Raw genomic sequence first — 111581 nt, forward strand, 5'->3', positions numbered from 1 at the left:
CAGACTGCTGACAAACCCCGTCAAATTTTGGCGGGGTTTTGTATTTCTGGTGTGTTTGTTTCCTGGGTTGCGGCATTGAAGGGAGATCGGTCCTGCTCCTGTGATTCATGCGAGGCTCGGTTTGGGTGTCTTTGTGAGCGCCATCGCGATCTTCTTGATGTTCTGGGCTGCGGCGGCCATCAGGCACTGGCATCGGACTTTGATGAGACTTCGGAAGCGGGCGTAGCGATGGCCGTGCAGCTGCTTGGCATCGGCAAAGGAACGCTCGACCGTCTCCTTGCGTCTTTTGTAGATCGCCTTGCCCCAGGATGTGAGACGGTGACCGTCGGTGCGCTCGCGGGCATCGGCCCAAACGTGCCGGGTGATGGTGCGGATGGCCTTGCCGTTGGACGTGCACGACGCCAGAAGCGGGCAGGTGCCGCAGATGGCAGGATCGGATGTGTAATGCTTGTAGCCGTTGCGGTCGGTGGTGGCGTAGGTGAGAAGCTGGCCTTGCGGACAGCGATAGCCATCGGCTCGCTGATCGTAGACGAAGCTGTTCTTGCGCATCATGCCGGCTTTGGGCGGGGTCGGATTGCGATAGCCGGTGACACCGAGGATGGCGCGGTCCTCCAGGCCTTGGGCGATGCCTGAGGTGGCATAGCCGGCATCCAGCCCGACAGCCTTCACATCGAAGCCGAAGCGTTGGCACTGCCGGTCGAGCCTGCCGAGATAGACGATGCTGTCATGCACGTTGGCCGGCGTCACATGGGTATCGGTGATGATCGCATGTCGGCCGTCCACCGTGCGATGATCGAGATAGAAGAAGCCCTTCGGCTTGCCGTCACGCACCATGTAGCCGCTCTGGGGATCGGTGCGCGACACCTTGGTCTCCTTGATCTCGGCCTGGCGCTCCCCGTCCTTCAGCGGCTTCTGGCCATGCAGCTTGCGCTCCGCGTCGATCGCCCGGTCGAGGTCGGCCCAGTAGTCGGCACGCGATTTCTCGATCATGGCCAGATCGTATTTGCCCTTGTTGGCATTGGCCTTCAGATGGGTACTGTCCGTATAGAGTACCGTGCCGTCCACCAGCCCGTGGGAAACCGCCTGTTCAACGATGTGGTCGAAGATATCCTGGGCCACCGACGTATCGTTGAAGCGTCGGCGGCGGTTCTGCGACAGGGTCGACGCATCGAACACGCCATCCGTCAGCTTCATCCTGAGAAACCAGCGATAGGCGACATTGACCTCGATCTCGCGCACCAGCTGCCGCTCGGAGCGAATGCCGTAGAGGTAGCCGATGAACAGCGCCTTGAACATCAGCGTCGGATCAAGCGGCGGGCGGCCATTGTCGGCGCAGTACAAGCCGGCAACGCGATCGTGGATGAACGAGAAGTCGATCACCGCGTCTATTCGGCGCAGAAGGTGATCCTTCGGCACAAGACTGTCGAGCGTCACCATCTCGAGAGCCGTCTGTTCGGGAGCAGGTTTCTTCAGCATGTCCCATTGAATCAAAAACCTCCGGCTGACGCCAGAGGTTTGTCAGCAGTCTGTGGGCGCCTTTCGGCGCCCGTTTTGTCATTCCGCGGCAATCGCCGTCGGCGGTTCGTTCTGGTGCGGGTCGTCGTGCTTGCGCCGGCCGAAACGACCGAGGAAGTCGCTCAGGCGGTTCATCTCCAGGAAGATGACGGGTGTGATGAACAAGGTCAGAAGCTGCGAAACCACCAGGCCGCCTACCACAGCGATACCGAGCGGCTGGCGCAGCTCCGAGCTTGCGCCGCTGCCGACCGCGATCGGTAGGGCGCCGAGCAGGGCGCAGAAAGTGGTCATCATGATCGGCCGGAAACGGCGTACGCAGGCCTCGTGGATCGCTTCCGCCGGCGACATGCCAGTACTCGAGCGCAGCGTTTCCAGCGCCACGTCGATCATCATGATCGCGTTTTTCTTGACGATACCGATCAGCATCAGCAAGCCGATGAGCGCGATGATCGACAGATCGAAGCCGAAGAGCTTCAGGGCGAGCAGGGCGCCGAGAGCGGCGGCCGGCAAACCGGAGAGAATGGTCAGCGGGTGGATGAAGCTCTCGTAGAGGACGCCGAGAACCACATAGATCGTCAGCACTGCAGCCAGGATCAGATAGGGCGTGCTGCCCTGCGACTGCTGGAAGATCTGAGCCGTACCGCCGTAGGACGTGAAAACGTCCGCCGGCATGTTGATATCCTTCTTGATCTGCTCGATCTGTGCGGTGGCGTCGCCAAGCGCTTCGCCAGCCGGCAGGTTGAAGGATACCGTGGTCGAGACGAGCTGACCGGTCTGGTTGATGGTCACTGGACCGGTGTTGCGCACGATGTGCGCGAAGGCGGACAATGGAACCTGCTCGCCCTTCGAAGACGTCACATGGATGCGCGACAGCTTCTGGTCGTCCCAAGGCTGGTTCGCATCATATTCGATGATCACGTCATAGCTGTCGCCGGTCGACTGAATCTGGGCGGCGGCGTAGTCGCTGAAGGCCTCCTCAAGCGTGGTGCGCAGCAGGTTGTTGTTGATGCCGTAGGCGGCGGCCTTCTCCATATCGACGACGATGTTGGCCTGCAAGGCGTTGTACTGCGCGTCGGTGGTCACGTCGGTAAAGCGTGGATCCTTTCGCATCTCCTGCAGCATCTTGTTGGCCCACTCGTTGGTCAGATCAGCGTTGAGGGCCTGGATGACGAGCTGATACTGGCTGGCGGTCTGGCGTCCGCCGAAGCGAAGGCTTTGCTGAGGATTGATGAAGATCTGAATGCCTGGGATTTTGGCGACGGCGGCGCGCAGTTCGCGCAGCGTCTGGTCAAGCGGTTCGCGATCCTTCTTGTCCTTCAACTGGGCATAGATCGTACCGTTGTTGAGTGTCTGACGCGCGCTGGCGCCGACAACCGACATCACGTGCTCGACGGCAGGATTCGCCTTGATCGCCGCAGCGGCCTGGTTCTGCAGGTCACGCATCGCCGGAAAGGAAATATCCTGGCGGGCGCGCGTTGAAATCTGCAGCCGCCCGATGTCTTCCTGCGGGAAGAAGCTGGCTGGCAGGGTCAGGAAGAGATAGGCCGAGAGTGCGACCGAAGCAAGGAAGCTTCCAAGCACGATGTAGCGATGGCGAATACACCATTCCACGCCCTTGCCGTAGTTGACCTCGGTCCAATTGAAGCCCTTGTTGAAGAGGCGCACCGGCAGGGGAGGATGGCTGTGGGCGTTGGAGAGACGCGAACCGAGCATCGGCGTGACGGTCAGCGAGACCACCGCGGACGATACGATGGCGATTGCCACGACCATTCCGAATTCGTTGAAGATACGCCCAACGACGCCGCCCATCAGCAGGATAGGGATGAACACGGCGATGAGCGAGACCGACATGGAGATAATCGTATAGCTGACTTCTGCCGCGCCCTGGATGGCCGCCTGCCGCACAGGCATGCCTTCTTCCATGTGCCGTAGAATGTTCTCCAGCATGACGATGGCGTCGTCCACCACGAGGCCCACCGCGATCGTCAATCCGAGCAGCGAGATATTGTCGACGCTATAGCCGAGCACATACATCATGCCGAAAGTTGATATCAGCGAAAGAGGCACGGCGAGGCCGGGGATAATCGTTGCCGTCACGTGGCCCGTGAACAGGTAGATGACGAGAACGACGAGGCCGATGGTCAGCAGCAAGGTGAACTTGACGTCCGAGATGGCTTCGCGGATTGGCTGGGCCGAGTCGTTCATGACGGTCATTTTGACGGAAGCCGGCATTTCGGCCTGCAGCTTCGGCAGTGTCTTGTTGACGGCATCGACGACGTCGACGGTGTTGGCATCGGGCTGGCGTTGAATAGCCAGAATGATCGCTCGCTGGCCATCATACCAGCTACCGATATTCTGGTTTTCCACGCTGTCCTGCACGTCGGCGACGTCGCCGAGGTGAATTGGCTTGCCATTGGGATTGGCAATCACAAGCGTGCGAAACTGGTCGGCGTTGACGCGCTGCGTATCCGCATTGATCGTCATGCTCTGCGCCGAGTCTTGCAGCGTGCCGACCGGGACCTGGTTGTTGGCGTTGACAACGGCTGTATTGACCGTGTCGATACCGATGCCGCGATCCAGAAGCTTGTTCGGATCGACGTCGATGCGCACCGCGTAGGTCTGCGCCCCGTTTACCGTCACTTCAGCGACGCCAGGCAGTGTCGAGATCGATGGAGAGATGATGTTCTCGGCGATATCGTCGAGCTTGCTGCGCTGCAAAGTGTCGCTTTGTACGGCGATCAGCATGACAGGCGCGTCGGCCGGATTGGTCTTCCGGTAGCTTGGCGGGGTGGTCAGGTTGTTGGGAAGTTTTCTTTGCGCGGTCGAAATCGCCGCCTGCACGTCACCGGCGGCGGCGTCGATGTCGCGGTCGAGATTGAACTGCAGCACGATGCTGGTATTGCCAAGCGAGTTTGTAGAAGAAATTTCGCTGATGCCGGGGATCGTCTCGAACTGCTTGATCAGCGGCGTGGCGACCGATGTCGCCATCGTCTGTGGTGATGCGCCTGTCAGCTGGGCCGAGACGTTGATCGTCGGGAAATCCACCTGCGGCACTGCTGCGACGGGGATGAGCTGATAGCCGGCGAGACCGGCAAGCACCACGCCGATCGCGAGAAGCGTGGTCGCGACCGGACGCTGGATACAGAAGGTCGGGATCATTGTTGCGCTCCAACTGCGATGGTTTCGGTTTTTCCATCATCGGCCGAAGCGACCTTCTCGTTTGGATTGTCGCTGAACTGTTCCTTGACTTCGGTGCCGTTGTTCAGTTGCGACTGGCCTTCGACAACGACATGATCGCCCACCGAAAGGCCTGTGGCGACGGCTGTGCGGCCGCCGTTGGCGCGGGCAATTGTCACCGGCGTGATCTTGACCTTGTTGTCCTTTACCACGAAGGCGATATAGCCGTCCGGCCCCGGGCTGACGGCAACGGTCGGCACGACGATGAGTTGCTCGTTGTCGGCGAAGTGAACCATGACGTTCTCGGAGCGTCCCGGCCACAAGGCACCGTTGGCGTTTTCGAAGGTTGCCTTCACAGCGATCGTTCCGGAAGCCTGGTCGACTGTGTTGTCATAAAAGGTGATCGTTCCGGTGCGAGGCTTGCCCTGCGCGGAACGGGGAACGGTGGTGACGTGGACAGGGCCTGCGGCCAGCTGTTCCTGCAGTTCGCGCAGATTGTTTTCCTGCATGGTGAACTTGATGTATGCCGGATCATATTTGCTGATCGTCACGATTGGCGTGCCGGCGCTGACATAAGCCCCCAGGCTCAATTGAACATCGCCAAGCCGGCCATCATAGGGTGCCCGTATGTCGGTATTTCCGAGCAGGACCTGATCCGAGGCAAGCTGTGCCTGGTCCGCGCTGAGCGTGGCAATGGCGGCGTCGCGGGTCGCACGTGCTTCATCGGCCGTCGCCTGAGTGCCGGCGCTGCTCGTAAGCAAGCTATTGGCACGGGTCAGCGCGGTCTCCGCTTGGGCAAGGTTTGCCTGGTCTTTCGTAATGTTCGCCTGGTCCTTGTTGACGGCAGCCTGTGCCGTGCGCGGATCGAGCTTTGCGATCAGGTCGCCGGCTTTGACTGTCACGCCATCTTTTACGGCGATCTGCGTGATCAGCCCGGCTTCCTGCGCGGCGATCGTCGTTGAATCGATCGGCACGACCCAGCCGGTCGCGGGAACGTCCATGGGGAGCGTAGTTTTGACGGCGGCAACGGTCTTTACCGCGATTGGGCCGGCCTGACGCTTGCCGCCGGCCTGCGCCGGCTTGCCGGCATCTTTGGTTTCTGCGGAGGCTTGGTCGACAAAGGCGGAAAGGAAAGGAATACGGTCGCGGTAGCTCCATGCTGCAAGGGCTGCGACGACGAGAAGGCCGAGGGGAAGCCAAAGTTTTTTCATATTTAAAGAACCGGTCGGGGCTTGTTGCAGGATGCGCGGGGACGTTGAGGTGTATCTACTGCGTCGCACAACAAAGACGCGTTTCGCCGCAATTCATCACATCGCCGTCGCCGCTAACGTTCGGTAATTCTGTCCCTTTTTACGCGAATTCATGAACGCTGATACCGTGCAATTTACCACAGTTCTACAGGGCGAAAAATTAAAGCTTGGAAAGCTTTGGAATAGGTTTCGTTTATGCAGCGCAGCAAGCAGTCGAATGACTATTTTTTGATTGCCGTTATGTAATATTCGGCAGGAAAAACAGCCTGAGGCAGTATTTATACTCCGAAGACGTGCTTCAGCGTGCAAGGAGGCGTCGCGCCGCTCACGGAATTGTGTTGTCAGGCCCTTTATGAGGCCTGCAAACTGCTCGTCCGTTACAAGTTCAAAGGGAGCGCGCAGCTCCTCCGTCGCAGCGGACCAGCGTTCCCGTGACGTAGCTTGCCGGTTCGCTGCAGAGGAAGGCGGCCGTCGCAGCGAATTCCTCGACACGGCCATAGCGGCCGGCGGGAATGCGCTGTTGACGCTCGGCGCTGACATCTTCCAGGCTCCGGCCCCCACGTTTGGCCGCGGCAGTGTCAAGCTCGGCCAATCGATCGGTGGCGATACTGCCAGGCAGAAGCATGTTCACCGTGATGCCATGCGCCGCCACCTCGCTTGCCAGCGTCTTGCTCCATCCGACCAGTGCCGGGCGCAGCGTGTTGGAGAGTGCAAGATTGGGAATGGGTTCGATAGCGCCGGAGGAGGCGACTGTGACGATGCGCCCCCAGCGTTGCGCCTTCATGCCCGGCAGCAGGGCGTTGGTCAGCGTGATGATCCGCGACACCATGGAGATGAAATAGGTCTCCAGCCTGTCAGCGGTCATATCCTCTGTCGTTCCGGGCGTCGGGCCGCCGCTATTGTTGACGAGAATGTCGATGCCGCCGAGCTTGTCGGTCACAGCCTTGGTGACGACCTCAACGAAGTTCTCGTCGTTAAGATCGGCCCAGATCCAGTCGGCACGGCCCTTGCCTTCGGCATTGATGGCTTTGCAATTACCGTCAAGCCTTTCGCCGTTGCGACCACAGAGCAGGACGTTCACGCCTTCGCGGGCCAGTGCCACGGCGATTCCATGGCCGAGCCCCTTGGATGAGGCAAGCACCAGCGCGCGCTTTCCGCCGATACGAAGATCCATGTCGATCACCCTTCATGCTATCCGCAATTCCCGATCGGTTCTTATAGAGCGCCAGCGGGCGATTATGGAAGGCATGCTCCGGAGATTGCGCTAAATACCCTCGGAACATTGACGTTAACGTAAGGGTAATTTAACTTGTTTTGCGCGCTGGACGAATTGGAGGATTGCCTGTCGCTTCCCGGCTCGACAATCCTTTTCCGTTTTGACAAGAGATAAACGAAACGGGGAATACGCCCAAGGGGATGAGGCTGCGATCCGATATCATCGGACGCCGCCAAGCGGAGAAGATGAATGACTGACGCGAGCGAGCTGCCGGAACGCGAGAGCATGGAATTCGACGTTGTGATTGTCGGTGCAGGTCCTGCGGGCCTGTCGGCGGCGATCCGGCTGAAGCAGGTCAACCCGGATCTGTCCGTCGTGGTGCTCGAGAAGGGAGCCGAGGTCGGCGCGCATATCCTGTCTGGCGCCGTGGTCGATCCGATCGGCATCGACCGGCTGCTGCCGGGCTGGCGCGAGGAGGAGGGGCATCCCTTCAAGACCGAGGTGACGGACGATCACTTCCTGTTCTTGGGGCCAGCCGGCTCCGTCCGCCTGCCGAATTTCCTGATGCCGCCGCTGATGAACAATCACGGCAATTATATCGTCTCGCTCGGCAATGTCTGTCGCTGGCTGGCCGAAAAGGCCGAAGCCTTGGGCGTCGAGATCTATCCCGGCTTTGCCGCGACCGAAGTGCTCTATAATGACGAGGGTGCCGTCATCGGCGTCGCCACCGGCGATATGGGCATCGAGAAGAATGGCGAGCCCGGCCCGAACTATACCCGCGGCATGGCGCTCTTAGGCAAATATGTGCTGATCGGCGAAGGCGTGCGTGGCTCGCTCGCCAAGCAGCTGATTGCCAAGTTCGATCTTGCGCGGAACAGCGACGTGCCGAAGTTCGGCATCGGCATCAAGGAACTCTGGCAGGTCAAGCCGGAAAACCACAGACAGGGCCTGGTACAGCATTCCTTCGGCTGGCCGCTGGGGATGAAGACGGGCGGCGGCTCGTTCCTCTATCACCTGGAGGACAATCTCGTCGCGGTCGGCTTCGTCGTGCACCTGAACTACAAGAACCCCTATCTCTATCCCTTCGAGGAATTCCAGCGCTTCAAGACGCATCCGGCGATCCTGGGCACCTTCGAGGGTGGCAAGCGCATCTCCTATGGCGCCCGCGCCATCACCGAAGGCGGATACCAGTCGGTGCCGAAGCTGACCTTCCCGGGCGGCACCCTGATCGGCTGCTCGGCCGGCTTCGTCAACGTGCCCCGTATCAAGGGCAGCCACAATGCGGTGCTGTCAGGCATGCTGGCGGCGGACAAGATCGCCGCGGCGATCGCGGCCGGTCGCGGCAATGACGAGGTGATCGAGATCGAGAACGAATGGCGCTCTTCGGATATCGGCAAGGATCTGAAGCGCGTCCGGAACGTCAAGCCGCTGTGGTCGAAATTCGGCACGGCGATCGGCGTGGCCCTCGGCGGCCTCGACATGTGGACGAACCAGCTCCTCGGCTTCTCCTTCTTCGGCACGCTGAAGCACGGCAAGACGGATGCGCAGAGCCTGGAGCCCGCAGCCCAGCACCAGAAGATCGACTATCCCAAGCCGGATGGCGTCTTGACCTTCGACCGTCTCTCCTCGGTGTTCTTGTCGAACACCAATCACGAGGAAGATCAGCCGGTGCATCTGCAGGTCAAGGATATGGCACTGCAGGTGTCGTCAGAACATGATGTCTATGCCGGTCCGTCGACGCGCTACTGTCCGGCCGGCGTCTACGAATGGGTGGAGAAGGACGGCAAGGACACCTTCGTCATCAATGCCCAGAACTGCGTCCACTGCAAGACCTGCGACATCAAGGACCCCAACCAGAACATCAACTGGGTGCCGCCGCAGGGTGGCGAAGGACCGGTCTATCCGAATATGTGAGATGCGATGACGGAGATGGAAAGAGGCGCCTGGACGATCCGTTCGGCCAGGGCCGGCGAACTGCATCTGCTCGCTGCCATCGAGATCGATGCCTTCTGGGCTCTGCATGAGGCCGGCGCGGTCGCCTGCGAGCCGACATCGCTGCCTCTCGATGTCCTGCAACAATCTCTGGCGGAAGACTTGTTGTTTGTCGCCGTCGACGGCATGGATCAACCGTTCGGCTTCGTGGCCGGTCTTCTTGAGGATGGCTCGGTTCATATCGCCGAACTCGATGTCGTCAGACGTTGGCAGAAGCGAGGCGTTGGGCGGCGGCTGATGGAAGCTGCGATTGCGGCGGCGAAAACGCAAGGGGCCGCTGGCGTCACTTTGACGACGGACCGGCAGGTGGCCTTCAACGCGCCATTCTATGCCTCCTTAGGATTTCAAATCCTCGATGACGAAGAAAGGCCAGCCGTTCTCACGCAGATCCTGGAGAATGAGGTTGCCCATGGCGCCGATCCGGCCCGACGCGTGGCCATGGCGTTGCGTTTCTGAACTATAGCGGCGCGGCAATTCCGAGGTTCTCGGCGACACGTTGTAGCCGCTTGTCGCGCGTCCAGAGATAAGTTCCAGGCGCCAGTATCGTCGCGGCCGCGAGATGAGCATCGATATAGCCGATTCCGGTACCCTGCAGTTTGTTGCTCCGGATGAAATAAAGAACGTCCTCATCCGAGACTCTCGCAATCGGAGGCAGTCGGCGGAGGCTTCCTATCACCAGATCATATTGCCGCAGATTGCCAAGACCGATCTCACCGACGACGAAAGGATGAACGACGACTTGTTTTTGCTCCAGCAGGGATTGAAGCCGCGCCTCCAACGCATGAAAGTGATCGATCCAGATCGACGTATCGACCAGGATCATTCGACGCCAAGCTGACGACGAGGGGGAGCCGTGATATTTGGTTCGGTGCCGCCGAGACGTATCAGCGTTTTGGCGGCTTCCCGTTCCACAAGGGCTTTCAATGCTTCACGCAGGATCGCCGAGGTCTCGGCGAGACCGGTAACCTCGCGTGCATCCGCAAGCAACTTATCGTCGATGGCTACGGTGGTGCGCATTGATATCTCCGTTGTCATCAAAATTAGCATCAGATGATGCCGCTTTCAATGCCGAAGACTGCACATGGCAGCCTTCGATCCATTGTCTTGCAGTTGAAGGATTTATTTCCGGGCCAGCACTCCGGTCGAAAGTGCCACCCCAAGTCCCGTAACGATCGCTGCTGCAATCCCGGCCAGTCCGATTTCCTCGCCGAGCAGAAAGCCGCCGCCGATCGTGGCAAGAACAGGGGTGATGGCGGTGAAGGCTGCGGCCTGCGTGCCACCGAGAGCCTGGACGGCAAGGCCGTAGGCCAGTGTGGCGGCAAGACCGGAGAGCAATCCCTGGCTGACGATCTGCAGGCCGATTTCCGGCAGCGGCACCGAGGCGAGTGAGCTGCCGAAGACAGCGGCCAGGCCGAGATGGATCAGGAACGACCAGACGGCGATGATGGCGCTCGACTGCAGAGCACTGAGACCAGAGCGGCGGAAAGCATGAGTGTAGCTTGCCCAGAGCACGGCAGACAGCGGCAGCAGCGTAAAGCCTTCCCAGGAGACCTGCACGCCGTAGAGGCTGCGGGCAAGCAATATCACGACACCCGCGACGATGCCGCCAAGACCGAGCCATCGGGTGATATCAAGCCGCTCGCGAAACAACAGCACACCGATCAGGGCGGTCGCCAGTGGCATGGAACCCCCGAGCAAAATGCCGGCCGAGGAGGCGGGCGTGAATTGAATGGCAAGCGTGGTCAGCTGGAAGAAGACGGCGCCGGAGCCGCAGACCATCAGCGCCAGCAGTTTCAGCGGTACGCCCTTCGGCAGCAGGCCCGTCTTCCACCAGACGGGAGCCAGCACCAGGGCCGGCACGCCATAGCGGATCAGGCCGAGATCGATGGTGCCCATCTGCGTTTCGGCCGTGTGGCGGGTTGCAAGAATCCAGTTTGCCCAGATCAAGACAGTGACGACGGCGCCGGCATAGCCGACCATGGTGGGTGTTGCCTTGCGGGTGGAGAGAGACAAAGCGGTCATCGACATATCCTTTCCAACGATCCGGTTATCTTTCGAATGAGGAAAAGATAGCGCCGAAGGCCGAGGCATGTCCTTGCTAGTTATGGCTCTAAAATGATGCTATCAGCAATAATCTACCAATTTTAAAATACGGGTTTCCTTAATATGCCAAAACTCGATAAATTCGATATCGCGATCCTCAACTGCCTGCAGGAGGATGCGCGGGCGACCAATGTCGAGATCGCCGAGCGCGTAAACCTCTCTCCATCGCCCTGCTTGCGGCGCATTCGCAATCTGGAAAAATCAGGGCTCCTGCGCGGCTATCGCGCCGATATCGACCGCAAGGAAGCCGGCCTCGGTCTAACGGTTTTCGTGGAACTAAAGGTCGGTCATCATTCGAAGGAGAATTCGGAAGCGCAGCAGGCAGCACTGCTCGCCATTCCGGAAATCGTCGCTTGCCATCTGATTTCGGGAACGGCCGATTTCCTGGCGGAAGTCGTCGTGGAGGATCTTGCCGCCTATGAGAAGGTGATGTCGGAAAAGCTTCTGGTGCTTCCCGGTGTGGTCGATCTGCGCTCGAACTTCGCGATTCGCACCATCAAGACCAACGGCGCATTGAAACTGCCAGTGCCGGAATGAAGTGAAAAGGGCCGTTGCCGGCCCCTTTGCGATGAGAATCTGATTATCCTCAGAGCATCGTTCCACTGAGGATCAGCAGAGCGACCGAGAAGTAGATTACAAGGCCGGTGACATCGACCAGCGTCGCAACGAACGGCGCCGATGCGCTGGCGGGGTCGAGCCGCAGCTTCTGCAAAACGAACGGCAGCATCGAGCCGGCGAGCGAACCGAAAGTGACGATACCGATCAGAGCCGCAAAGACGGTAAAGGCGACCAGCTGCCAGTGCGGGCCATAATCGAACAGACCGATAGTCTGCCAGAGCACGATGCGGGCGAAGCCGACGAGGCCGAGGATCGCGCCGAGCACGATGCCCGTCGGCAATTCGCGGAACGCTACGCGCCACCAGTCCGAAAGCTTGAGCTCGCCGAGCGCCAGCGCCCGGATGATCAGCGAGGTCGCCTGCGAACCGGAGTTGCCGCCCGAGCTCATGATCAGCGGGATGAAGAGCGTCAGCACGACAGCCTTTTCCAGCTCGCCCTCGAAGTGCTGCATGGCGCTTGCCGTCAGCATTTCGCCGAGGAAGAGGGCTGCGAGCCAGCCGGCGCGCTTGCGGATCATGCCCGCAAAGCTGATCTTCATATAGGGCTGGCCGAGTGCTTCCATACCACCGAATTTCTGGGCGTCCTCGGTCGTATCGGCGATCATGGTGTCGATGACGTCATCGACCGTGACAATGCCGAGCATCATGCCCCTGTCGTCCACGACCGGGAGCGCCAGCAGATCGTGGCGTCGGATCAGGCGGGCGACATCCTCCTGCTTCATCAGCGGCGGCGCCGTGATCGGTGTGCCCTTCTGAGCTACGGTCAGGATGCAGGCATCTGGTTCACCGGTGATGAGACGGCGCAGCGTCACGACATGCAGCAGTACATGCGTTTCGTCGTCGAGAACATAGATGGCATAGACCGTTTCGCGGGAGCGCTCGACCTGGCGAACGTGATCGAGCGTCTGGGCCACGGTCCAGCTCGCGAAAACGCTGACGAATTCCGTCGTCATGATGCCGCCAGCCGTGCGGGGCGGATAGCCCATCAGGCCCTGGATCGCCTGCCTTGTATGTTCGTCGAAGGTGGCGAAGAGCCGGGCGCGCGCCTCGACATCCATTTCCAGCAGCACGTCGGCGACGCGGTCGTTGGACATGCCGTGCAGCAGCCGCGCGGCATCCCCATTGCTCATGACTTCGAGGATAGCAGGCGCGTTGCGAAGTTCTGGCCGGTCGAGAATGCGCACGGCGCGCTCTTCCGGCATTTTGGCGAGGATGCGCGCAGCCTCTGATGCCCCAAGCGCATTCAGCGACTCGACACGCTCGGCGATGGTTACGGCTCGGTTGTTATTGATGAATGCACGAGCGGCATTGCCGGCCCGCGTGGGAAAGCTGTTGATGTTCATTATAGCTCGCCTTTCTGGTCGATCCGCCGTCGTAGCGGATCGTGGCGAGCCGACAGGAGTCGGTTAGTGCACGAATGCTACTGACGGCAAAGGCAATCGACTACTACTGTCGCTAGGCATCGAAAGATGACTCCGGTTGATCGGTATGGAGAACGCTGTTCCCCACGAGCGGAGAAGTCGCGCCGAAGGCATAAAAAGTCAAGAGGTGGGACATGCCTAAACGCGCAATCCTGCAATAAAAATTTGTTTAGGCGGCTGCAAATTTTTGCGATGCAACAAAACGTGGTGCAAAGGCGTTAAAACAAAGCGGCCGGACGACATGCGCCCGGCCCGATCTGTCGCGAATATTGGTCGCTCAGAAGCCGGCCAGAACGACCTTGCCCTTCATCTTGCCGGTCTCGACGAGGGCATGCGCCTTCTTGAGATTGGCGGCGTTGATCGTGCCCGCGGTCTCGGTCAGCGTCGACCTGATCTTGCCGGCATCCACCAGTTCAGCGATCTTCGTCAGCAGCTTGTGCTGCTCGATCATATCGGGGGTGTGGAAGAGGGGACGGGTGAACATCAGTTCCCAATGAGTCGATACCGCCTTGCGCTTGAAGGGTACCACATCGAGCGTTTTCGGGTCGTCGATCAGCGCGAATCGGCCTTGAGGCGCGATAGCCTCGACGATCGAGCCGATATGATCTGATGTGTTCGTCGTCGAGAAGACGAAGGCCGGAGCGCCGATGCCGAGCGCCTCGATCTGCGGCGCAGGCGGCTTCGAATGGTCGACGACGTGATGGGCGCCCAATTCCTTTACCCAGGCCTGCGTTTCGGGTCGCGATGCCGTGGCGACAATGGTGAGATCGGTCAGCGCGCGTGCAATCTGGATGGTGATTGATCCAACCCCGCCGGCTCCGCCGATGACGAGAATGGCATTGGCGGAGCCGGGAACCGGATCCTGTACCTTCAGCCGGTCGAACAGCGTTTCATAGGCGGTGATCGATGTCAGCGGTAAAGCGGCAGCGGCCGCGAAATCGAGGCTTTTCGGCTTGGCGCCGACGATGCGCTCGTCGACAAGCTGGAATTCGGCATTCGATCCATCGCGACTGATGGAGCCCGCATAGAAGACCTCGTCTCCAGGCTTGAACATGGTGACGTCAGGGCCAACCGCCTTTACGATACCGGCGGCATCCCAGCCGACGATCTTGTATGCGCCTTCGGGCGGCGCGACATTGGCACGGACTTTGACATCGACCGGATTGACGGAAACGGCCTTTACTTCGACGAGCAGGTCATGACCCTTTGCCTCGGGCGTCGGCAGCTCGATGTCGATCAGGGATGTCTCTGCGGAAATGGGCTGTGGTTGCTTATAGGCGACTGCGCGCATGGGAGAAGCTCCTGGGTTGGTTGCACAGAGGCTAGATGCGCATTATCCTCAAAGGGCGCAAGAATGCACAATTTCTGTACGTAGGTACAAAAAGGATACTGTCAATGTCGGTTCCCCGTTCCAAGCTTGTCAGGAATTTTCCCGGATGCCCGGTCGAGGCGACGCTGAGCGTGCTCGACGGCAAATGGAAGGGCGTGATCCTGTTTCACCTGATGGAGGGAACGCTGCGCTTCAACGAAATCCGCCGCAAGCTGCCGTCGGTGACGCAGCGCATGCTGACCAAGCAATTACGGGAATTGGAAGAATCCGGGCTGCTATCGCGCACCGTCTTTCCGGTCGTGCCGCCACGCGTGGATTATGCGCTGACGCCGCTTGGCGCCAGCCTCGGGCCGATCATCAACGCAATGGCCGTCTGGGGCGAGGAGAATGTATTTTGTCGTGACGGGCGCCAGCAGCTGGGCGCCCCAGGGACGTCATGCGCGCCCGGTGCGGCGCTCCAGGCCAACTGAAACGGCAAAGACGGCAAGACCGGCAACGGAAAGCACCGCACCGACATAGCCGGTGGCAGCCGCCGTAAAGCCCCAGGATATCACCAGGCCGCCGAGCCAGGCGCCGAGCGCATTGGCGATGTTGAAGGCAGAGTGATTGGAGGCGGCGGCCAGCGTCTGTGCGTCGGCAGCCACATCCATGAGGCGCGTCTGTACGGCCGGGCAGGCGGCAAAGCCGCAGCCGATCAGGAAGACGCAGATGCAGAGCATGATCGGATTAGCCGCCGTCAGCGAGAAGAGCGTCATGATGACGATGTTAAAGATCATCATGCCGCCGATCGTGCCCTTGATCGAGATGTCGCCAAGGCGCGAACCGACGATGTTGCCGACATTCATGCCGATGCCGAAGAGCGCAAGCACGACCGGCACCATGGCAGTGCCGAGGCCGGCGACCTCTGTGGTCGTCGTGGCGACATAGCTGAAGATCGAGAACATGCCGCCGAAGCCGACGGCGGCGACTCCAAGCGAAAGCCAGACCTGGATGCGCTTCAGCGCGCCGAGCTCACGCGTGATGCTGGCGCCTTCCTCGACCTTGTCCTTCGGCAGGAAGAGGGCGATGAGCAACATGGTGGCGAGGCCGATAGCACCGACCATCATGAAAGCAGCCCGCCATTCGAGCAGCTGGCCGAGGAAGGTGGCGATCGGCGTGCCGATGAGCGTCGCGATCGTGAGACCAAGCATGACCTGGCCGACGGCGCGCACGCGGCGATGGACCGGCACCATCGAGGCGGCGACGAGCGCCGCGACGCCGAAATAGGCGCCATGCGGCAGGCCGGTGATGAAACGCAGCGCCGTGAAGCTTTCGAAAGTCGGCGCAAAGGCGCTGGAAATATTGCCGGCGGCAAAGATCGCCATCATCAAGAGGAGCAGCGTGCGGCGCGCCATCTTGGCGGCAAGCACGGCGATAACAGGCGCACCGACGACGACGCCGAGCGCATAGGCGCTGATCACGTGGCCTGCTTCCGGCGTGGTGACGCCAAAGGTGTCGGCGACGTTGGGCAGAAGTCCCATGATGACGAATTCGCCGGTGCCGATGCCGAAGCTGCCGACGGCCAGCGCTAAGGTCACCAGCGCAATGGCAGCGCGAGATGGCGCTTCGAGGATGGTCTGGCTATCGAGGGCCTCGACGGAAATATCGCTCACGGAAACTCCTTGGGCGACACACCAAGACGGGGCGCCGCGATCAGGCAGCGAACCCCACATTCGGCGCTCAGTGCATCAGGACGAATAAGGAACTGGAACGGCACGGACATGCCTCGCGCGACAATATCGATGACGCCGGTACTTCTGTCGCGTGCATTTATTGCAGTGCAGTATGTCGTATCATGCATAAGTGCGCGTTGCACAACCCGGGCAGAGGCAGCGATTCTTGAAATCGCTTCATCCGGAACCATTTGTGAAAGAGCGCACGGGGCTTCTTAGCCCTTTATTGAAGTAAAACTTTTCGGAAAACCGAGAGCCCCATGAAACTGATCGGCTTTTTCAATCGCGATGGCGGTACTTTCCGCACGACTGACATGGCTGCCTATGAAAGGAAAGCGGAGCAGGTCTTCCGCGACGCCGGTCATGATTTCCAAGCTGTGGTCGTGGAGGGGCGCAACATCGTCTCGGCGATGGAGCGCGCGGCACGGCGCGACGATATCGACGGCATTGTCGCCGGCGGCGGCGATGGTACGATTTCGGCAGCTGCCGCCATCGCCTGGAAGAACGGTGTCGCCCTTGGCGTCATTCCGGCCGGCACCATGAACCTCTTTGCCCGTTCGCTGCGGTTGCCGCTCGACATCTGGCAGACGTTGGGCGTGCTCGCGACAGGCGAGGTCGACAATGTCGATATAGGCAGCGCCAATGGCCGTGCCTTCGTGCATCAGTTCTCGGCCGGCCTGCATGCGCGCATGGTGCGCTACCGCAATGGCTACACCTATCGCTCCCGCTTCGGAAAAATGTCGGCCAGCGCCCGCGCCGCCTTCGGCGTCATCGCCAACCCGCCGGAATTCGATGTCGACTTCGAGGCTGGCGGTATTCGCGAGCGCCGCCATGTCTCGGCGATCTCCGTCTCCAACAACCCTTTCGGTGCCAATGCGTTGCTTTATGCCGACAGCCTGCGCAGCGGCGAATTGGGCTTCTATACCGCAAAGCCCCTTCGGCCGCTCGGCGTCGCCCGGCTTGCCATCGACATGCTGCGCGGCCGGGTTCGCGAGAATGCCGATGTCATGGTCATGCATGCGCCGGAGGTGCATCTGCATTTCCCGAAGCTGCGCCAGCTCGCCAACTGCGTCATGGATGGCGAGCTCTTACCGCTTGAGCGCGACGTTACGCTCAAGGTGCATCCCGGCGAGCTCAAGGTAATGGTCCGAGAGGGGACTGCCGCCAGCATTGCGCGCGAGGGCGCCGTCGACAGCGTCGCCATCTGACACATTCAGAGGCGGGGCAGGTAGGTCCTATAATCGAAATCGGAAACCGTGCGCAGGTGGCTGAGCGCTTCCTTATGCTTCGTCTCGCCGTAGAGTTTCTGATACCGCTCACCGAAAATGTCGGCAACGAAGGCTGACCCTCGGAAGCGCTCGACGGCTGTCAGGAAATCATGCGTCAGCTTGGGCGCATCGGCCGGCACATAAGCCGGCGTCGTCTCCTCGCCGGGATCGAGGTCGTTCTGCAGGCCGAGCAGCATGCCGCCCAGGATTGCCGCCAGCATCAGATAGGGATTGGCGTCGGCGCCCGCGACGCGATGCTCGATGCGCGCACCCGGCCCATCCTTCTCTGGAATGCGCACGGCCGTGCCGCGATGGCCGAGGCCCCAGGTCAGATCGACAGGCGCAAACGAGCCGGGCTGGAACCGGCGATAGGAATTGGCATAGGGTGCAAAGATCAACTGCGCATCCTGCAGCGTCTGCAAGAGACCCGCGCAGACCGATTTCAGTCTCTTCGGCTCGCCGCCGGCCGCATCGAGGACGTTGCGGCTCTGAACGTCGATGATGCTGGCATGCACATGCAGCCCGGAACCGGCGTGATCCGTATAGGGCTTGGCCATGCAGGTCGATTTCAGGCCATGCTCGCGCGCCGCCTGCTCGGCCACGCGCTTCAGCATGATGCAGTCATCGGCAGCGGCCAGCGCATCGGGGCGGTGCAGCAGGTTGACCTCGAACTGGCCTGGGCCGAATTCCGCCGTCGTCGCATCTTCCGGCAATCCTTGAGCCCGCGCATAGGCGCGCAGCGTCGTGAGGTAATCGTCGAGGAGATCGACGGCATCCATGTCGTAGAGCTGAAAGCCGTTCGGTTCGCCCCGGTAGGTCAGGGCCGGCGGCGGCGAGGGAATGCCTCTGTCGCGCCAGTCTCCGGCAAGCAGATAGAATTCCAGCTCGGTCGCGATGACGGGCGTCAATCCAAGCGCCTTATAGCGATCGACAACGGACGAAAGAATAGCGCGTGGATCCTGAAAGCTCGGACTGCCATCGAGCTCGTGCATGGTGGCGAGTACCTGCTTCGATCCCTGCGGCGCCCAGGGCATGTCAGCCAGCGTGCGCTCGTCTGCAACACAGGTTCCATCGGGATCTCCGATCGTCATCGACAATCCGGTAATCTCGTCATTGTCGTAACCCCAAATGTCGAGCGATTGCGTCGAGGTCGGCAGCCGCACGGCGCCGGACCAGACCTTCTTTTCGGCCGCAATCGGGATCTGCTTGCCGCGCAGCCGGCCGTTCATGTCCGAGATCAGCACTTCGATGCGCGCGTTACCTTCGGTTGCGTTGTCGGCCGCCATGCTCTTGTAAATCCCCAATGCTCACGGCATGGTCGTAAACCAAGATAGCTTTCAGTCAAGTGTGGCTACGTTGCGGCCTGCACGTCGTCGCGGCGTCGGTGGACTCGCCTGACAAATACCAATTCAAAGAGGGTTCGAAATAAGCATGTCCGATACGCCAAGCCGCTCCAATCTCGCCGCCCTCGATGCTGCTCATCACCTTCATCCCTTTGCGGACATGAAGAAGCTGAACGTAGATGGTGCACGCGTCATCCAGCGCGGCGAGGGCGTCTATATTTTCGATGCGGAAGGGCGGAAGTATCTGGATGGCTTTGCCGGCCTCTGGTGCGTGAACATCGGCTACGGCCGCACTGAAATCGCTGATGCTGTTGCCAGGCAGATGAACGAGCTGCCTTACTACAACACCTTCTTCGGCACCACGACGACGCCGGCGACGCTTCTTGCCGAGAAGGTCTGCGCCCATGCCGGACCGCAGTTCAACCATGTCTTCTTCACCAATTCCGGCTCCGAGGCAAACGACACCTGGTTCCGCATGGCAAGGGTCTACTGGGCTGCTGTGGGCAAGCCGACGAAGAAGACCATCATCGCGCGCAAGAACGGCTATCACGGCTCGACGGTCGCCGGCGCCAGCATGGGCGGCATGAAATACATGCACGAGCAGGGCGATCTGCCGATTCCGGGCGTCGTCCATATCGGCCAGCCCTATTGGTATGTCGAGGGCGGCGATCTCTCGCCGGAGGAATTCGGTCTGAAGATGGCTCGTGAGCTTGAAGCCAGGATCGATGAATTGGGTGAGGAGAATGTCGCAGCCTTCATCGCCGAGCCTGTGCAAGGTGCCGGCGGCGTCATCATTCCGCCGTCCACCTATTGGCCGGAGATCGCACGCATCTGCAAGGCAAGGAACATCCTGCTGGTCTGCGACGAGGTGATCTGCGGCTTCGGCCGCCTCGGCGCATGGTTCGGCCATCAGCATTTCGGCGTCGAGCCCGATCTCGCGCCGATCGCCAAGGGGCTGTCGTCAGGCTATCTGCCGATCGGCGGCGTGCTTGTCAGCGACCGTATCGCTGATGTGCTTATCAACGAAGTCGGCGAATTCAACCACGGCTTCACCTATTCCGGCCACCCTGTCTGCGCGGCTGCCGCCCTCGAAAACCTGAGGATCATCGAGGAGGAAAGACTGGTCGAGCGTGTGCGCGACGATATCGGTCCCTATTTCGCCAAGGCTTGGGGCAGTCTTGCCGATCACGACATGGTCGGCGAGGCCGTCAGCATCGGCCTCATGGGCGGCCTGCAGCTCGCCGCCGATAAATCCACACGCCGCCGCTTCGAAAAGCCGGATGCGATCGGCTCGGCCGTTCGTAACCATGCTCTGGCGAACGGCTTGGTGCTGCGCGCCACCGGCGACCGCATGCTGGCCTCGCCGCCGCTGGTCATCAGCCACGAGGAAGTGGATGCCATGGTACGCATCGCGCGCGCCGCTCTCGACGCCATCTGGGCGGAAGTGAAATCGTAATCAGGGCCTGAACGCTGGTGCTGGCACTTCCCACTTTCCCGCCTTGTGAAGGGCAAGGGTCAGCGCCGCAACATGGATGACCTGGATCATCTTGCCTTCCAGCGCCAGCTCTATCGCCCGCCGGATCGGCATGCGGATCAGGCGGATGCGCTCGGTGGGGTCTTCCGCTGGTTTGGTGGCAAGCTCGACATTGCGAGCAATGACGATATGAGAGAAATTGGTATGCGTGGCCGGATTGGGCGCGAGCTTGCCGACATATTCCCAATCGGAGGATGAAAGGCCGGTTTCCTCGCGCAGCTCGCGCGCCGCGGCCTCGACCGGGCTCGCGTCGGTCGCATCCACGGCCCCGCCGGGAAGCTCGAGCGCCACGACGCCAAGCGCGTGGCGATACTGCTGGACGAGGTAGATATGATCCTCGGCATCGAGCGCGATGATCCCGACCCAATCGGGATATTCCAGCACGTAATAGGGCGCAATCTCCACGCCGTCGGCCGTCACGCAGTCATCGGCGCGGACCTTCAACCAACGATCATGAACCAGACGCGTCGAGTTCGTCGTCCGCCAGGACGGAAGATCCGCGGTGTCGGACAGCAGGCTTGCGATATCGTCTTCCGAGCTCATGCGCGGTTCAGCTCTCGTTGCGGATAGGCCCGTGCATAGGCGAGATACTTAGGCGTCCTGATGATCGCGATCGAAGATCTTGCGCACGATATAGTTCGGCGAGAGATCGTCGCGATAATAGATGCGGGCGATCATTTCGGCGAGGATGCCTGTCGTGATCATCTGCACCGACGACAGGAGCAGCACGACGCCGACCATCAGCAGCGGACGGCTGCCGATATCGTCGCCGAAGATGAATTTATCGACAAAGAGCCAAAGCAGGACCAGGGCGGCGAGCGCGCCGAGGCCGAGACCGAGCGAACCGAAGAAGTGCCCCGGCCGAGCCTTGTAGCGCATGAAGAACATCACCGACAAAAGATCGAGGATGACGCGGAAGGTGCGGGAAATCCCGTATTTCGACGTGCCGTGCTGGCGGGCATGGTGCGTGACCGGGACTTCGCCGATCCGCGAGCTCGGCACGACGCCGGCGACCCAGGCGGGGATGAAACGGTGCATCTCGCCCATCAGCTTGACCTGCTTGATGATGGAGGAGCGATAGATCTTCAGGCTGCAGCCATAATCATGCAGCTTGACGCCGGTGATGCGGCCGATCAGGTAATTGGCGCACCAGGAAGGAATCTTACGCAGCAGAAGCCCATCCTGCCGGTTCTTGCGCCAGCCGACCAGCAGGTCGAGCTGCCGCCGCTCCAGTTCTTCGACCATGGAAGGAATGTCTTTCGGGTCGTTCTGCAGATCGCCATCCATGGTGGCGATCAAGCGGCCGCTCGCCGCATCGATGCCAGCCTGCATGGCCGCCGTCTGGCCGAAATTGCGCTGGAGCTCGACGATGCGCAGCGTCAGCCCTTCTTGCGAAAGCGACCGGCGGGCATTGACGAGCGTCGCGTCGGTGCTGCCATCATCGACCAGGATCAGTTCCCAGGACTTGCCAAATCCACGCATGGCGGAGCTGATGCGCTCGATCAGCGGTCCGACGCTTTCTTCCTCGTTGAAGACGGGTACGACCAGCGAAAGCTCGAGAGGGCTTGCCGGATCGGCCTGGGGGAGGGTCGACTCTGCCGTTGTCTGCAACACTTCTTTCTCCTAAAAGACCGGCAGTACCTGCCGGACGAAACGAGCGAGAAGTCCGGTTTCAGCCTCCGCTCGCCTTTGGGTGCCCTAACTACATGAAGACTCCGACGGTTGCCAGCCGACAGAATTGGTTTATTCGCAACCGAATGACGCTACTGACGCTCGCGGTCGTTCTTGCTTATGCGGCCTTCATCGAATGGTTCTGGGGCTGGACATCGATCCTGGCACAATGGGGCAAGGTCGGCGCCCTGCCGATCCTTCTGGCACTGGCGCTCCTGACAGGCACCTATTTCCTGCGCACCTGGCGCATCTACGATTATTTCCCGAAGGAAACCTCGGGTCATTTCGCAGCGCTGTTCCGCGTCACGCAGGTCCATAATCTGCTGAATATCATGATGCCCTTCCGCACCGGAGAGACCAGCTTCCCGGTGCTGATGCGGTCCGAATTCGGCATCCCGCTGGCCCGCGGCACCTCGGCGCTGTTCGTCATGCGGCTGCTCGACCTGCATGCACTGCTGGCTGCCGCCGGTGTCGGCCTTGCACTTGCCTCGCCTTATCGCGTTCTGGCCTGGATCGCATGGGTGGTTTTCCTGCTCCTGCCGGTCGTAGGCTTTGCCTCCCGCCGGCCGCTTATCCGCCTTGCCGCCCGCATCTTCCCGAAAAAGGCGCAAGGGCTGGTGCACGAGCTGGAACGCGGCCTGCCGGTCGATGCCCAAGCCTTTGCGCGCGCCTGGTTGACGACGGTGGTCAATTGGCTGGTGAAGGTCGTGGTGCTCGCCTGGGCGCTCGGCCTTATGAACGTCACGCCACTTTCAGCAAGCTTCGGCGGCGCGCTCGGCGGTGAACTGTCCTCCGTTCTGCCGGTGCATGCACCCGGAGGCGTGGGCACCTATCCGGCCGGCATTACCGCCGGAGCTATGGCCTTCGGTGCCTCGGGCGAGAAGGCGGCGATTGAAAATCTCGCCCAGGCCAGCATCAATGCGCACCTGCTGATCGTGGTCTCAGCGCTGACGGGAACCGCGATCGGATTGCTTGTTTCGCGCAAACGCGCGACCGCGCCCTGAAAGGTTGCGACGCGCTTCAATGTCGGGTCGTCTTATCGTCAAGCTCAGCCAAACGCTTGCGCAGGAAGGCCTGCTCCGGCGCTTGCTGACATAGCGAAAGCGCTGTTTGGTAGGATTGCCGCGCCTCATCCGTCCGGCCAAGCTGGCGCAGGAAATCCGCTTTCGCCGCATGAGTGAGATGATACCGCGCCATTCGTTCCTCCCGCAGCAGCCCATCGACGATGGCGAGTGCCGCCGCCGGACCGTCGCACATGGAGACGGCGACTGCACGATTGAGCTCGATCACCGGGGAGGGGCTTGCCGTCAGCAGCAGGTCGTAGAGCGTCACGAGCTTTCGCCAGTCGGTATCAGCAGTGGTTCTGGCGCGGGCATGTTCCGCCGCGATCGCGGCCTGCAGCGCATAGCTGCCGACGCTTTCGGCCGCCATCGCTCTTGCCGACAGTGTCAGGCCCTCGCTGATCTGGCTGTGATCCCAGAGCGCGCGATCCTGATCGACAAGCAGCACCAGATCGCCTGCGGCATTGGTGCGAGCATGCCGCCGCGAATCCTGCAGCAGCATGATCGCAAGCAACCCTTCGACCTCCGGATCCGGCAACAGCTGCAGCAGGAGCCTGCCCAGCCGGATGGCTTCGGCTGCAAGGTCGGCGCGGACGATCGCCGCACCTGACGATGCCGAATAGCCCTCGTTGAAGACGAGATAGATGACATGCAGCACCTGTGCCAGCCGCTCCGGCAGCTCCGTCTTGCCGGGTACTTCATAAGGAATATTGGCGTCGCGAATGCGGTTCTTGGCGCGGACGATACGTTGGGCGACGGTCGGTGCCGGGATGAGGAAAGCATGGGCGATCTCCTCCGTCGTCAGCCCGCAGACCTCGCGCAGCGCCATCGCCATGCGCGCCTCGGAGGCGATAAGCGGATGGCAGCAAGTGAAGATCAGCCGCAGCATGTCGTCTTCGATCTCTTCGTTTTCGGCGATTTCCATCGCCTCTCCCTCCGGATAAAGGCTGTCTGTAATATCCGAGCGGGCCGCGTCGAAGCGCGTCCTGCGCCGGATATGATCGATGGCGCGGAAACGACCGGCAGAGACCAGCCAGGCATAGGGATTGGCCGGGATCGTCTCCTCCGTCCATTGCTGCGCCGCCGCCGCGAAAGCGTCGTGGAGCGCTTCCTCGGCCCGGTCGAAATCGCCGAGCAAACGGATCAGCGTTGCCAGCACGCGGCGCGAATGGCTGCGGTAGATGCTGTCGATGGTCTGGTTCAGAGACACGGCATCAGCCTTCCTCCGCGAGGTCCCCCCGAAGGGTCAGGATGCGCACTGGACGAATCTCGATGGCGCCGTAGCGCGCCGAGGGAATGCGCTTGGCTATATCGATCGCACTATTCAGATCGGGGGCATCGATGAGATAGAACCCGGCCAGATATTCCTTCGTTTCGACGAACGGCCCGTCGGTCACTGAAAACGTGTCGCCGTCGGGGCGAATGACGATCGATTTGTTTCGGAGCTCCAGCGCGTCCGAAACGATGAGCGTGCCGTCCCGCCGCAGGCCTTCGTCAAAGACGAAATGCTCGCCGATCAGATGGTTCATTTCGTTCGGCGTCAATCGTCCGTCGACATCGACGGATGTGTAGATGTGGTATAGAAACCGCATGTCTCTTTTCCTCCGCGGCTATTCGTCCGGAAAGCGGATGTCGAAGGCGGCGCGAACCTCGATCATGCCGTAGCGGGCGACGGGGAAAGTGGCGGCGATTTCGGTCGCTTCCTCCATGTCCCGCGCTTCGATCAGCACGAAACCGCCGAGATGCTCCTTGATCTCGGCGAAAGGGCCATCCGTGACGATCGCATCACCCTTGCGCACCCGAACCGTCCTTGCGGTCTCCGGCTCGCGCAGGGCATTGGCGACGAGGAGATGGCCGCTCTCGCGCAGCCGGTTGTCGTTGTCGATCGAATCCTGCGTCAGCTTTCGCCCTTCCTCTTCAGAAAGCTTGGCAATCTCAGCACTATCGAACCACACCTGGCAAAGGAACTTCATCTGCACCTCCTCAAACGTCAGGGCCGAAGTTATGGATTGGCCGCACCTCGATCGCGCCGAGCTTGGCGAGCGGAATGCCGGCGGCAATCCGGATCGCGTCGTTCAGATCCTTCGCCTCGATCAGGATGAAGCCGCCAAGATACTCCTTGGTTTCGATGAAAGGGCCATCCGTCACCGACGTCTCGCCATTGCGGACCCTTACCGTCACCGCAGATCTTGGCGATTGCAGCGCTTCGGCATGGATCATATTGCCGCTCGCCATCAGGTCACGGTCATAGCCGAGCGAATCCGAATCGAGCTTGTTCTTTTCATCCTTGGTCATGACGTCGAGCGTCGTGCCATCGAACCAGACCTGGCAGAGATATTTCATCGCAGCGTCTCCTCTTTCAATTTGCTGACAGCCATAGACGAGCGGCCGCGAAGCAAATCGACATCCCGATCCGCAGCATGACAAAAATTTTCGGCGCTGTCGAAAAAGCCCGAGCCCGGTCGACCAGTTCCGTCATCTCAAAAAGGAGAAACGGACATGTACAATCTTGAAGCAGCCCTTATCTATCATTGGCAGAAGAAGACCCTGTCGGACGAAGAGCTATTGCAAATGTCAAATCCCGGCGAAGTGATTGCCCGCACGGTGATCGGATTTGCCATTTTTGCCGTGATGATCCTCGGTCTGAATTTGTGGGCAACGCCCAACGACCAACGGCCGCATGTCGCGGCCGCTTATCAGATGCAATCGGTGTCAGCGGAAAAGCAATAGGGTGACGCCCCATTGCCTTGCTGGCTCGTGGCTTACTGAAATGCAGTTTCGAAGAAGCTGCGCAGTTTGCGCGAATGCAATGCTTCCGGTGGCATGGCGGCCAGTTTCTGGATGGCGCGGATGCCAATCTGCAGATGCTGATTGACCTGCGTGCGATAGAAGGCCGTCGCCATGCCGGGCAGCTTCAATTCGCCATGCAAAGGCTTGTCCGAAACGCAGAGCAGCGTGCCGTAGGGAACACGGAAGCGGAAGCCGTTGGCGGCGATCGTGGCCGATTCCATATCGAGCGCGACAGCGCGGGCCTGGGACAGCCGCTTCACCGGGCCTGCCTGATCGCGCAGTTCCCAGTTGCGGTTGTCGATGGTGCCGACAGTGCCCGTGCGCATGATGCGCTTCAGCTCGAAGCCCTCATAGCCGGTGATTTCGGCAACGGCCGCTTCAAGCGCCACCTGCACTTCGGCGAGCGCCGGGATCGGCACCCAGACCGGCAGGTCGTCGTCGAGAACGTGATCCTCGCGCATATAGGCGTGGGCGAGCACATAGTCGCCGAGCCGCTGGCTGTTGCGCAGGCCGGCGCAATGACCGAGCATCAGCCAGGCATGCGGGCGCAGCACGGCCACGTGGTCGGTGATCGTCTTAGCGTTGGAAGGACCGACGCCGATATTGATCATGGTAATGCCGGCATGGCCCTTCTTCTTCAGATGGTAGGCCGGCATTTGCGGCAGCCGCGGCGCGGCCACATCGCCTTCGGGCTGGCTGGAGCCAGCCTTGGTGATGATGTTGCCCGGTTCCACGAACTCGGTATAGCCATCGCCGCCCCTCGCCATCAGGTCGCGCGCCCATTTGCAGAATTCGTCGATATAGAACTGGTAGTTCGTGAACAGCACGAAATTCTGGAAATGCGCCGCACTGGTCGCGGTGTAGTGGACGAGGCGGGCCAGCGAATAATCGATGCGCTGCGCGGTAAATGGCGCAAGCGGCGAGGGCTCGCCCGGCGGCGGGATATATTCGCCGTTGGCGATTTCGTCGTCCGTGGTGTTCAAGTCCGGTGTGTCGAAGAGGTCGCGCAGCGGAATGTCTTCGAAAATACTGGCGGTTGCTTCCACATGGGCGCCTTCGCCGAAGGCGAAATGAATCGGGATGGGCGTCGTCGATTCCGACACGACCACGGGAACATTGTGGCTGCGCATCAGGAGCGTCAACTGTTCCTTGAGATAATGCTTGAAGAGTTGCGGGCGGGTGATGGTCGTCGTGTAGACGCCGGGCGCCGTGACATGGCCGTAGGAGAGGCGCGAGTCGACATGGCCGAAGCTCGTCGTCTCGATGCTGACCTGCGGATAGAAGGCGCGGTAGCGCGCGGTGATCGGCGCGCCCTTGGCGAGCTTGGTGAAACTGTCGATCAGGAACGCGGTATTGCGCTCGTAAAGCTCCGTCAGCGCTTCGACGGCTTTGCCCGGATCATCGAAGGTCCGCGGCTGGAACGGGCTGGGGGAGGAGATGTCGAGAGGTGAAAGAGAAGAGATTCTGTTGCTCATGAGCCATTATAGAGTGTCGTTGGTAACAAGCAAACGACGTGTCAGGAGCTGGCTCGGATTCTCGCAGCTATTTTTTGCAGCCGCCTCGATGCCTGCGCGGGATCATCGCGCAGGCATTCGTCATTGCACCGTGGTGCAATAAGGCGCGCCGGTCTCTACGCAGGTGAAGCTTGCGCCGAAATGCGATTGTGCGCCGCTGCGGCCTGCGTGTTCGACCGCAACCGAGAAGCTGAATGCAAAGATGGCGGCAAACAGCATGATGATGACAAAACGCCGTGCCATGATGATCGAGTCCATGTCCTTGGCCCTACCCGTGCCCTATACTGGACACTGTTTTGCCATGGTCAGGCTGAACAGGTGCTGAGATACCGGTTCATCCGGCGTTCAGAAATATTACCGGTCTCGAATGGTCGCCTGCATGTGTTCGCAGGTACATAGAAGCAGGCCCGCCGACCAGCGGCGGGCGGACCGATAGTGTGGCGGATAGGAAATCGCCTTTTTACAACCTCGTCCAGGTCTGCGACTTGCAGAATATCTCGAGCACGCAGCCCCTCATCTTGACGCTGTTGCCGCTCACGGTGCCGGAGCCGCTATAGGTCTTGTTTTCGGAAGGGTCGGTGAGCTCGCCCGTATAGCTGCCGCCCTTGCCCTGCATCTTGCCGATCTGCTTGCCGGCATATTTGCCGGTCTTCAGCGTCACGCAATAGCTGTCCGAGCAGGGTGCAATGGCGGCGGTATCGCCCTCAACTGTTTTCCAGTTGCCGACGATCGGCTCCTCGGCAAAGGCCGCACTCGCGCTCAGCAGCAGCGCGGCAGCAAGAATAGTGGCACGGATCATGATGTTATTATTCCTCCCCAAGGTGCCATCCGGCTCCATGGCCGGGAACGTGGCGAGATTATCTAACGCGAACGTAAAGGTAAATACGGTCTTTGGCACGCAGATCTCCTGTCTCCAGGCCATCCATGCATCATCAGAACAAGGCATCGGGTTGAACTGCGCTGATTTTGTGGTGAACGAAGGGTTTAAATCCAAATCCTAACGGAAGGTTAAGCCTGCGCGAAAATCCTTAATTTGCAAGGGAAGCGATGTTTAACAAAATCCCAAGTTTACCAAGCATTTGCACTTTGTTTGCATCGAATTAATCATGCATTTTAGGCGTTTTTTGAAAGCCGTCTGCGATAGTGAAGCCATCAAACGAGCGGGGCAAACCCGCCGGCCGGAAGAACCGGAAAGCCGCGAATGACGGCAAGGTTCGGACGGAAAACAGGGCAGATACGAACAGAAGTCAAACAGGGATAATAGCAATGGCACGCTTCGAAACGCCGATGTCTGGAAATGCCATGATGGGTGGTAACAGCGCCGATGCCCTTTGCGAACTGGGCGTGAACTACGCGACCGGCAGGGGCTGCAATGCAGACCTCGTTGCCGCCCACAAATGGTTGAATATCGCCGCCATTCGTGGCAGCGAGCGCGCCGCCGAGCTTCGCGCCGACGTGGCCGCGACCTTGACCAAGATGCAGCTCGCAGCAGCGCTGCGCGCCGCCCGCGAATGGATGACCACGCACTGAAGCGGGCCAAACCAAATACGACGTACTGACCTTGAAGGAGGGGATGTCGGCGGACGAGGGAGAGGCGAACCGCCGAACGATGAAAACCGCGACCGGCCGGGACAAGGCAGGCGCGGTTTCGTCGTTTTGGGCTTAACCGATCGCCTTCAGCACTTTGGCCAGCGCTTCGGCGAACAGATCGAGATCTTGCTTTGGCCCGACGCTCACGCGGATGCAGCGGTTGAGCGGCGCTACGCCGGGCATGCGGATGAAGACGCCATGCTGGATCAGCCCGTCGACGATGGCACGGGCATAAGTACCGTCGCGGCCGCAATCGATGGCGACGAAGTTGGTGGCGGAGGCAAGAGGCAGCAGCCCGTTGTCGCGGGCGATCGTGCCGATCTCCTCGCGAGCAGCTCTAATCTTGCCGACCACTCCGGCAAGATAGGCCTGGTCCTTCAGCGCGGCGAGCGCCGCCACGGTCGCGAGCCTGTTCATGCCGAAGTGATTGCGGATCTTGTCGAAGGCCAGCACGGTCTCCGGCGCGCCGATGACATAGCCGACGCGGGCGCCGGCAAGGCCATAGGCCTTAGAGAAGGTGCGGGTGCGCAAGACATTCGGCAGGTCGATCAGGGTTGAGATATCAGGAAGCGAGCTGGCGGGCCCGGTTTCGCTATAGGCTTCGTCGAGGATCAGCAGGCAGTTGCCAGGCAATGCATGGGCAAAGGCGACGATCTTGTCGGCATCCCACCAGCTTCCCATCGGATTATCGGGATTGGCGAAATAGACAAGCGGCGCATTCTCGCGTTTCACTGTCTCGAGCAAACCATCGAGATCCTCGCGATCGTCGACATAGGGCACGGTGACGAGGCGGCCGCCGAAACCGGCGACATGGAAATTGAAGGTGGGATAGCCGCCAAGCGAGGTGACGACCGGCGTACCCGGCTCGATGACCATGCGCGCGATCAGGCCAAGCAGGCTGTCGATCCCTTCGCCGACGGCGATATTGGCGGATTGAACGCCGAGATGCGCCGCCAGTGCTTGCTTCAGCTCGAAATTTTCAGGATCGTTATACATCCAGATATCGCCGGCGTTTTCGCGCATAGCCGCGATGACGGAGGGCGCCGGCCCGAAGCCGCTTTCATTGGCGCCGATACGGGCCTTGACCGTCAACCCGCGCTGACGCTCCAGCGCCTCGGGGCCGACGAAAGGAACGGTGGAGGGCAGGGCGCTGATCAGCGGCGTGAAGCGCGAGAAGGCGGACATGCTGGCTTTGTTTCCCGAAATCAGTTGCAGGGTGCGGCAGAATAGGCGCTTGGCGGGTGGTTGCAAGGCGGAAAGACGCGGCCTTCGGATTGCGTCGTCCCAATCATTGAAAATCCTCATCAGTTGCCATTAAAGGAAGTCTCGATCGTCGCGACAGCATCGATTAACGAGGCCCCGATGGATAAGCTCGCAATAGCGTTCCTTGCATCAAATAATGGAACCTCATTTCGGATGGTCAACGAGGCCATCCGAGCGAACACAGTGAACGCTGCCGTCGTCGTACTGATCAGCAATAGGGCTTCGTCCGCAGCGCTAGCCTATGCTGAGGCCAACGGTATTCCCTCGTTTCATATTCCGACGAGGGACAGGGAGGCTGATGCGGACAAACAGCTTCGCGACACGCTAATCGCCTATGGTGCTGAAATGGTTGTCCTATCTGGCTATCTCAAGAAACTTGGCCCGCTTGCGCTCGCCGCGTTTGAGGGGCGAATATTGAATGTTCATCCGGGGCTGCTGCCCAAATACGGCGGATTGGGGATGTACGGGCGAAGAGTTCACCAAGCCGTGCTCGACAATCGAGAGACAGAAACAGGCGCAACAATCCACCTCGTAGACGGAGAGTATGACCACGGAAGAACTGTGGCCACAACGACTGTTCAAATCCATCCCGACGATAGCGTACTTTCGCTGGAGCAACGAGTCATGGCTGCGGAATGCAACCTTTTCACCGATCTCATACGCCGCATATCAATGGGCGAACTACGCCTGCCGTTATAGAACGGCGCAAAGGGCCGAACGCAGCCGCCGGCCCGCGCTCCCCGGGGCCAGACGGCTGCGTGTTCTCTCTAATGCAGGGTCGAGTCGGAACGGCAGCAGCTTTTTGGCTGCCACCGATTCCGGTTACAAACCTGCGTCAGCCATCCAGAGTTCAGCATCCGCACCGCCCGGAATTCGCAGCGGGGCGGATGGATCGGTGGCTGCCCGCCACACTGCCTTCGCTACGTCGGGAGCATAGGTCACAGGGCCGGTGTCGTCCTGTACATTCTTTATGAATTGCTGGATCAAGGGCGCATAATCCGGATCGTCCAGCCCACGCAAATGTGGACGCGCATTCTCCCCAAAACGAGTTTCCGGCGACCGGCCTGGCAGGACAATATGCACCCGCACGCCAAATGGCTCCATCTCCACCGATAAGGACTCGGTGAAGGCGTTCACCGCTGCCTTGCTCGCCCGGTAGATCCCGATCACAGGCAGAGTCTTGACCGTCACCGTGGAGGTGACGTTGACGATGACTCCGGCCCGACGTTGACGCATCTGGGGCAATACGGCCTGGACCATCGCCAATGTGCCGATCGTATTTGTCTGAAACAGCGACTGCACCGTTTCCGGCGCAGTCAGTTCGATTGGTGAGGGCGCTCCGAAACCGGCATTGTTGACCAATACGTCTATCGGACCGGCAGCTTTCACGGCGTCCGCGATGCTTGCCGGATTGGTGACGTCGAGCGCGAGAATACGCAGGCGTTCGGAAACCGGTAGCAGCTCGGGTTTGGGCGTGCGCATTGTCGCGATGACATGCCACCCTCGTTCGAAAAACAGTTTCGCAGTCTCCAGGCCGAAGCCAGACGAGCAACCAGTAATCAATATCGTGGACATGAGCCTCTCCAAACAAAAGGAATGATGCCATGGTAGTGACCGCGCGAGAGACTTTATATACGCTATAGTCTCCCTTTCTTTAGCGTTAGTCCCGATTATGACCGTCGATCCCCTTGCCGAAATCGTCACGCTACTGCAGCCGGCCGCACGCTTTTCGAAGCTGGTGGAATGCGCCGGCGCCTGGCGAATTCATCGCGAGGCCACAGGCCAGCCATTCTACTGCGCAATCCTTGAGGGGCGTTGCCGTGTAACGTTTGGAGGACATCAGCCTTTCATCCTCCGAGCCGGCGATTTCGTGCTCGTGCCGGCCATGCGCGACCTCGTCAACGAGAGTGTCGACGTACCGGCCGGTCTGTCCGCCATGGTTCCAACGCAGCTGAGTGACGGCCATTTCCGTGTCGGCCGCCTCGAAGGGCCGGCGGATATGCGCATGCGCATAGGGCATTGCAGCTTCGGTGCGCCGGATGCGGCCTTGCTCGTTTCCCTCTTGCCTGACGTAGTTATCGTTCGTGACGAGCCCCGACTCGCGACGCTGATGCAATTGGTCGGTGAGGAAACGCGCGAGCGCCGGCCGGCACGCGAACTCGTGCTGGAACGGCTGCTGGAGGTGTTGTTGATCGAGGCATTGCGATCCGGCACGGAAACAACCGTCACGTCGAGCTTGAGTCGCGGCCTTGCCGATGAACGCCTAGCCGCAGCACTTCACGCAATGCATGCGCGTCCTGCCCATCCTTGGACTGTCGCGGATCTTGCGACCGAAGCGGCCCTGTCCCGATCGGCTTTCTTTGCGCGTTTCAGCCGCGTCGTCGGCCTGCCGCCAATGGAATATCTATTGGCTTGGCGCATGGCTCTTGCAAAGCAGCTATTGCGCAGCCGCGAATTGGGCATGGATCAGGTAGCTGAACGCGTTGGCTACGGATCGGCAAGCACTTTCAGCGTTGCCTTTGCGCGATACGCAGGAATGCCGCCTGCACGATATGCCCGCGGGGACGTGCGAAGCGATTGAGGACGTGAAGCCAAATTTATACCGGCCGCCTCTTGCCGCGTGCAGCCAGGGCTTCGACATTGCCGATCATGAAGTCGGCACGCACGACGCGACGCAGCGTTTCCGGTTCGATCAGGTTGATGAAGCGGACATGGACGCGGTTGCCGTTGCGGCTCGTTTCAGCGCAGGCGATGCGGTAGGCGAGGCCGAGGATGTTCAGGTAGTAGTGGCTCGGCAGGCCGACGGTCGTGGCGACGGTGAAGCTGGCGCCACCGCGTGAGATGTCGGTAATTTCGGCGCTGCGCACGGAAATGCCGGTCAGGCAGGGACGAACAGCCACGAGACGCGCCGGCCTCTGGACATAGAACCGTTCCCAGCTTCGTTCGTAAACTTCGGATTTGACTTTCGCCAGATGCGTTGCGCGAAGCATTGTCATTCCCTGTTGAAGAACAGACCGAATTCATCTCGGTTACACCATGAACCTTGCACGGAGATTTTGCGGAAGCGTCAATTGCATTGGTAGAATTTTAACGGGTTCGTCTTTTGTGCCGATTTGGGCGCATCTTGACAGGCGCATCGGCTTCGATCATACGAACGAGCGGTTCGAGGCGCCTGCCGCTCGCGGATGAAAATCCAAGGTGAAGTCCTCGCTGTTTTAGGTCATAGCCATTCAGGGCATGCTGACTGACGGTAATGCGAGCCCCGTTTCACGGTCGTAAGTGCGTGCCTTAGCAAAGGCTGATCCTATGACGACGTATCCGTCCATAGATGAATTGAAGGCTCAGGCCCGGCGTCTGCGTCAGGCGATGGCCGAGCGTGGTGACGACATGAGCCACTCGACGGCGCTGGAACTCATCGCCAAGCAACACGGGCTGCGTGACTGGAACACGCTGTCGGCGCTTGCCGCAAAACCCAACGATGGGCCGGATGCGCCCTTCGATGTCGGCTCCGCCGTGCGCGGGCGCTATCTGAACAAGCCCTTCACGGGCAAGGTTCTGGCGATGTCGGCGAAGTCCGGCGGGCTCTACAAGATAACGATCCATTTCGACGAACCGGTCGATGTGGTGGAATTCGAGAGCTTCTCGGCATTCCGTCAGCGCATCAACGCCCAGGTCGATGCCGACGGCATTTCGCCGCGCAAGACATCGAATGGCATACCGCACCTGGTTCTCGACTTCTGACTTCATCCTTCATCATCAGACCGCTATCTTCGCCGCTCGCGAGCGATTCCGTCCGGATACCACCATGACGCACACCATCGAAAACAACATGTTTCTCACCGGCTGGCTGCCTGGCGTCTTTGCCAAGACAGCTGCGCCGATCATCATCATTACGACAGTCAGCGGCCTCTTTGCCGTCGTCGACGCCTATTTCCTCGGGGTCTATGTCGGGGCCGACGCACTGTCTGCGGTCAGCCTCATCTTTCCAGCGCTGATGCTGCTGATCGCGCTGCAGACGCTGGTCTCGAACGGCATGGCAAGCATTCTCGCCCGCCGCCTCGGCGCCGGAAATCGAGCTGGGGCAAGATCGGTATTTACCGGCGCCCATACGCTGGCACTCGCCGTCGTGGTCGCAATCAATCTCATCTACTGGCTCGCAGGACGGCAGTTCATTGCCGTGGCTGCGGCAGGAAATGTCGGTGTTGCCCACAGCGCCGAGGCCTTCATGGGTGTCATGGTCGCTTTCGCGCCGATCAGCTTCTTCCTGTCGCTGCATCTCGATGGGCTGCGCTGTGAAGGAAAGCTCGGCTTCATGACGCTGGTGACTCTTGCCTCGACACTGCTGAACATCATGGCGAACTGGCTGCTGATGGCCGTCTTTCAGTGGGGTGTGGTCGGCTCCGCCGGCGGCTCGATCCTGGCGCAGTTCATCTGCCTCGCGATCGTCGTCATCTATCGCCTGCGTCGGCCGAACGGGCTTTGGATCGACATGACGCTGCATGTTCGCGAGTGGCGCGGCATCTTCGCTTTCGGCGCGCCGATGAGCCTCGGCTTCATCGGCATTTCGCTAAGCTCGGCGGCGATTCTCTTCAACGTCTCGATCTGGCACCAGGGGGATTATGTCGCGACCGTCGGCGCTTATGGCATCGTCACCCGCGTCATGACCTTCGCCTATCTGCCGCTACTGGGCTTGAGCATCGCGCTGCAGACCATATCGGGCCACAACCACGGCGCGGCTCTTCCGGCGCGCGTCGGTCATAGCGTCCTGATCGCTCTGATCTCGGCTCTGGTCTACTGCGCCGCCGTCGAACTCGTCGTTGAACTCCTGGCGGGGCATCTGGGCTCGATCTTCGTCGCCGATCCCCTGATTGTCGCCGAAGTCGGCCGCATCCTGCCCTGGACGATCGGCGCCTATTTCCTCTTCGGCCAGGCGATCATCCTGTCGTCCTATTTCCAGTCGATCGGCGATGCGAAACGCGGCGCGATCTTCGGTCTGTCACGGTCTTACCTCTTCACCCTGCCGCTGACATTCCTCCTGCCGCTTGTCTTCGGCGAACGCGGGATCTGGATGACGCCGATCTTCGCGGAAATGGGAATGATCCTGCTGACCTGGCTGGTACTGTCGCGCAATGCCAGGGATCGGAAATGGCGCTACGGCCTGCTGCCGGCGTAAGAATGGAAAAGGCCACGCTTTCAGGGCGCGGCCTTTTCGACTCTGAATCGATGTCAGGCGTTATTCAGGACTTCAGCAGCCACTCGTGCTCCACGGCATTGTGGAATTTCCAGATGCGCTTCGGGCCGGCCATAACGTTGAGGTAATAGAGATCGTAGCCGTGGCAGGCGGCGCAAGGGTGATATCCCCTAGGTACCAGCGTCACGTCGCCATCCTCCAGCACCATGACTTCGTCGAGCGACCGATCGTCCGTATAGACGCGCTGAAAGCCGAAACCTTGTGGCGGGTTGAGGCGGTGGTAATAGGTCTCTTCCAGGAAGCTTTCGTTCGGGAGATTGTCCTGATCGTGCTTGTGCGGAGGGTAAGAGGAGGTATGCCCGCCGGGCGTGATCACTTCCACCACGAGCAGCGAATGCGCCGCGCCATCGTCTTCCGGCATGATGTTGTTCACGTAGCGGACGTTGGTGCCCTTGCCGCGCGTCAGCGCCGGATGCGTGCCCGGCGGAATGGCGCGGGCTTCATAGGAGCCACCTCCCGGTGCCGAGCAGACGGCCAGTTCCAGATCGGTCTCGGCGGTTACCGACCAGCTTGAGCCCGAGGGAATATAGAGCGCGTGGGGCGCTCCCTCGAAAGGGCTCATACGCCCGCCGAGCGAGCCGAAATCCTTCGTACCCGCCTTGGCGCTGCCCTTGCCGCTGACCCAGACGAGACAGACCTCGCGATCGCCGGTCTCCCCCGAAGCGGTCTCGCCGGGCTTCAGACGATAGAGGTCGAAGCCGACATAGGTCCAGCCGGCGCTTTCGGGCGTGACATGGGTGACGCGGCCATGGGAGCCGTCAGGTTTGACCTTCAGATTGGGCATGGGTCTGTTCCTCCATTGCTTGGAAAACGCCTCTCACCAGCTTTCAACGCGGGAGAGGGGCGCTCATCTCTCGAGCAATTCCAGGAAAAGTGCGCAGCGGTTTTCCGTCCGGAATTGCTAGATAACAAAGAGCTAGAGCGTTTTCGCGATTCGAAGAAAAGCGGAAGCGCTCTGGCTATCCCTTGGGAAAGCCTTCTGTTTCCACCGTGTAGCCTGCGGCCGTCATGACGCGCATCAGCTCGGCATGGCCGATCTCGGCCATCTTCTGCGGCGGCGCCTTGCGCGGATCCTGCTCGGCCTCGACCACGAACCAGCCTTCATAGCCGTAATCGGCGAAGCGCTGGACGATCGCGCCGAAATCGAGCGAGCCGTCGCCCGGCACCGTGAACGCGCCGAGCGCAACGGCATCGAGGAAGGACTGCCGGCTGCGATCCAGCCCGTCGACGACGGACTTGCGGATATCCTTGACGTGGACATGGTTGATGCGGGCGTGGTGATTGTCGATGGCGCGCAGCACGTTACCGCCGGCAAAGGCCAGGTGACCGGCATCGAGCAGCAGCGGAATGCCTTCACCGGAATTGCGCATGAAGGCGTCGAGTTCCGGCTCGGTTTCGACGACGGCCGCCATGTGATGGTGATAGGAAAGCGGCATGCCCTGGCCGGCACACCATTCGCCGAATTCGGTGACGCGGCGGGCATAGGCCTTCATCTCGTCATCCGAAAGGCGAGGCTTGGTGGCGAGCGGCTTGGATCGATCGCCCTGGATCGAGCGGCCGACTTCGCCATAGACGATGCAAGGCGCATTGACGGCCTTGAACAGCTCGATCATCGGCGCGATGCGATCTTTGTTGGCGGCAAGCTCCTCGTTGACCAGCGTGCCTGAGAACCAGCCGCCGCAAAGCGTTACGTCGGCAGCGCGCAGGATCGGCAGCATCTCATCGGGGTTGCTGGGGAAGCGCCGGCCCTGTTCCATGCCGGTGAAGCCGGCGCCGCGCGACTGGCGCAGGCATTCTTCCAGAGATACGTCGTCGCTGAGCTCCGGAAGATCGTCGTTCCACCAGGCGATGGGCGACATGCCGAGTTTGGCCTTCATCAATGGTCTCCTTGAAAAGCTAATTGGAGGAGCCGAAAGCTCCTCCAGAAAAATGACGGAAATGGATCAGCCGATGCGCTGGGCGGCGCGGGCTTGTTCATAGGCGGCGCGGGCCTTGTTGACCTCGGCGCGCGGGCTGACCTCGGGAACGGCGACATCCCACCAGTGGCCGCCTTCGTCCGTGGTGATCAGCGGATCGGTGTCGATGACGATGACCGAGCTGCGGTCGTTCTTCTTCGAGGCTTCGATGGCTTGTTCCAGCTCCGTGATGGAGGAAACCTTGACCGCAATTGCGCCCATGCTGGCCGCATGCGCCCGGAAGTCGATCTCCGGCATCACTTCGAAGCGCGCATCCTTCAAGAGATTGTTGAAGTTCGCGCCGCCGGTCGCCATCTGCAGGCGGTTGATGCAGCCATAGCCACGGTTGTCGAGCAGGACGACGGTGATCTTCAGGCCGAGCATGACTGATGTCGCTAGTTCGGAATTCAGCATCATATAGGAGCCGTCGCCGACCATGACGACGACATCCTTCTCCGGCCGCGCCATCTTGACGCCAAGGCCACCGGCAATTTCATAGCCCATGCAAGAGAAGCCATATTCCATGTGATAGCTGCCGGGCGCCGTCGCCGGCCAAAGCTTGTGCAGTTCGCCGGGCAGTCCGCCGGCCGCGCAGACCAGAATGCTGTCCTTGCCGCCGAGCGTGCGCGTGACCGCGCCGATGACCTGAGCGTCGGAGGGCAGGGCGGCATTGGTGGTCGCAGTCGCCTTGGCAGCAGCTTCCATCCAGACCTTCTTTTCCCGCGCCGCCTTTTCGGCAAGCGATGCCGGCGCGCGCCAGCCGGTCAGGCCGGCGGAAAGCGCCTTCAGTCCCTCGCGCGCATCCGTCACCAGCGGGTGACTGTTGTGCTTCAGCGCATCATAGGCCGCTATATTGAGGCCGATCATGGCCAGCTTCTCGTTCTTGAACAGCGCCCAGGAGCCGGTGGTGAAATCCTGGCAACGCGTGCCGACGGCGATCACCAGATCGGTATCCTCGGCGATGGCATTGGCCGCCGATGTGCCTGTCACGCCGACAGAGCCGAGCGCGAGAGGATGCGTCTCGTCGATGGCCGATTTGCCCGCCTGCGTGACGACGACGGGGATGTCATGCGCTTCGGCGAAAGCGGCGAGTTCCTTCGTCGCCTGCGAATAGAGCACGCCGCCACCGGCGAGAATGACCGGCTTTTCCGAGCGGCGGATCAGCGAGATGGCATTGGCAAGTTCGTCTGCATCCGGCTGCGGGCGGCGCTGTGTCCAGACATGCTCCTCGAAGAAGCTTTCGGGATAATCAAAGGCTTCGGCTTGCACGTCCTGGCACAACGAAAGCGTCACCGGGCCGCAATCGAGGGGATCGGTCAGCACCTGCATGGCGCGCTTCAGAGCCGAGATGATCTGCTCGGGGCGAGTGATGCGGTCGAAGTAGCGGGAGACCGGGCGGAAGGCGTCATTGGCGGAAACAGTGCCGTCGCCGAAATCCTCGATCTGCTGCAGCACCGGATCGGGCGCGCGGTTGGCAAAGACGTCGCCCGGCAGGAAGAGAACCGGAATACGATTGACATGCGCAACGCCGGCGGCAGTCACCATATTCAGCGCGCCGGGGCCGATGGAGGTCGTGCAGGCCATGAAACGCTGACGGAAGCTCGCCTTGGCATAGGCGATGGCGGCATGGGCCATGCCCTGCTCATTGTGGGCGCGGAAGGTCGGCACCTCCTCGCGCACCTGATAGAGCGCCTCGCCGATGCCCGCGACATTGCCGTGACCGAAGATCGCCCAGACGCCGCCGAAGATCGGCTGCTTCTGTCCGTCGATGATGGTCATCTGCTTCTTGAGGAAATGCGTGACGGCCTGCGCCATCGTCAATCGGATCGTCTTGCCCATCGGGCGCCTCCCAAATGCTTGATTCTCACAGACCGCGGGTTTCAAGCCACGCCGCGGTCAATTGCCGGAAGCGGCCGGTCATGTCGGCAATCGCTTCCTCGTCGTTCATGCCGCCCGAGAGCCACGCGCGGGCCGCATCGGAGAAGATGGTCCGCCCGACGGCGAAGCCCTTGACCGAGGGCGCCGCCAGGGTCGCCTCGAAGCTGCGGATCAGTTCCTCTGCCGGCGCCTCCAGGCCGAGCAGCACGATACCGCGGCACCATGGATCATTTTTGGCAATCACGGCATCGATTTTTTTCCACGCAGCCGCCGATTCCCGCGGCTCCAGCTTCCACCAGTCCGGCTTGATGCCGAGCGCGTAGAGCTCTTCCATCGCCGTCGGGATCGTGTCGTCGGTCAGCGGTCCGTTCTTGCCGGCGATGATCTCGACCAGAAGCTCGCGGCCGACCTTGCGCGCGGCTTCGAAGAGCGTGCGCAGCTTCTCCTGCTGCTCCGCCTTCAATTCTTGCGGATCGTCAGGATGGTAGAAGCATAGGCATTTGATGCAGTGATTGAGCGGCCATTCGACGAGCTGCGAGCCGATATCCTGGCTGAACTCGAATTTCAGCGGCTTGGATCCTGGCAGCTCGACAGGGCGGCCGATCCAGGAGAAATTCTTGGTGGCGGCATCGAAGAAGGCGTCGCGCCCGAAGCGCTCGTCGATCAGCATGCCGTAACCTGGACGGCCGTCGGCCACCCGAGCCGCCGCCTCGACGGCCAGCCGCTTGAAGGCGACGATCTTGTCATGGCCGATGCCCAGCTCATCGCAGACGTTGACGAGCTGCGAGCGATGATCGATCGCAAGCGCCATCAGCAGTGGGATTTCGCCGCCGCGGCGGGTCGTCGCCCAATGAATGTGGTTGATCGCCTCGTCCTTGCGCAGCGCCCTGTGCTTGCTGCCCGTCTTCAGGAAGAAATCGAGCTCCGTCCAGGTCGGGTATTCCGGCGAGCAGAGCAGGCGGGAAACGGCAAAGGCGCCGCAGGCATTCGCCCAGGTGGCGCAGGTCTTCAGCGGCTCGCCGCGCAGATAGCCGCGCAGGAAGCCGGACATGAAGGCGTCGCCTGCACCGAGAACGTTGAAGACCTCGATCGGGAAACCCTGGCCGACAATGCCTGCTTCAAGGTCGTCGGAGATCGGGCCTTCATAGACGATGCAGCCCATGGCGCCGCGCTTGAGCACGATGGTCGCCGGAGAGAGGCGGCGGATTTCTTTGAGCGCGCCGAGCACGTTGTCGACGCCCGAGCCGATCATGATCTCTTCTTCCGTGCCGACGATCAGATCGCAATCCGGCAGCGTCTCCCTCATCTTCGAGGAAACGCGATCCGATTTCACATAACGCTCGAAACCTTCGGCATGGCCGGCGAGGCCCCAGAGGTTCGGCCGGTAATCGATATCGAAGATCACCTTGCGGCCGTTGGCCTTGGCGATGCGGATCGCCTTGCGCTGGGCGGCTTCGGTATTGGGCTTGGAGAAATGCGTGCCGGAGACCAGAACGGCGCCCGCGGACTTGATGAAGCCTTCGTCGACATCGTCTTCGTTGAGCGCCATATCGGCGCAGTCGGACCGGTAGAAGATCATCGGCGAGACGCCTTCGGCCTCGACCGCCAGCAGAACCAGCGCCGTCAGGCGCTCCTTGTCCGTCTTGATCCCATCGATCGCCACACCTTCGCGCGCCGCCTGTTCGCGGATGAAGCGGCCCATCTGCTCGTCGCCGACACGGGTGATCAAGCCGGATTTGAGGCCGAGACGCGCCGTGCCGATGGCGATATTGGCCGGGCAGCCGCCGACCGATTTGGCGAAGGAGGCGATGTCCTCCAGCCGCGAGCCGATCTGCTGACCATAAAGGTCGACGGAGGAGCGACCGATGGTGATCACATCGAGTTTTGTCTCCGGCTGAGCGCCAGGATTGTCGTGTGCCATGATGTCCTCCCGTCGGGGCATTATCTCTTCGCTCCACAGCTTGCGTCGAGATCATGCGTCATTGAAAGTGCCGGTGTTCGTTTCGTTCCGGTTGCGATGGATCGGGCAGCCATCTCCCGTGGCCGTGATCCTGATCGTAGTGAAACATCGGTTCCGAGATTTTGTCAATTCGGAATATTTATTCCATTTTCGTTTTGTCTGCTTTTGTTGTGCCTTTTCGCCGGCGTTCGGCAATGGCGACTGGAAAGGCCATGATCAGCGCCATCGAAGCCGATAGTGAGCGGAAGCCGGCAAAGTCGGACTCGGCCACCTCGAACCAATGGGTTGCGCAGGCGGTGAGCGGGGAAAAGGCCGAATCGGTGATGGCGATGACGGGCACATTGCGCGAGGCGAGATCCTGCGCCTGCGCCAGACTGTCGGCGGCGTAGGGCGAAAAGCTCGCAGCGATGGCGGCGTCCTTCTCCGTGGCGAAGCGGGTGATCTCACCGTCGATGCCGTTCGGCGAGGCGACGATCTGGTGACGTATGTTGAGCTTGGAAAAGGCATAGGTCATATGCGCCGTCAGCGGATAGGAGCGGCGCTTGGCGATCAGATAGATCGTCTCGGCCGCGGCAAGCACGTCGACGGCTTTGGCGAAGGTGTCAGTCTCGATGGTTACGGCGAGCTTGTTGACGGATTGGCTCGCCGCAGAGAGGAAGCCGGAGAGAATGCTGGCCTCTTCGTTCTCTACTGCGGAGCGTTCGAGCGTTACCAGCCGCTCCTCATAGCTCAGCGTCCGGTCGCGCAGCCTTTCGCGGAAGATACTCTGCAGGTCGGAGAAGCCCTCATAACCGAGGTGATGCGCCAGGCGCACGAGCGTGGAAGGTTGAACCTCGGCTGCGGCTGCAATGCTTGCCGTTGTGCCGAAGGCGATCTCATCGGGATTGCCCAACGCGAAGGCGGCAACCTGGGCCAACCGCTTCGGCATGGCATTCTTACGCTCTATGATGGTGCTGCGCAGGCTTTCGAAGTCGCGCGGTACCTTGGTCTGCGTCCCGACATTATTGTCCATACGCCATCCTTAAGCTCCCCAATGCCCGTAATGAAACAAACGTTCCATATTTCCAACGATACCGGATTTTGAATCGTTCGGCACGAATAATTTTAAGATCATGATTTTAAACGTGTAAATATGAATTCTTGTCTGCGGAAGAGATGTCGATGCCATGAGTGCGCTTGTCAAAGCGGTCTAAATATTCCAAAAATCGCGCGATTTCGGGAGCGGATTTGAGGAGGAAGGCCAAATGAAGCCGTTGGGCGTTGGATTGATCGGCACCGGTTATATGGGCAAATGCCATGCGCTGGCATGGAATGCGGTCAAAACCGTATTCGGCGATGTCGCCCGGCCGCGTCTTGTGCATCTTGCCGAAGCCAATGCCGAGCTGGCGAAGGCGCGCGGCGACGAGTTCGGCTTCGAAAAGGCGACGGCCGACTGGCGCGAGCTCATCACAGATCCTGAAGTCGACGTTGTCTCGGTCACGACCCCCAACCAGTTCCACCCGGAAATGGCGATCGCAGCCCTTGAAGCCGGCAAGCATGTCTGGTGCGAAAAGCCGATGGCGCCATCCTATGGCGATGCCGAACGCATGCTGGCTGCGGCCAAGGCCTCGGGCAAGGTCGCCATTCTCGGCTACAACTATATCCAGAACCCGGTCATGCGCCACATCAAGGCACTGATTGCAGAAGACGCGATCGGCGCGGTCAATCACGTCCGCGTCGAGATGGATGAGGATTTCATGGCGGATCCGAACGGCCTCTTCTATTGGAAGAGCGAGCTTGCCTCCGGCTACGGCGCTCTCGATGATTTCGCCGTGCATCCGCTTTCGCTGCTCTGGTTCCTGTTCGGCCATGTCGAGGCTGTCATCACCGATATGATGAAGCCCTATGCCGAACGGCCGGTGAAGGATGGCGGTAGCCGCGCGGTCGAAAACCACGATCTTGCCAATGTGCTGATGCGGCTCGGCGGCGGCATCTCCGCCGTGCTGATGGCCAATCGCTCGGCCTGGGGCCGCAAGGGGCGGATAGCGCTGCAGATCTTCGGCTCCAAAGGCTCGATCTCCTATGACCAGGAGCGCATGAACGAATTCGAGCTCTATCAGGCAGAAGGCAGGGAGAGTGAACAGGGCTTCCGCAAGGTGCTGGCTGCCCCCGCCCACAAGCCCTATGACCGTTTCATTCCGGCGCCCGGCCATGGCCTTGGCTTTAACGATCTGAAGATCATCGAATGCCGTGAGCTGATCCGTGCCATATCCGGCGAGGATGCGTCGGTCGTGGCTTTCAAGGATGGGCTGCGAATCGAGAAATCGGTGCACGCCATGGCCCAATCTTTCCACGAACGGCGTTGGGTCGAAATATCAAGCTGAGCCCGTCGGCCTAACTTTCTCCCGATCCGGGGCGCAGGGTCAGCCGTGATTGACGCTTGCAGGCGCAAGCGCTACCCCTGAGGCACTCAAATGCGTCCCGCCGCATTCGTTCGGGTTGGATCGCTATAGTAATAATGGAGTACGGATCGTGACGGGCAGATTGGTCATAGTCGGGGCCGGGCAGGCAGGTTTTGCGCTCGCCGCCAAATTGCGTGGGCTGGGTGATTCTAGGCCGATCACCATCGTCGGCGCCGAGGAAAGCCTTCCCTACCAGCGGCCGCCGCTGACCAAAAAGTACCTTCTCGGCGAGATGACTTTCGATCGCCTGCTGTTCCGGCCCGAACATTGGTATTCCGACAACAATGTCGAGATTCGCGTGTCGACCTGGGTCGAGCAGATCGATCGCGCCGCAAAGCAGATCATCATGCAGGACGGATCGAGACTGGATTACGACACGCTGGCGCTTGCAACGGGCGCGACGCCGCGTCGCCTGCCGCCGTCCGTCGGCGGTGCGCTGGAGGGCGTCTACCTCGCCCGTGACAAGCGTGACGCCGACCTGCTTGCCGGCGAGATGCGTCCCGGGCGCCGGGTGCTTATCATCGGCGGAGGGTATATCGGCCTTGAGGCGGCCGCCGTCGCACGCCATCGCGGCCTCGAAGTGACCCTCATCGAGATGGGCGACAGGATCCTTCAGCGTGTCGCCGCCAAGGAAACCGCCGATATTTTCAGGGCCATTCATCAGAAGCATGATGTCGTCATTCGCGAGAAGACCGGATTGAAGCAGCTCATCGGCCGCAATGGCCACGTTGCTGCCGCTGAACTTTCCGACGGTTCTACGATCGATGTCGATTTCGTCGTCGTCGGCATCGGCGTTGCGCCCAATGACCGGCTCGCCAAGGAAGCCGGCCTCGAGGTCGGCAATGGCATCGTCGTCGATTCGTTTGCCCGTACCTCCGATCCCTCTATCTTCGCCATGGGCGATTGCGTCGAACTGCCGTGGGAGGGTGGGCGAATCAGGCTCGAATCCGTACAGAATGCCGTCGATCAGGCGGAAGCCGCGGCGGGAATCATAGCCGGCAACGAAAAGGCCTATGACCCGAAGCCGTGGTTCTGGTCGGATCAATATGATGTGAAGCTGCAGATCGCCGGTTTCAATCTTGGTTACGACGAGACATTGCTACGGCCGGGCGCCCGGGAGGGCGCAGCCTCCGTCTGGTATTTCAAGCAGGGTCGTTTCATCGCGGTCGACGCCATAAACGATGCAAAGGCCTATGTTACCGGCAAGAAGCTGCTGGAGACCGGCGCGAATCCATCCAGGGAGGTTCTTGCCGACCCGGCCGCGGATTTGAAGCAGCTGCTGGCCTGACGTAAATTCAGATCGGCCGGACCATGCTTCGGCCGGCAATCGCCTGTTGCTGAATCATGGAAAGAACGTACACAAGCGCGAAAAAGCGCTTGCGTCGATAAATGAATGGCCCTATCAGGGCCGCACCGGAGAGGTGGCCGAGTGGTCGAAGGCGCTCCCCTGCTAAGGGAGTATACCAGAAATGGTATCGTGGGTTCGAATCCCATCTTCTCCGCCATTTTCCCAAAATATCGTGCATTGATCGTAGTCAGTCCCGCAAACGATATAATCGATTTGCCGGATTGGAGTGCGATGTCTGCCATTCCCGTTTATGCGGGGGCAGCTTCGCCCGTCGGGTACGGAGCTTTCCTCGATTCGACAGCCGATATGTAGCCGAACCCCTGGAGCATCTTCGGAATATCGCCGATGCCGTGTCACCCTGTTGCGAATCGCGCGGCGAGAATCGTTCGGGCGCCTGCCTCGATTTGGGACGGCTGCAAGCAAGACTTGTCCGTTCACACTACCGAAAGTCGTCGCCTGAAATGATGCAGATCGCGTCTTTGCTGTCATGGAGATCCCGAAATCGCCGCGGATTGGCCATTTTCCCACCCGTTTGCACATGCCGGGCCTATTGAATTATGTGCCGCCTAAGTACCGGTAGATTAAAGGATTTCTTAACGAAGTCTAAATCTATGTGGCGGTGGTGTTGCTAACTTGTGTCCTTTCGGCAACAGGACTTGCGGAAGGTTCACGCAAATCCCCCTTTCGGAGAAGATGTCGATTGCGTGACAGAGCACGTCTTGTATTTTCACTCTCGGAAGCGAGGGCGATTGATCGTCCACTTCTTGAAACGCGAGAATGAGACAGGGAATACCTTCGGGTAGTTCTCATTTTCGAGATAAAACTTTGACTGGAGGTCAATATGAACATCAAGAGCCTTCTTCTCGGCTCCGCTGCTGCACTCGTAGCAGTTTCCGGTGCTCATGCGGCTGACGCTATCGTCGCCGCTGAGCCTGAGCCGCTTGAATACGTCCGCATCTGCGACGCCTATGGTGCTGGCTACTTCTTCATTCCGGGCACTGAAACCTGCCTCAAGATCGGCGGTAAGGTTCGTACCGAAGGCAAGTGGTACGATGCCTACAACCCGGATGCACGCGACGGTACGATCTGGCACACCCGCGCTGAGTTGAACGTCAACACCGCGACCGACACCGAATACGGTCCGCTGAAGACCGAAACCATCATCCGTTGGGACTGGAATGACGGCAACGCCACCTCCACCAACCTGCTCTGGGCTTACATCAGCCTCGGCGGCTTCACCGTTGGTAAGACGGACTCGCAGTTCAACCAGTTCACCGGTTATGCCGGCGACGTCATCAACGACGACGTGGTCTATGACGGCCCGTACGAACTGAACCAGATCACCTACAACTACGACGCCGGCAACGGCTTCACGGCTGTGATCTCGCTGGAAGATTCCAATTCGGGCCCGGGTGCTACCGGCGCCAATGGCGAAGACAGCTCCGACCACTACGCTCCTGACGTTGTCGCAGGTGTTGGTTACAAGGCCGGCGCGTGGGGCTTCAAGGTCGTCGGCGGTTATGACTCGATCGTCGAAGAAGGCGCTGTCAAGGCTCGTGTTGACGCCGACTTCGGCGCGTTCTCGGCCTTCTTGATGGGCGGCTGGAACACAGATGGCGACAAGCTGAACAAGTATGCCGGCGCTAACGGCGCTGGCTCTGCTTCCGGCATCGGCTGGGGCGACTGGGCAGTTTGGGGCGGCGTTGGCGTTCCGATCAACGAAAAGCTGAAGTGGAACCTGCAGCTCGCCTACACCGACTCGAAAATCTTTGCCGCTACCACGAACGTCAAGTGGAACCCGGTCAAGAACCTGCTCATCGAGCCGGAAGTCTCCTATACCAACTGGGATTCGATCAACGAAGACCAGTGGGCTGGTATCCTCCGCTTCGAACGTACCTTCTAATCTGATCTGACCTCGGTCATAAGATTTTCACTACGGTGAAGGAAAAGCCCGGCCATCGGCCGGGCTTTTTCGTGCTTGCAAGTATTAGCAAACTAAAAAGCTGTATTCGTTGCGGACACTCAGCCGTCATTAAATTCAATCCGCTGAATTCCGTGAATCTTTTAGCTATCCAGAGGATTCGGCTTTCGACGCGGCCGCAGTATGACAGTTTTGCGACGTGATTTTTGTGCAACGCACACTTTGAAACGCCCGTCACAATTGCCGATAGTCTATCTCTGATATTGCTCTGAAAAAAACGATCTGTAGGTTCCAAATCGGAAGCAAGACTTACTGTCTTGGTTCTCCCGGATCAGGGGTCAACTTTTAAAACTAGGTGGGGTAGGGCGCGTCGATTTTCTCGGCGTGATTTCTCATACCTAATTGATATTGAAACTGGAGTTACTATGAACATCAAGAGCCTTCTTCTCGGCTCCGCTGCTGCGCTGGCAGCAGTTTCCGGTGCTCACGCCGCTGACGCTATCGTCGCTGCTGAGCCCGAGCCGCTGGAATACGTCCGCATCTGCGATGCTTACGGTGCTGGCTACTTCTTCATTCCGGGCACGGAAACCTGCCTCAAGATCGGCGGCCGCGTCCGTACGGAAGGCGGCTGGTACAACGCCTACAAGGCTGGCCAGGACGCAGGTGCCCGCGGTACCTACTGGCACACCCGCGCTGAACTCTCCCTCGACACTGCCACCGACACCGAATACGGTCCGCTGAAGACCAATACCGTTGCTCGTTGGGACTGGAACGACGGCAATGCGACCACGACGAAGCTCCTCTGGGCCAATATCAGCCTCGGCGGTTTCCTCGTCGGCAAGGCCGATTCGGTCTACTCGACCTTCCTCGGCTATGCCGGCGACGTCATCAACGACGACGTGATCGAATACGGCATCAACGGCACCGACGAACTGAACCAGATCACCTACAAGTATGATGCCGGCAACGGCTTCACGGCTGTGATCTCGCTGGAAGATTCCAATTCCGGCACGGGCGCAACCGGTGCGAACGGCGAAGACAGCTCCGACCACTACGCTCCGGACGTTGTCGCAGGTGTTGGCTACAAGGCCGGCGCATGGCAGTTCCGCGTCGTCGGCGGCTATGACTCCATCGTTGAAGAAGGCGCCGTCAAGGCTCGTGTCGATGCCGACTTCGGCGTTCTCACCGCTTTCGTCATGGGCGGCTGGAACACCGATGGCGACAAGCTCAACAAGTATGCCGGTGCCGGCGGTGCTGGTCTCGGCTGGGGCGACTGGGCCGTCTGGGGCGGCGTTGGCGTTCCGATCAACGAAAAGCTAAAGTGGAACCTGCAGCTTTCCTACGACGATCTGAAGACTTTCGCCGCGACGACGAACGTCAAGTTCAACCCCGTCAAGGACCTGCTGATCGAGCCGGAAGTGACCTACGTCAACTACGACGCCGTCAACAAGGATACCTGGGCTGGTATCCTCCGCTTCCAGCGCACCTTCTAATTCGGCTCGCCGAATCGAATTTGACAGATCTTCCGATCAGACCTCCGATCGGAAGAGAAAAGGCCCGGTCTCCCACCGGGCCTTTTTGTTCCCGCCTTCTTGTTCCCTAGGAACCGAGCAATTTGAGGTGCCATCCTCAAAGCCCCGAGATGAAATCTCGGATTGCGTCTGGAATATCGCCGAGATGCAGGATTGGGGCATGGCCTTGTCCATTGGCGATCTTGACGATGGTGCCTGGATGGCGTTTTGCCATCTCGTCGGTCGTGGATTGCGCAAGCAGCTTCGAATTCTCGCCGCGAATCACCATCAGCGGAATATCCTGAAATCCCTCAAACTGCGTCCAAAGATCGGGAATCGGCGCTTCCAGATCGAGTGCCTGCATCTGGGCCGCAATGGCGGGATCGTAATCGGCAACCGGTTTGCCGTCGACAGCGGTGTAGATCGCTCGCGCCATGCCCCGCCAATCCTCTTCGGCAAGCGCCGTAAAGGCGCTGCCATGGTTTTCCCGCAGGATCTCGACCGCCTCGCTCCAACTGGCGGGTTTCCTGTCGCGGTTGAGATAGTCGCGAATATCCGCCAGCCCGATCTTTTCCAGGACGGGACCGATATCGTTGAGGATGACCGCTTTCAGGACATCCGGTCGACTGGCCGCAAGCATATGCAGGATCAGACCGCCGCGTGACGTGCCGACGAAGATGGCTTGCTTGATATCGAGAGCGGCGCAAACTGTCAGCACGTCCTGCGCTTCGACGAGCAGATTGTAATGGGATTTGTCGGGATCCCGTTCGGATAGGCCGCGCCCGCGAGCGTCCAGTGTGATCACCCTGCGTGGGGCCGGGGAATCCCGCGACAGAAGCAGCGCCAATTGGTGAAAATCACGCGAATTGCGTGTCAGCCCCGGCAGGCAGAAGACGGGCGTGGGGTTCAGTATCGCCGCTTTGTCACCGGCATAATCCCGCACATGAAGCTTCAGGCCGTCCGTGGCCGGGATGGTTCTGGCAAGGAACCCGCTTTGATCGTCACTGCGCATGCATCGTCCCTCATGCTTCGGATATTACGAGGGATGTAACGGCATTTCCGTAAGGCGTACAACCGCGGTCCCGTGTTAACCGCGGCCCTTGACCAGATCCTGTACGATGTCGGCTTTTTGTCCGAGGCGCGCCTTGTAGACCTGATAGTTTTCCATGACCCGCTGGACATAGTTTCGCGTCTCGGGGAAGGGAATACGCTCGATCCAGTCGATCACGTCGTCGAGCGACTTGCCGCGCGGGTCGCCATAGCGGCTGATCCATTCCGGCACCTTGTTCGGCCCGGCATTGTAGGCGATGAAGGTGAGGATGTAGGATCCGCCGAAGGTGTCGATCTGCTCGCCGAGGTAATGAGCGCCAAGCGTGGCGTTATAGCCCGCATCCTGCGTTAACTTATCGGCGGAGTAGGCCATTCCGTGCCGGCCGGCAACGGCCTTTGCCGTCTTCGGCAGCAGCTGCAGCAGGCCCCGCGCATTGGCGGAGGAAACCGCGGCCGGATTGAAGGCGCTTTCCTGCCGGGCGATGGCGTAGGCGAGCGCCTTGCCGGAGCCGGAGATATTGGCGTTGTCCGGAATGACGCCGATCGGAAAGGCGAGTGCCGCCACGTCGACGCCGCGCCCATAGGCGATCTTGCCGATCTGCAGTGAAAGCTGATGATTGCCGGAGCGCTCGGCTCGAGCGGCCAGCAGGGCGATTTCGCCTGGGCTCTCCAGCTGTTTTGCCAGGGCGCGATAGAGCGCCTCCCCACGCCAGCCATGTCCTGCCGCCTCGAGCCGCGAGATCGCCTGCACCGCTTCGCGCTGCTGAAAGCGCTGACGGTCGACAGGTGAGGGGGAGGGATAGCTGACATTCAGCGTGCGGCGGCCGAGCTTTTCGGCTGCGAGCTGTCCATAGAACGTGCTCGGATAGGAGGCGGCCTTCGCGTAGAAATCGGCCGATTTGCCCGGGCCGCCCGCTTCGGCCGCGCGGCCGAGCCAGTACCAGCCGCGCGATTGCGAGATCGGCCCGTTCGAGACCTGCAGGATCTTGCGGAAATGGCTTGCCGCGCTTGCGCCGTCCTGCAGGCCGCGCAGAGCGTACCAGCCGGCATGGAATTCGGCCTCGCCGACATCCTGCGGGCTTTCCGCGACACTGGCATCGACAACACGATAGGCCGCCTTGAATTCACCCTGGTCCACCAGGCCGCGGCTGACGATGCGCTGCTCGTTCCACCATTGGCCGGGGCTGACAAGCGCGCTGCGGTCGCGCGGCATTTGCGCCAGCAGATTGGCGGCGTCGTCATATCTGTTTTGGCGGCGCAGGTTTTCGATCCGCATGAAGAGATAGGCGGGATCCTTACGCCATTGCGCATCGACGGCTGCAATCAGCGCGTCAGCCTTCGGCGAGCGGTCATTGACAGCGGCCCAAGCCTTGTAGAGCGATTGCGCCTTGCCGAGATCGCCGAAGCGTTTGGCCTGCGCAGTCCGGTCGCGGTAAAGCAGATACTCCATGCGCGCCTTGTGATCGGCAGGCGACAGCAGGCTGGGGAATTCTGCGAGAATCTTGTCTTCAAGCGCCTTGTCGAGTGGCTCGTCACGCCAGATCTTGCGGATCAGCTTGCCGGCTTGAGCTGAAGAGCCGCGCGCCATGAGCGCGCGCGAGAGGATGATGCTGCCCTCCACGGTCTCCGGCTGCGAGCTGCCGAAGGCGGCAAGGACTTGATCCGTTGCCGGATTTTCTAAGTAGAGCGCTCGCTCGGAATTGGCGCGCAGGCTGCCGAGACCAGGCCAGCCCGCGAGCTCGCGAGCGGCGCTGGCGATCTCACCCGAGGGAATGCCAGGCTGGCCCGAAGTGGCAATCGCCCAGGTCAGGATATGGCGATCAAGCGTGCCTTCGTCCATGCTGTTGCGGATGGCAAGCGCCTGCATCGGCTTCTTGTTGGAAAGCGCGTCCAGGCCGGCCTTCAGGTCTCCGATCACCGGCGCGATGGTGCCGCCGCGCGGGATCGCGGCCGTGCTTATGGGATCCGTCGCCATGGCGAGATCGGCGCTGGCGCGTGTGGATTGCTGCTGACCGGGAAGCTGCGACGCCACGGCGCCCCAAGCCACCGCCAAGCCCACGGCGGTCCAGATCATGACTGGTCTCTTCATCCGGCTACTCACAAAACAAACGGTCCCATTCCATTTGCCAAACGCTATATTAACGAAACCTTACCGGTGGTCCGAATTTCAATCAATTATGATATCGGAAACTGCCCTCTACCATCCAAAGCGTGCTTGTCGCCGTCAAGCCGGCGCTTTATGGTGCGCGGATTCATAACCATGGATTGCGGCTGAAGCATGAATGCCGCGCCGCTAGGAGACTTGCATGTTCCAGGGATCCATTCCCGCACTCGTTACGCCCTTTACTGACGCCGGCAAGGTGGATGAGGCATCCTTCGCCTCACATGTCGACTGGCAGATAAAAGAGGGTAGCAAGGGTTTGGTGCCCGTCGGCACCACTGGGGAATCGCCGACCTTGTCGCATGACGAGCATAAGCGCGTCGTCGAGCTTTGCATTGAAGTCGCCAACAAGCGCGTTCCGGTCATGGCGGGCGCGGGTTCGAACAATACCCGCGAGGCGATCGAGCTTGCGCAGCACGCCGAAAAGGTCGGCGCCGATGCGGTTCTGGTCGTCACGCCTTACTACAACAAGCCGACGCAGAAGGGGCTTTACGCACATTTCGCCGCTATTGCCGAGGCGGTAAAGCTGCCGATCTATATCTATAACATTCCGGGCCGCTCGGTTGTCGATATGACGCCGGAGACGATGGGGGCGCTTGCGAAGACCTACGCCAATATCGTCGGCGTGAAGGATGCGACGGGCAAGATCGAGCGCGTCTCCGAGCAGCGTATCAGCTGTGGTTGCGATTTCCGCCAGCTTTCCGGCGAGGATGCCACGGCGCTCGGCTTCAACGCCCATGGCGGCGTCGGCTGCATTTCCGTAACCGCCAATGTCGCGCCGCGCCTATGTGCCGAATTCCAGGCGGCGACGCTCGCCGGTGACTATGCCAAGGCTCTGGACTACCAGGATCGCCTGATGCCGCTGCACAAGGCAATCTTCCTGGAACCCGGTCTCTGCGGCGCCAAATACGGGCTCTCCCGCCTTGGCCGCATGAGCCGCAATGTGCGCTCGCCGCTTCTGTCGACGCTGGAGCCGGGAACGGAAGCGGCGATCGATGCAGCCATGCGCCATGCCGGTCTTCTGAACTGAGGCGGCTTACGAACCGTCCTGCCGAAACTCTGCCGGACCGCTCTCTTCACAAGGAGGGCGGTCTCGCTTATTTAGGAGGCAGCAACTTGGCGCGCTTTTGGCCGCTGCCGCAATGACGCAAGAAAAGAAGAAGAACCATGGCACCCAAAGGCAGCCAGCGCGTGGTGAAGAAGATTGTGGCGGAGAACCGCAAGGCACGCTTCAACTACGAGATCATCGACACTTACGAAGCAGGGCTCGTGCTGAAGGGCACGGAGGTCAAGTCGCTGCGCGAAGGCAAGGCCAATATCGCCGAATCCTACGCCTCCGACGAGGACGGCGAGATCTGGCTGATCAATTCCTATCTGCCGGAATATCTGCAGGCCAATCGCTTCAACCATGAACCGCGCCGCCGCCGTAAGCTGCTGCTTTCAAGCCGCGAAATCGGCCGGCTGCGCTCGGCCATCAATCGCGAAGGCATGACGCTCGTGCCGCTGAAGATCTATTTCAACGACAGCGGCCGCGCCAAGCTGGAACTGGCTCTCGCCAAGGGCAAGAAGCTGCATGACAAGCGCGAGTCCGAGAAGGAGCGCGATTGGAACAGGCAGAAGAGCCGCCTGCTCAAGGACAATGGGTGATAGTGAGGGTGAGGAGCGGTCGGGCAAAGCCCGAGCAATCGATCCAGTGAATCGATTGCAGCGACGAACGCCCTGAGCCCTAGCGAAGGGCCGGCTGCCGCGGCAAACACGAAACGCTTCCCCCGCACACAGCTACCCTTCGGCAAACAGCGAACTTGTCTGCTACACCGCTACAGCCAGTCCCAATTATTCTTCGACATCCGAAGCGGCTGGTGTCGGTTCCGCGGGACGTTGCGGGCGCTCCGAAGCTTCGCGGCCGATTTCGGCCTTCAGCGATACGAGATCAATGAAATGATCGGCCTGGCGGCGCAGATCGTCGGCGATCATTGGCGGCTGCGTTGCCATGGTCGAGATGACCGACACCTTGCGGCCACGGCGCTGCAGGGCCTCCACGAGGGTCGTGAAGTCACCGTCGCCGGAGAAGATCACCAGATGATCGACGGTTTCGGATTGCTCCATGGCGTCGATGGCCAACTCGATGTCCATGTTGCCCTTGATCTTGCGGCGTCCCATGGAGTCGGTGAATTCCTTGGCCGGCTTGGTGATGACCTTATAGCCGTTATAATCCAGCCAATCGATCAGCGGGCGGATCGAGGAATATTCCTGATCTTCGATAAGAGCGGTGTAATAATAGGCGCGCAGGAGATATCCGCGTTTCTGAAAGGCCTTCAGGAGCTTGCGGTAGTCAATATCGAAACCGAGGCTCTTGGATGCAGCGTAGAGATTGGCGCCATCTATAAAGAGTGCAATTTTTTCGCGTGGGTCAAACATCGCTTACATATCCACTGTTATAAAAACGCAATGATTTCATTCAAAGTTCAGCTAAAACAATCCGTTGCAACGTGTTGCAGAATAATTCGTAGTACTTTATGAATTATTCATATAACCGACATGTAGGGCACGAAATGTGATATTCCAAGCAATCGCAGGTAGAAATCGCCGTTTGTCTAGGGGTATTTTAGCACTTTCCCGGAGGGTGCGAAGGCGCTGAATCAGGAAAAACTTGAATTTGCCATCGTTTGCTTGTATCGGCGTGCTACTCCGAGACATGATGACGACATCACGACCGCAAAGGACAGGCAATGGCCCGTGTCACAGTAGAAGATTGCATTGATAAAGTAGAGAACCGGTTCGAGCTCGTGCTGCTCGCCAGCCATCGCGCCCGTCTGATTTCGCAGGGCTCCTCGATCACGATCGATCGCGATAACGACAAGAACCCGGTCGTTGCGCTGCGCGAAATCGCCGACGAGACGCTGTCGCCGGACGATCTCAAGGAAGATCTCATCCATTCGCTGCAGAAGCACGTGGAAGTGGATGAGCCGGAGCCCGATCCCGCAAGCCTGCTTGCAGCCGGCGCTTCCGCCTCCAGCGACGAGGAAGAAGATCTGCCGGAGACCGTTACGTTCGATCAGATGTCGGAAGAAGAACTTCTGGCCGGTATCGAAGGCCTGGTTCCGCCGGAAAAAAGCGACGATTACTGATCGTCGACCTTGATGCTCCGGGCAGGAGCGATATGATGGGGAAATGCGTGCGCCGGTCATATGACTGGCGCGCTTTTGTTTTTGCTGGAGTAGCTTTGGAATGATGCGGCAATACGAGCTTGTCGAGCGCGTGCAGAAATACAAGCCCGATGCCAACGAAGCTCTTCTCAATAAAGCCTATGTTTATGCAATGCAGAAGCATGGCCAGCAGAAACGTGCCAGCGGCGACCCCTATATTTCCCATCCTCTCGAAGTTGCTGCGATCCTGACCGATATGCGTCTGGATGAATCGACCATCGCGGTCGCTCTTCTCCACGACACGATCGAAGATACGACGGCGACGCGCGCCGAGATCGACGAGCTGTTCGGCGAGGATATCGGCCGCCTGGTCGAGGGCCTGACGAAGATCAAGAAGCTCGATCTCGTCACCAAGAAGGCGAAGCAGGCGGAAAACCTGCGCAAGCTGCTTCTCGCCATTTCCGACGATGTGCGCGTGCTGCTGGTGAAGCTTGCAGATCGCCTGCACAACATGCGCACGCTCGATCACATGTCGCCGGAAAAGCGCGCCCGCATTTCCGAGGAGACGATGGAGATCTATGCACCGCTCGCCGGCCGCATGGGCATGCAGGACATGCGCGAGGAGCTGGAGGAGCTCTCCTTCCGTCACATCAATCCGGAAGCGCATGACACCGTCACCAAGCGCCTCGAGGAGCTGTCGCGACGCAACGAGGGCCTTGTCAAGAAGATCGAGACCGAGCTGCGCGATCTGCTTGTCGCCAACGGCCTTGCCAACGCCATGGTCAAGGGTCGGCTGAAGAAGCCTTATTCCGTCTTCCGCAAGATGCAGTCGAAGTCGCTCTCCTTCGAGCAGCTTTCCGATATTTACGGCTTCCGCCTTCTCGTCGACGATATTCCGTCCTGCTACCGTGCTCTCGGCATCGTGCACACCCGCTGGCGCGTCGTTCCCGGGCGGTTCAAGGACTATATCTCGACGCCGAAGCAGAATGACTACCGCTCGCTGCACACCACCATCGTCGGCCCTTCCAGCCAGCGCATCGAGCTGCAGGTCCGCACCAAGCGCATGCATGAAATCGCCGAATTCGGCATTGCCGCCCACACGCTCTATAAGGATGGCACGAATAGCAATAGCAATGGCGCGGATGGTGAACTTCTGTCGCGCGAAAGCAATGCCTATTCCTGGCTGCGCCACACGATCGAAGCGCTGGCTGAAGGCGACAGCCCCGAAGAGTTCCTCGAACATACGAAGCTCGAGCTGTTCCAGGATCAGGTCTTCTGCTTCACGCCCAAGGGCAAGCTGATCGCCCTGCCGCGTGGCGCGACGCCGATCGACTTCGCCTATGCGGTTCACACCAACATCGGCGACACCACAGTCGGCGCCAAGATCAACGGCCGCATCATGCCGCTGGTGACGCGGCTGAACAATGGCGATGAAGTCGAGATTATCCGATCCGGCGTGCAGGTGCCGCCGGCCGCCTGGGAAGAGATCGTCGTGACAGGCAAAGCGCGTGCCGCCATCCGCCGCGCGACCCGTCTTGCCATCCGCAAGCAATATGCCGGCCTTGGCCACCGTATTCTGGAGCGCACCTTCGAGCGCGCCGGCAAGGTCTTCTCGCGCGACGCCCTGAAGCCGGCCCTGCACCGCCTCGGCCAGAAGGATGTCGAGGATGCGATCGCTGCCGTCGGGCGAGGGGAGATGTCGTCGCTGGATGTCTTGCGCGCCGTCTTCCCCGATCATCAGGATGAGCGCGTGACCGTGAAGCCTGCCGGCGACGAAGGCTGGTTCAACGTCCGCAGCGCCGCGGGCATGATCTTCAAGATCCCCGGCAAGACCAAGGCCGATCTGGCCGACGGCACAGATGCCGACGCGCCGCCGATCCGCGGCCTGGCAGCCAATGTCGAGGTGCATTTCGCCCCGACCGGCGCCGTTCCTGGCGACCGTATCGTCGGCATCATGGAAAAGGGCAAGGGCATCACCATATATCCGATCCAGTCGCCGGTGCTGCAGCGGTTCGATGACGAGCCGGAGCGCTGGATCGACGTGCGCTGGGATCTGGACGAGGCCAACAAGTCCCGCTTTGCGGCGCGTATCATGATCAACGCGCTGAACGAACCTGGCACCTTGGCCAAGGTGGCGCAGACCGTCGCCGATGTCGATGTCAATATTCGTGTGCTCAACACCGTTCGCGTTGCCGCCGATTTCACCGAAATGGCGCTCGACGTGGAAGTCTGGGATCTGCGTCAGCTCAACCAGCTTCTGGTGCAGCTCAAGGAGCTCGATTGTATCGCGACGGTGAAGCGTCTTTACGAGTAAGCCGCGCGATATCACTCGATCCGAGGCAGGCTGCATATTTTGTGATCATTTTATGACCAAAATCGAGCGCCTTTCCGGATAGATATGCAATAAGCGCATGGCTGCGTCTATTTTAGAGCGGTGGTAATTTACCTTGGTCGCGCTTATCTTCTGATCATCGAAGAAACGAAACAGAGATGAGAGAAGACAATGTTTAGTCCGATCAAGAAAATCGCCCGTGCCCTGCGTGTTCCGAGTGTCGAAGAGCGCGAAATGGCTTATCTGAATGGTTCGCACGACCGTTTTGACCTTGAATATCGTCAGCGTCAGGTCGATCGTGGTCTGTTCCGTCAGCGTTAACAGCCGTTAATACTTGAAAGACCAGGAAGGGCGCGTCGTTGTTGCGCCCTTGGAGCATCCCGATCTTGCGGGATTGCTTCTCGCAAACGAGAGAACGTCCATTTTCTGCATCCTGAGCAGGCAACGTTCCCAAAAAGGGCCGCACTTTCGGTTCTTAATCGGTGCGTGATACGCAAGGCCGGTCTTGTCACGACGGCCCCCATTGCACTAGATAAGCCGCATGCTATTTCGTCGCCGAAAACCACTGACATTCAAGGAAAAACTGCGGGAGCACCTATGGCCCCGCAAGGGTTTCGTCCGTTCGTTCCAATATTTCGGCAAGCGTCTTGTTCGCCTTGCCGCCTCGCCGCATTCCGTTGCGGCCGGTTTTGCTGCCGGTATCGTGGTGTCGTGGACGCCCTTCATCGGCGTGCACTTCGTCATGGCGATCATCATCGCCTATCTGGTCGGCGGCAATGTCATCGCGTCGGCGCTCGGATGTCTGGCGGCCGGCAATCCAATCACCTATCCCTTCATCTGGGCTCTCACCTGGGAAATCGGCCATCTGATTCTGGCGCGCGACAGCGGCGGCCAGGGTAGCAGCATCGATTTGCCGGCGCTGTGGCACAAGGGCGATCTCTCGCAAATCTGGGATCCGGTTTTGAAGCCGATGCTCATAGGCGGCATTCCGCCGGCGATCGTGACCGGCGTGATCGTCTATGCGCTCACCTATTATGGCGTGAAGACCTTCAAGACACGCCGCAAGGAACGCCTGATGGAGCGCGCTCGCGAACGGCTGGCGCTTGCCGAAAACGCATCGAGCGTCTGACGGCGCCTGACATCGCCCCGGCCGCCAGGAGGGCCTTCCCATGATTATCGGCATAGGCAGTGATCTTATCGACATCCGCCGTGTGGAGAAGACGATCGAGCGTTTCGGCACGCGGTTTACCGAGCGCTGTTTTACCGATATCGAGCGCGCCAAGTCCGAAGGCCGCAAGAACAAGGCGGCCTCCTACGCCAAGCGCTTTGCAGCCAAGGAAGCCTGTTCCAAGGCTTTGGGCACCGGCCTGGCGCAAGGCGTCTTCTGGCGCGACATGGGTGTCGTCAATCTGCGGAGCGGCAAGCCGACGATGCAATTGACCGGTGGGGCGGCAGAGAGACTGGCGTCCATGCTGCCGCCAAATCATCGCGCCGCCATTCATTTGACGATCACCGATGATTTTCCTCTTGCTCAGGCTTTTGTGATCATCGAGGCATTGCCGGTGGATGGCTGAATCACAGCCATATGTCGCTTTTGGCATCCGCGCCATTGCCGCAATGATGTGAAGCGAGTAGACAGTGCCTGAAAGCAAGTGCGCCGGTGGGGTGCGAAAAAGGAATAAGACTGCGTGTCCGAAAAAGCCGTAAAACAGCAGAACGCCCTGTGGGAAAACATCAAGGTCATCGTACAGGCGCTCGTCCTGGCCATGATCATCCGCACGGTTCTCTTTCAGCCGTTCACCATCCCGTCCGGTTCGATGATGCCGACGCTTCTTGTCGGAGACTATATCTTCGTCAACAAATTCGCCTACGGCTATTCGAAATATTCGCTGCCGTTCTCGCCGGATCTCTTCAGCGGCCGTATTCTGGGCAGCGAGCCGAAGCGTGGCGACGTCGTCGTGTTCCGTTTCCCGCCGAATCCGGACGTTGATTACATCAAGCGCGTGATCGGCCTGCCGGGCGACCGCATTCAGGTCAAGAACGATATCCTCTACATCAACGGCCAGGCCGTTCCGCGCGAGCCGCACGGCACGTTTTCGTCGGACTACAGCCAGGAGCCGGGCGACAACATCCCCGTCTATAGCGAGCGTCTGCCGGATAGCGGCAAGGTCTATGACACGCTGGATCTTTCGCCGAATTCGCGCGGCGACAACACCCAGGAATATGTCGTGCCGGCCGGCCATTACTTCATGATGGGCGACAACCGCGACAATTCCGACGACAGCCGTTTCGACGTCGGCTATGTGCCGGCCGAAAACCTCATCGGCCGCGCCAGCGTCATCTTCTTCTCGCTGGGCCATGACACCTCGTTCCGCGAAGTCTGGAAATGGCCGACCAACATGCGTTGGGATCGCCTCTTCAAGGTTGTCGAATGACGAAGGCGCAGGCGCTCTCCCAGGCGGATCGTACGAAGCTTGAGGTTGCGATAGGTCATGAATTCGCCGAAAAGGAGCGTCTCGACCGTGCGCTGACACATGCCAGCGCACGCGCGCACAAGACGGGCAATTACGAACGGCTGGAATTTCTCGGCGACCGGGTCCTCGGCCTTTGCATCGCCGAGTTGCTGTTCAAGACCTTCGGTGCGGCGACGGAAGGCGAGCTTTCGGTTCGCCTCAACCAGCTGGTCAGTGCCGAAACCTGCGCCGAAGTTGCCGACGAGATGGAGCTGCATCTTTACATTCGTACGGGCGCCGACGTGAAGAAGCTGACGGGCAAACGCATGCTTAACGTGCGCGCCGATGTCGTCGAGAGCCTGATTGCCGCGCTCTATCTGGATGGCGGCCTCGAAGTCGCCCGCAAATTCATCCTGCGTTTTTGGGAGCGCCGCGCCATCAGGCCGGAAGGGGCAAGGCGTGACGCCAAGACGGAATTGCAGGAATGGGCGCATGCGAAATTTGGCGTCACCCCGGTCTACAGGGTTGATGATCGCAGCGGACCGGATCATGATCCGCGCTTCACCGTGACGGTGCAGGTGGCGGGAACGGCACCCGAGACAGGAATAGAACGCTCCAAGCGTGCGGCCGAGCAGATGGCGGCGACGCGAATCCTGGAGCGCGAAGGCGTATGGCAGCCTCAGTTGACTGAGAAGTGACTGCCGGGGAATAATGAAAAAATGAGCAATCAGCAGGACACGCCCGCCGAAGACGGTGCGGTTGAACATATCGCCCCGACGCATTCGGGCTTCGTAGCCCTTATCGGCCCCACCAATGCCGGCAAATCGACGCTGGTCAACCGGCTCGTAGGCGCGAAGGTCTCGATCGTCAGCCACAAGGTGCAGACGACGCGCGCGATCGTGCGCGGCATCGCCATTCACAACAATGCGCAGATCGTCTTCATGGATACGCCGGGCATCTTCAAGCCGCGCCGCCGTCTTGACCGCGCGATGGTGACGTCGGCCTGGGGCGGCGCCAAGGATGCCGATCTCATCATGCTGCTGATCGACAGCGAGCGTGGTTTGCGCGGCGATGCCGAAGCCATTCTGGAAGGGCTGAAGGACGTTTCGCAGCCGAAGATCCTGGTCTTGAACAAGATCGACCGTGTCCGTCGCGAGGATCTGCTGGCGCTTGCCGCCGCCGCCAATGAGAAGATTGCCTTCGATCAGACCTTCATGATTTCGGCCGAAAATGGCTCCGGCTGTGACGATGTCATGGACTATCTGGCGAAAACCCTGCCGGAAGGCCCCTGGTATTATCCGGAGGACCAGATTTCCGATCTGCCGATGCGGCAGCTGGCCGCCGAAATCACCCGCGAAAAACTGTTCCTGCGCTTGCACCAGGAGCTTCCCTATTCCTCGCATGTCGAGACGGAGAAGTGGGAAGAGCGCAAGGATGGTTCGGTGCGCATCGAACAGGTGATCTATGTCGAGCGCGAAAGCCAGAAAAAGATCGCCCTCGGCAAGGGCGGCGAGACGATCAAGGCGATTTCGACTGCGTCGCGCAAGGAGCTCTCCGAAATCCTGGAGCAGCCGGTGCATCTTTTCCTCTTCATCAAGGTTCGCGAGAACTGGGGAGATGATCCGGAGCGTTTCCGCGAGATGGGGCTGGACTTCCCGCATTGATGGAACTTTGCTTTCATGAATGCTTTATAATGCAGCGGTTTATCGGGCGTGTCGTCCACGCCGCCGCCATTCAGGGAGCGTTTCATGGCGAAAGCGGCGGCGGCGATGCATGGACAGCGAACACCGTGCCAGCTCTGTCCATTGAGGTCTCTGCCGCATTTTCGTGAATTCGACCGTGATGAGCTGAATTTCGTTAGCAGCTTCAAGAACGGCGAGCTTCTTGTCGATGCCGGCGCCACGATCTTCCTCGAAGGTGCGCACAGCGCCCACCTTTTCACAATCCTTTCGGGATGGGGGTTTCGCTACAAAACCCTGGAGGACGGCCGACGCCAGATCCTCAACTATGTAATGCCCGGCGACCTCATCGGGCTGCAGGGGTCGATTATGGGGGAGATGCAGCACTCGACCGAGGCGCTCTCACCGGTATCGCTCTGCGTTTTCGAGCGCACCGAATTGATGACCCTTTACAATTCGCACGCCTCTCTTGCCTTCGATCTGACCTGGATTGCAGCAAGAGAGGAGCGGATTCTGGATGAACATCTCCTAAGCATCGGGCGCAGGTCCGCCGTCGAACGGGCCGCCTATCTGATCGCATACCTGCATCAGCGCGCCGGAGCGCTCCGCCTCTTCGATGGCAACAAAGTCATCCCGATCACGCAGCAGCATGTGGCGGATACGCTCGGCCTTTCCGTTGTTCACACCAATAAGACATTGAAAAAGCTGGCTGCGCGCGGATTGCTTGCTTGGCAGGAGCGAGGCTGCGAGGTGCTGGATGGAGAGGGGCTTGCAGCACTTGCCGGCTGGGATGGACTTGATTCGGGCAAACGCCCCTTCATCTGAGCTATTCTGAGTGCAAAGCAGCATGTCTTTTTTAAATGCTGACTGCAACTGTATCAGCATAGATTAATCTCACCGTCACTTTTCCACCAGTTTCACCTTTTACTAACCCCGGCGGCAAAAGCGATTGGAGCACGTCAACGAGCCCATAGTACCGCGGTGCAAAAAGTGCGAAGCGGTTTGGAGGCAAGGTCATGTTACAAGAGACTAAGCCAATACGAATGGCAAAAACCATTCATTCAATACGGGCCGATGATTGGCACCGGAGGGATCGATGTGGGACTTTTTATGGGGAGCGCCGACTGGCGCGCGCATGCAAGGATGGCGCTGATATGACGTTTCAGCGCGTCCTTATTCTGGAAGACAATCTCATTATCGCTATGGAGGCGGAAGAAATTCTTCGCCTCGTGGGTATTCAACATATTGAGATTGCTTCGAATCTGGAACAGGCAGTGAATGCCGTTCATTCCGAACATTATGATTTTGCGATGCTGGACGTGAACCTCGGGGAATCGAGGAGCTTCGGCTTTGCCCGATTGCTGATGGATCGCGGCATCTCCTTTGGTTTTGTCAGTGGTTATTCCGACACGCTCGATTTTCCGGCCGACCTGCGGCATGTGCCGCTTTTGAACAAGCCCTTCGATGAACAAGCCATGCGCCTCTTTGTCCAGACATTGGCGGCCGGCGATTCCCATGCCATGTGACAGCGGCGCGCATTTGCCTTAAATTCGAATCGCAAAAATCTTTCTGGGCAGCCGGCCGATGCAGTGGCAGGACCACGCGATCATCCTGGGCGTCAAGCGCCTTGGCGAGACCAGCGTCATCGCCGAGGTGATGACGCGTGCCCGCGGCCGCCATATGGGGCTGGTGCGATCAGGCCGCTCGCGCGCCATGCAGCCGGTGCTGCAGGCCGGCAATCTCGTCGAGGTAACCTGGCGGGCAAGGCTGCATGAGCATCTTGGTGAATTTCGCATGGAACCGGTCACATTGCGGGCCGCGCGGCTGATGGAGACCGCGACCGCCGTCTATGGCGTGCAGGCAATGGCCGCCTTGCTGCGGCTGCTCCCGGAGCGGGATCCGCATCCGCATCTCTACGACGCGCTCGATGTGATCCTCGAAAATCTGCAGAATCCAGCCGATGCCGGTGAGCTTTTCGTGCGCTTCGAGCTTGCCGTGTTGAACGATCTGGGCTTCGGCCTCGACCTGACCGAATGCGCGGCAACCGGCGTGCGCGAGGATTTGGCTTTCGTTTCGCCGAAGAGCGGGCGTGCCGTCTGCCGTGCGGCCGGCATGCCTTGGGCGGACAAGATGCTGGCGCTGCCGCCGTTTCTATCGACGGGAGCTGTGGTTGCCGCCGATACGGAGAGCCTTGCGGCGGCCTTCCGCCTGACCGGCTTCTTCCTGCATCGCCATGTTTACGAACCGCGCGGCATAGAGATCGCCGCGGCGCGCGAGGGCTTTATTCAGGCCGCGATGAAGGCGCTGCATGCGGTGTCGCCGGAGCGGCCGGCCGTTGCGGCAAAAAGATAGAACACGCCGGACAAAGTGCACGGCAAAGGGGTTCACGCTCGAGGCGTGGTCGGAGCTGAAAGACCGGTCGCTTCAAACAGCCATATTCGACGCCGCCGACATCACTTCCCGCGGTGCGGGAATGCCGAACATATGACGGCCGGCCTCTTCGGCCTCGGTGAAACACCAGCGGATGACGCCATCCCGATCAAGCAGGAATTCACCGACGAGCTGGCCTTCGCCGGTGGCAATCATCTGCTTGTCGTCCGGCGTGAATTCATATCCGTCCGCCTTGTCGAGGAATTCTGTCGCTGCCATCGGATCCATCGGCTCGGGAAGTTCGCCCGGCATGTCGATGCGCATCGACCGCACGGTGCTGATGCCGACCTTGCGCGGCCAGTCGGTCTCGTCTTCGGTGAACTGGACATTCGGCAGGCCAAAGGCCTTGTGCGATACCCGCTCCGGATCGGAAGCGGCCAGCAGATTGGGAAGCGGATGAAACCGGAAATAGAGCCTGGCGCGTTCGATCGGCGTGTTGACGACGGTCAGGCTATCGATGCCTTTCTCCTGCAGAGCGCCTGAGAGTTCGGACATAGCGGCGATTTGCCGGCGGCAGAAGGGACAATGCAGCCCGCGGAACAATCCGACGAGCACGGGCTTTTGGCCCCGAAAATCGTCGATCGCGATCTTGCCCTGGCGGGTAATCGCATCCAGCACGACATTCGGCGCGCGATCTCCCGGCTGCAACGGTCTTTCGGTGTGGTTCTCCTGCATGTTTCGTTCCTCCCTTTATGTGCTTGAATAAAGTCTCCTGACAATTGCCGACGACCGTCAAAGCGAGGCGGTCAGTCGAGAAACGGCAATACGACGAGTGTTCCTGGATCGAGGTTGTGACGCATGCACACATCCTGTGCCAGCGTGAAAAATCGCTCTGCTTCGGCCAGGTCGTCATGTTCCAGGCTCAGTGTCGCCAAGCCATCATAGCATGGAAAGAGCAATTGAGGTTCATCGATCTCCTTCGCGACCTCAAGGGCTTCCTCGTAATACTTGCGAGCCAGCTTCGGCTGCCCGTGGCATTGATGGATCTGCCCAAGGACGATCAGGGGCACGGAAAGGTGGTCGCGCTGATCGAGCGCCCGGTCGATTTCCACCGCCTTCTCCGCTGCCGGCACGCCCTCGGCGGCGCAACGATCGGTGAAGGTGCAGCAGGAAACGGCAAGGTTGGCGAGAAGGCGCGCCTGAAAGCCGAGATCGCCGATGCGGGTCGCGACCTCCAGCCCCCGCCGGCAAATCTTGATGGCGTGAGCCGGATCCACGATGGTGTAGAGCACGCCGAGATTGGAATAGGCGCGACAGGCAGCACTTTGCAGATCGGCCTTTTCGGCGACGGTGAGGCTGCGTTCCACTTCCTGCACGGCATCGCGGCGGCGGCCCAGTCGCGCAAGTGCCACGCCCTTGGTGTTCAGCGCCTCCGCCATGGCGCGGGCCGCCTCCCGTCCTGCCTCGGTCGTTCCGTCGATGGGCAGCATCTCCAGCCGTTGCAGGGCCTGCGTCGCCCATTCGGCGGCTGCAGCCTGGTCGCCCATGCGGAAGGCCAGATGGCCGCGCTCCTGCAAGAGATGCGCGTGCTCGACCGGTGCGTCGATCATCGCTATCATCGCTTCGGCCTCGGCGCAGTGCGCTTCCGCCTGATCGCGGCGCCCCGCTTCGAGATGCAGCCGGCCGATCTTGCGCAATATCCTCGCCGCGGCCATCCGATCGTCTCCGGTGCGATAGATCGCCAGCGCTCGTTGATAATGATCCAACGCGGCATCGCGGCGACCGGCAGGGCCGTAGAGATCGGCAAGACGCTCCAGGAGCGCCGATTGTTCCGGCGCTAATTTCGGCTCTTTTGCAAAGGTGGCAAGCGCTTGGCGATAAAGGCGCATCGCGTCGTCATTGGCGTAGGTCTTGCGCGCCAGATCGCCTGCGGCCATCAGATAGACGGCACCTTTTGCCTTCTCTATCGTCAGGCTGAAATGATGGCCGAGCTGCGCCAGATGCTCCGGCCGGTCCGGCGTCGAGCCATATTGGCGCTCCAGAACCCGGCCGATCCGGTGATGCAGCTCCATGCGCCGCTGCAGCAGGAGATTATGGTAGATGACGTCATGCAACAGCGACTGGCTGAAACGATAGGTGGGTGACGCACCGGCATCCGGCCCGCGCAATTCCTCGATGACATCGGCATCGCATAGAAAATCCAACGCAGCATCGATGGCTGCCGGATCGGTTGCGATGGTGCGGAGCAGGGCGGTGTCGAATTTCGGCCCGACTACCGCCGCCTCCTGCGCCAACCGTCTGATCTCCTGCGGCAGGCGATCGACACGGGCAAGCAACAGAGCCTGCAGATTGACCGGAATATCGACATCCGTGTCTTCGGCCGCAATTTGCCAGCGCTGACCGTCATTGTGCAGCCTGCCCATGTCGATCAATCCCCGAAGGATCTCCTCGATGAAGAGAGGGTTGCCGCCGGCTCGATCGAGGATGCGCTGACACATCGCAACCGGCAGCTTGCCATGGCTCTCGCCAAAAAAGGCGGCGAGCAGCTTCCGCCCGTCGGCGGCGGCGAGTGGTCCGAGACGCTGGACGGTGACGCTGACCCGATTGGAATCCAGCGGGTCGATCTGCGATGTCGGCCGGTAGATCGCCAGCAGCATGAGCCGGCTGCGTTCCAGCCGATCCATCATGAAGCGAAGCACTTCCAGCGAAGCGGCATCGGCCCAATGCAGATCCTCGATGACAAGCAGCAAAGGCCCTTGCGCGAGCCGCCGCTCGAACACGGTGCGGACCGCATAGAAGATCTGCCGGCGCAACTGTTCCGGCTCGATATGGCGCAACGCCCCGCTGGGGTCACCCAGGCCGAGAACATGCAGGAAAAGCGGCAGAAGCCCGTCGATATCCTCCTGCGTGAGATCGAGCGCGCGGAAACCCGTCGCCAGCATTTGTCGCATCCTGTCGAGATTGTCGCGCTCGCCGATGCCGTAGGCGCTGCGCACGACTGCGGCAAGCGTCCCATAGGACTGTTCGCCGAGAGGCGAGCAGGTCGCCTTGCGGATGGCGAGGCCCGGAAAGCGGGCCGTGTCGCCTGCAATGCCGATGAACTCGTTGACCAGCCGCGACTTGCCGATACCCGCTTCGCCGATGAGCCGGACAAGCTGCGCCGCACCCCCGCGGGCAAGGTCGAGGCAGGTCAAAAGCCGCGACAGTTCCGTATCGCGTCCGATCATCGGTGCCTGAAGGCCGAAGCTTTCGAGCCCGCGCGCCGCATGCGGTGCCTCCAGCGGTCCCTTCAGCCGATGGACAAGCACATTGCCGCTTTTGCCACGCAAGGCTTGGGCACCGAGGCTGTCGAAGGCGAAGGCATGGCGGGTGAGGCGATAGGTCAGCGGTCCGACGAGGATGTCGTTTTCGCCGGCCATGGATTGCAGCCGCTGGGCGGTATTCACCGTATCGCCTGTCACGGAATAGGATTTGGTGCTGACGGCACCGAAGCCGCCGGTGACGACGGGACCGCTGTTGATGCCGATATGCAGCCGCAGCGGGACGCCGGCACGCGGTTGCCAGCGCTCGCCGACCTGCGCCGCCCGCTCGATCATGTCGAGTGCTGCATTCAGTGCCCGCACCGGATCGTCTTCATGGGCAACCGGCGCACCGAACAGCGCCAGCAGCGCATCGCCGACGAATTTGTCGACGAAGCCGCCATAGGCCTCGACTGCCTGGGTCATTTCCTCGAACAATTCGTTCTGCAGCATCCGCATGACTTCGGGATCGATCTGCTCGCTCAATGTCGTGAAGCCGCAGAGATCCGCAAAAAGCACGGTTACCGGCCGCCGGTCGGCATCATCCTCGGATTTTGCAGGCGCAGTCTTGATGGCCGGCTTGGCTGCGGGCTGGGCCTTGTCGGAAATCGCCGCGCCGCATTGGGGACAGAAGGCAAAGTCGGATTGGCAGGGATAGCCGCACGCGGCACAGGAGATAGGCTGCCTTGCCCCGCATCGCGGACAGAAAGCAAAGCCGCTCTGAATATCGAAACCGCAGCCGGCGCACTCCATCGGACGCACCTCGCGCAAGCCCGCACGCCACGACTATCTTAGCCGCAACCGACGGGTTCAAAACGAGCGATAAGCATGCGCCTGCTGCCTTGGGTCCGCAAGCTAAACAATTGGCGGAACGACTATCGCCGCTTGAGAGCCCACCCCTCCGGCCGCTCCTCGAGCACGGTCACCATATCGCCGATCTTCACCGAGCCTTCGCCGCGCGGCACGGCGTTCCAACCGAAGAGCGGTCCCGGCACGCGCCGGTCGGCCGACATGCGAATACGGCCCATGGCCGGCATGGGGTTGGGCACATCGCGCGAGCCGGTCTGCTGGTCCTGTGTCGTCATGATGCATCGGGAGCAGGGTTTGACGAGATCGAGGCGGATACCGCCGATCTCGATGGCTGCCCAGCGATCCTCCGGCCATTCCTCGTCGATATCGATGACGATATTCGGGCGGAAGCGCTCCATGCCGACGGCGCCTTCACCATGGCTGGCGAGATTGGCGTTGAGCGCCTTCAGCGAGCCGGTGGTGGTGACCAGGATCTGGTATCCGTCGGTAAAGGTCACAGGCGTATCCTCGCCGGCCCATTCCGGGTTGGCGATGCGCTTCGCGAGCCTGTCGAAGAAGACCATCCTGACCTCGCGATCCAGCCAGGCCGACAGGGCCTTATTGGTTTCCTCGTCGGCAACGGAGGCGCTGACATTGGATTTCCAGACGACGATGTCCATGCGGTTGTCCGGGTGGGGCGGCGGCACGATGATGTCAGCCTTGCCCTCCATCTTCAGGCGCAGGTGGGAGGGCGCCGGCTGGATATCGATCCGGGCCAGCGCCTGCAATTCGCGTTGGGTGATGAAGTGGCCCGAAGGGTCGACCAGCATGGCGCGGCGATCGCCGGCGAGACCGAAAGCATCGACGGCGGCCGACGGAATGGCGATGCCGCGGGCACTTTTGAGGGGATAGATGAAAAGATCGCTGACATGCATGGATGGCCCTCAGATTTCGTCGATGAACATTGCCAGCACGGTCTTCAGCCGGTCATGCCTTGCTCCGGCAAACCTGGCCCCGGTCTCCGTCTGGAATCCGTCCGCCAGTTTGAACAGCTTTGTTTCGAAATGGTCAATGGCGAAGCGCTTGTCGTCAAGCGGCCGTTCGCTTGCCAGCGGATCGAACGGGTCGTAGAGGCCGGAGCCGAGACGCCCGGCGATGTAGAAACAGCGGGCAGCGCCGACCATGCCGATTGCATCCAGCCGATCGGCATCCTGCAGGATCTTCGCTTCGAGCGTTTCCGCTGGCAGGTTGGCGGAAAAACTATGCGTGGTGATTGCATGCGCCACAGCGGCAATATCCTCGTCGGCCCATCCAAGCTGCCGCAGAATGCCCGAAGCCTTCTCGGCGGCAAGCCGCGAGGCCTGCGCCCGATGCGGCGAGTTCTTCTCCACGGCAACGCAATCATGCAGCAGCACGGCGGCGGCGAGTATCCGCGCATTGCCGCCTTCCTCGGCCTGGATAGCCATGGCGTTCCTAAAGACACGCAGGATATGGGCGATATCGTGCGAACCGTCGTCACCATTGGCGGCGTGCGGAATGAGATCCGCAGCCAGTGCCTCGAACGGGGCAAAAGCCCGCGCCATCTTATCGGTATCCATGTTCGCGGTCGCTCCGGATTGATCTGTCGGCAGGTTCCCCGTCCTACCGGGTTGAAGGATTCGCCGCAATCACTCCGCCGCTTTCTTGCGCGTGAGGATCTTCTGATAGAACAGGCCGATGCCGATCAGAACAGCGCCAAGGCCGATGAAGGACAGCGCCCGCAGGAAACCTTCGAGGCTTGCCATGTCGATCAGGAAGGCCTTGACGACCGCGATGAAGACCAACGCCGCCGAGGCGATGCGCAGGCTCCGCGCCTCGAAGCGGGTTCCAAGCCCAAGAAGCGCAATGCCGATCAGCAACCAGACGACGGAATAGGAATAGAGCTCGCCCTGGATGAAGCCGTTCCAGAACGGGATGTATTCGCCCTGCCAGAAGCGGCGCACCGATAACGTCGCCCAAGCGAAAGCCATGACGGCTGCAGCCAGAGCCAACATGATGACATAGGGCAGGGGACGTCGGTTGCGGGCAAAGAGCGCCAGCCCGCCATAGGCGACACCGGGCAGAAGATAGGCAAGCAGCAGCAGGTTGAAGAGCGGGATACGGCCCGTGCTCTCGCCGGTCATGAAAGGGTTCAGTCCCAGCAGATGCAAGGTCAGGATCATGGCGACCGAAATGACGCCGAGCGCCATGCCGCCATAACGGAAGACCGGGCTTGCCGCGCTCAGATCGAGCGCCATCAGCGTCGCCGAGGCACCGATCGCCAGCAGCGTGTAGATTGATTGCTCGCCGAGCGTCGGAACCGCATCGTTCAGGACGCCGCCGTTCATGGCATGGCGTACAAGGATGGCAATGGTCAGCAGTGCGAGGAAGCAGGCAAGAGCTTGCAGGGCATTGCGCAGCCGCAGGCTCGGCGAGTGGCGAACAATGAAGGCCGCAAAAACGGCAAGGGCCGCGGGAATGCCGTAGCCGGCAAGCAGCATGTTGAAGACCGGCGTCGTGCCGAGTTCCGAGGGGTCGACGATCGTCGGCTGCCAGGCGATGCGCCCCATGGCGATGACCAGCGCGGCAACCATCGTCCACGGAAGAACGGGCCAGTTGCGCAGGCGCCCCGCCAGCAGATAGATGATGCCGAGAACCGGCAGCAGGATCGTGGCCGTGGCATGATGCGCAAGCGTATGCAGGGCGAAGACGGCCGCGGCAAAGGATCCGGCGGCAAGGATATTCGCCGGCAGGTTCAGTCCTTCACCGTTGCGGCGACCTTGCCATTCGGCAAGCGCGATGAGCGCGACAGCCAGCCCGATGCCATAAAGGCCATGCAGCCAGTCGAGCGTCCAGTTGCCGAAATTGACGAAGCTAATCGTGGCGATCGCCAGCGGCGTGGCGGCCATGACAAGGCTCCAGAGAGCGGCATAGGGCTTCTCCTGTCCGGCGAAACGCCTGAGGAAAAAGGCACCGATCAGCACGAAGAGGGCGCCGAGGCCGAGCACTTCATAGAGCACCATGCTCTGCAGGTTGACGGTGCCATCCGTGCCGCCGGCTTCGATGCCGGCGATCCATCGGGTCAGAACACCGAATACACCGACGATACCGGTGAGCGCGGACAGGATCGTTGCCCAGGCCGCGTAGAGACGGCCGGCGCCGAAGGCTGCAACCGTCGCGACGATTGCCGCGAACATGAATGTGGCATCGACAATGGGATATCCCTGTTGAAGGCTGAAGGTGATGAGGCAGAGCGACACCGTGAGTGCACCGACCGCTGCCGTCAGCGTCATGCCGAGCGGCGCTCTGCCGAGAAACGCTGTCCATTGACCGGCCGCAGTCAGCGGCAGGGAGATGCCGTCGGCAGCCGGTGCTGCGGCATCGTGCTTTATCGGTTCCAAGACCGGATAGCGCCCGGGCCAGAGGAAAAGGGTGCCGCCGATCATTGCCAGCATGGAGAGCGTAACCGGCGTCAGGTCGACCACAGGGCTGAAGCCGATATAGAACAAGGGCCAGAGGCTCAGCAGCCCATTGGCGAGCGATGGTGTAATCAGCCAGCGGCGCAGGCGCGACGCCAATAGGGTCGCAACCCAGGTCAGCACGAGGTAGCCGAAGAGAATCCAGGGTCTTGGCGCAGTGGAAGCAATCAGCGCGGGGGTTGCCATCGACGCCAGAAGACCGAGGCCGGCGAGCGCTTGCCCGTGCAACAGCGACAGTCCGAGCGTGGCGAGCGAGATCAAAGCGAGCAAGGTGAAGGCTGTCGCCGGTCCGATGAAGCCATAGATGCCATGCGCCGCATAGGTGCAGCCGAACAGGGCGACGACGCCGGCTGCCGTCAGCACGCCGGGAATCATTGCATTCTGGAAGGTGTTGTTCAGCACCGGCGCGACGCGGCGGCGGATCACTTCGCCCGCGGCAATCAGGAAAAGGCCGAAGAGCGCCGCGAGGGTGAGCCGGACGCCGGGGCTGAGAAGGCCGCTTTCGATCGAATATTTGACCATGAAGATGCCGCCGAACGCCAGCGCGATACCGCCGACCCAAACGGCCCAGCGCGCGCCGATCGTGCTCTCAAGGCTTTCCTTTGCCTGAACGGGTGCCTGGCTCTCAACGGGCGAGGGACTTTCCTCGAATGTGTCGTCGACGCCGCGCGCGTCGGCGGGCTCTCCGGTCTCGGCGGCTGATCCATTGTCGATTACCGCTTGCCGCTCGTCGTCGACTGGCTGTGCCACAGGATGAACCGTCAAGTGCGGCACTGGAATCGATTCGCTCCCATCCTCCGTCAGCATCTTGCCGGCAAGGGCGTTTTGCAGCTCCTGAACGCGCGCTTCCAGCTGCTTTATCCGGAGGTTGTGGCCTCGCAGCACCAGAATGCCGACGATCAGGATGACGAGCGGTAGCAATTCCATCATATCCTCTCCACGGGCGATCGGTCGCACAATATACGAAACGGCTCGCGCGGTAAGGATAGATACTCAGATTCGCCTATGATTCCAGGGGATTATGCCCGACATCCTCACGCCGGGTCGTGCGGGAAATATTAGGGAATATGGATTTACCGCTTAAAAACTATGGTTAATACTCATTAACAATTTGTCTTTACCGGCGGCGCGAAGCAGCTTAAGAGCATATTCGTAGTTTAACTCCGAATGTATTGCGTACAAACGACGTCGCATGAGGCGGCTCCTACCTTAGGAGGTTTGTATGTCCCATGTTTCTTCCGTATCCAATAGCTCCTATCCGTATCGCGGCACGCTTTCGCGCCTCGATTCGAATGGCGACGGTCTTTTGAGCCTAGAGGAACGCTCCGTGGACGAGCGCCCCGGCATCCTCGAGGTCGACAATACCGACTCTGCCGCCGATGGTTCGAACGGTGCGCTGAGTGGCCTGATAGCCAAGCTCATGCAATTGCCGAACGCCGGTACAGCCTCCACGGCCAAGTCGCCGGAATCCAATGTCGGTTTCGATCTAGATCTGTTGTCGCCGATGGATGCCTACAACAGCACCTACGGCCAGTATGACGTCGACAGCGTAGCGGCCTGACGAGTGCTTTTGCCCGATGATATTGGCGACCTGCCAGGATGCTGGCAGGTCGCCTTATCGTTTTGAAGGAAGTTCATTTCCCGATCGCCGGAACACTCGCGCCTGTCATCGCGTTGGGCAATTGCCAAGCGGAACAGGGAGGGTCATTCCATGCACCGGATAACGATCGTTACAATTCTCGCACTCGCAGCAGCCATGCCCGCGGCGGCGCAAACCCAAAATCAAAATACCGCGACCGCCGATTTTGTCGGTCTTGACGGCAAGCAGGCAGGACGGGCGACCTTGACGGAAGGCAAGAAGGGTGTGCTGATCGAGATGGAAGTTTCCGGTCTGCCCGCCAATCGCTGGATCGCCTTCCATATTCATGAAAACAGCCATTGCGACCATGCGCATGGTTTCGAGTCGGCCGGCAGCCATTTCAATCCTGCCAAGACAGAGCATGGTTTTCTCGCCGCCAATGGGCCTCATGCCGGCGACATGCCCAATCAGTATGTCGATGAGGATGGCAAGCTGCGCGCCCAGGTCTTCAACGGCATGGTGTCGCTGAATGGCAAGGACGGTATTCGCGGCCGCACTCTGATGATCCATGCCGAGTCGGACGACTATCGCAGCCAGCCTGTCGGCGGCGCCGGCAAGCGCCTGGCATGCGCCGTCATTCAATAGGACAGCAAATGCCACATCCGAATCCCGATCAGACGGACGGCATTGCCGCCTGACGACAATCTCCCTTTTTGCAGGCTCTCGCCTTATCCGGCCAGTGGGAGGGTGAAAGGCGCATTGCCGTCCGCATCCGCGCCGCGGCCGATCTCCTTGACCGCAGCGATCAGGCGGCCCCGGCGTCCGAGCATATCGTCACCGATCGCAATCAGCCGGGCATTCGGCGTGGCAAATGGCGAACTTGAGCGCAGCCGGCGCGCCAGCATCAGATCGTCTTCCTCGGGATGAATGGCCAGGGCTGCGATCAGCGCTGCCGCCGGTGAACGTGAAACACCCATCCAGCAATGGATCAGCAAGGGCGCGCTACGGTCCCATCCGGTGGCGAAATCGATGATGGCGCGAACATGCGTTTCCTGCGGGGCGACGAGGTCGCCGGTTCCGGCAAAGCTGATATCGTTCATGTTGAGCAGCAGATGCCGATCCGCCTTGATGACGGCGGGACGGTGAAAGGCTTGTTCCTTCGCCATCAGGCTGATCATTTCGCACGCTCCATGTCGAACGGCCATTTCGGCAATGCGTGCCAGCGGCGACACGATGATCGCCGTCATGCGCCGATCCTCATGGCGGCACGCTCGGCCTCGATCGCATCGAAACGTTCGAGAAACAGTCGCTGTGCCTCGATCGCCGGCATGGGATCGATCGGCAGCATCTGGCGCGTGATGTCGCGCGGCTGGCCGAAGAACTTGCGCGCTTCCGCGGGCGTGAAGCCGGCAAGCAGCGTCGCCTCGAAATAGGCCGAGATCGTATCGGCCTTCTTGATCTTTTCCTTCAGCTTCGGCGCGCAATGCGGGGGCAGGGCGAAACGGCGGTAGATCGCAGCTTCCAGCCGTTGTTCCACAAGCTTGTAATCACCGCCGACAACGGACTTGAATGGCGAGATCATGTCGCCGATCACATATTCCGGGGCGTCATGCAGCAGCGCGGCAAGACATTCATCGGGCGTTGCCGGGTTGAGATGACGAAAGATCGCCTCGACGGCAAGGCTGTGTTGCGCCACCGAAAAGGCATGATCGCCGGAAGTCTGCCCATTCCAGCGCGCGACGCGGGCAAGGCCGTGGGCGATGTCGCCGATCTCGACATCGAGCGGTGAGGGATCCAACAGGTCGAGCCGACGCCCGGAGAGCATGCGCTGCCAGGCGCGCGCTGTCTTGCCCGATGTCATGCCGAGGCCTCGTCGGAGCGCTCGGGAAAGGAAAGTCCGGACCAGGCCGGAAGGGACACGGAGACCTCCACGCCGTCAGCCTGTATCGGCGTACCCTCGGCAATGGCCTCGCCGGCACGGTCTATGCGAACAATGGCAAGGCCCGTGCTGCCGACGGTCGAGCCGAGCGTGCCAATCGGCTTGCCGCCGACGGTCAGGTCCGTGCCAGAAGCCGGCAGCTCGGCATGGCCCTTGACGATGACGACGCGTCTGCGCGCCGTGCCGCGATGCTGCATGCGGGAGACGACTTCCTGTCCGACATAGCAACCTTTGCGGAAGCCCAGGCCGCCGTTAAGATCCATCAGCACATCATGAGGGAAGACATCCTGCAGCGCGAAATCGCGGCCGGAGATGGCGATACCGTTGGCGATCCGCAGTTCGTCATAGAGGGCCTCGGTATCATCGTATCCATGCTCCCCGGGCGTTCGCGTCAGCGCGATATCAGCCTTGGCGAAGCGGCTGTCCTTGGGGCCGCCCGCAACCGCATCGCCCCATGCGACGGTAATGCCCTGGATGTCCTCTGTGCCGAAATCGACCTCGGCGCGCAGGCGGTACATGGTGAGCCGCTTCAGCAGGCTCTCCCGTTGGGCCGCATCGGTTTCCAGCAGAAAGCCGGCACCATCCCGCCAGATCATGAAATCGAACAGGATCTTGCCCTGCGGCGTAAGCAGCGCACTCGGGCGCGCTTCATTTGCGCCGAGCGAGACGAGATCGGTGGTGATGAGATTGTGCAGGAACGCTTCTGCCTCCGCGCCGGCGATGCGGATGAAGGAACGCTCTCTTAGGAATACGGCTGGCATGATGGATCCGCTGATTTGGCCTATCACGCAGAGGTAGGGCCTTCGGCGGGGAACCGCAAGTTCCCCAGCCGGATCATTCGCCCGAGGTGAAGAATTTCCAGCGGCCGTCCGGCGTGATGCCGACGCGATAGAAATTATAACCGCCGAACTCCAGCATGTCGGCATAATCCCCGGCCGTGACGATGCGCATCAGATCGACCTTTTCTGGTGTGGAGAGCGTCTTGATATCCTTCTGGGCGAAATAGGGCCAGACATAGACCTCATCGGGCGTTCCCTGGCCGACATGGGCAAATCCGGTCGACATGATATCGAGCAGGATGGACAGGATCTCGATGCCGTCGGGATCGCCTGAAAGATCGTGCAGGGTCTTGATCGGGTCCTCGCCGGGATCGTCGGCGGTGACCTGCGTCTGCTTGAGGCCGCCGCCGACATTCATCAGCGGACGCAGGCGCTCGAGATCACCGGAAGCGGCAGCTTCCACGATCGCCGTACGGAGCTTCTTTACCGGCTCGGGCGCCTTGTCGATATCGTAGAGGAACTCGACCGACTTGTTTGCGTTCGAAGCGTCGCCGCTGCTCTGGCTTGCCTGCTTGTTGATCAGTGGCTCGGGCGTTGGCAGGGCATTGTTGTTCGTCGGCGCCTCCAGCGCCTGCTCGATCGGCTTCCCGTTCTTTTGCTGGGTGGACTGCGCTGCGTCCTTTGCCTGGGACGCCGGAGGGTTGAGTTGGGAAAAAGCAAGGGCCGGCAACGGCAGGGCAGTACTACCCAAAAGCAGGGTCACGACAGCAAGCGAGGCAATGGAACAGGAGAGCGCATTGCCCGGAAAGATACGCATAAGCAATCTCTGATTGTTATTGCAGGGTACGGTTCGGAGAGAATTCACCAGCCAGCATGCGTTCGCGCAGCGATTCGAGCAAGGCTTCCGCGCCCTGTTCGCCCTGAATGCGGATCGTCTCGCGAATAGCATGTGCAATGGCCGCATCGGCGATGATTTCGGGCTCGATACCATCAGCCATGCCGTCGGCCCAAGCCTCGTTCTGGTATTCCAGCGCTGCCTGCATTTTTTCATGGACGATCATATCGTCGATTTCATTCAGGCTGGTTTCCATTGATTCTTTCCTTAAGACGTTCATGTCCTTACCACTTGCTTAACAACTTTATCAGCCTTTTCCCAAAACGACACGGCTCGCTATGAAAAGAGGTTAATAAATCGTCAATTTCCAAAGCGGGCGGTGATTTCTGTCGCCAGTGTTGCACCTTCGTTACGGTATCGCTCCTCCGCCACGAGGGCCTGCGGCGTGCAATTCGTGTAAACCGATGCAAAGGACCGATACCCACGGTTGAACGCTGCCGTCAGTTTTTCCTTGCGTTTCTGCTCGCCCTTGGTCTCGGTATCGAGCAATTGCTGCATATCGCCCCGCCATCCGTCTTCCCGTTTCGGACTGCAGAGATTGCGCAAATAGTCGATCGAGCCAAGGATTTCGGCGAGCCGGGAAAGCTGCTCGTCATAGGGTGTCGGCCGTTCGGCATTCTCCGCGTCGGGCGCCGGTGCAGGCGGCGCGCTTGCCGCCGGCTGCGCGGCAGCGGGGAAGGCTGCGGCGAGCGCGATGCAGATCAGAAGCGGTCGGCCAAGGCTGTTATGAATCATGTAACCATGTTGAGCGGACAAGCATGACGGGAACAAGGCGCGCTAGGTAGTTTCCACGCCGATATTGTTCAGCATCGTTAATTTCGGGGCTGAGCTATGCGTTTGCTGCAGCAAGTCGTTCCACGCATTCGAGCACGCTGGCCGGAACGGGCAGGCGGCGCACCTCCTCCAGCGTGTACCAGCCGATGGCCGCCGCGTCGTCGGCCGCCTCGGCAACCGCATCCTCATCGGCATCGACGAGGAAGACGGAAAGCAGGAAGTGGCTTGTGAGTGTTCCGTCGGCTGCATGGGAGCGCAGATCATAGGTTTCGAACAGGCGTGGGTTGCGGGCTGATATGCCGGTCTCCTCCCTGAATTCGCGCAGCGCCGCCTCATCAGGCGCTTCTCCCTCCTCGGCCCGTCCGCCCGGAAAGGCATACATATCGGCGGACGGCGGATTGCTGCGCAGCACCAGCAGGAAACGGCCGTTGCGCTCAAGGATGGCAGAGGAGGCGGGGCGGGGCGGGGAGGTCATGGATCGCATCGCATTCGAATGAGGAGATCAGGGTGGTGACCGGAGACTATCGACGAACATCCTCTACAGGAAACCGCTCTTGCTGTCCCTAGGGAAAGCCCCTTAACTCGCCCTCGAAAGGCGCGGCGAGTCGCACGCGCCGAATGTGCGGGTGATCATCGAGATGATCTATGGGCTATATGCCTTGGCGGCCTTGGCCGAAATTGGCGGCTGCTTCGCCTTCTGGGCCTGGCTTCGCCTGGCAAAACCGGTCTGGTGGCTTGTGCCCGGCCTCGTCTCGCTGGCGCTCTTTGCCTGGCTGCTCGCATTGGTGCCGAGCGAGGCTGCCGGGCGCACCTTTGCTGCTTACGGCGGCGTCTATATCGTCGCTTCCATTCTCTGGCTCTGGCTGGCCGAAGGGCGATTGCCGGATCGGTGGGATATAACAGGCGCCGTCGTTTGCCTGGCCGGTGCCGCGATCATTCTCTTCGGCCCTCGCGGCTGAACTTGACCCACCGCGTTTCGAGTGCAAAACAGGACCCATGTGCGGACGTTTCGCTTTGACATCGACGGCAGATCACGTGGGGGAAGCGCTCGGCGTCCTGCTGAACGAGGCTTTCCCCGCGCGCTATAATATCGCACCGACGCAGCCGATCCTTGTCGTCATATCGGGCGACAGGCAGCGGCCGGGCAGCAACATGCCGGATCGCCGCGCCTTGCTCGTGCGCTGGGGCTTTATGCCCGACTGGGTGAAGGACCCAAAGGAGTTTCCGCTGCTGATCAATGCGCGGGCGGAAACGGCGATCGGCAAGGCGTCCTTCCGTGCCGCCATGCGTCATCGCCGCATCCTCATTCCCGCTTCCGGCTTTTACGAATGGCACCGCCCATCGAAGGAAAGCGGCGAGAAGCCGCAGGCCTATTGGATCCGTCCGCGCAGCGGCGGCGTCATCGCCTTTGCCGGACTGATGGAAACCTGGTCGTCGGCCGATGGGTCGGAGGTCGATACCGGCGCCATCCTGACGACCGCGGCAAACAGCGCGATCCGGTCCATCCATGACCGCATGCCCGTCGTCATCAAGCCGGAGGATTTCGCCCGCTGGCTCGATTGCAAGACGCAGGAGCCGCGTGAGGTCCTCGATCTGATGACGCCGGTCCAGGAGGATTTTTTCGAGGCGATTCCGGTTTCGGATCGTGTCAACAAGGTCGCCAATATGGGGCCTGACCTGCAGGCGCCCGTAGCGCTCGATCCGGTCAGGAAGCCGGCGAAGAAGGCGGATCCGGAAGACGGCCAGCTTAGCCTTCTCTGAGCGGCGGCCATTCAACAGGTGCGACCGGATATGATGCCTGCCGGCATTGGTCGGCGGCGGGCTTGGGCTCTATGCTGTTAAGCGATCTTCTTCTTGATAGGCTTCGTCTTCAGCATCAGATGCGCTGCAAGAACGGCTTTCAGGCCTAGCGGGCGGTAATGCTTGCTAGGGTCGATCTTTGCTTGCGGTTGTGCCGCCTGATCTTTCTTCTGTGTCATGTCTCACTCCTCACCATGCTCTCCCAGAGCATTTCGCGATTCACTATCAAGTAGTGCTGTTTTGTCGAGAATCATGACAAATCGAAGGCGTTTTCCAATCAGCTTTTGTGAACAACGACCATATTTCGAGAGATTAGCGCCGAATCCTCGTGTAGAATCCACACTGCCACAATGTTTGAATCCGCCGAAAAGCGAGACCTGGGGCGGCTTTCCATTCGATCCGCGACCGATCGCCGCGCCGCCGATTTAATAAGGGGAGCTTACAGACTTGCGGTTGCAGCGGGCGATGCCGGCAAAAGCGCCTCAGCGTCCTGACTAGATATGGCGACCGATATCGTCGTTGGAATCGTCGACATCCGGATCGCCGGGACCGTTGATGGTATAGGTCCCGTATTTCTTGGCCCAGGACCGCGCACCAAAGGGCAGGGAGAGCAGATAGGCGACGACCGTCACCACCATGACATGCCACGTATAGCTCATCAGCATCGCGACGTAGACGACAAGGCCGAGCATGATCGGCAGAACCAGATCACGCCTGATGCGGCTGCCTTCCGACTTGCCGGACCAGACGGGCAGGCGGCTGACCAGAAGAAAGCCGATCAGAACGGTGTAGGCGGCTCCCCAATAGGCGAAGGTACGGTCCGGCGCCAGACCCAGAAAGCCGAGATAGACCGGCAGCAGTACAAGCATGGCGCCGGCAGGCGCCGGCACGCCAACGAAATATTCGGACTGCCAGGAGGCCTTGTGCTCGCGCTCGGCCATGACGTTGAAGCGGGCAAGGCGAAGGCCGGCAGCGATCGTGTAGATCAGCGCGGCTATCCAGCCAAGGGAGCGGGCTTGGTCGAGCAGGAAGACATAGACGACAAGCGCCGGAGCGACACCGAAATTGACGATATCGGCGAGCGAATCCATCTGTGCGCCGAATTTCGAAGTCGCCTTCATCAGCCGCGCCACGCGCCCGTCGATACCATCGAGGAAGGCGGCGACCAAGACGGCAACGACGGCAAGCTCGTAGCGGTTCTCGAAAGCGAGACGAATGCCCGTCAGGCCCGCGCAGATCGCCAGAACGGTGATCATGTTCGGCACGATCAGCCGCAGCGGGATTTCCCGAAGGCGCGGTCCACGCGCTTCGTCATTGGGCCCATGCGGCTCGAAAGGCGGAAAAGGCGTCTTCATCTCGTTCGTGTTCCTGGAGCAATTCCAGCAAGACTGCGAAGCAGGGTTGCGTCTGGAATTGCATGAAAACAATGATATGGGGCATTTCCGTAGCTTGTTAACGCGGAAATGTTCCAGGGTTCAGCTGCGGCGGCTAAGGGTTGCGCCCTTTGTCGAGCCGAATTCGGCGATAACGGTTTCGCCGGCGATCGCCCGCTGGCCGACGGCGACACGCGCCGAAGCGCCTTCGGGCAGAAAGATATCGAGGCGGGAGCCGAAGCGGATGAGGCCGATGCGCTCGCCGGCATCCAGCGGTTCGTTCGGATTGACGAAGCAAAGGATGCGGCGGGCGACGAGGCCGGCGATCTGCACGACCCCGATCTGGCCATGCTTGGTCTCGATGACGAGACCGTTGCGCTCGTTCTGTTCGCTGGCCTTGTCGAGTTCGGCATTGAGGAAACTGCCCTGGCGATAGGCGATGCTGGTGATGCGGCCGCGCATTGGCGAACGGTTCACATGGCAGTCGAAGACGTTCATGAAGATCGAGATGCGCAGCATCGGCTGGGTGCCGAGATCGAGTTCCGCCGGCGGCGTCACCATCTGCACGCCGGAGACCTTCCCGTCAGCCGGCGAGATTGCGAGGTCGTCGTCCTGCGGCGTCATGCGTTCGGGGTCGCGGAAGAAGTAGGCGCACCAGAGCGTGAGGATCAGGCCGATCCAGAAGAGCGGCTTGAAGATCCAGCCGAGCACGAGCGACGCGACGAAGAAACCTGCAACGAAGGGATAGCCTTCCTTGTGTACCGGAACGATGACGTTGCGTACGCTGTTCAATAAGCTCATCTATGGCCTACTCCGTTAGGGCACCCTCACCGAAAACCGGGTCGCGGTCGCGGGAGGAGATCATGCCGGTCAAAAGAATGCGAATAAGATACGCAGTCTTGCTCTGATTACCAGTCGAGCGTGACTACAGGCAAACGCTGTCATGGGCAATGCTCTCGCACGTTCTCCCCCAACGCAATCCGCGTTGCGCCAAGATGCCAACGATCCCCTGACTTGAAAAGAGTTGCCTGTGAGAACTCGCATCAGATGCAATGAAAGGCCGCCGAGGACGGCGGCGGCCTTTTCATTTCGCAGTTGCCAGGCAACAAAAGATCGAGCGGTTCAGAGCTTCCGTTGGAAAGCTGAGCCGCTCCAAGCCTAAATCAGAGGCCGAGGGCGGTGCGCAGCTCTGCCTTGGCAGCCTCGTATTCGCCCTTGTAGTCGTCATGCGTCATGATGGTTTCTGCGATGACCGTGCCCGCAATGTGGGCGGCTTCGATGTCGGAGGCGTAATGGATGCCGCCGACGATGCGGTTATGGCCATATTCCCAGGCGCGGCTCATGATGACGGCGCGCTTTTCCGGCACCATGTTCGACAGCACGATACCCATCAGCGTGCCGAGCGTGGCGTGGCCGGATGGATAGGAGCCGGACTTGGAGAGCGGCACGATCGGCTTGACCAGGTCGCTGTAGAGATGCGGGCGCGGACGCTTCCAGACATTCTTGGCCGGATCAACGACAGCGCCCTCGGTCTCGACGATGCGATCGAAGAAGGCGGAAAACTTCGGCAGGTTTTCCTTGGTGAACTTCGGATTGTCGATGGCATCGGAAAAGCGCCAGACATTCTCTTCCGCGTCGGCCACGGCGCGAGCAGCCATTTCCGGCGTGCGGGTCACCTGGATCGTCAGGATTTCGCCCAGCTCGGCCTTCATCTGCGCGGAATCATTGGCAGGCGGCGGCGGCAGCAAATCGAGGAGGTTGATTTCCCTGGCGTCGGTGAATGGCTTGGCGTCCTCGGCGAAAACCGGCGAGGCAAGGCCGACGACGAACAATATGCTTAAAGCTTTGGCAATAGTACGCATTTTGGGGGGCTCCGTTGAATGGACCCTCGTACCTAGCAAGCTGTCATCTCAGCCTCGTGACAGCGGTCCGTGCATAGCGCCACGCACCGGTTCCCATGCAAGGCCGCTTGTTGCGGGCTTTGCGCGGCTGCCTCAGCTGGCAGGCGCCAGCCGGTCAATAACGCCGAGATCGTCGCTTTCGCGCACCTGTTTCAGATGTTCCTCGGCCTGTGTTGCCTCGCGCTGTCGGTTCCACATGGAGGCATACAGCCCATTTTGCGCCAGGAGATCCGCATGCGTGCCGCGCTCGGCGATCACGCCGCTTTTCAGCACGATGATCTCGTCCGCGCCGATGACAGTCGAAAGGCGGTGCGCGATGACCAATGTCGTGCGGTTCTTCGAAACGACGTCGAGGGCGGCCTGTATTTCGCGCTCGGTCGTCGTGTCCAGCGCCGAGGTCGCCTCGTCGAGGATCAGGACCGGCGGCGCCTTGAGAATGGTGCGGGCGATCGCGACGCGCTGCTTCTCGCCGCCCGACAGTTTGAGGCCGCGCTCCCCGACCTTCGTATCGAAGCCTTCGGGCAGATTGCGGATGAACTCGCCGATCTGGGCGATCTCGGCTGCCGCCGTCACCTCCGCCTCGCTCGCGCCCGGCCGTCCATAGCGGATGTTGTAGGCGATGGTGTCGTTGAAGAGCACGGTATCCTGCGGCACCATGCCGATGACCTTGCGCAAGCTTTTCTGCGTCACGGTGCGCAGGTCCTGCCCGTCGATCGTGATGGAACCGCTTTGCACGTCGTAGAAACGATAGAGCAGGCGCGACAGCGTCGATTTCCCAGCACCCGAAGGGCCGACAACGGCGACGGTCTTGCCGGCAGGCACCTCGAAGGAAATGCCCTTCAGGATCGGCCTTGCGGGATCATAGGCGAAATGCACATCCTTGAACGCAATCGCGCCATTGCCGATGACGAGCTCCTTGGCATCAGGCGCATCGACCACCTCGGGCCTGACCTCGAGCAGGTCGAACATCTCCTCGATATCGGTCAGGCCCTGACGTATTTCGCGATAGACGAAGCCGATGAAGTTGAGCGGCACGGAAAGCTGCAGCAGCATCGCGTTGATGAAGACGAAGTCGCCGACCGTCTGGTGACCATTCAGAACCGACAGGCCGGAAATGACCATCATGACCGTCGTGCCGAGGCCGAAGATCACGCCCTGGCCGAAGTTCAGCCAGCCGAGCGATGTCCAGACGCTCGTGGCGGCCTTCTCATAGCGCGCCATCGACTGATCGAAGCGCTTGGCCTCCATCTCTTCATTGCCGAAATATTTGACGGTTTCGAAGTTCAGCAGCGAATCGATCGCCTTCGTATTGGCGTCCGTGTCGCTGTCGTTCATCGTCCGGCGGATGGAGATGCGCCAGTCGCTCGCCCTGACGGTGAACCAGATATAAAGCCAGACGGTCACCGCCGTCACGGCGAGATAGGAGAAGCCGTAGCCGCGCCAGAAGATGATGGCGGTCAGCAGGAACTCGATGAAGGTCGGGAACGTGTTGAGGATGGTGAAGCGCACAATGGTCTCGATGCCCTTTGTGCCGCGTTCGATGATGCGCGAGAGGCCGCCGGTCTTTCGTTCCAGATGGAAGCGCAGCGACAATTCGTGCATGTGGACGAACGTCTTGTAGGCGAGCTGGCGCACCGCATATTGGCCGACGCTCGCAAACAGCGCGTCGCGGAGCTGGTTGAGGCCGAGCTGGATCAGGCGCGTCAGATTGGTGGCGACGATCAATGCGATGGCGCCGACCATGAAGGCCGGCAGGATGCCCTGCATGTCGAGCTTGCCGTTCAGCGCATCGACGGACCATTTGAAGAAATAGGGGACCAGCAGGAGGAAGAATTTGGAAGCCAGCAGGAAGACCGTTGCCCAGACGACGCGCATTTTCAGGTCCATGCGCCCGGTCGGCCACATATAGGGCCAGAGATTGACGATCGTGTTCATCGGATTGCTGGAATCCGCCGATATTGTTTTGTTGCGGTCAGCCATGCCCGTCTCCGGCGAATGATTGGCACAGCCTGGCGTGGCAACCATTGCACGGCTGGCTGTGAAACCTTCGCATGCGGGACAGACCGTTCGGCGAAGGCGATGAAGGTCGCGCGACGCTTACACTATTTTTATGACGCATAAAAGCAATGACCAGACGCTGAGGCGCCTGGCCATTGTTGATGGTGCCAATGGTGGGAGTTTCCGCCCTAGAGATGTTCGCCGGACAGCCGCTTGCGGTGAAGTTCTTCGGCATTCGGCAGCGCATCCTTCGGCAGGCCAAAGACCTGACCTGGAAGGATCCGGTCCGGATTGTTGATCTTGTCCTCGTTGGCCAGATAGATGGTCGTATAGCGCACGCCGGCACCATAGGTACGGCGGGAAATCTGCCAGAGCGTATCGCCACGGCGAATGATGACGGCATTGGCGTCTTGCGAAAGCGGTGCCTGCTCCAGCGTTTTCGGGCCGCCGTCGCTGGAGGAAACCTCCACGTTCGGCTGCGCTGGTGGCGTTTGAACGGGAGCGGTAACCGCTGCGACAAGTTGTTCGAGGCCCGGCAGCGCCGCGCCGACCGATTTCGCATCCTTCGGCAGGAGCTCCAATGCGCCCAGCGCCTTGGCCGCAGCTCTCGCCGCGTCGGCCGCGGCCTTCTTCAGGTCCGCAGTGGCATTGATGGACGGACGAAATTCCGAAAGCGATTTCAGGGCGATTTCCGTGCCGGAGCGAGCTGCAGCGAGCTGTTCCACATTTGGCTGCTTGCCGTCGGCAAACAGGCTCTTGAGCAGTGCGAAGGCTTTGCCGGCGCCTTCCTTGAGCTTGGCGAGCTCGCCTTCGTCGAGCGGCACCATGCTCGTGGCCGATGCTTGTCCCGGACCACTGGCGGCAGGCGGCGTCTGAGCCGCCACCGTTACCTGATTGCCCTCCGGCCGCGTGAAGTTGACGTTGGTGCGAACAGTGACCTTGCCTGCTCCGTCGAGCACGTCGACGCGGATCTTGTGGTCGCCGACGGCAAGCGGCATTGGTCCGTCGACGACGAAATGGCCATCCGCTTCCGCAACGTTCTCGCCGATGAGCTTGTCGTCGGCATAGGCGCGCACCTTGGAATTCGGCTTCGCGCTGCCGGCAACGAAGATATGGTCGTTTTCGATTTCGACGGCGTTGACCACGACCTCCGGACCTGCACCCGTCTTCGCAGTCGTGCCGGCTGCGGGGTTGGCGGATGCGACAACCGCGCCGTCCTGCTGCTGCGGCTTGGCATCCGTTGCCGTCGCAGCACCGTCCGTTGCCTTGGTCTGCGGTTGTGCAGCCGTCGCATTCTGATCGGCTGATGCCACGCGGCCTTGCTTGACCGAGGGGGCGGTGATGATGCGGCTTGCGGCGCCCGGCTTGGAGACCATTGCGAGAAGCTGCGTCGAATCGTCCTTCGGCACGGAGACGGTGGCAACTTCCTCTGAGGTGGCAACCTTGCCGTCCTTGCCCGTCGCCCGCAGCATCAGCTCATGATCGCCGGGCGGCAGCGGGTTGTCGAGGACGGCGGCAAAGTCGCCGCTCGGGCCGACATTGGTCGTGGTGACCACTTTATCCCCATCGACGATCTCCAGTTTCGCGTTCGGCTCGGCCGAGCCGGCAATGACTGTGGAGCCATCCGGCTCGACACGCAGCACGTCGAATGACGGTACCCGAGATTTTGCAGCAGCGTCTGTCCCAGGTGCCGCAGCTCCAGGTGCTGCCTGGCCGGTCAGTGCCGCCATTGCCTTGTCGATCGCGCTGCCGGCTTCCGCGGCGTTGTCCGGGAGAGATTGGGTGATGACGAGCGCCTTGGCCGCCCCGTCCTGTACCTTCTTGACGAGCCCCGTCGTTGTCGCGTCGATGCCTTGCGGAAGGGAGAAGCCGACGATCGACTGCAGCGCCGTGATCGCCTTCGTCTTTGCAGCGGCAAAGACGTCCTGAGCCGGGCTGGCGCCATCCTTGAACAATGCCTTGAGATCCGTAAGCGAGGCCGTGGCAGCCCCCGTGAGCTCGGTCAGCTTCTTCACAAGATCGGCGGTGTTGTCGGCGCCCGATGCGGCATTCTGCGTGGCCTCACCGGCCTTCTGCGCGTTTTCCTCGATCGTATTCTTCACTGCGTCGCCTGCCTGATTGACGGCGCTGCCGATTGGATTCTTGTCGCCGTTGATGCGTGGCATCACAAAAAAGACCATCAGCAGGGTCGCAATTGCCAACACCAACAGAGCCAGCCAACCGGCACGGTTCTTCATCATCATTCATCTCCACGCGGCGAAGTCGTCGCAACTCCTGAAATTGCTAGCGATTTCGCCTGCTTTTACAAGCTTTCTCAGCCATTTTCGCATGTTCCGACACAAGTTTTCCTTTGAAAAATCTTGACTGCGCATCTGCAGCATAGTTCTTTGCATCCATGACCGACGATTCCACGCCAATTCGAACCATTTGCGTCTATTGTGGCTCGCAGCCGGGACGCGATCCTTCCTACATGGCTGCCGGCCGCGAACTCGGCAAAAGCATTGCCGAAAACGGCTTGCGCCTGATCTATGGCGGCGGAACGAAGGGCATCATGGGCGCTGTCGCAAGCGGCGTGCTATCGCACGGCGGTCAAGTCACCGGCATCATTCCGGAATTTCTGGTCGACATGGAAGCGACGCGCCATTCGCTCGGTCAGCTCGACGAACTCATCATAACCCCTGACATGCATGCGCGCAAACATGGCATGTTCGAGCGCGCCGACGCTTTCGTGGCGCTGCCCGGCGGCATTGGCACTTTGGAAGAGATTGTGGAGATCATGACCTGGGGTCAGCTCGGTCGTCACGAAAAGCCGATGGTTTTCGCCAATATCAACGGCTTCTGGGATCCGATGATGGAACTCATCCGCCATATGATGGAAGAGGGCTTCATCCATACCGCCCACCGCGTCCAGCCGCTGGTCATCGACAAGATCGCCGATATCATCCCGGCCATCCGCAAGCACGCCGCCGAGACGCATGGCGACCGCGGCGGCGAAGAAGCCGTCATTTCCAAGCTTTGATTAAGGATCTGCTAACCAGGCTTGCTGGTTAGCGCTCCCTGCTCTGACGCAGCATCGACCAGCTGTAGAGCACGAGACCGGCCCAGATCAGCGAGAATGCGATGAGCTGTGGCGTGTCGAACGGCTCCTTGAACAAAAAGACGGCGATCAGGAAGACCATTGTCGGTGCGATATACTGCATGATGCCGATGGTCGACATTCTAAGAAGCTTTGCACCGTTGGCGAAGATCATCAGCGGCAGCGCCGTTACCAGCCCGCAGCCGAGCAGAAGTCCAGTATCGGAAAGACCGGTCTGGTAGAAATGGCCTTCGCCGCGCGCCTCCAGATAGAGGATGTAAAGCGCTGCCGGAATGCAGAGCAGCAGCACCTCGATGAAGAAGCCCTGATTGGCGCCAACGGGCAGCGTCTTGCGGAAAAAGGCATAGAAGCCCCAGGTCAAGGTCAGTGTCAGCGCCACCCAGGGTACGGTGCCGGCCTTCACCGTCAGGATGATGACCGCAATGGCTGCAAGGCAGATGGCGACGACCTGCGTCGGTGCCAGTTTTTCCTTGAGCAGGATGGCGCCGAGCGCGATGCTGAATAGCGGGTTGATGAAGTAACCGAGGGCGGCATCGAGCGAATGGCCGGCGCCGATGGCCCACACATAGGTTCCCCAGTTGATGGTGACGAGCGCTGCGGTCAGTGACGCCATGGCGATCGTCCGCCGATTGCGAAACGCCGCCTTGATGTCGCCCAGTCGGCCAAGCGCCAGCAGCACGATACCGGCGACGGGAACCGACCAGACAATGCGATGGGCGATAACCTCGAAGGCCGAGATATGCGCGAGCGCCTTCATATAGAGCGGCAGAATGCCCCAGAAGAGATAGGCAGTCAGCGCGAAGCCGAAGCCCCGGATAGCATCGCTGTTCTTGATTTCCGGTTGGACCGCGTCGGTGGCCATGAATTTTCCCGTCATTCTCTGTTATTTGAGACGGGATTACTCCAATGCATGCGGCATGGCTAATTCATTTCATTGACGGCATCGTCAAGCTTTTTGATGGGCCGCGGATTACTCCGCCGCGATCTTGCCAGCCATATGCCGGTTCTTCATCAGCTTGTAGATGACGGAATCCATGAGTGCCTGGAACGACGCGTCGATGATATTTTCCGACACGCCGACCGTCCACCAGCGTACGCCGTCGCTATCCATGGATTCGATCAGAACGCGGGTGATGGCCTCCGTACCTCCATTGAGGATGCGCACCTTGAAGTCGGCCAGCTCCAGATCGTCGATCTCATGCTGGTATTTGCCGAAATTCTTGCGCAGAGCCAGGTCGAGCGCATTGACCGGGCCATCTCCTTCGGCGACCGACATGATGATTTCGCCGTCGATGATGATCTTCACCACCGCTTCCGAGACGATCTTTACCCGGCCGTGGGAATCAAAGCGGCGCTCGACCATGACGCGGAAACCGTCGATCGCGAAGAATTCCGGAGTGGTGCCGAGCGTGCGGCGTGCCAGCAGCTCGAAGCTCGCATCCGCGCCTTCGTAAGCATAGCCCGTCGCTTCGCGTTCCTTGACGATCTGGATCAGCTGGTCGAGCTTCGGGTCGTCCTTGCCGACCTCGATGCCGCGCCGCTTCAGGGCGTTGATGAAGTTCGACTTCCCGCCCTGATCGGACACCATGACCTTGCGGAAATTGCCGACGCTTTCCGGCGGCACGTGCTCGTAGGTGCGCGGATCCTTCAGCAGCGCCGAGGCGTGAATACCCGCTTTGGTCGCGAAGGCGGAGGCGCCGACATAGGGCGCCTGATGGTCCGGGGAGCGATTGAGCAGTTCGTCGAAGGCGTGCGAAAGGCGGGTCAGCCCGACGAGCCGCTCCGCATCGATCGTGGTTTCGAAACGCTCGCTATAGGCTCTCTTCAGCGCCAGTGTCGGGATCAGCGTGATCAGGTTGGCGTTGCCGCAGCGCTCGCCGATGCCGTTCAGTGTGCCCTGGATCTGGCGCACACCCGCTTCGACTGCGGCAAGCGAATTGGCAACCGCCTGGCCGGTGTCGTTATGGGCATGGATGCCAAGACAGTGCCCGGGGACGCCGCAGGCGATGACGGCCTCGACGATGGCGCGGATCTCCGGCGGCTGCGTGCCGCCATTGGTGTCGCAGAGCACGACCCAGCGCGCTCCGGCATCATAGGCCGTCTTCGCGCAGGCGAGCGCGTAGGTCGGATTGGCCTTGTAACCGTCGAAGAAGTGCTCGCAATCAACCAGCGCTTCCTTACCGACGCCGATGGCCGCCTTGACGCTTTCGGCGATGCTTTCGAGATTCTCTTCGTTCGTGCAGCCGAGTGCCACTTTGACGTGATAGTCCCAGCTCTTGGCCACGAAGCAGATCGCGTCGGATTTCGCCTGCAGCAGGCTCGCAAGGCCGGGATCGTTGGAAGCGGAGATGCCGGCGCGCTTGGTCATGCCGAAGGCGACGAAAGAGGCGGAATTCGTGCGCTTCTCACTGAAGAAAGCCGTATCGGTCGGATTGGCGCCGGGATAGCCGCCCTCGACATAGTCCAGGCCGAACTCATCCAGCATGGTCGCAATGGCAATCTTGTCCTCGACCGAGAAATCGATGCCGGGGGTCTGCTGCCCGTCACGGAGCGTCGTGTCGAAGAGATAGATTTTTTCGCGTGTCATACTGTTTCCTCCGGCGAACCGGTTATTGATACTGGGGTGCCCGGCCTATGCTTTGCCTGCAAACTTATCCGTGGCGCGGATGAGCTGATCCAGAATGCCAGGCTCAGACGAAGCATGGCCGGCACCCTCGATCAGGTGAAATTCCGCTTTCGGCCAGGCCTTGTGCAGCGCCCAGGCATAGCGTGCCGGGCAGGGCATGTCGTAGCGGCCGTGGACGATGACCCCGGGAATGTCTTTCAGTTTGTAGGCGTCGCGCAGCAGCTGGCCTTCCTCGAGCCAGCCGGCATTGACGAAGAAATGGTTCTCGATGCGGGCGAAGGCATGCGCATATTCCGCATCCTCGAACTGGGCGCTGACGGCAGGCTCCGGCAGAAGCGTGATCGTCTCGCCTTCCCAGATCGACCATGCCTTGGCGGCCTCCAGGCGGGCGGCCTTGTCGGGATGCGTCAGCAGCCGATGGTAGGCCGCCATCATCTCATGGCGCTCTTCCGGCGGGATAGGGGCGATGAAGCGCTCCCATTTGTCAGGGAACATCTCAGAGACGCCGAACTGATAATACCAGTCGAGCTCGGCTCTCGTCAGCGTATAGATGCCGCGCACAACCAGTTCGGAAACCCGCTCCGGATGCGTTTCGGAATAGGCGAGCGCCAGCGTGGAGCCCCAGGAGCCGCCGAAAACCAGCCACTTTTCCACACCGGCCATTTTGCGCAGTCGTTCGATATCGTCAACCAGGTACCAGGTCGTATTGGCTTCCAGGCCGGCATGCGGCGTCGAGCGCCCGCAGCCGCGCTGGTCGAACAGGGTCACGTCGTAAAGCGCCGGATCGAACACGCGGCGGTGGCTCGGCGAGATGCCGCCGCCCGGGCCACCATGCAGGAAGACGGCAGGCTTGGCGCCTGGCGTTCCCACGCGCTCCCAATAGATCACGTGACCGTCTCCGACATCGAGATGGCCGGAAGCATAGGGTTCGATTTCCGGATAAAGCGTGCGCAGTATCTCGGTCATATTTTCAGCCCCTCCGCCGGCCAGATATCGGTGTCGTGATCGGGATGCTGGAAGGAAATGATCTGCTCCTGCCGCGAGTAGAAGTCCGGATCCTGATGGATGGGCTTTTCGAAGATCGTCTCCACCCAGGGCAAGCGATAGGCGTGGTTGACCTGGATCTGCGGAGCGAGATCGTCGCGCTCGTCGAAGGCGCCGATGGCGATTTCGAGGCCGCCCGGATGACGGTAGGTCAACGGCGTACCGCAGTTCTTGCAGAAACCGCGGTCAATATTGACGGAGGACTGAAAATAGGTCGGTTCACCGCGCGTCCATTCCAAGCCGTCTTCAGGTGCGGTAACGAGCGCGGAGAAGAAATTGCCGAACTGCTTCTGGCACATGCGGCAATGGCAGATCGAGGGGCGGCCGAGCTGGCCGCGAATGCGAAACCGCACGGCACCGCATTGGCATCCTCCGCTTCTGGTTGCTTCAGTCATGACGCTTCTCCTATGGCCAGCTCGAGGTATCGTGATCGGGATGCTGGTGGCTGGATAGCCGGATCGACACGGCACGATCTGCTGCGGATCTTCGGTGGGACTGGAGTATGCGTGGGGGTAACCAGACTCACCGCTTGATCTCCCAGCTTGTGGTCCGCTCGCCTGTCACCGCATCCTTGCCGTCCTTGAGCTGGATGCCCATGGCCGTCAGCTCCTCGCGAAGCTTGTCGGCCTCGGCGAAGTTCTTCGCCTTCAGCAGCTCCAGACGCTGGCGCACCTTGGCATCGATCTCCGCGACCACGGCTTCGTCAATCTCCGTCTTCTTCGGCAGCAGGCCGAGAAGACCGGCGCTGGCCGCGAACACCGGCAGGAGGTTGGCGTCGGCATTGGCGGCCTGTGCCAGGGCATGCAGCGCCTGAATGGCGGCGACGGTATTGAGATCGTCGCCGAGAGCGGCAAGGACCGTCTGATCCGGCGCGGCACCGCTGGCATCCCCCGTTGGCCATTTGGCGATCAGCCGTTCGGCTTCCTCGAGGCGCTTGACGGAAAAGTCGATCGGCTCGCGATAATGCGTCATCAGCATGGCAAGCCTGAGGACCTCGCCCGGCCATGTCCGGCCGCCGAGCTTTTCCGTCTGCAGCAGCTCGTGGATGGTGACGAAATTGCCTTCCGATTTCGACATCTTGCGGCCTTCGACCTGCACGAAGCCGTTATGCATCCAGACATTCGCCATGGCATGCGTGCCGTGCGCGCAACGCGATTGCGCGATTTCGTTCTCATGATGCGGAAAAATCAGATCGAGACCGCCACCGTGAATGTCGAAGACATCGCCGAGATAGCGCCCGCTCATGGCCGAGCACTCGATATGCCAGCCCGGACGGCCGCGGCCCCAGGGGCTTTCCCAGCCTGGCTCGTTCTCGTCCGACAGCTTCCACAGCACGAAATCGCCGGGGCTCTTCTTGTGTTCGTCCACGGCCACGCGGGCGCCTGCTTGCTGTTCGTCGAGATTGCGCTTCGAGAGCTGACCGTAATCGGTCATCGACTTGGTATCGAACAGCACTTCACCGGCTGCCCGATATGCATGCCCCTTGGCGATCAGGGTCTCGATGATCGTAATCATCTCAGCGATATTGTCGGTCGCACGCGGCTGCACGGTCGGCTCCATGCAGCCGAGTGCCGTCGTATCCTCGCGATACTGCCGCTCGGTCTTCTCCGTGACAAGGCGGATCGCCTCGTTCAGCGGCAGGCCGGGATGATCGCGTAGCGCACGCGCGTTGATCTTGTCGTCGACGTCGGTAATGTTGCGGACATAGGTGACGTGGCTCTCGCCGTAGACGTGCCGCAGCAGCCGAAACAGCACATCGAACACGATCGCCGGGCGGGCATTGCCGATATGGGCGAAATCATAGACCGTGGGGCCGCAGACATACATGCGGACATTGCCGCGATCGATCGGCTGGAAATCGACCTTTTCGCGCGTCAGCGTGTTGTAGAACTTCAATTGCGGCTCGGCGGCCATATCACTCTCCCAAGGCATAAATCCGAAAAAATACCGTCACCGGCAGGCCGGACGTTTGTCATCTTGGATTTTGGGAGACGAAAACGGCCAGGCCAGCGAAGCGCTAGCGAATAATCTTCCGGCAGATAATGCAGATAACCGTTTTCATGGGCGACTTTATCGCGCGCCGGAAGAATTTGGTCAAGTGGGAACACTTCCTCTCCGGTATCGGAGGGCGGTGTTTTTATTCCGGCATCCGGTAGTCGACGAGCTTGTTCTCGCGCACGATGAAGAGCTTGCCGGTCTCGGTGACGTCGGGGCCGGTGAGCGGCAGGATCGCCTGGGCAACGTCGCGGGGATGCGGCAGCGTATCTGGATCTTCGCCTGGCATGGCCTGAGCGCGCATGGCGGTGCGGGTGGCGCCCGGATCGACACTGGTGATGCGTAGCGGCGTGCTCTGCGTTTCACCTGCCCAGGTTCGCGCCAGAGCCTCGACGGCAGCCTTTGATGCGGAATAAGGGCCCCAGAAAGGCCGGCAGCGATGGGCGGCAGCCGATGACAGGATGACGGCGCGTCCGGCATCGGAACGCATCAGCAGCGGCTCGACCGAGCGGATCAGCCGCCAGGTGGCGGTGACGTTGATGGTCATCACCTTCTCGAATACCTTGGCTTCGACATGGCCGATCGGCGAGATCACGCCGAGGACGCCAGCATTGGCGACGAGAATATCGAGTTTGCCCCAGCGCTCGTAGATCGAAGCGCCGAGCGCGTCGATGGCATTCATGTCTGCAAGGTCGAAAGGAACGAGAGTTGCCGAGCCGCCGGCAGCCTTGATGGCGTCGTCGAGCTCCTCAAGGCCGCCGACGGTGCGGGCGCAGGCGATCACATGCGCGCCGGCCTCGGCCAGCTCCAATGCGGTGAAATAACCAATGCCGCGCGATGCGCCCGTCACGAGGGCGATCTTGTCCTTGAGATTGACGCTCATTCTGTCCTGATCCGAATGCATGGAAGAGAAAAGGGGCAAAATGCCCCTGTCAATCCTTGGCTCAGCCGTTGCTGGCGAGAACGGAAAGCTTGCGCACGTTGCTGGTGCTTTCCTTGTCGAGCAGGCGGGTCGGATAATCGCCTGTGAAATAATGGTCGGTGAACTGCGGCTGCGCATTGTTGCGGGGCTCGCCGCCGACAGCCTGGTAAAGGCCGTCGATGGACAGGAACTCCAGCGAATCCGCGCCGATATACTCGCACATGGCCTTCAGGCTCGTGTACTGGTTTGCCAACAGCTTGTCGGCATCGGGCGTGTCGATACCGTAGAAATCCGGATGGAAGATCATCGGGCTGGCGACGCGGATATGCACCTCGCTGGCGCCGGCATCGCGGATCATCTGCACGATCTTCACGGACGTCGTCCCGCGCACGATGGAATCGTCGATCAGCACGACGCGCTTGCCCTCGATGATGGCGCGGTTGGCGGAATGCTTGAGCTTGACGCCGAAGGCACGAATCTGCTGCGTGGGCTCGATGAAGGTGCGGCCGACATAATGGTTGCGGATGATGCCGAGCTCGAAGGGAATGCCGCTTGCCTGCGCATAGCCGATGGCGGCGGGCGTGCCGCCGTCCGGAACCGGCACGACCACATCGGCCGCGACAGGCGCTTCCCTGGCGAGATTGATGCCCATGTTCTTGCGGGCGACATAGACGTTACGGCCGCCGACAACGGAATCGGGACGGGCGAAATAGACGTATTCGAACAGGCAAAGACGCTCGGGGCGGGAAACTTCCGGCTTGCGGGCGTCGATGGTGATCGAACCATCAGGCTGAATCTCGCAGATGATGACTTCGCCGTTTTCGACGTCGCGGACGTATTTCGCGCCGATGATGTCGAGCGCACAGGTTTCCGAGCAGAAGATCGGCTTGCCGTCGAGTTCGCCCATGACCAGCGGCCGGATGCCGATGGGGTCTCGGGCGGCGATCAGCTTCGTGCGCGTCATGGCGAGCATCGAATAGCCGCCTTCCATCTGCCTGATGGCATCGATGAAGCGGTCGGAGGAGGAGGCCTGCTTGGAGCGGGCGATGAGATGCAGCACGACTTCGGTATCCGAAGTCGACTGACAGATGGCGCCATCGGCGATCAGCTGCCGGCGCATAGTCAGGCCGTTGGTAAAATTGCCGTTGTGGGCAATCGCGATGCCGCCGACTTCCAGCTCGGCAAACAGCGGCTGGACATTGCGCAGGATCGTTTCGCCGGTGGTCGAATAGCGTACATGGCCGATCGAGCGGTCGCCGGGGAGGCGGGCGAGCGTGGCAGGGTCGGTATAGTGGTCGCCGACCAGACCCATCCGCCGTTCCGAATGGAAGCGCTGGCCATCGAAGGAAACGATGCCGGCCGCCTCCTGGCCGCGATGCTGCAGCGCGTGCAGGCCGAGCGCCGTCAGCGTCGCCGCATCCGGATGTCCCAGAATGCCGAAGACACCGCATTCTTCATGCAGCGTATCGCCGTCGATATCGTCCTCGATGGAAACGGAATGGTTCATGGCTGCGGGCCTTTGCTCTCAACGTAGACGGATCGGGGCGGCGTCACAAGTGACCATTAAAATAACTTAAAATCCGGCCGGAAAAAATATCGGGCCGGATCTTCTATCGTCACGCCGCTCAAATGGCGATTCTCGGGCGGCAGGTCAAGCCTGTAAACGCACTGTCAATTGTTTGTCTGCGGCGCGGGCGCGTCATCCGACGGCGCGGTATCATTCGGCGCGGCGTTGTCGCCACCTCCCTGCTGCTGCTGTTGCTGCTGGTTCGGCGCAATCTTGTTGATGATCTCGGGCGGCAGCATGGCCTGGACATTTTCAGGAAGCGCCGACTTCAGCTTTTCGACCATCGAATCCAGGAAAGGTTTGGACTTGGCGTTGTTGACCCAGTCCGGACGGGCAGCTGGGGCCACCAGCCAGTTCCAGAAGGCGACGACGACCACCATCAGGAGCAGACCGCGGGCCGCGCCGAAGAGGAAGCCGAGCGTCCGGTCGAGCGCGCCGATGCGGCTGTCGATGATGAAATCGGCAATCCGGATGGTGATGAAGGAGATGATGATCAGCGCCAGCAGGAAGATGACGGCGGCAGACGCGATCGTTGCGATCTTGGTATCGGCCTTGTACTGCAGGGCATAGGGAACGAGCAGCGGATAAAGATAGTAGGCGGCGACCGCCGACCCACCCCAGCTGACGATCGATAGTATTTCGCGCGAAAAACCGCGAACCATGGCCAGAACGGCGGAGAAGAGAAGAACGCCGATAACAATACCGTCGAAAATCGTAATGGGCATTTATAATCCACTTCAAGACTTGCCGAACCTCATGGTCGGCATCGGCCTCAATTCATGAGCCTCTTCTTCGCCAAGAACGGCTGAAGTAAGGCTCAGTCTTCGTCTTCCGCGCGCTTGAGCGCACCTTTCGATCCGGCAATGCGCGCCACCAGATCCGGCAGGCTGTCGATCTCGCTCCAGCGTCCGCCGTTGACCTTCGGTAGATCGGCGGAAGCGGCAGGCAGGACAGCCCGGGAAAATCCCAGCTTCTCGGCTTCCTTGAGGCGCTGGGCGGTGTGCGCAACCGGCCGGACGGCGCCCGACAGGCTGACTTCGCCGAAATAGACGCAATCGGCGGGCAGGGCAAGACCGGCCAAGGAGGAAACCAGTGCAGAAGCGACGGCGAGGTCAGCAGCCGGCTCGGAAATGCGGTAGCCGCCGGCAATATTGAGATAAACATCGTGCTGGCCGAGCCTGACGCCGCAATGCGCTTCCAGAACGGCGAGAATCATCGAAAGACGCGCCGAATCCCAACCGACGATGGCGCGGCGCGGCGTGCCGAGCGATGTCGGCGCGACCAGCGCCTGCACCTCGACCAGCACCGGGCGCGTGCCCTCGATGCCGGCAAAGACGGCCGCACCCGGCGATTTTTCATTGCGCTCGCCGAGAAAGAGCTCGGATGGATTGGGCACGTCGCGCAGGCCGGCGTCGGACATTTCGAACACGCCGATTTCGTCGGTCGGGCCGAAGCGGTTCTTCACCGTGCGCAGGATGCGGTAATGATGGCCGCGGTCGCCTTCGAAATAGAGGACGGCATCGACCATATGCTCGACGACGCGCGGTCCGGCGATCTGGCCGTCTTTCGTGACGTGGCCGACCAGCACCATCGCAGTTCCCGTCTGCTTGGCGAAGCGGATCATCGCCTGCACGCCGGTGCGCACCTGTGTCACCGTGCCGGGTGCGGATTCGGCAAGCTCGCTCCACAGCGTCTGAATGGAGTCGATGATGACGAGATCCGGCCGCTTGCCTTCCGCGAGCGTCGCCAGAATATCCTCGACATTGGTTTCGGCGGCGAGCAACACTTCCGTATCGGCAGCCTTCAGCCGCTGAGCGCGCAGACGAACTTGCGCCACGGCCTCTTCGCCGGAGACATAGACGATCTTGTGTCCTTGCCGGGCGAGGGCGGCAGCCGCCTGCATCAGTAGCGTCGACTTGCCGATGCCGGGATCGCCGCCGACGAGAACGGCCGAGCCGCGAACGAAGCCGCCGCCTGTCGCGCGGTCGAGCTCGGATATGCCGGTATGGATGCGCGGCGCTTCCTCTATCTCGCCGGAAAGCGTGGTCAGCGTGACCGGCTTGCCCTTCCGCGGCGTCTTGGCCGGGCCGCCGCCGATCCCGCCCAGCGGATCTTCCTCGACGATGGTGTTCCATGCGCCGCAGTTGTCGCACTTGCCGGCCCAGCGATTATGGACCGTGCCGCAGTTCTGGCAGATGAATTGTGTGCGGGCTTTGGCCATGGGATGCGGTTCTCAAACTTCGAATGCGTTGCTTTCCGCGACGAATCGCGCTCGGCTGACAGATAATGTCTTTCTCGGCCCATCAAAACTAATGATTTCCGTATCAACGGCGATCGTGTCAGCTTTTATGCCGGGTTTTATGGATGATGATCGATGTTTGACTATTCGCTTGCGCACTGGATGGGCTTTCTGACCGCTGCAATTCTCCTTAATCTGTCGCCGGGGCCGGATATCGCCTTCATTCTTGGTCACACGATCAGAAGCGATATGCGCTCCGGCTTTGCCGCGCTGTTCGGCATCTGGAGCGGCGCATGCCTGCATGTGCTGATGGCGGCCGCCGGCCTTTCAGCGATCCTTGCTGCTTCCGCGCTGGCCTTCTCGGCGGTCAAATGGGTCGGTGCTGCCTATCTGATCTGGCTCGGCATTCAGGCGCTGCGCTCGAAAGGCGAGGGAGCCTGGATCAAGGAGGCCGGCAAGACCTTGCCCTTCAGTCGCATCTATCGGCAGGGCATCATGGTCTCGCTGCTCAACCCGAAAGTCGCGATTTTCTTCCTGGCCTTCCTGCCGCAATTCGTCGTCGAAGGCGCTGGCCCGGTCTGGGCGCAGCTCTTGCTGCATGGCAGCCTGATCATCGTCGTCGCCGCCTTCATCGAGCCTCCGTTGATCCTGCTCGGCAGCCGACTGAGCGAAACGCTTCGGCGCAATCGCAGCCTCGGCCTGTGGCTCGACCGCGGTCTCGGCACGCTGTTCGTGGCTCTTGGCGTCCGGCTGGCGATCAGCGCCCGCTAGAGCCGGATTTAGGTCGAGTCGACCTAAAATCTGAATCCGCTCTAGAATCAAAGAAGTAGAGCGTGATGCCGTCCGAAAACCGCATACACTTTTCGGCATCACGCTCTAAATATTCTGAGGAGTAGCAGGGCTATTCCTCGGCCTCTTCCGAGATATACCGGCGCTCGTGCCGCAGCCCCATGCTGGTCAGCATCTCGTAGCCGATGGTCCCCGCAGCCTTTGCGGCCTCATCGACGGAGATGTTGCTGCCGAAAAGCTCGACATAGTCACCGGCTCTGACCAGGTTTCCCGGCAGGTCGGTGACATCGAAGATGGTCAGGTCCATGGTGATGCGGCCGGCAACGGGCACCTTATGGCCGGCGATGAAGCCATGACCGCCTGGGATGCCGGTCTGGCGCAGCGGCACGCCCGCGCTCGACTGGCTGCGCATGTAGCCGTCGGCGTAGCCTGCCGAGACGATCGCCAGCCGGCTGTCGCGGGTCAATTGCAGTGCACGGCCATACCCCACCGTCTCGCCTGCCTTGACCGAGCGGGTCTGGATGATCCGCGCCTCCGCCGTCGCCACCGGGCGCATCTGATTGGCCATGCCGGGAACCGCCTCGCCGCCATAGGTAGCGATACCGGGGCGGGTGAGATCGAAATGATAATCCGGCCCGAGAAAGATCCCGGCCGAATTGGCAAGGCTCGCCTCGATGCCTTCGAAGGCGGCGCTGACCTTGCGGAAGGCCTCGAGCTGCTGCCTGTTCATCGCATTGGACGGATCGTCGCCGCAGGCGAGATGGCTCATCACGAGAACAGGCGCAAAGCTTGCCGGGCGGGAGACGTCATCGGCGAGTGCAATCGCATCATCCATCGGCAGGCCGAGCCGGTTGAAGCCGGTGTCGACCTGCAGCGCACAAGGATAGTCGCCATACTCAGATAGCACCGCCATCCAGAAAGTCAGCTGCTCTTCCGAAGCGATGACGGGCACAAGGTCGTTCTCGAAAAACCGACGCTCCATGCCCGGCCAGATGCCGCCCAGAACGAAGATGCGCGCCTCAGGCGCATAGAGCCGCAGTGTCGCGCCTTCGTCGGCGGTGGCAACGAAGAAATCGCGCGCCCCAGCGCCATAAAGCGTTTCACCGACATCCTCGATCCCGAGCCCGTAAGCATCTGCCTTGACGACGGCTGACGTGCGGGCTTTCCCCGAACGGCGAGCCAGTTCGCGCCAGTTTTCGACGAGGGCGCCGAGATCGACCGTCAGACGCAGGCCGGCGGAAGCGAAAGCATCGTCGTCTTCGAAGGGGAGGGAAAAATCTGTCATGAATCGCCGCGATGAAAGGGAAGTTGTTCAGGGCACTTTAGAGAGCATCGTGGCAAAGAGAAAGCGCGCACGGGCAGATACCAGCCTTTCCCACATGCGATCACTTTTGTTCAAGACGCGCGGGAGCCGGCGCGCTAATCTTCGGGGATGCAGAACGTTTCACAGAAAGAGGCGGCTGACGCCATGCCGCTTGCCAAGGTGGAATCGACTCGCTTCTGGCGAGACGGTCGCTTTCACGACATGGAATGCCTGAGCGCAAGCTTCGTGACGCATGAATATGCGCCGCATGCGCACGACACCTTCAGCATCGGGACGATTGAAAGAGGCAGCCAGATCACCACGCTGCTCGGCAGTCGGGAAGAAGCTGGACCGGGCGATCTCTATATGATCAATCCTGGAGTAGTGCATGACGGCGTTCCGGGCGGCGAAGGCTATCGCTACCGTATGATCTACCCGGACACGAACCTTTTCGTCGATATTCTGGAAGACGTCACGGGCAAAGCCTTCAATGCGACGCCCTCTTTCGCCAGTTCGTTGTTGCGCGATCCGCAGCTTGCCAGCGCCTTCCACAAGGCGCATCGCACACTCGAGAGTGGCGCCGGCGCGCTGGAATCCGATGAAGGCATGTTCTCGGTGCTGGCGGCGCTCTTTGCGCGCTACGGCAGCACGATCGTCCTTCCCGTCGATACCAAGGAGCGTAGCGCCGTCGCGCGTGCCCGCGATTATCTCACTGAGAATTTCGACAGCGATGTCGGATTGGAGGAGTTGGCCAAGGTCGCGGGGCTAAGCCGCGCACATCTGATCCGCGCTTTCCGCAGGGAGTATCATATTACGCCCCATGCCTTTCTGACCGACCGGCGCATAATCGTTGCCCGCCGATTGCTCAGGGAAGGCCGCATGCCGGCCGATGTCGCCATGGAATGCGGTTTCGCCGATCAGGCGCATTTCACGCGCCACTTCAAATCGCGCACCGGCGTCACTCCGGGCCAGTTCCGCGTCGGCTAGCGCATTTCCAGGAAAAGTGCGCAGCGGTTTTCCGTCCGGAATGCGCTGGGAAATAGGAACATAGCGCATTTTCGCTTCTCTGCGGATATTGAAAACGCATTGCGGATTCCGGATGGAACTCTGATCACTTTCGTTCAATACAGCGCCCGCTGCCGTCGGCTACCTCTCCATCATTGTTGAAGTGGAGGTTGCCAATGTTGCAGCAGAGCCGGCCGGCCGGCGAATTCAAAGCCGGGATGCGTGCCATTTTTCCGCTGATCGTCGCCGTCCTGCCGATCGGCCTCGTGTTCGGCGCGATTTCGGCGACCAAGGGGCTTTCGCCGTTGGAGGCCATGCTGATGAGCGCGCTGGTCTTCGCTGGCGGCTCGCAATTCGTGGCGATGGATATCTGGACACATCCCGCAAGCTGGATCGGCGTCGGCTTTGCGGCCCTGCTCGTCAATGTGAGGCATCTGCTGATGAGCGCTTCGATCGGCACGAAGATGCAGTCTTTCTCCGGCATCAAGCGCTATCTCGCCATGCTGTTTCTCGCCGATGAGATTTGGGCCATGGCGGAATTCCGCGCGGGCACGATGCGGCTCACGCCCGCCTGGTATGCGGGCATCGTCACGCCCTTCTACTTGGCATGGATCGGCTCGTCGCTTGCGGGTGCATTGCTTGGCGCCTTTCTCGGCGATCCCGCCGTCATCGGTCTCGACTTCGCCTTTCCGGCCGTCTTCATCGTGCTGGTCATGGGCTTCTGGAAAGGACCGGAAACCGGCGCGGTACTTGCCGCAAGCGGAATTGCAGCCGTTGCCGTCCACCAGTTCGTGCCTGGTGTCTGGCATATTGCAGCCGGTGCGCTGGCAGGACTGGCAATGGCTTTCTGGAAAGGCAGGGCGCGGGAGCAGACGGCATGACGCTCGATCTCAACACGCTGCTTGCCATCCTTGCCATGGCTGCCGCAACGATCTTCACCCGTGTTGGCGGTCTCGTCTTGATTCGCTACGTTAGGATTGACGAGCGCAGGCGAACCGCAATCGAAGCCATTCCACCGGCCGTGCTGATGGCTGTCATTGCCCCGACAGCGTTTGCTACCGGCTGGGCGGAGACGCTGGCCTGCGCGGTCACCGCCATCGTCTCCCGCCGCTTGCCGTTGCTGGCAAGCGTTGTCGTCGGCGTTGCGACGGTGGCTTTGCTGCGGGCCGCGGGACTCTGAAGCGGATCCGGGGAAAGTGCGAAGCGGTTCCCGTCCCGGCGGAACATTGACGCGGCAGGCGTCAATGTTCTTCGTACTGCGTGAAAGACGGGTCGGCGAGGTCGGCAAAGCGGGTGAATTCCGACTGGAAGGCCAGCTTCACCGTGCCCGTCGGCCCGTGACGCTGCTTGGCGATGATGACATCGGCCGTGCCCTTCACGCGGTCGAACAGCGCTTCCCATTCCGCATATTTCGGATCGTTCGGATCGCGGGGCTCCTGGTTTTTCACGTAATATTCCTCGCGGAACACGAAGAGCACCACGTCGGCATCCTGCTCGATCGAGCCGGATTCGCGCAGGTCCGAAAGCTGCGGCCGCTTGTCGTCGCGGCTTTCGACCGCACGCGAGAGCTGGGAGAGTGCCACGATCGGAACGTTGAGCTCCTTGCCGAGCGCCTTCAGGCCGGTGGTGATCTCGGTGATTTCCTGAACGCGGTTCTCGCCCGACTTCTTCGAGCCGGTCATGAGCTGTACGTAGTCGACGACCAGAACGTCGAGGCCGCGCTGGCGTTTCAGGCGACGCGCGCGGGCTGCGAGCTGGGCGATGGAGATACCACCCGTCTGGTCGATATAGAGCGGCACCTTCTGCATCATCATCGAGCAGGCCACCAGCTTTTCGAAATCGGCATCGTTGATGTCGCCGCGGCGGATCTTCGATGAGGAGACCTCCGTCTGCTCGGAGATGATACGCGTGGCGAGCTGTTCCGACGACATTTCCAGCGAGTAGAAGCCGACGACACCGCCGTTCTTCGCCTTCATCGAGCCATCAGGCTGCACCTCGCCCTCGTAGGCGGCGGCAATATTATAGGCGATGTTGGTGGCAAGCGAGGTCTTACCCATGCCGGGACGACCTGCAAGGATGATCAAGTCGGAGCGCTGCAGGCCGCCCATCTTGCTGTCGAGCGAGTGGATGCCGGTGGAGATGCCGGAGAGGCCGCCGTCACGCTCCTTGGCAACGGCCGCCATGTCGATCGCCAGTGCCACAGCATCATTGAACGACTGGAAGCCGCCGTCGTAGCGGCCGTTTTCTGCAAGCTCGAACAATCGGCGCTCAGTATCCTCGATCTGCGTCTGCGGCGGCATGTCGAGCGGCGCGTCATAGGCGATATTGACCATGTCTTCGCCGATCGTGATCAGCGCCCGGCGCAGCGCCAGGTCGTAGATGGCGCGGCCGTAGTCTTCCGCATTGATGATCGACACGGCTTCGACGGCGAGACGCGCGAGATATTGCGCGACCGTCATGTCGCCAACCTTTTCCTCCGCCGGCAGGAAGTTCTTGATGGTGACCGGGTTGGCTGTCTTGCCCATGCGGATGATGTCGCCGGCGACCTCGAAGATCTTCCGGTGCAGCGGCTCGTAGAGATGGATGGGCTTCAGAAAGTCGGAGACGCGGTAATAGGCATCGTTATTGACGAGGATGGCGCCGAGAAGAGCCTGTTCCGCCTCTATGTTGTTGGGCGCTTCGCGATAGTGCTGGTCGGCGGGAGCAATGGCGGCGAGCTTGCGCGCAGCTTCGTTCATTTTCCATCTCTTCGTACTTTAGGGTGTCGACTGGTTTGCGACGATCCGGTGTCATGGTCAACCAAGCAAAGCTTGCCGGCGCGCCAAGGGAGATAAATAGGTTCGACCTATCAACGTTGTTCCACTCGTCCACAGGGACAAGTTTCCACCACGTAAAAAATCCTTTGTCGCCATTTTGCAACGCAATGATCGACACACGAATCACGTAAGCAAACCATCAGTGGGGGTATTTTAGCTGGGTCTTTCGCCGTGTACATCAATCGTTGCGGCTATCATGCTTGAAAAGCTATGGAAATCCGGTTATTCCCTATTAATTAGGGTAGGATGCTAATAGTATAAAGTTGCAATAATGTCCGGTGCGCCATCAAGACAAGAGCTTTTCGACGACCTTTTTGCGTTCAATCGCAAGCTGAGGGCGGCCTTTGACGCGCTCGTTCGCGAGCGCGGCATGACTCTTTCCCGCGCCAGGGTTTTTCGCAAACTCTCCCGCCGGGACGGCATCAACCAACGGGAACTTGCCGACGAGCTGGAGCTTGAAACGCCGACGCTCGTGCGCATCCTCGATGCCATGGAGGCGCAGAACTTCATCGAGCGCCGTGCCGCGGTATCCGATCGCCGCGCCAAGCAGATCTTCATGACGGAATCCGGAAAAGTCGTTGCTGCCGAGGTCGAGGCTCTTGCCACCAGTGTGCGCGCGGATATCTTGGAGGGGATTTCGGACGACGATGTCGGCATGGCGCTCAAGGTTATTCGTGCCATGACTGCCAATCTTCAGAATATCGGTAAATCATGAGGTAATGCATGAGCGGGGATCCGGGCCCGGTCGCCAAAGCGGAAGCCAACGCCGTCCCGCCCGCTCCACCGCCTATGCCGGGCTGGAAAGTGCCGCTCTACATTGCGGCATCCGTCATGTTCTTTCTGACCCAGGGCCTGGGTCTCAATCTCGCCTTTGCCAACCTTACGCAGATCCAGGGAACCATCGCGGCAACGACCACCGAATCCGCATGGCTCTCTGCCGCTTATATGGCGCCCAATGTCAGCCTCGCCATCGCACTGGTGAAGATCCGCCTTCAATATGGCGTGCGCAATTTCGCCGAGGTCAGCATTCTCGGCTTCGTGCTCGCCTCGCTGCTCAATCTCTTCGTCTCCGACCTGCATTCTGCGATCGTCGTCCGCTTCCTGAGCGGGATTGCCGGCGCGCCGCTCTCGACGCTCGGCTTTCTTTATATGCTGGAGGCCTTCGAGCCGGCCAAGAAGATGACGATCGGAGTCAGCCTGGCGATGATGAACACGCTGCTTGCTGCTCCCATCACCCGCCTCGTGTCGCCCTCGCTGCTGGATTATGGCGAATGGCGCGGCCTCTATACGCTTGAGATGGCGCTGGCGCTGCTTGTCATGCCGATCATTTATCTGCTGCCGCTGACACCGCCGCCGCGCGTCAAGGTCATCGTGCTGGGCGATATCTTCAGCTATCTTCTCGTGGCGATCGGTTTCGGCTGTCTTGCCGTCGCCCTGTCGGTCGGGCGCCTCTATTGGTGGCTGGAGGTGCCATGGCTCGGGGTCGTCCTGGCGATTGCCATCACGTCACTGACCGTCGCCATCGTCGTCGAACTGAGGCGGTCGACGCCTTTGATCGACGTTCGCTGGCTGCTGCGGCCGGAAATTCTCCATCTGACGGCGATCCTTCTGGTCTTCCGCATCATTGCCGCCGAGCAGACCTCGGTCATCATGACCTTCTATCAGAATGCCGTCGGGCTGCTCTACGATCAGCTCTCCATTCTGTACTGGATCATCCTCGCCTTCTCGATCATCGGCGGCCTCATCTGCACCGTGTTCATGAGCTATGGCTTCAGCTGGCAGATCCAGTTCGTCGCCCTCATTCTGATGGGCGTGGGTTCTCTGATGGATTCGCAGGTGACGAACCTCACGCGGCCCGAGCAGATGTATTTCAGTCAGGCGCTGGTCGCGGGCGGCGCGGCCCTGTTCCTGCCGCCCTCCATGTCGCAAGGCTTCAAGGAGGCTATATCCAAGGGACCGCCCTATCTGGTGACCTTCTTCGTCGTCTTCACCTTCACGCAGAGCATCGGCGGCCTCATCGGCTCGGCCTTCTACGGCACGCTGATCATCATTCGCGAGAAGTTCCATTCCGCGGTGTTGACCGAGCGCGTGCTGCTGACCGATCCGCATGTGGCCGCACGCGTCAGCCAGCTTTCATCCTCCTATGGCAAAGTCATTGGTGACAGCATGCTTCTGAAGGGAGAGGGGGTAGCGCTGCTCGGCGCACAGGTCAGCCGCGAGGCCAACATGCTCGCCTATGGAGACGCCTTCTTCACTGCCGCCGTAATCGCCTTCCTGTCGCTTGCCGGCCTCTCAATCCATGTCTTTTTCCGCTTCGTCAGGGCTCGCCTGGCCGACGATCGGGCTGAGGCCGTGACATCCAACCCATGAGGATATGAAATAGCTCCATGTCGAGGCTCGTTCGCTCCCCCATCGAAGTCATCGCGGTTCTCGCCGGCATCGGCGGCGTCATGCTGGTGCTTTATGCCTGGCATCTGCCGCCGTTCAAAACCTCGGTCGAGACCACGGACGACGCCTATGTCAAAGGCTATGTCACCACCATCAGCCCGCAGGTCAGCGGCTATATCACCGACGTGCCGATCAAGGACTACAAGCTCGTCAAGGAGGGCGATGTGCTCGCCCAGATCGACGACCGCATCTACAAGCAGAAGGTGGCGCAGGCGCGCGCAACGCTGGACGGACAGAAGGCGGCACTCGCCAATTCGCAGCAGCAGGAGCAGGCCGCCAAGGCCGGCATCGTTTCAAGCCAGGCGCAGATCGACAGCGCCAACGCAGCCCTGAAGCGCGCCCAGCTTGCCTTCGATCGCGTCACGACATTGGTTTCCAGAGGTGTCTCGACGACAAGCGATTCCGAGCAGGCACAGGCCACATTGCAGCAGGCCCAGGCTTCGCTCAACCAGGCGAAAGCAGGCCTCGACGTCTCCCAACAGAACCTGACGACGATCATTGTCAACCGTGCGTCGCTCGAAGCCGGTGTCAGCGGCGCGGAGGCTGCCGTGCAGCTTGCCGGTATCGATCTGGACAATACGACGATCAGGGCGCCGCAGGATGGCCGCGTCGGTGAAGTCGGCGTCCGCCTCGGCCAGTATGTGACGCCTGGCACGCAGCTGATGAACCTCGTGCCGAAGGACGTTTGGGTTATCGCCAATTTCAAGGAAACGCAGCTTGACGGCATGAAGCTCGATCAGCCCGCCACGATCTCCGTGGATGCGCTCGGGCATCGCGAGATCAAAGGCCGCATCCAGCGCTTCTCTCCGGCAGCGGGCTCCGAATTTGCCGTCATCAAGCCAGACAACGCGACGGGCAATTTCACCAAGGTCGCCCAGCGTATCGGCGTCAGGGTCAAGATCGAGGATGGACAGCCTCTGGCGGATCAGCTGGCGCCCGGCATGTCCGTCGTCGTTTCGATCGACAAGGATTCCGCTCCGTTGCCGGAGCCCAGGAACGGTGACTGAATATCACGCTTTGTCCTGTGCAGGGCGGCATATTGCGCTGAGCCTTATACTGTAGCGCGCTCCATCCTCACCTTGAGGCGCGAAGTCTCGAAGGGCGAGGATGGCCCAAACGTTCCAACCAACAAAAAAAGCCTGGGCCGCAAGACCCAGGCTTCTTCATACGTAATCCTGCGAAGGCTTGAAGATCAAGCTTCGTCTTCGCCGTCGCGGTCAGCTTCCGGATCGAAGAAGTCTTCCGGACGCAGCGCGTCTTCGTCAACGCCGTAGATGGCGTCGGCGGAGGTGAGGGTTTCGCCCTTGGCCTGACGCTCTGCTTCTTCGGCGGAGCGGGCAACGTTGAGCTCGATCGTGATTTCGACTTCGGCGTGAAGTCCGATCGTGACATTGTGCAGGCCGATGGCCTTGATCGGCGTGTTCATGTGAACCTGGCTGCGGCCGATGTTGAAGCCTTCTGCAGCGAGGATTTCGACGACGTCACGGGCAGCGACCGAACCGTAGAGCTGGCCGGTTTCGCCAGCCGAGCGAACGACGATGAAGGACTTGCCGGCGAGAACGTCGGCAACCTTCTGAGCTTCGCTCTTGCGCTCGAGGTTACGGGCTTCGAGCGTGGCGCGCTCGGCTTCGAAACGAGCCTTGTTGGCGGCGTTGGCGCGCAGCGCCTTGCCGAGCGGCAGCAGATAGTTACGGGCAAAGCCATCGCGAACCTTGACGGTTTCGCCCATCTGGCCGAGCTTGGAGATGCGTTCGAGAAGAATGACTTCCATTTTCTTGTTCCTTTCGATGTCAGATTTTCGTGTCTTGTTTGGATATATCGGCATTCTTGTTCGGGGTCAGCGATATCGCCTTGCGGATATCGTAAAGGCCGAGAACGAGAACGATGAAGAGCGGCAGCGTCAGCAGGAAGGACATCAGGTAGCAGATGACCAGCACGGGTATGCGCCAGTCCTTGCCGCGCGTCCGGTAATGCAACGATGCAAAGCCGGAAACGATGAAGCCCGCGCCGAAGGCACCGAGAACGGCGGCGGCGATGAGGGCCAGGACGCCGCCGAAGAAGATGGCGACGATCGCCACGAGAAAGACGAAGATCGCATTGCGGTTCATGCGCAGCGCCGAGGGAATATCCTCGCGCGGGCGCAGATTGCGGCTGGAGGCCGCGACGATGCGGGTCGCGACATAATAGGCGGCGAGCAGCATCATGACCCAGATCATGCCCCAGGCGACGGGGATCGCGTAGAGCATGAGACTCTTGGTCTTCTGGATCGCTATGGGATCGAGCGGCAACGCCGGCTGCTGTTCGTTCACGGCCCTGACGTAGAGATCGACGACCTGGCCGACGAGATCGGCGTTGTAGCCCATGACCGCGCCGGCGACGATGATGACGACGGCGGCGAGGCCGCACAGGTGCAGCATGATGTCGGAGAGCGGATACCAGGCCATCAGATTATCCGGTCCTCCAAGTTCGGAGGCGGGACGCGCCAGATTGGCGAGATGGCTGAGCCAAGCGGGGATCAGCGTCAACAGGACGACGAACAGTCCGAAATAGACCGACTGCGCGATCGTGCCGACAAGCCCGGCAACGACGACGGCAGCGATGACGGCCATGTTGCCCCAGCCAAGGCCGACGATCAGGATCGGAAGAGCGGAAAGTGCGCCGAACAGGATGAACAGCAATGGCTGCACCGTCGCGCCATACACGAGTAGGGCGGCGGTCAGACCGGCGAGCGCGCCGATGCCAAGCTCTTTTGCGTTCAACTTTTTCACGTCGCTGTCCTGCTTCGTATCGAGCAGTTAGAGGATGCCTTCGCCACGCGGGCCTGAAAGCTTATCCCCAACATGGGGTTTCAAGGTTCCGATCCGCGCCCATCGCGAAAGGGAGAAGGGAAGGCATCGCTGCCTTCCCTCAAATTCATTCTGCGTCAGGCGCTATTAAGCGACGACGTAGGGCAGCAGGCCGAGGAAACGGGCGCGCTTGATCGCCTGGGCGAGTTCGCGCTGCTTCTTCTGGGAAACGGCCGTGATGCGGGACGGAACGATCTTGCCGCGCTCGGAAATGTAGCGCTGCAGGAGACGAACGTCCTTGTAGTCGATGCGCGGCGCATTGGCGCCCGAGAACGGGCAGGTCTTGCGGCGGCGATGGAACGGACGGCGGACGGGTGCGGAGGAAACTTCAGACATTCTCAAATCTCCTTATACGCGGTCTTCGCGCGGACGGCGCGGACGGTCTTCGCGGTCACCACGATCCGGGCGCGGACCACGATCGCCGAAGCTGCGCTCCGGGCGGTCGCCATCGCGGCGCGGACGATCGTCACGGTCGCGCTTCTGCATCATGGCCGACGGGCCGTCTTCGTGCTTCTCGACAGCGATCGTCATGTAACGCAGAACGTCTTCGCTGATGCGCATCTGGCGTTCCATTTCCTGGATCGCAGCGGCCGGAGCATCGATGTCCATCAGGGCGTAGTGAGCCTTGCGGTTCTTCTTGATGCGGTAGGTGAGGGACTTGAGGCCCCAGTTCTCGATACGCCCGACTTTACCGCCGTGAGCTTCGATGACACCCTTGTACTGTTCTACGAGGGCGTCGACCTGCTGAGCGGAAATATCCTGCCGGGCAAGGAATACATGTTCGTAAAGAGCCATGGATAGCTTTGCCTTTCTTGCGTTGGTCTGAACCCGATATTCGGCGGCTAAGCCTCAACGACTGCTCCTGAGAGGGTAAACCCAAGCAAGAAAAGCGTTTCCGAGACGGTCGAGAGCGGAGACACGGGAGGCTGGAACGCTTCCGTTCCGAACGATTCCCTTATCGGAAACCGGCCCTCCGTTCAGCCACCAGCCAGAAGACCGGGTTGCGAACAGGGCGGCTTATACGGATTTTTCTCCGAAAGGCAAGGGTAGGAGCGAAATTATGCCGTTTTGCCCGTAAGCGGCGTCGATGCTCGGGACAAATCGCGAGCTCCCGTCGCCGCAGCGTTGCACCCGCCGCACTCTCCCATATGATAGGATGCCAATTGCAGCAACGGGGACGGTTCATGCGCATTTTTCTCGTTCGGCACGGCGAATCCCTCGGCAATATCGATGACCGGGCCTATCGGCAGTTCGGCGATCACAATGTTCCGCTGACCGAGTGGGGGCATCGGCAGGTGCTGCAGGCAGGCCAGGCGATATCAGCCTATTTGAAAGGGCTGCCACCAGCCGAATTGCGCAGGCTGAACGTCTGGTATTCTCCCTTCCTGAGGACGCGACAGAGCAAGGATGTCCTGCTTGAGGTTCTGCCTGCCGAACTCATCGGGGATACCAGAGAGGATTATCTCCTGCGCGAGCAGGATTTCGGGCTCTTCACCGAAATCTACGACCATGCCGAACAGAGGCGGAAATTTCCCGACGAGTTCGAGAAATGGGCAAGACTGCGCAATAATAACGGCAAGTTCTATGCGCGTCCGCCGGATGGCGAGAGCCGTGCCGATGTCGCCCAGCGCGTTCGCTTGTTTCTGCAGACCGTCATGCATGATGCCGAAAACGGCAGGAACAATGTCATCATCGTCGGCCACGGCGTCACCAACCGGGCCTTCGAGATGAACTTCCTGCATCACCCAGTCGATTGGTTCGAGCGCTCGGACAATCCAGGAAACGCCGATGTCACCTTGATCGAAGGGCGGAGTTCGGAAGGCTATCGCTCGATCCTGCTTCATAAGTCTACGGATCGTATGCAAGGACAGGAAGAATTGAAGGAGGCTTATGGTTCCGAATTGGCGATTGCGCCGAAGACGAAGCAATAGTTGCTTGCGGCAGTCGGCAGGACATTCCTAGCGATATTTGGGCCCGTTCCATGTCGGCCTTGGAACCGGGCAACTCTTGAAACATGCGCTGCAATCATGACTTGTGAAATGATGGGACCTGTGGAATTCATGACCTGGCTGATATTTGGGGGCTGAGTTGTGAAAGTAATGCGAAAAAACTTTGCTTTGGCAGGTCTTGCTTTGGGCCTCATCCTTCTCGCTCAAGATGCAGCAGCGAGATTAAGCTACGAAGCGCATAGCTTGAAAGATGGTTCCAAGTTTATCATGGTGAGCGGTCAGTTCGAAGCTGACGATGACTTGGCCTTATTTCGCAATGAAGTTCTTTCCAGCCATGCGTTTTCCGTTAGTTTCTTCAGTGGCGGCGGAAACGTATACAAGGCCATGGAGTTTGGCCGTCTGATCCGGTCTCTAGGCCTTCAAACCGTGGCTGCCCGGGGCTCGGAATGCGCCTCGGCTTGTTCCTTGTCATTTCTTGGCGGGGTTACC

The 111581-nt window shown here is 60.5% G+C and carries 108 protein-coding genes and 1 tRNA gene (1 of these 109 running past the window's edge); 45 read left to right on the plus strand and 64 right to left on the minus strand.

From position 1 onward, the window contains the following. Positions 1 to 105: 105 nt before the first annotated feature. The 4 genes from DQ393_RS15425 to DQ393_RS15440 form a co-directional block, all read right to left on the minus strand. On the minus strand, positions 106 to 1476 hold the full coding sequence (locus tag DQ393_RS15425; protein WP_112340028.1) for an IS1182 family transposase: 1371 nt from the start codon (positions 1474 to 1476) through the stop codon (positions 106 to 108). A 78-nt stretch (positions 1477 to 1554) separates the two neighbouring features. After that, positions 1555 to 4674 carry an efflux RND transporter permease subunit gene (locus DQ393_RS15430; RefSeq protein ID WP_112342649.1) on the minus strand — a complete coding sequence of 1040 codons (3120 nt, stop codon included), beginning with the start codon at positions 4672 to 4674 and terminating at the stop codon, positions 1555 to 1557. After that, positions 4671 to 5903: an efflux RND transporter periplasmic adaptor subunit gene (locus DQ393_RS15435; RefSeq protein ID WP_112342650.1), complete on the minus strand. Its 1233-nt coding sequence runs from the start codon at positions 5901 to 5903 to the stop codon at positions 4671 to 4673. The genes DQ393_RS15430 and DQ393_RS15435 overlap by 4 nt, the downstream gene beginning before the upstream one ends. A 424-nt stretch (positions 5904 to 6327) precedes the next feature. Next, positions 6328 to 7116: an SDR family oxidoreductase gene (locus DQ393_RS15440; protein WP_112342758.1), complete on the minus strand. Its 789-nt coding sequence runs from the start codon at positions 7114 to 7116 to the stop codon at positions 6328 to 6330. 291 nt (positions 7117 to 7407) lie between these two features. Here DQ393_RS15440 and DQ393_RS15445 point away from each other — a divergent pair, with 291 nt between their 5' ends. Together DQ393_RS15445 and DQ393_RS15450 are read left to right on the plus strand one after the other, a co-directional pair. Beyond that, complete coding sequence (locus DQ393_RS15445) at positions 7408 to 9072, plus strand: electron transfer flavoprotein-ubiquinone oxidoreductase (protein ID WP_112342651.1); 1665 nt, start codon at positions 7408 to 7410, stop codon at positions 9070 to 9072. Positions 9073 to 9078: 6 nt separating this feature from the next. Next, entirely contained in the window at positions 9079 to 9606 is a 528-nt protein-coding gene (locus DQ393_RS15450; RefSeq protein WP_112342652.1) for a GNAT family N-acetyltransferase, read from the plus strand. Between the two features lies 1 nt (position 9607). Here DQ393_RS15450 and DQ393_RS15455 read toward each other — a convergent pair whose 3' ends face one another. From DQ393_RS15455 to DQ393_RS15465, 3 genes are all read right to left on the minus strand, one after another. Next, on the minus strand, positions 9608 to 9973 hold the full coding sequence (locus tag DQ393_RS15455; protein ID WP_112342653.1) for a type II toxin-antitoxin system VapC family toxin: 366 nt from the start codon (positions 9971 to 9973) through the stop codon (positions 9608 to 9610). Continuing rightward, a complete protein-coding gene (locus tag DQ393_RS15460; protein WP_112342654.1) occupies positions 9970 to 10167 on the minus strand; it encodes a type II toxin-antitoxin system VapB family antitoxin in 198 nt (65 codons plus the stop codon). Before DQ393_RS15460 ends, DQ393_RS15455 begins: the two co-directional genes overlap by 4 nt. Positions 10168 to 10269: 102 nt before the next feature. Further along, the gene (locus tag DQ393_RS15465) at positions 10270 to 11172 is read right to left on the minus strand and encodes a DMT family transporter (protein ID WP_112342759.1); all 903 of its coding nucleotides are present in this window, start codon (positions 11170 to 11172) and stop codon (positions 10270 to 10272) included. A gap of 144 nt (positions 11173 to 11316) precedes the next feature. Between DQ393_RS15465 and DQ393_RS15470 the strand changes: the two genes are divergently transcribed. Then, positions 11317 to 11790 (plus strand): Lrp/AsnC family transcriptional regulator, encoded by a 474-nt coding sequence (locus DQ393_RS15470; protein WP_112342655.1) that lies wholly within the window; start codon positions 11317 to 11319, stop codon positions 11788 to 11790. 49 nt (positions 11791 to 11839) lie between these two features. Here the strand turns inward: DQ393_RS15470 and mgtE are convergent, their stop codons facing one another. Beyond that, on the minus strand, positions 11840 to 13213 hold the full coding sequence (gene mgtE, locus DQ393_RS15475) for a magnesium transporter (protein ID WP_112342656.1): 1374 nt from the start codon (positions 13211 to 13213) through the stop codon (positions 11840 to 11842). Between the two features lie 355 nt (positions 13214 to 13568). Next, complete coding sequence (locus tag DQ393_RS15480) at positions 13569 to 14582, minus strand: zinc-binding alcohol dehydrogenase family protein (RefSeq protein ID WP_112342657.1); 1014 nt, start codon at positions 14580 to 14582, stop codon at positions 13569 to 13571. Positions 14583 to 14686: 104 nt separating this feature from the next. Here DQ393_RS15480 and DQ393_RS15485 point away from each other — a divergent pair, with 104 nt between their 5' ends. Next, complete coding sequence (locus DQ393_RS15485; RefSeq protein WP_112342658.1) at positions 14687 to 15091, plus strand: winged helix-turn-helix transcriptional regulator; 405 nt, start codon at positions 14687 to 14689, stop codon at positions 15089 to 15091. Here DQ393_RS15485 and DQ393_RS15490 read toward each other — a convergent pair. Beyond that, the gene (locus DQ393_RS15490; protein ID WP_112342659.1) at positions 15056 to 16273 is read right to left on the minus strand and encodes an MFS transporter; all 1218 of its coding nucleotides are present in this window, start codon (positions 16271 to 16273) and stop codon (positions 15056 to 15058) included. The genes DQ393_RS15485 and DQ393_RS15490 overlap by 36 nt on opposite strands. Before the next feature lie 320 nt (positions 16274 to 16593). On the opposite strand from DQ393_RS15490, the gene DQ393_RS15495 reads away from it, so the two are divergent. Beyond that, positions 16594 to 17541 carry a diacylglycerol/lipid kinase family protein gene (locus DQ393_RS15495; protein ID WP_112342660.1) on the plus strand — a complete coding sequence of 316 codons (948 nt, stop codon included), beginning with the start codon at positions 16594 to 16596 and terminating at the stop codon, positions 17539 to 17541. 5 nt (positions 17542 to 17546) lie between these two features. Here the strand turns inward: DQ393_RS15495 and DQ393_RS15500 are convergent, their stop codons facing one another. After that, entirely contained in the window at positions 17547 to 18887 is a 1341-nt protein-coding gene (locus DQ393_RS15500) for a glutamine synthetase family protein (RefSeq protein WP_112342661.1), read from the minus strand. A gap of 145 nt (positions 18888 to 19032) precedes the next feature. Between DQ393_RS15500 and DQ393_RS15505 the strand changes: the two genes are divergently transcribed. Continuing rightward, positions 19033 to 20400, plus strand: a complete 1368-nt coding sequence (locus tag DQ393_RS15505) for an aspartate aminotransferase family protein (RefSeq protein WP_112342662.1) — start codon at positions 19033 to 19035, stop codon at positions 20398 to 20400. Here the strand turns inward: DQ393_RS15505 and DQ393_RS15510 are convergent, their stop codons facing one another. Together DQ393_RS15510 and DQ393_RS15515 are read right to left on the minus strand one after the other, a co-directional pair. Beyond that, positions 20401 to 21021: an NUDIX hydrolase gene (locus DQ393_RS15510; RefSeq protein WP_112342663.1), complete on the minus strand. Its 621-nt coding sequence runs from the start codon at positions 21019 to 21021 to the stop codon at positions 20401 to 20403. A gap of 48 nt (positions 21022 to 21069) precedes the next feature. Next, complete coding sequence (locus tag DQ393_RS15515) at positions 21070 to 22089, minus strand: glycosyltransferase family 2 protein (RefSeq protein WP_181592366.1); 1020 nt, start codon at positions 22087 to 22089, stop codon at positions 21070 to 21072. A gap of 95 nt (positions 22090 to 22184) precedes the next feature. On the opposite strand from DQ393_RS15515, the gene DQ393_RS15520 reads away from it, so the two are divergent. Then, complete coding sequence (locus DQ393_RS15520; protein WP_112342665.1) at positions 22185 to 23153, plus strand: lysylphosphatidylglycerol synthase domain-containing protein; 969 nt, start codon at positions 22185 to 22187, stop codon at positions 23151 to 23153. Positions 23154 to 23169: 16 nt separating this feature from the next. Here DQ393_RS15520 and DQ393_RS15525 read toward each other — a convergent pair whose 3' ends face one another. From DQ393_RS15525 to DQ393_RS15540, 4 genes are read right to left on the minus strand one after another with little or no spacing between them, the layout of a single operon-like run. Next, on the minus strand, positions 23170 to 24414 hold the full coding sequence (locus DQ393_RS15525; protein WP_181592367.1) for an RNA polymerase sigma factor: 1245 nt from the start codon (positions 24412 to 24414) through the stop codon (positions 23170 to 23172). A 10-nt stretch (positions 24415 to 24424) separates the two neighbouring features. Continuing rightward, on the minus strand, positions 24425 to 24802 hold the full coding sequence (locus DQ393_RS15530) for a YciI family protein (RefSeq protein WP_112342667.1): 378 nt from the start codon (positions 24800 to 24802) through the stop codon (positions 24425 to 24427). A gap of 18 nt (positions 24803 to 24820) precedes the next feature. Next, entirely contained in the window at positions 24821 to 25183 is a 363-nt protein-coding gene (locus tag DQ393_RS15535) for a YciI family protein (RefSeq protein ID WP_112342668.1), read from the minus strand. Between the two features lie 10 nt (positions 25184 to 25193). Next, positions 25194 to 25553: a YciI family protein gene (locus tag DQ393_RS15540; RefSeq protein ID WP_112342669.1), complete on the minus strand. Its 360-nt coding sequence runs from the start codon at positions 25551 to 25553 to the stop codon at positions 25194 to 25196. Positions 25554 to 25709: 156 nt separating this feature from the next. Between DQ393_RS15540 and DQ393_RS15545 the strand changes: the two genes are divergently transcribed. After that, positions 25710 to 25940: a hypothetical protein gene (locus tag DQ393_RS15545; protein ID WP_112342670.1), complete on the plus strand. Its 231-nt coding sequence runs from the start codon at positions 25710 to 25712 to the stop codon at positions 25938 to 25940. Between the two features lie 32 nt (positions 25941 to 25972). On the opposite strand, the gene DQ393_RS15550 is transcribed toward DQ393_RS15545, so the two are convergent. From DQ393_RS15550 to DQ393_RS15555, 3 genes are all read right to left on the minus strand, one after another. After that, a complete protein-coding gene (locus DQ393_RS15550; protein WP_112342671.1) occupies positions 25973 to 27475 on the minus strand; it encodes an AMP nucleosidase in 1503 nt (500 codons plus the stop codon). Positions 27476 to 27595: 120 nt separating this feature from the next. Beyond that, positions 27596 to 27772: a hypothetical protein gene (locus DQ393_RS33465; protein ID WP_169644828.1), complete on the minus strand. Its 177-nt coding sequence runs from the start codon at positions 27770 to 27772 to the stop codon at positions 27596 to 27598. A 202-nt stretch (positions 27773 to 27974) separates the two neighbouring features. Then, positions 27975 to 28313: a DUF2147 domain-containing protein gene (locus DQ393_RS15555; RefSeq protein WP_112342672.1), complete on the minus strand. Its 339-nt coding sequence runs from the start codon at positions 28311 to 28313 to the stop codon at positions 27975 to 27977. A gap of 467 nt (positions 28314 to 28780) precedes the next feature. Here DQ393_RS15555 and DQ393_RS15565 point away from each other — a divergent pair, with 467 nt between their 5' ends. Beyond that, positions 28781 to 29044 (plus strand): sel1 repeat family protein, encoded by a 264-nt coding sequence (locus DQ393_RS15565; protein ID WP_015339268.1) that lies wholly within the window; start codon positions 28781 to 28783, stop codon positions 29042 to 29044. A 132-nt stretch (positions 29045 to 29176) separates the two neighbouring features. Here DQ393_RS15565 and DQ393_RS15570 read toward each other — a convergent pair whose 3' ends face one another. Next, positions 29177 to 30289, minus strand: coding sequence for a pyridoxal phosphate-dependent aminotransferase (locus DQ393_RS15570; protein ID WP_112342760.1), 1113 nt, complete (start codon positions 30287 to 30289; stop codon positions 29177 to 29179). Positions 30290 to 30466: 177 nt separating this feature from the next. Here DQ393_RS15570 and DQ393_RS15575 point away from each other — a divergent pair, with 177 nt between their 5' ends. Then, entirely contained in the window at positions 30467 to 31066 is a 600-nt protein-coding gene (locus tag DQ393_RS15575) for a phosphoribosylglycinamide formyltransferase (protein WP_112342674.1), read from the plus strand. A gap of 123 nt (positions 31067 to 31189) precedes the next feature. Here the strand turns inward: DQ393_RS15575 and DQ393_RS15580 are convergent, their stop codons facing one another. After that, complete coding sequence (locus DQ393_RS15580; RefSeq protein WP_112342675.1) at positions 31190 to 31942, minus strand: SDR family oxidoreductase; 753 nt, start codon at positions 31940 to 31942, stop codon at positions 31190 to 31192. A gap of 97 nt (positions 31943 to 32039) precedes the next feature. Here DQ393_RS15580 and DQ393_RS15585 point away from each other — a divergent pair, with 97 nt between their 5' ends. Continuing rightward, positions 32040 to 32948 (plus strand): AraC family transcriptional regulator, encoded by a 909-nt coding sequence (locus DQ393_RS15585; RefSeq protein WP_112342676.1) that lies wholly within the window; start codon positions 32040 to 32042, stop codon positions 32946 to 32948. 16 nt (positions 32949 to 32964) lie between these two features. On the opposite strand, the gene DQ393_RS15590 is transcribed toward DQ393_RS15585, so the two are convergent. After that, positions 32965 to 33363, minus strand: a complete 399-nt coding sequence (locus DQ393_RS15590) for a PilZ domain-containing protein (protein ID WP_181592364.1) — start codon at positions 33361 to 33363, stop codon at positions 32965 to 32967. A 310-nt stretch (positions 33364 to 33673) separates the two neighbouring features. Here DQ393_RS15590 and DQ393_RS15595 point away from each other — a divergent pair, with 310 nt between their 5' ends. Beyond that, positions 33674 to 34108 (plus strand): glyoxalase superfamily protein, encoded by a 435-nt coding sequence (locus DQ393_RS15595; RefSeq protein ID WP_112342678.1) that lies wholly within the window; start codon positions 33674 to 33676, stop codon positions 34106 to 34108. 64 nt (positions 34109 to 34172) lie between these two features. Beyond that, on the plus strand, positions 34173 to 35540 hold the full coding sequence (locus tag DQ393_RS15600; protein WP_112342761.1) for an MATE family efflux transporter: 1368 nt from the start codon (positions 34173 to 34175) through the stop codon (positions 35538 to 35540). 64 nt (positions 35541 to 35604) lie between these two features. Here the strand turns inward: DQ393_RS15600 and iolB are convergent, their stop codons facing one another. The 5 genes from iolB to DQ393_RS15625 all read right to left on the minus strand — a co-directional run bounded on the left by iolB (position 35605) and on the right by DQ393_RS15625 (position 42423). Next, complete coding sequence (iolB, locus tag DQ393_RS15605) at positions 35605 to 36402, minus strand: 5-deoxy-glucuronate isomerase (RefSeq protein ID WP_112342679.1); 798 nt, start codon at positions 36400 to 36402, stop codon at positions 35605 to 35607. A 175-nt stretch (positions 36403 to 36577) separates the two neighbouring features. Next, positions 36578 to 37495, minus strand: a complete 918-nt coding sequence (gene iolE / locus DQ393_RS15610) for a myo-inosose-2 dehydratase (protein WP_112342680.1) — start codon at positions 37493 to 37495, stop codon at positions 36578 to 36580. A 66-nt stretch (positions 37496 to 37561) separates the two neighbouring features. Then, positions 37562 to 39412: a 3D-(3,5/4)-trihydroxycyclohexane-1,2-dione acylhydrolase (decyclizing) gene (gene iolD / locus DQ393_RS15615; protein ID WP_112342681.1), complete on the minus strand. Its 1851-nt coding sequence runs from the start codon at positions 39410 to 39412 to the stop codon at positions 37562 to 37564. A gap of 25 nt (positions 39413 to 39437) precedes the next feature. Further along, complete coding sequence (locus DQ393_RS15620) at positions 39438 to 41372, minus strand: bifunctional 5-dehydro-2-deoxygluconokinase/5-dehydro-2-deoxyphosphogluconate aldolase (protein ID WP_112342682.1); 1935 nt, start codon at positions 41370 to 41372, stop codon at positions 39438 to 39440. 178 nt (positions 41373 to 41550) lie between these two features. Continuing rightward, positions 41551 to 42423, minus strand: coding sequence for a MurR/RpiR family transcriptional regulator (locus tag DQ393_RS15625; protein WP_112342683.1), 873 nt, complete (start codon positions 42421 to 42423; stop codon positions 41551 to 41553). A gap of 232 nt (positions 42424 to 42655) precedes the next feature. Between DQ393_RS15625 and DQ393_RS15630 the strand changes: the two genes are divergently transcribed. From DQ393_RS15630 to DQ393_RS15650, 5 genes are all read left to right on the plus strand, one after another. Next, positions 42656 to 43774, plus strand: a complete 1119-nt coding sequence (locus DQ393_RS15630; protein WP_112342684.1) for a Gfo/Idh/MocA family protein — start codon at positions 42656 to 42658, stop codon at positions 43772 to 43774. 148 nt (positions 43775 to 43922) lie between these two features. After that, positions 43923 to 45140, plus strand: coding sequence for an NAD(P)/FAD-dependent oxidoreductase (locus DQ393_RS15635; RefSeq protein ID WP_112342685.1), 1218 nt, complete (start codon positions 43923 to 43925; stop codon positions 45138 to 45140). 127 nt (positions 45141 to 45267) lie between these two features. Further along, positions 45268 to 45357 (plus strand) — tRNA-Ser (locus tag DQ393_RS15640). Between the two features lie 684 nt (positions 45358 to 46041). Next, on the plus strand, positions 46042 to 47103 hold the full coding sequence (locus DQ393_RS15645; protein WP_112342686.1) for a porin: 1062 nt from the start codon (positions 46042 to 46044) through the stop codon (positions 47101 to 47103). A gap of 443 nt (positions 47104 to 47546) precedes the next feature. After that, positions 47547 to 48614: a porin gene (locus tag DQ393_RS15650; RefSeq protein WP_112342687.1), complete on the plus strand. Its 1068-nt coding sequence runs from the start codon at positions 47547 to 47549 to the stop codon at positions 48612 to 48614. Positions 48615 to 48750: 136 nt separating this feature from the next. Here the strand turns inward: DQ393_RS15650 and DQ393_RS15655 are convergent, their stop codons facing one another. Together DQ393_RS15655 and DQ393_RS15660 are read right to left on the minus strand one after the other, a co-directional pair. Further along, the gene (locus DQ393_RS15655) at positions 48751 to 49644 is read right to left on the minus strand and encodes an alpha/beta fold hydrolase (RefSeq protein ID WP_112342688.1); all 894 of its coding nucleotides are present in this window, start codon (positions 49642 to 49644) and stop codon (positions 48751 to 48753) included. A gap of 75 nt (positions 49645 to 49719) precedes the next feature. Continuing rightward, positions 49720 to 51771: a lytic transglycosylase domain-containing protein gene (locus DQ393_RS15660; protein ID WP_112342689.1), complete on the minus strand. Its 2052-nt coding sequence runs from the start codon at positions 51769 to 51771 to the stop codon at positions 49720 to 49722. A gap of 217 nt (positions 51772 to 51988) precedes the next feature. Here DQ393_RS15660 and dapA point away from each other — a divergent pair, with 217 nt between their 5' ends. Beyond that, entirely contained in the window at positions 51989 to 52873 is an 885-nt protein-coding gene (gene dapA, locus DQ393_RS15665) for a 4-hydroxy-tetrahydrodipicolinate synthase (RefSeq protein WP_112342690.1), read from the plus strand. A 137-nt stretch (positions 52874 to 53010) separates the two neighbouring features. Further along, a complete protein-coding gene (gene smpB / locus DQ393_RS15670; protein ID WP_069616140.1) occupies positions 53011 to 53490 on the plus strand; it encodes an SsrA-binding protein SmpB in 480 nt (159 codons plus the stop codon). Between the two features lie 186 nt (positions 53491 to 53676). On the opposite strand, the gene DQ393_RS15675 is transcribed toward smpB, so the two are convergent. Then, positions 53677 to 54261, minus strand: a complete 585-nt coding sequence (locus DQ393_RS15675) for an NYN domain-containing protein (protein ID WP_112342691.1) — start codon at positions 54259 to 54261, stop codon at positions 53677 to 53679. Between the two features lie 311 nt (positions 54262 to 54572). Here DQ393_RS15675 and rpoZ point away from each other — a divergent pair, with 311 nt between their 5' ends. The 11 genes from rpoZ (at position 54573) to recO (ending at position 63805) form a co-directional block, all read left to right on the plus strand. Next, a complete protein-coding gene (gene rpoZ, locus DQ393_RS15680; protein WP_069616142.1) occupies positions 54573 to 54971 on the plus strand; it encodes a DNA-directed RNA polymerase subunit omega in 399 nt (132 codons plus the stop codon). 100 nt (positions 54972 to 55071) lie between these two features. Beyond that, the gene (locus DQ393_RS15685) at positions 55072 to 57303 is read left to right on the plus strand and encodes a RelA/SpoT family protein (RefSeq protein WP_112342692.1); all 2232 of its coding nucleotides are present in this window, start codon (positions 55072 to 55074) and stop codon (positions 57301 to 57303) included. A gap of 189 nt (positions 57304 to 57492) precedes the next feature. Continuing rightward, positions 57493 to 57642: a DUF3563 family protein gene (locus tag DQ393_RS15690; RefSeq protein ID WP_081615336.1), complete on the plus strand. Its 150-nt coding sequence runs from the start codon at positions 57493 to 57495 to the stop codon at positions 57640 to 57642. A 220-nt stretch (positions 57643 to 57862) separates the two neighbouring features. Then, positions 57863 to 58450: a DUF2062 domain-containing protein gene (locus tag DQ393_RS15695; protein ID WP_112342693.1), complete on the plus strand. Its 588-nt coding sequence runs from the start codon at positions 57863 to 57865 to the stop codon at positions 58448 to 58450. A 40-nt stretch (positions 58451 to 58490) separates the two neighbouring features. Beyond that, a complete protein-coding gene (gene acpS, locus DQ393_RS15700) occupies positions 58491 to 58895 on the plus strand; it encodes a holo-ACP synthase (RefSeq protein WP_112342694.1) in 405 nt (134 codons plus the stop codon). A 114-nt stretch (positions 58896 to 59009) separates the two neighbouring features. Further along, the gene (lepB, locus tag DQ393_RS15705; protein WP_112342695.1) at positions 59010 to 59756 is read left to right on the plus strand and encodes a signal peptidase I; all 747 of its coding nucleotides are present in this window, start codon (positions 59010 to 59012) and stop codon (positions 59754 to 59756) included. Next, positions 59753 to 60472, plus strand: coding sequence for a ribonuclease III (rnc, locus tag DQ393_RS15710; protein WP_112342696.1), 720 nt, complete (start codon positions 59753 to 59755; stop codon positions 60470 to 60472). The genes lepB and rnc overlap by 4 nt, the downstream gene beginning before the upstream one ends. A 21-nt stretch (positions 60473 to 60493) precedes the next feature. Further along, a complete protein-coding gene (era, locus tag DQ393_RS15715; RefSeq protein ID WP_112342697.1) occupies positions 60494 to 61438 on the plus strand; it encodes a GTPase Era in 945 nt (314 codons plus the stop codon). An 84-nt stretch (positions 61439 to 61522) separates the two neighbouring features. Beyond that, a complete protein-coding gene (locus DQ393_RS15720; protein WP_112342698.1) occupies positions 61523 to 62278 on the plus strand; it encodes a Crp/Fnr family transcriptional regulator in 756 nt (251 codons plus the stop codon). A gap of 218 nt (positions 62279 to 62496) precedes the next feature. Then, positions 62497 to 62979, plus strand: a complete 483-nt coding sequence (locus DQ393_RS15725) for a response regulator (protein ID WP_245430369.1) — start codon at positions 62497 to 62499, stop codon at positions 62977 to 62979. 58 nt (positions 62980 to 63037) lie between these two features. Next, positions 63038 to 63805, plus strand: a complete 768-nt coding sequence (recO, locus tag DQ393_RS15730) for a DNA repair protein RecO (RefSeq protein WP_112342700.1) — start codon at positions 63038 to 63040, stop codon at positions 63803 to 63805. 72 nt (positions 63806 to 63877) lie between these two features. Here the strand turns inward: recO and DQ393_RS15735 are convergent, their stop codons facing one another. From DQ393_RS15735 to DQ393_RS15755, 5 genes are all read right to left on the minus strand, one after another. Continuing rightward, positions 63878 to 64558: a peroxiredoxin-like family protein gene (locus DQ393_RS15735; RefSeq protein ID WP_112342701.1), complete on the minus strand. Its 681-nt coding sequence runs from the start codon at positions 64556 to 64558 to the stop codon at positions 63878 to 63880. A 71-nt stretch (positions 64559 to 64629) separates the two neighbouring features. Next, positions 64630 to 67875 (minus strand): adenylate/guanylate cyclase domain-containing protein, encoded by a 3246-nt coding sequence (locus DQ393_RS15740; RefSeq protein WP_112342702.1) that lies wholly within the window; start codon positions 67873 to 67875, stop codon positions 64630 to 64632. 122 nt (positions 67876 to 67997) lie between these two features. Beyond that, positions 67998 to 68846, minus strand: coding sequence for an MOSC domain-containing protein (locus DQ393_RS15745; protein WP_112342703.1), 849 nt, complete (start codon positions 68844 to 68846; stop codon positions 67998 to 68000). A gap of 9 nt (positions 68847 to 68855) precedes the next feature. Further along, positions 68856 to 69509, minus strand: coding sequence for an HD domain-containing protein (locus tag DQ393_RS15750; RefSeq protein ID WP_432422005.1), 654 nt, complete (start codon positions 69507 to 69509; stop codon positions 68856 to 68858). 69 nt (positions 69510 to 69578) lie between these two features. After that, positions 69579 to 72335 carry a DUF2339 domain-containing protein gene (locus tag DQ393_RS15755; protein ID WP_112342763.1) on the minus strand — a complete coding sequence of 919 codons (2757 nt, stop codon included), beginning with the start codon at positions 72333 to 72335 and terminating at the stop codon, positions 69579 to 69581. Between the two features lie 295 nt (positions 72336 to 72630). Here DQ393_RS15755 and DQ393_RS15760 point away from each other — a divergent pair, with 295 nt between their 5' ends. Then, positions 72631 to 72969 (plus strand): hypothetical protein, encoded by a 339-nt coding sequence (locus DQ393_RS15760; protein WP_112342704.1) that lies wholly within the window; start codon positions 72631 to 72633, stop codon positions 72967 to 72969. Positions 72970 to 73119: 150 nt separating this feature from the next. Continuing rightward, the gene (locus DQ393_RS15765) at positions 73120 to 73632 is read left to right on the plus strand and encodes a superoxide dismutase family protein (RefSeq protein ID WP_112342705.1); all 513 of its coding nucleotides are present in this window, start codon (positions 73120 to 73122) and stop codon (positions 73630 to 73632) included. An 83-nt stretch (positions 73633 to 73715) separates the two neighbouring features. On the opposite strand, the gene DQ393_RS15770 is transcribed toward DQ393_RS15765, so the two are convergent. The 7 genes from DQ393_RS15770 to DQ393_RS15800 all read right to left on the minus strand — a co-directional run bounded on the left by DQ393_RS15770 (position 73716) and on the right by DQ393_RS15800 (position 77849). Next, positions 73716 to 74234: a tyrosine phosphatase family protein gene (locus DQ393_RS15770; RefSeq protein ID WP_112342706.1), complete on the minus strand. Its 519-nt coding sequence runs from the start codon at positions 74232 to 74234 to the stop codon at positions 73716 to 73718. Next, a complete protein-coding gene (locus DQ393_RS15775) occupies positions 74231 to 74848 on the minus strand; it encodes a YfbR-like 5'-deoxynucleotidase (protein ID WP_112342707.1) in 618 nt (205 codons plus the stop codon). Before DQ393_RS15775 ends, DQ393_RS15770 begins: the two co-directional genes overlap by 4 nt. Continuing rightward, positions 74845 to 75687 carry a YgfZ/GcvT domain-containing protein gene (locus tag DQ393_RS15780; protein WP_112342708.1) on the minus strand — a complete coding sequence of 281 codons (843 nt, stop codon included), beginning with the start codon at positions 75685 to 75687 and terminating at the stop codon, positions 74845 to 74847. The genes DQ393_RS15775 and DQ393_RS15780 overlap by 4 nt, the downstream gene beginning before the upstream one ends. A 73-nt stretch (positions 75688 to 75760) precedes the next feature. Beyond that, positions 75761 to 76522 carry a hypothetical protein gene (locus DQ393_RS15785; protein ID WP_112342709.1) on the minus strand — a complete coding sequence of 254 codons (762 nt, stop codon included), beginning with the start codon at positions 76520 to 76522 and terminating at the stop codon, positions 75761 to 75763. Positions 76523 to 76538: 16 nt separating this feature from the next. Next, a complete protein-coding gene (locus DQ393_RS15790) occupies positions 76539 to 76796 on the minus strand; it encodes a hypothetical protein (RefSeq protein WP_034507811.1) in 258 nt (85 codons plus the stop codon). Positions 76797 to 76900: 104 nt separating this feature from the next. Further along, positions 76901 to 77335: a TIGR02301 family protein gene (locus DQ393_RS15795; protein ID WP_112342764.1), complete on the minus strand. Its 435-nt coding sequence runs from the start codon at positions 77333 to 77335 to the stop codon at positions 76901 to 76903. Positions 77336 to 77429: 94 nt separating this feature from the next. Beyond that, complete coding sequence (locus DQ393_RS15800; RefSeq protein WP_112342710.1) at positions 77430 to 77849, minus strand: NUDIX hydrolase; 420 nt, start codon at positions 77847 to 77849, stop codon at positions 77430 to 77432. Between the two features lie 163 nt (positions 77850 to 78012). Between DQ393_RS15800 and DQ393_RS15805 the strand changes: the two genes are divergently transcribed. Both DQ393_RS15805 and DQ393_RS15810 read left to right on the plus strand, forming a co-directional pair. Then, positions 78013 to 78333 (plus strand): YnfA family protein, encoded by a 321-nt coding sequence (locus tag DQ393_RS15805; RefSeq protein ID WP_112342765.1) that lies wholly within the window; start codon positions 78013 to 78015, stop codon positions 78331 to 78333. Positions 78334 to 78370: 37 nt separating this feature from the next. Then, positions 78371 to 79135, plus strand: a complete 765-nt coding sequence (locus tag DQ393_RS15810) for an SOS response-associated peptidase (protein ID WP_112342711.1) — start codon at positions 78371 to 78373, stop codon at positions 79133 to 79135. 77 nt (positions 79136 to 79212) lie between these two features. On the opposite strand, the gene DQ393_RS33470 is transcribed toward DQ393_RS15810, so the two are convergent. The 6 genes from DQ393_RS33470 to DQ393_RS15835 form a co-directional block, all read right to left on the minus strand. Continuing rightward, positions 79213 to 79353, minus strand: coding sequence for a hypothetical protein (locus DQ393_RS33470; RefSeq protein ID WP_169644843.1), 141 nt, complete (start codon positions 79351 to 79353; stop codon positions 79213 to 79215). A 315-nt stretch (positions 79354 to 79668) separates the two neighbouring features. Continuing rightward, positions 79669 to 80529, minus strand: coding sequence for a CDP-diacylglycerol--serine O-phosphatidyltransferase (pssA, locus tag DQ393_RS15815; protein WP_112342712.1), 861 nt, complete (start codon positions 80527 to 80529; stop codon positions 79669 to 79671). Between the two features lie 120 nt (positions 80530 to 80649). After that, positions 80650 to 81348 (minus strand): phosphatidylserine decarboxylase, encoded by a 699-nt coding sequence (locus tag DQ393_RS15820; RefSeq protein ID WP_112342713.1) that lies wholly within the window; start codon positions 81346 to 81348, stop codon positions 80650 to 80652. A 362-nt stretch (positions 81349 to 81710) separates the two neighbouring features. Further along, positions 81711 to 82409 (minus strand): acid phosphatase, encoded by a 699-nt coding sequence (locus DQ393_RS15825; RefSeq protein WP_112342714.1) that lies wholly within the window; start codon positions 82407 to 82409, stop codon positions 81711 to 81713. A gap of 132 nt (positions 82410 to 82541) precedes the next feature. Beyond that, positions 82542 to 84428: an ABCB family ABC transporter ATP-binding protein/permease gene (locus DQ393_RS15830; RefSeq protein WP_112342715.1), complete on the minus strand. Its 1887-nt coding sequence runs from the start codon at positions 84426 to 84428 to the stop codon at positions 82542 to 82544. Positions 84429 to 84634: 206 nt separating this feature from the next. After that, complete coding sequence (locus tag DQ393_RS15835; RefSeq protein WP_112342766.1) at positions 84635 to 86686, minus strand: LysM peptidoglycan-binding domain-containing protein; 2052 nt, start codon at positions 86684 to 86686, stop codon at positions 84635 to 84637. A 155-nt stretch (positions 86687 to 86841) separates the two neighbouring features. On the opposite strand from DQ393_RS15835, the gene DQ393_RS15840 reads away from it, so the two are divergent. After that, positions 86842 to 87465 (plus strand): TIGR00730 family Rossman fold protein, encoded by a 624-nt coding sequence (locus DQ393_RS15840; RefSeq protein ID WP_112342716.1) that lies wholly within the window; start codon positions 86842 to 86844, stop codon positions 87463 to 87465. A 28-nt stretch (positions 87466 to 87493) separates the two neighbouring features. Here DQ393_RS15840 and rarD read toward each other — a convergent pair whose 3' ends face one another. From rarD to radA, 9 genes are all read right to left on the minus strand, one after another. Continuing rightward, positions 87494 to 88405 carry an EamA family transporter RarD gene (gene rarD / locus DQ393_RS15845; RefSeq protein WP_112342717.1) on the minus strand — a complete coding sequence of 304 codons (912 nt, stop codon included), beginning with the start codon at positions 88403 to 88405 and terminating at the stop codon, positions 87494 to 87496. Between the two features lie 108 nt (positions 88406 to 88513). Next, a complete protein-coding gene (gene cimA / locus DQ393_RS15850) occupies positions 88514 to 90130 on the minus strand; it encodes a citramalate synthase (RefSeq protein ID WP_112342718.1) in 1617 nt (538 codons plus the stop codon). Between the two features lie 45 nt (positions 90131 to 90175). Continuing rightward, entirely contained in the window at positions 90176 to 91135 is a 960-nt protein-coding gene (gene pip, locus DQ393_RS15855; RefSeq protein ID WP_112342719.1) for a prolyl aminopeptidase, read from the minus strand. Continuing rightward, entirely contained in the window at positions 91132 to 91608 is a 477-nt protein-coding gene (locus tag DQ393_RS15860; protein WP_112342720.1) for a GFA family protein, read from the minus strand. Before DQ393_RS15860 ends, pip begins: the two co-directional genes overlap by 4 nt. A 127-nt stretch (positions 91609 to 91735) precedes the next feature. Further along, a complete protein-coding gene (gene cysS, locus DQ393_RS15865; RefSeq protein ID WP_112342721.1) occupies positions 91736 to 93127 on the minus strand; it encodes a cysteine--tRNA ligase in 1392 nt (463 codons plus the stop codon). Positions 93128 to 93350: 223 nt separating this feature from the next. Continuing rightward, a complete protein-coding gene (locus DQ393_RS15870; protein WP_112342767.1) occupies positions 93351 to 94091 on the minus strand; it encodes an SDR family NAD(P)-dependent oxidoreductase in 741 nt (246 codons plus the stop codon). Positions 94092 to 94152: 61 nt separating this feature from the next. Continuing rightward, a complete protein-coding gene (gene purF / locus DQ393_RS15875; protein WP_112342722.1) occupies positions 94153 to 95637 on the minus strand; it encodes an amidophosphoribosyltransferase in 1485 nt (494 codons plus the stop codon). Positions 95638 to 95801: 164 nt separating this feature from the next. Continuing rightward, complete coding sequence (locus DQ393_RS15880; RefSeq protein WP_112342723.1) at positions 95802 to 96422, minus strand: CvpA family protein; 621 nt, start codon at positions 96420 to 96422, stop codon at positions 95802 to 95804. Between the two features lie 92 nt (positions 96423 to 96514). Beyond that, positions 96515 to 97918, minus strand: a complete 1404-nt coding sequence (radA, locus tag DQ393_RS15885) for a DNA repair protein RadA (RefSeq protein WP_112342724.1) — start codon at positions 97916 to 97918, stop codon at positions 96515 to 96517. Positions 97919 to 98071: 153 nt separating this feature from the next. On the opposite strand from radA, the gene DQ393_RS15890 reads away from it, so the two are divergent. Continuing rightward, on the plus strand, positions 98072 to 98707 hold the full coding sequence (locus tag DQ393_RS15890) for a LysE family translocator (protein ID WP_112342725.1): 636 nt from the start codon (positions 98072 to 98074) through the stop codon (positions 98705 to 98707). 130 nt (positions 98708 to 98837) lie between these two features. Here DQ393_RS15890 and alr read toward each other — a convergent pair whose 3' ends face one another. After that, positions 98838 to 100010, minus strand: a complete 1173-nt coding sequence (alr, locus tag DQ393_RS15895) for an alanine racemase (protein ID WP_112342726.1) — start codon at positions 100008 to 100010, stop codon at positions 98838 to 98840. Between the two features lie 183 nt (positions 100011 to 100193). Between alr and DQ393_RS15900 the strand changes: the two genes are divergently transcribed. The 3 genes from DQ393_RS15900 (at position 100194) to DQ393_RS15910 (ending at position 102213) form a co-directional block, all read left to right on the plus strand. Further along, positions 100194 to 101015, plus strand: coding sequence for an AraC family transcriptional regulator (locus tag DQ393_RS15900; protein ID WP_112342768.1), 822 nt, complete (start codon positions 100194 to 100196; stop codon positions 101013 to 101015). Between the two features lie 194 nt (positions 101016 to 101209). After that, the gene (locus tag DQ393_RS15905; protein WP_112342727.1) at positions 101210 to 101914 is read left to right on the plus strand and encodes an AzlC family ABC transporter permease; all 705 of its coding nucleotides are present in this window, start codon (positions 101210 to 101212) and stop codon (positions 101912 to 101914) included. After that, positions 101911 to 102213: an AzlD family protein gene (locus tag DQ393_RS15910; RefSeq protein WP_112342728.1), complete on the plus strand. Its 303-nt coding sequence runs from the start codon at positions 101911 to 101913 to the stop codon at positions 102211 to 102213. The genes DQ393_RS15905 and DQ393_RS15910 overlap by 4 nt, the downstream gene beginning before the upstream one ends. A gap of 61 nt (positions 102214 to 102274) precedes the next feature. Here DQ393_RS15910 and DQ393_RS15915 read toward each other — a convergent pair whose 3' ends face one another. Further along, on the minus strand, positions 102275 to 103771 hold the full coding sequence (locus DQ393_RS15915; RefSeq protein WP_112342729.1) for a replicative DNA helicase: 1497 nt from the start codon (positions 103769 to 103771) through the stop codon (positions 102275 to 102277). 349 nt (positions 103772 to 104120) lie between these two features. On the opposite strand from DQ393_RS15915, the gene DQ393_RS15920 reads away from it, so the two are divergent. The 3 genes from DQ393_RS15920 to DQ393_RS15930 are packed head-to-tail and all read left to right on the plus strand — an operon-like array spanning position 104121 to position 107304. Beyond that, complete coding sequence (locus DQ393_RS15920; RefSeq protein WP_112342730.1) at positions 104121 to 104564, plus strand: MarR family winged helix-turn-helix transcriptional regulator; 444 nt, start codon at positions 104121 to 104123, stop codon at positions 104562 to 104564. Between the two features lie 8 nt (positions 104565 to 104572). Next, the gene (locus tag DQ393_RS15925; RefSeq protein ID WP_112342731.1) at positions 104573 to 106219 is read left to right on the plus strand and encodes an MFS transporter; all 1647 of its coding nucleotides are present in this window, start codon (positions 104573 to 104575) and stop codon (positions 106217 to 106219) included. 17 nt (positions 106220 to 106236) lie between these two features. Beyond that, a complete protein-coding gene (locus DQ393_RS15930) occupies positions 106237 to 107304 on the plus strand; it encodes an HlyD family secretion protein (protein ID WP_112342732.1) in 1068 nt (355 codons plus the stop codon). A 185-nt stretch (positions 107305 to 107489) separates the two neighbouring features. On the opposite strand, the gene rplI is transcribed toward DQ393_RS15930, so the two are convergent. From rplI to rpsF, 4 genes are all read right to left on the minus strand, one after another. After that, positions 107490 to 108068, minus strand: coding sequence for a 50S ribosomal protein L9 (rplI, locus tag DQ393_RS15935; protein ID WP_112342733.1), 579 nt, complete (start codon positions 108066 to 108068; stop codon positions 107490 to 107492). 19 nt (positions 108069 to 108087) lie between these two features. Continuing rightward, on the minus strand, positions 108088 to 109065 hold the full coding sequence (locus DQ393_RS15940; protein WP_112342734.1) for a DUF2232 domain-containing protein: 978 nt from the start codon (positions 109063 to 109065) through the stop codon (positions 108088 to 108090). A gap of 165 nt (positions 109066 to 109230) precedes the next feature. After that, on the minus strand, positions 109231 to 109479 hold the full coding sequence (gene rpsR, locus DQ393_RS15945) for a 30S ribosomal protein S18 (RefSeq protein ID WP_004122103.1): 249 nt from the start codon (positions 109477 to 109479) through the stop codon (positions 109231 to 109233). A 12-nt stretch (positions 109480 to 109491) separates the two neighbouring features. Further along, a complete protein-coding gene (gene rpsF, locus DQ393_RS15950; RefSeq protein WP_015339354.1) occupies positions 109492 to 109938 on the minus strand; it encodes a 30S ribosomal protein S6 in 447 nt (148 codons plus the stop codon). Between the two features lie 389 nt (positions 109939 to 110327). Here rpsF and DQ393_RS15955 point away from each other — a divergent pair, with 389 nt between their 5' ends. After that, positions 110328 to 111074 carry a histidine phosphatase family protein gene (locus DQ393_RS15955; protein WP_112342735.1) on the plus strand — a complete coding sequence of 249 codons (747 nt, stop codon included), beginning with the start codon at positions 110328 to 110330 and terminating at the stop codon, positions 111072 to 111074. A gap of 159 nt (positions 111075 to 111233) precedes the next feature. Then, positions 111234 to 111581 carry the 5' end (the start) of a hypothetical protein gene (locus DQ393_RS15960; RefSeq protein WP_181592365.1) on the plus strand. 555 nt of this gene lie beyond the right edge of the window, so 348 of the gene's 903 nt are visible here — the first part of the coding sequence; it begins with the start codon at positions 111234 to 111236; the stop codon falls past the right edge of the window.

It is taken from the genome of Martinezella tropici (assembly GCF_003287875.1).
GTDB classification, from domain to species: Bacteria; Pseudomonadota; Alphaproteobacteria; order Rhizobiales; family Rhizobiaceae; genus Rhizobium; species Rhizobium tropici_C.

What these genes read in the sequence shown, in the direction of transcription:
- DQ393_RS15425 (WP_112340028.1), bottom strand. Translation starts at nt 1,476, where the DNA reads ATGCTGAAGAAACCTGCTCCCGAACAGACGGCTCTCGAGATGGTGACG.
- DQ393_RS15430 (WP_112342649.1), bottom strand. Translation starts at nt 4,674, where the DNA reads ATGATCCCGACCTTCTGTATCCAGCGTCCGGTCGCGACCACGCTTCTC.
- DQ393_RS15435 (WP_112342650.1), bottom strand. Translation starts at nt 5,903, where the DNA reads ATGAAAAAACTTTGGCTTCCCCTCGGCCTTCTCGTCGTCGCAGCCCTT.
- DQ393_RS15440 (WP_112342758.1), bottom strand. Translation starts at nt 7,116, where the DNA reads ATGGATCTTCGTATCGGCGGAAAGCGCGCGCTGGTGCTTGCCTCATCC.
- DQ393_RS15445 (WP_112342651.1), top strand. Translation starts at nt 7,408, where the DNA reads ATGACTGACGCGAGCGAGCTGCCGGAACGCGAGAGCATGGAATTCGAC.
- DQ393_RS15450 (WP_112342652.1), top strand. Translation starts at nt 9,079, where the DNA reads ATGACGGAGATGGAAAGAGGCGCCTGGACGATCCGTTCGGCCAGGGCC.
- DQ393_RS15455 (WP_112342653.1), bottom strand. Translation starts at nt 9,973, where the DNA reads ATGATCCTGGTCGATACGTCGATCTGGATCGATCACTTTCATGCGTTG.
- DQ393_RS15460 (WP_112342654.1), bottom strand. Translation starts at nt 10,167, where the DNA reads ATGCGCACCACCGTAGCCATCGACGATAAGTTGCTTGCGGATGCACGC.
- DQ393_RS15465 (WP_112342759.1), bottom strand. Translation starts at nt 11,172, where the DNA reads ATGACCGCTTTGTCTCTCTCCACCCGCAAGGCAACACCCACCATGGTC.
- DQ393_RS15470 (WP_112342655.1), top strand. Translation starts at nt 11,317, where the DNA reads ATGCCAAAACTCGATAAATTCGATATCGCGATCCTCAACTGCCTGCAG.
- mgtE (WP_112342656.1), bottom strand. Translation starts at nt 13,213, where the DNA reads ATGAACATCAACAGCTTTCCCACGCGGGCCGGCAATGCCGCTCGTGCA.
- DQ393_RS15480 (WP_112342657.1), bottom strand. Translation starts at nt 14,582, where the DNA reads ATGCGCGCAGTCGCCTATAAGCAACCACAGCCCATTTCCGCAGAGACA.
- DQ393_RS15485 (WP_112342658.1), top strand. Translation starts at nt 14,687, where the DNA reads ATGTCGGTTCCCCGTTCCAAGCTTGTCAGGAATTTTCCCGGATGCCCG.
- DQ393_RS15495 (WP_112342660.1), top strand. Translation starts at nt 16,594, where the DNA reads ATGAAACTGATCGGCTTTTTCAATCGCGATGGCGGTACTTTCCGCACG.
- DQ393_RS15500 (WP_112342661.1), bottom strand. Translation starts at nt 18,887, where the DNA reads ATGGCGGCCGACAACGCAACCGAAGGTAACGCGCGCATCGAAGTGCTG.
- DQ393_RS15505 (WP_112342662.1), top strand. Translation starts at nt 19,033, where the DNA reads ATGTCCGATACGCCAAGCCGCTCCAATCTCGCCGCCCTCGATGCTGCT.
- DQ393_RS15510 (WP_112342663.1), bottom strand. Translation starts at nt 21,021, where the DNA reads ATGAGCTCGGAAGACGATATCGCAAGCCTGCTGTCCGACACCGCGGAT.
- DQ393_RS15520 (WP_112342665.1), top strand. Translation starts at nt 22,185, where the DNA reads ATGAAGACTCCGACGGTTGCCAGCCGACAGAATTGGTTTATTCGCAAC.
- DQ393_RS15530 (WP_112342667.1), bottom strand. Translation starts at nt 24,802, where the DNA reads ATGCGGTTTCTATACCACATCTACACATCCGTCGATGTCGACGGACGA.
- DQ393_RS15535 (WP_112342668.1), bottom strand. Translation starts at nt 25,183, where the DNA reads ATGAAGTTCCTTTGCCAGGTGTGGTTCGATAGTGCTGAGATTGCCAAG.
- DQ393_RS15540 (WP_112342669.1), bottom strand. Translation starts at nt 25,553, where the DNA reads ATGAAATATCTCTGCCAGGTCTGGTTCGATGGCACGACGCTCGACGTC.
- DQ393_RS15545 (WP_112342670.1), top strand. Translation starts at nt 25,710, where the DNA reads ATGTACAATCTTGAAGCAGCCCTTATCTATCATTGGCAGAAGAAGACC.
- DQ393_RS15550 (WP_112342671.1), bottom strand. Translation starts at nt 27,475, where the DNA reads ATGAGCAACAGAATCTCTTCTCTTTCACCTCTCGACATCTCCTCCCCC.
- DQ393_RS33465 (WP_169644828.1), bottom strand. Translation starts at nt 27,772, where the DNA reads ATGGACTCGATCATCATGGCACGGCGTTTTGTCATCATCATGCTGTTT.
- DQ393_RS15555 (WP_112342672.1), bottom strand. Translation starts at nt 28,313, where the DNA reads ATGATCCGTGCCACTATTCTTGCTGCCGCGCTGCTGCTGAGCGCGAGT.
- DQ393_RS15565 (WP_015339268.1), top strand. Translation starts at nt 28,781, where the DNA reads ATGGCACGCTTCGAAACGCCGATGTCTGGAAATGCCATGATGGGTGGT.
- DQ393_RS15570 (WP_112342760.1), bottom strand. Translation starts at nt 30,289, where the DNA reads ATGTCCGCCTTCTCGCGCTTCACGCCGCTGATCAGCGCCCTGCCCTCC.
- DQ393_RS15575 (WP_112342674.1), top strand. Translation starts at nt 30,467, where the DNA reads ATGGATAAGCTCGCAATAGCGTTCCTTGCATCAAATAATGGAACCTCA.
- DQ393_RS15580 (WP_112342675.1), bottom strand. Translation starts at nt 31,942, where the DNA reads ATGTCCACGATATTGATTACTGGTTGCTCGTCTGGCTTCGGCCTGGAG.
- DQ393_RS15585 (WP_112342676.1), top strand. Translation starts at nt 32,040, where the DNA reads ATGACCGTCGATCCCCTTGCCGAAATCGTCACGCTACTGCAGCCGGCC.
- DQ393_RS15590 (WP_181592364.1), bottom strand. Translation starts at nt 33,363, where the DNA reads ATGACAATGCTTCGCGCAACGCATCTGGCGAAAGTCAAATCCGAAGTT.
- DQ393_RS15595 (WP_112342678.1), top strand. Translation starts at nt 33,674, where the DNA reads ATGACGACGTATCCGTCCATAGATGAATTGAAGGCTCAGGCCCGGCGT.
- DQ393_RS15600 (WP_112342761.1), top strand. Translation starts at nt 34,173, where the DNA reads ATGACGCACACCATCGAAAACAACATGTTTCTCACCGGCTGGCTGCCT.
- iolB (WP_112342679.1), bottom strand. Translation starts at nt 36,402, where the DNA reads ATGCCCAATCTGAAGGTCAAACCTGACGGCTCCCATGGCCGCGTCACC.
- iolE (WP_112342680.1), bottom strand. Translation starts at nt 37,495, where the DNA reads ATGAAGGCCAAACTCGGCATGTCGCCCATCGCCTGGTGGAACGACGAT.
- iolD (WP_112342681.1), bottom strand. Translation starts at nt 39,412, where the DNA reads ATGGGCAAGACGATCCGATTGACGATGGCGCAGGCCGTCACGCATTTC.
- DQ393_RS15620 (WP_112342682.1), bottom strand. Translation starts at nt 41,372, where the DNA reads ATGGCACACGACAATCCTGGCGCTCAGCCGGAGACAAAACTCGATGTG.
- DQ393_RS15625 (WP_112342683.1), bottom strand. Translation starts at nt 42,423, where the DNA reads ATGGACAATAATGTCGGGACGCAGACCAAGGTACCGCGCGACTTCGAA.
- DQ393_RS15630 (WP_112342684.1), top strand. Translation starts at nt 42,656, where the DNA reads ATGAAGCCGTTGGGCGTTGGATTGATCGGCACCGGTTATATGGGCAAA.
- DQ393_RS15645 (WP_112342686.1), top strand. Translation starts at nt 46,042, where the DNA reads ATGAACATCAAGAGCCTTCTTCTCGGCTCCGCTGCTGCACTCGTAGCA.
- DQ393_RS15650 (WP_112342687.1), top strand. Translation starts at nt 47,547, where the DNA reads ATGAACATCAAGAGCCTTCTTCTCGGCTCCGCTGCTGCGCTGGCAGCA.
- DQ393_RS15655 (WP_112342688.1), bottom strand. Translation starts at nt 49,644, where the DNA reads ATGCGCAGTGACGATCAAAGCGGGTTCCTTGCCAGAACCATCCCGGCC.
- DQ393_RS15660 (WP_112342689.1), bottom strand. Translation starts at nt 51,771, where the DNA reads ATGAAGAGACCAGTCATGATCTGGACCGCCGTGGGCTTGGCGGTGGCT.
- dapA (WP_112342690.1), top strand. Translation starts at nt 51,989, where the DNA reads ATGTTCCAGGGATCCATTCCCGCACTCGTTACGCCCTTTACTGACGCC.
- smpB (WP_069616140.1), top strand. Translation starts at nt 53,011, where the DNA reads ATGGCACCCAAAGGCAGCCAGCGCGTGGTGAAGAAGATTGTGGCGGAG.
- DQ393_RS15675 (WP_112342691.1), bottom strand. Translation starts at nt 54,261, where the DNA reads ATGTTTGACCCACGCGAAAAAATTGCACTCTTTATAGATGGCGCCAAT.
- rpoZ (WP_069616142.1), top strand. Translation starts at nt 54,573, where the DNA reads ATGGCCCGTGTCACAGTAGAAGATTGCATTGATAAAGTAGAGAACCGG.
- DQ393_RS15685 (WP_112342692.1), top strand. Translation starts at nt 55,072, where the DNA reads ATGATGCGGCAATACGAGCTTGTCGAGCGCGTGCAGAAATACAAGCCC.
- DQ393_RS15690 (WP_081615336.1), top strand. Translation starts at nt 57,493, where the DNA reads ATGTTTAGTCCGATCAAGAAAATCGCCCGTGCCCTGCGTGTTCCGAGT.
- DQ393_RS15695 (WP_112342693.1), top strand. Translation starts at nt 57,863, where the DNA reads ATGCTATTTCGTCGCCGAAAACCACTGACATTCAAGGAAAAACTGCGG.
- acpS (WP_112342694.1), top strand. Translation starts at nt 58,491, where the DNA reads ATGATTATCGGCATAGGCAGTGATCTTATCGACATCCGCCGTGTGGAG.
- rnc (WP_112342696.1), top strand. Translation starts at nt 59,753, where the DNA reads ATGACGAAGGCGCAGGCGCTCTCCCAGGCGGATCGTACGAAGCTTGAG.
- era (WP_112342697.1), top strand. Translation starts at nt 60,494, where the DNA reads ATGAGCAATCAGCAGGACACGCCCGCCGAAGACGGTGCGGTTGAACAT.
- DQ393_RS15720 (WP_112342698.1), top strand. Translation starts at nt 61,523, where the DNA reads ATGGCGAAAGCGGCGGCGGCGATGCATGGACAGCGAACACCGTGCCAG.
- DQ393_RS15725 (WP_245430369.1), top strand. Translation starts at nt 62,497, where the DNA reads ATGGCAAAAACCATTCATTCAATACGGGCCGATGATTGGCACCGGAGG.
- recO (WP_112342700.1), top strand. Translation starts at nt 63,038, where the DNA reads ATGCAGTGGCAGGACCACGCGATCATCCTGGGCGTCAAGCGCCTTGGC.
- DQ393_RS15735 (WP_112342701.1), bottom strand. Translation starts at nt 64,558, where the DNA reads ATGCAGGAGAACCACACCGAAAGACCGTTGCAGCCGGGAGATCGCGCG.
- DQ393_RS15740 (WP_112342702.1), bottom strand. Translation starts at nt 67,875, where the DNA reads ATGGAGTGCGCCGGCTGCGGTTTCGATATTCAGAGCGGCTTTGCTTTC.
- DQ393_RS15745 (WP_112342703.1), bottom strand. Translation starts at nt 68,846, where the DNA reads ATGCATGTCAGCGATCTTTTCATCTATCCCCTCAAAAGTGCCCGCGGC.
- DQ393_RS15750 (WP_432422005.1), bottom strand. Translation starts at nt 69,509, where the DNA reads ATGGATACCGATAAGATGGCGCGGGCTTTTGCCCCGTTCGAGGCACTG.
- DQ393_RS15755 (WP_112342763.1), bottom strand. Translation starts at nt 72,335, where the DNA reads ATGGAATTGCTACCGCTCGTCATCCTGATCGTCGGCATTCTGGTGCTG.
- DQ393_RS15760 (WP_112342704.1), top strand. Translation starts at nt 72,631, where the DNA reads ATGTCCCATGTTTCTTCCGTATCCAATAGCTCCTATCCGTATCGCGGC.
- DQ393_RS15765 (WP_112342705.1), top strand. Translation starts at nt 73,120, where the DNA reads ATGCACCGGATAACGATCGTTACAATTCTCGCACTCGCAGCAGCCATG.
- DQ393_RS15770 (WP_112342706.1), bottom strand. Translation starts at nt 74,234, where the DNA reads ATGACGGCGATCATCGTGTCGCCGCTGGCACGCATTGCCGAAATGGCC.
- DQ393_RS15775 (WP_112342707.1), bottom strand. Translation starts at nt 74,848, where the DNA reads ATGACATCGGGCAAGACAGCGCGCGCCTGGCAGCGCATGCTCTCCGGG.
- DQ393_RS15780 (WP_112342708.1), bottom strand. Translation starts at nt 75,687, where the DNA reads ATGCCAGCCGTATTCCTAAGAGAGCGTTCCTTCATCCGCATCGCCGGC.
- DQ393_RS15785 (WP_112342709.1), bottom strand. Translation starts at nt 76,522, where the DNA reads ATGCGTATCTTTCCGGGCAATGCGCTCTCCTGTTCCATTGCCTCGCTT.
- DQ393_RS15790 (WP_034507811.1), bottom strand. Translation starts at nt 76,796, where the DNA reads ATGGAAACCAGCCTGAATGAAATCGACGATATGATCGTCCATGAAAAA.
- DQ393_RS15795 (WP_112342764.1), bottom strand. Translation starts at nt 77,335, where the DNA reads ATGATTCATAACAGCCTTGGCCGACCGCTTCTGATCTGCATCGCGCTC.
- DQ393_RS15800 (WP_112342710.1), bottom strand. Translation starts at nt 77,849, where the DNA reads ATGACCTCCCCGCCCCGCCCCGCCTCCTCTGCCATCCTTGAGCGCAAC.
- DQ393_RS15805 (WP_112342765.1), top strand. Translation starts at nt 78,013, where the DNA reads ATGATCTATGGGCTATATGCCTTGGCGGCCTTGGCCGAAATTGGCGGC.
- DQ393_RS15810 (WP_112342711.1), top strand. Translation starts at nt 78,371, where the DNA reads ATGTGCGGACGTTTCGCTTTGACATCGACGGCAGATCACGTGGGGGAA.
- DQ393_RS33470 (WP_169644843.1), bottom strand. Translation starts at nt 79,353, where the DNA reads ATGACACAGAAGAAAGATCAGGCGGCACAACCGCAAGCAAAGATCGAC.
- pssA (WP_112342712.1), bottom strand. Translation starts at nt 80,529, where the DNA reads ATGAAGACGCCTTTTCCGCCTTTCGAGCCGCATGGGCCCAATGACGAA.
- DQ393_RS15820 (WP_112342713.1), bottom strand. Translation starts at nt 81,348, where the DNA reads ATGAGCTTATTGAACAGCGTACGCAACGTCATCGTTCCGGTACACAAG.
- DQ393_RS15825 (WP_112342714.1), bottom strand. Translation starts at nt 82,409, where the DNA reads ATGCGTACTATTGCCAAAGCTTTAAGCATATTGTTCGTCGTCGGCCTT.
- DQ393_RS15830 (WP_112342715.1), bottom strand. Translation starts at nt 84,428, where the DNA reads ATGGCTGACCGCAACAAAACAATATCGGCGGATTCCAGCAATCCGATG.
- DQ393_RS15835 (WP_112342766.1), bottom strand. Translation starts at nt 86,686, where the DNA reads ATGATGAAGAACCGTGCCGGTTGGCTGGCTCTGTTGGTGTTGGCAATT.
- DQ393_RS15840 (WP_112342716.1), top strand. Translation starts at nt 86,842, where the DNA reads ATGACCGACGATTCCACGCCAATTCGAACCATTTGCGTCTATTGTGGC.
- rarD (WP_112342717.1), bottom strand. Translation starts at nt 88,405, where the DNA reads ATGGCCACCGACGCGGTCCAACCGGAAATCAAGAACAGCGATGCTATC.
- cimA (WP_112342718.1), bottom strand. Translation starts at nt 90,130, where the DNA reads ATGACACGCGAAAAAATCTATCTCTTCGACACGACGCTCCGTGACGGG.
- pip (WP_112342719.1), bottom strand. Translation starts at nt 91,135, where the DNA reads ATGACCGAGATACTGCGCACGCTTTATCCGGAAATCGAACCCTATGCT.
- DQ393_RS15860 (WP_112342720.1), bottom strand. Translation starts at nt 91,608, where the DNA reads ATGACTGAAGCAACCAGAAGCGGAGGATGCCAATGCGGTGCCGTGCGG.
- cysS (WP_112342721.1), bottom strand. Translation starts at nt 93,127, where the DNA reads ATGGCCGCCGAGCCGCAATTGAAGTTCTACAACACGCTGACGCGCGAA.
- DQ393_RS15870 (WP_112342767.1), bottom strand. Translation starts at nt 94,091, where the DNA reads ATGAGCGTCAATCTCAAGGACAAGATCGCCCTCGTGACGGGCGCATCG.
- purF (WP_112342722.1), bottom strand. Translation starts at nt 95,637, where the DNA reads ATGAACCATTCCGTTTCCATCGAGGACGATATCGACGGCGATACGCTG.
- DQ393_RS15880 (WP_112342723.1), bottom strand. Translation starts at nt 96,422, where the DNA reads ATGCCCATTACGATTTTCGACGGTATTGTTATCGGCGTTCTTCTCTTC.
- radA (WP_112342724.1), bottom strand. Translation starts at nt 97,918, where the DNA reads ATGGCCAAAGCCCGCACACAATTCATCTGCCAGAACTGCGGCACGGTC.
- DQ393_RS15890 (WP_112342725.1), top strand. Translation starts at nt 98,072, where the DNA reads ATGTTTGACTATTCGCTTGCGCACTGGATGGGCTTTCTGACCGCTGCA.
- alr (WP_112342726.1), bottom strand. Translation starts at nt 100,010, where the DNA reads ATGACAGATTTTTCCCTCCCCTTCGAAGACGACGATGCTTTCGCTTCC.
- DQ393_RS15900 (WP_112342768.1), top strand. Translation starts at nt 100,194, where the DNA reads ATGCCGCTTGCCAAGGTGGAATCGACTCGCTTCTGGCGAGACGGTCGC.
- DQ393_RS15905 (WP_112342727.1), top strand. Translation starts at nt 101,210, where the DNA reads ATGTTGCAGCAGAGCCGGCCGGCCGGCGAATTCAAAGCCGGGATGCGT.
- DQ393_RS15910 (WP_112342728.1), top strand. Translation starts at nt 101,911, where the DNA reads ATGACGCTCGATCTCAACACGCTGCTTGCCATCCTTGCCATGGCTGCC.
- DQ393_RS15915 (WP_112342729.1), bottom strand. Translation starts at nt 103,771, where the DNA reads ATGAACGAAGCTGCGCGCAAGCTCGCCGCCATTGCTCCCGCCGACCAG.
- DQ393_RS15920 (WP_112342730.1), top strand. Translation starts at nt 104,121, where the DNA reads ATGTCCGGTGCGCCATCAAGACAAGAGCTTTTCGACGACCTTTTTGCG.
- DQ393_RS15925 (WP_112342731.1), top strand. Translation starts at nt 104,573, where the DNA reads ATGAGCGGGGATCCGGGCCCGGTCGCCAAAGCGGAAGCCAACGCCGTC.
- DQ393_RS15930 (WP_112342732.1), top strand. Translation starts at nt 106,237, where the DNA reads ATGTCGAGGCTCGTTCGCTCCCCCATCGAAGTCATCGCGGTTCTCGCC.
- rplI (WP_112342733.1), bottom strand. Translation starts at nt 108,068, where the DNA reads ATGGAAGTCATTCTTCTCGAACGCATCTCCAAGCTCGGCCAGATGGGC.
- rpsR (WP_004122103.1), bottom strand. Translation starts at nt 109,479, where the DNA reads ATGTCTGAAGTTTCCTCCGCACCCGTCCGCCGTCCGTTCCATCGCCGC.
- rpsF (WP_015339354.1), bottom strand. Translation starts at nt 109,938, where the DNA reads ATGGCTCTTTACGAACATGTATTCCTTGCCCGGCAGGATATTTCCGCT.
- DQ393_RS15955 (WP_112342735.1), top strand. Translation starts at nt 110,328, where the DNA reads ATGCGCATTTTTCTCGTTCGGCACGGCGAATCCCTCGGCAATATCGAT.